Below are 110,861 nucleotides of genomic sequence, written 5' to 3' on the forward strand. Positions count from 1 at the left end.
CGACGTGACCGATGGTGCCCACGTTCACGTGGGGCTTCGTGCGCTCGAACGTTCCTTTAGCCATGTTCTTACTCCCTCCAAGAGGTGGATCTGCACGCAAAAGCGGCCCTTTGATCGGGGCTCCCCCGCGCATGTCGCAGGGTTCTGATGGTGCTGAACCACATTGGGTTGATTCTCGCCAGGGTAGTGTCCCACCGTGCTGGCCACGCTACGCCGCCTCTGTGTTCCGCTCCGGCGGCAGGTGAAGCCGCGGGGCAGAGCCGTGAGTCCACGGCGTACCGAAGAAGTATGTTACAGGATCACCTATCAAAGGGCAAGTGGGAAGAACGAGCCTGGCCGGAGCGGGAACTGCCCGCCCAGCGGCAGAACGTGCAAAAAGCGGCGCGGTCTGTCACATGCTGCGTGACAGACCGCGCGCCCTGAGGCGACTCAGCGGCGCGTGTACGCCACCACCTGTTTGTCGAAGGCACCGATCAGCATGATCACGCCCAACACCGTGAACAGCGGCGGGATCAGCAGACTGAACACCCCGAGAACCATGCTCGATACGCGTCCCCAGTTGCGCCCTTCCAGCACCGCGCGCCGGGTGTAATACACCCACAGGATCTGGAACATGGTCAGCACGAACGAGATCCACAGCGCCGCCTGGATCTGCGCGGGGGTCACGGTCAGTTCGGGAATACCCATCTGCCGGACCATCTCGGTGGTCGTCTCGGTCAGGGTCGGTCCGGCGAACGGCAGGAACAGCAGGGTGATCGCCGAATAGACCAAGTTGATCATGAGCGGCACGGTCAGGAAACCGATCCGGGGTGGCAGCGGCCCGCTCGGGGCGGCGGGGTTGGGGGTGGGCACCGTCATGCACGCAGCTTAGCGCGGCCCTCCCCGATCCTGCCTGAAGCGAAAAAAGAGGAAGCCCCACTGCGGGGGCTCCCTCCGGCGTCACCCCGGAGCGGGGCGAGGCGGGTTTACTTCTTCATCAGCTGCTGGGCGATGTTGTTGGGCAGCTGGGTGTAGTGGTCGAAGAACATGGAGTAGCTGGCGCGGCCCTGCGTCTTGGAACGCATGTCGGTCGCGTAGCCGAACATCTCGCTCAGGGGCACGAAGGCCTTCACGATCTGCGCGTTGCCGCGGGCTTCCATGCCCTGGATCTGGCCACGGCGGCTGTTCAGGTCGCCGATGATGTCACCCATGTAGTCCTCGGGGGTGGTGACCTCGACGCGCATGACGGGTTCCAGGATGGCGGGGCTGCCCTTCTGGACGGCTTCCTTCAGACCCATCGAACCGGCGATCTTGAACGCCATTTCGCTGGAGTCGACTTCGTGGTAGCTGCCGTCGTAGATGGTGACTTTCAGGTCGACCACGGGGAAGCCCAGCATGGGGCCGCTCTGCATGGCTTCCTCGATGCCCTTCTGGGCCGGCCCGATGTACTCCTTGGGCACGGTGCCGCCGACGACGGCGTTCTCGAAGACGAAGCCCGCGCCGGGTTCCAGGGGCTCGACGCGCAGTTTGACGTGACCGTACTGACCGCGACCACCGGACTGGCGGGCGAACTTGCTGTCCACCTCAACCTGCTTGGTGATGGTTTCACGGTAGGCCACCTGGGGCGCGCCGACGTTCGCGTCGACCTTGTACTCGCGCTTCAGGCGGTCCACCAGGATCTCCAAGTGAAGTTCGCCCATCCCGGCGATGGTGGTCTGGCCGCTTTCCTGGTCGGTTTCGACCTTGAAGGTGGGATCCTCTTCGGCGAGCTTCTGCAGGCCGATGCCCATCTTCTCCTGGTCAGCCTTGGTCTTGGGCTCGATGGCGAGCTTGATGACGGGCTCGGGCACGTCGATGCTTTCCAGCAGGACCTTGTCGTCGCCGTCGCCGATCAGGGTGTTGCCGGTGCCGGCGTCCTTCAGGCCGATCACGGCGCCGAGTTCCCCGGCCTTCAGTTCGGTGACTTCCTCGCGGCTGTTGGCGTGCATCTTCAGCAGACGGCCGACGCGCTCGCGCTTCTCCTTGCTGGCGTTGTACACGTAGCTGCCGGACTGCAGGGTGCCCGAGTAGATGCGCACGAAGGTCAGGCGGCCCACATAGGGGTCAGCCATGATCTTGAACGCCAGCGCGGCCAGCTTGCCTTCGGGATCGGCGGGGAACTCGGTGGTGTCCTCGCTGTCCTCGATCTTGCCTTTGATGGCGGGCACTTCGAGGGGGCTGGGCAGGTAGTCGATGACGGCGTCGAGGAGCAGCTGCACGCCCTTGTTCTTCAGGGCGCTGCCGCAGAGAACGGGGAAGATGCGCTTCTCGATGGTGCCCTTGCGCAGGGCGGCCACGAGCTGCTCGACGCTGGGTTCCTCGCCTTCGAGGTACATCATCATCAGGTCTTCGTCGACTTCAGCGGCCGCTTCGATCAGCTGGGCGCGCATCTCGGCGACCTTGTCGAGGTACTCGGCCGGGATGTCGGTCTCCTCGATGTCGGTGCCCAGGTCGTTGGTGTAGAAGTGGGCGCGCTGACGCACGATGTCGATGATGCCCTTGAACTCGTTCTCGGCACCCATGGGGTACTGGACGGGCGCGGCGACGGCACCGAGGCGCTCCTTGATGTCGCTCAGCACGAGCTCGAAGCTGGCGCCGGTCTTGTCCATCTTGTTGCTGAACGCGATGCGGGGCACGCCGTAGCGGTCGGCCTGACGCCACACGGTCTCACTCTGGGGCTCCACGCCCTGGCTGCTGTCGAACACGGCGACGGCGCCGTCGAGCACGCGCATGGAACGCTCCACTTCGATCGTGAAGTCCACGTGACCGGGGGTGTCGATGATGTTCACGACGTATTCCTGGTCGGTGCCGCTGCGCTTCCACTTGGCGGTCGTGGCGGCCGCCGTGATGGTGATGCCGCGCTCGCGCTCCTGCTCCATCCAGTCCATGGTCGCGGCGCCATCGTGCACTTCACCGATGTTGTGCGTACGGCCGGTGTAGTACAGGATGCGCTCGGTGGTGGTGGTCTTACCGGCGTCGATGTGCGCGGCAATCCCGATGTTACGGAAGTGGGTGAGGTACTGCTGGGCTTTGGTGGTCATAAGACTCCCTATTGTGGTGGGTGACGTGTCTCGTCACCGTCAGATGCGCTGGATTTCGCTTCACGCGACATGGACGGCAGGGCGAACCTACCGTCCGGTGATCGCGGCTTGCCGGGTGTATCCGGGCCGCACCGTTCATTCCATTCCGCCGCCAGTCGGACAATGCACCGACTGGCGGCTTCACTTCACGAACGGTGCGGTCGTCCCTGCTCGCTCCGCTCGGGTTGGGTGGCCCCTGGGGGGCCACCCACCGGGGATTACCAGCGGTAGTGCGCGTAGGCGCGGTTGGCTTCCGCCATGCGCTCCACGTCGTCTTTCTTCTTGATGGCGCCGCCACGGCCCTGGGCGGCGTCCATGATCTCGCCGGCGAGACGCTCGACGGCGGTGCGCTCGGGACGGCTGTCCACGGCGCTGATCAGCCAGCGCAGGGTCAGGCTCTGCTTGCGGCGCTCGCTGGGCTCGACGGGCACCTGGTAGGTGCTGCCACCGACGCGGCGGCTGCGGACTTCCACGCGGGGTTTGACGTTGTCGTACGCCTGGCGGAAGATCTTCAGGGACTCCTGGCCGGTGCGTTCCTGCACGAGCTTCATGGCTCCGTAGAAGATGCGGCTGGCGAGGTTCTTCTTACCATCACGCATGATGCGGTTGATCAAAGCGCTCACCAGAACGTCCTGGTAGACCAGGTCGGGCTGGATGACGCGCACTTCAGCTTGGCGGCGACGTGCCATGGTTGACTCCCTTGAGGCTCGGTCCCCACGCGTGGTGGGGTGAGCGCGCGCACTTCAGGCGCGAATATGCTGCTTCATTGGCATCACCCCTGTGGGGGATGGGTTCGGGCGTGCACCGGGGTCCGGCGCGGCGGCCTTACTTCTTCTTCGCGCCCGCGGCAGCGCCGGCCTTGGGCTTCTTGGTGCCGTACTTGGAACGGCTCTTGTTGCGGTCCTTGACGCCCTGGGTGTCGAGGCTGCCGCGCACGATGTGGTAACGCACACCGGGAAGGTCCTTCACACGGCCGCCGCGGATCAGCACGACGCTGTGCTCCTGCAGGTTGTGGCCTTCACCGGGGATGTACGCGGTGACTTCGAAGGCGCTGGACAGACGCACGCGGGCGATCTTACGAAGCGCGGAGTTCGGCTTCTTGGGGGTGGTGGTCTTGACGACCGTGCACACGCCGCGGCGGAAGGGGCTGCCCTTCAGGGCAGGGACCTTGCTCTTCTTCTGGATCGTCTTACGACCCTTACGGAGCAGTTGCTGGGTAGTAGGCAGGGGAAATCACTCCTCATCTGGTTCGGCCGCAGCGCACCTGTCTGGTGGCGCGGGCCGGGGGGCGGGTGGCCACCCACGCGTACGGGGCGGCACTGGGTTGACTCGTGCGGGCTTGGAGGTGATCACGCACCACACTAGGCTGCGTGCGCCGGTGGTGGCATGCCGAAAAACCCCCCTGGTGCAACCCGGTACCGGGGCAGTTTTCAACCTTGAAAGCATACGCCTTCCCGACAGGCTAGTGCAAGCGGGGCGTGAAGCGCCGGGAGTAGCGCGCCGCGTGAGGGGCGTGCTATGCTCCCCGTCGCCCGTTCAGGCGATCATCAGGTGCGGAGAGGTGCCAGAGTGGTTGAATGGGTCGGTCTCGAAAACCGAAGTAGTCGCAAGGCTACCGTGGGTTCGAATCCCACCCTCTTCGCCAAACGGAATGCCCCCAGGTCAAGTGCCTGGGGGTTCTTCATTGCCTCCGTTCATTGCGGTCGCAGGCCACGCCAGTGTTGCAGGAGCGCCGCCTCCCGCGCGGCGTGCAGGACCGCCCCGTGGGCCTCGCGCTGCGCGGCGGGCGTGAGGGGCAGGTACAGCGCGTCATACAGCGCCTGCCCGGCGCGGGCGAGGTTCACGAGTTCATCCCGCCACGCCTGCGCGCCCGGCGGCTGCCAACCCTGCGGGTCGGTCGGGTCGCTGAGGAGCGCGTGCGGGTCGGCGAGGCGCAGCGCGGTGAGTTCCAGCGCGTGCCGCAGCGCCATAACCCGCCCGGCCAGGCCAGGGGCGGCGCGCAGGTCGTCCAGGGTCAGGGCGTGCGCGGCGCGCAGCAGGCCGTCGCCGGGCGCACTGAACAGGCCCGACAGGCCGTCCGGGCCGTACAGCACCTCACGCAGGGTTTCACGCAGCAGATCCGACATCGCCGCCCAGTACGCGCCCTGGCCGATGCACGTTCCCGGCCAGCGCGCGTACGCTTCGGACATGCAGCGGGGAACAGCATGAGTGAGGCCGAGATCATCGCCCGGACGGACACGCCGCGCACCCGCGCGACCCTGGCGGGCGACCTGCGCCGCCTGGGCGTGCAGCCGGGCGACACGCTGATCGTGCACGCCAGCCTCAGCAGCCTGGGCTGGGTGGCGGGCGGCGCGGCAGCTATCGTGCAGGCGCTTCAGGACGTGGTCGGGCCGCAGGGCACGCTGGTCGTGCCGACGTTCACGCTGAACCTGACCGACCCGGCCGGGTGGGGCCGGACGAGGGTGCCCGAGGCGTGGTGGCCGGTCATCCGGGCCGAGTTGCCCGCCTTCGATCCGGCGGTGACGCCCAGCCGGGGCATGGGCCGCGTCGTGGAGACGCTGCGGACCTGGCCGGGCGCGCGGCGCAGCGACCACCCGCACAGCTCGTTCGCCGCGTGGGGCCGCCACGCCGAGGACGTCACGGCGGATCACCCGCTAACGTTCTCGCTGGGCGAGGGCTCACCCCTGGCGCGCGTGTACGACCTGAACGGCCGGGTGCTGCTGCTGGGCACCGAGGTGAACACCAGCCTTCACCTCGCTGAGGTGCGGGCCGGGCAGCGGCCCACCGTGCCCTTCAGCGGGCCGGTCACGGTCGGGGGCGAGCGGCGCTGGCTGACCTTCGACGAGGCGGACTACCACGAGCAGGCCTTTCCGCCCGTCAAGGCGGCGTTCGAGGCGACCGGCGCGGTCACCGTGGGTGTGGTGGGTTCCGCGACCGCGAAGCTGATGTCGCAGCGCGCCTTGGTGGACTTCGCCACGGGGTACTGGCGCGAGGGGGGCAGTGGGAGGTAGGCCGTGGGGTCGTTTCCATCCCCTATCAACCATCAACCATCTCCCCCTACGTCAGGTGGCCGATGCGCCCCCTATCGCCTGCCGGGTACCCTGGGGGCACGATGATCAAGATCTTCAAGTGAACCCACACGTTTGCCCGTGACCTGCGGCGGTAACATGACGTCAATGCAGGCATGGCCGCGCCCCCAGTTCCAGCGTGAAAGCTGGGCGGGGCTGCTGACGGCCCGGCAGTGTGCCCTTCATCCCCTCTCCCCTGTCCGGCCGCCTGCGCGGCGGGTGGGGCTCGTATTCAAGGAAGTGACCAGCTATCGATAAAGTGCATGGCAACACGTCGGGCCTCCGTCCGGCGCAGATGAAAGCCCTCGGGAACCTGTACCGCCGCCGGATCGAACCGGGCCGGGTGGGCTCGCCGGAACTCGCGCGGAACCTCGCGGAACTGTCGAACGACGTGCGGCGCGAGGTAGGCGTCCTGATCGACCGGCGCGGCCGTGTGATCTCCGTCAGCGTGGCCGACGCCAAGGGGACCGAGTTCCCGGACCTGCGCATGGGCGAGAACCGCCTGAGCGGCTTCCACCTGCTGCACACCCACCCGCGCGGCGGGGCACTCAGTAAGGGCGACCTCTCCACGCTGTTCCTGAAGCGCCTGGACGCCGTGTCGGCCATCGAGGTCCGGAACGAGGGTCAGCCAGGGCTGGTGCACACGGCGCACCTGACGCCGCCCGGCACGGTCGGGGAGGAGGAGGACTGGCGCATCCTGCCGCCCGTGCCCGCCTTCCAGATCGACGAGTTCGACCTGGGCGCGCAGGTGCAGGCGCTGGAGGAGGAGATTGCCCGCGCGGCCCGCACGCGCGTGGCGAAGAAGGACCACGAACGCGCCATTCTGGTGCAGATCGACCAGGGTGAATTCGACGCCGAGGACCGCCTGGACGAACTGGCCGAACTGGCCCGCACCGCCGGGGCGGAGGTCGTGCACCGCGAACTGGTGTTCCGCCGGAACCTGAAGCCCGGCACGCTGGTCGGCGCGGGGAAACTGGAAGAGTTGACGAGTCGCGCGTACCACCTGGACGCGGACCTGCTGATCTTCGGGCAGGAACTCGGCCCGGCCCAGGCGCGCGAGATCGAGGCCGCGACCGGCCTGAAGATCATCGACCGGACGCAGCTGATCCTGGACATCTTCGCGCTGCACGCGCAGGGTGTGGAGTCGCGCCTGCAGGTGGAACTGGCGCAGCTGCGCTACATGAAACCGCGCCTGCTGGGGGCGGGCGCGGCCCTGTCTCGCATCGGCGGGGGCGGGGGCAGCGCGGGCGGCGGCGCCATCGGTACGCGCGGGCCCGGCGAGACGAAGCTGGAGCTGGACCGCCGCCGCATCAACGACCGCCTGAGCTTCCTGGAGAAGCAGCTGGAGGGTGTCGCGCAGCGCCGCGAGGAACGCCGTAAGGGCCGCGAACGCAACGCCGTGCCCGTGATCAGCATCGTGGGGTACACGAACGCCGGGAAGAGCACCCTGCTGAACGCGTTCACGCACGCCGCCGAGGAACCCCGCCGGGTGCTGGCGGAGAACAAGCTGTTCGCCACGCTGCGCCCCACCAGCCGCCAGGGGTACCTGGAGGGCATCGGGCCGGTCGTGCTGACCGACACCGTGGGCTTCATCCGTGACCTGCCGAAGGACCTGACCCGCGCCTTCCGCAGCACGCTGGAGGAAATCGGGGACGCGGACGTGCTGCTGCACGTCGTGGACGCCGCCAGCCCCGGCGCGGACACCCGCCTGGACGCCGTGAACCGCATCCTGGAGGACCTGGGCTTCCGCGACATGCCGACCGTCGTCGCGCTGAACAAGGCCGACGCGGCCGACCCGGAGGCGCTGGACCGTGAACTGGACCGCACGGGCGGCATTGCCGTCAGCGCCCTGAAGAACCGTGGGCTGGCCGAACTGAAGGAGGCGCTGGCAGACGCCGTGTCGGGCGTACAGCGCGCCGAACTGGCCCGGCAGGAGGAAGCCCGCGCGCTGGCCGCGCAGTACCGGTAACGCACCGGTTCAGCAGAGGGGGTGGGCGTCGTGGGGCGTCCACCCTCTCCCCTTTTGTGTGGACGCGCGGCGCAGCTATGAGCGGCACACTGCGCCGTGTGCGTGCCCACCTGCCTGCCCTGCCGACCCTGACGCTGACCCTCGTGGCGCTCGGCTGGGCGCTGGGCGAGCTGATCGGCGAGCGGACGCTGCCCACGCTGCTGCTCGCGTACGCGCCGCCGCTGGTGTGGGTCCTGCTGTGCCTGCCCGCGCTGGCCTGGGCAGCGTGGCGTCGCCGGGGCCGGGGCATGGCGCTCGCGGCACTGCTGCTGGCTGCCTGGGGCGCAGGTCTCCTGCACTGGCGGCCCCAGCAGTCGAGCACGCTGCGGATCGTGACCTTCAACGTGCTGGGCGGCGCACGCACCACCCCAACTGAACTGGGTTCAGCCCTGCACACCCTGAACGCCGACGTGATCCTCCTGCAGGAAGCCCGCTTCCACGACCCCACCTTTGAGGCCCGGCTGCGCGCGACCCTTCCCGCCTACCGCGCCGTGCGGGCGCAGGAGGTCATGACCCTGACCCGACTGCCGCTGCTGGAGAGCCGCTCGGAACCGCTGCCCGGCAACCGCCGTGAACTGCTGATCACGCGCCTGGACTGGCAGGGGCAGGCGCTGACGGTCGTGAACGCGCACCTGGGCACCGTGCAGGTCAGTTCCGTCCTGAACGGCGATCTGGCGCGGGTGCGGCGCACGCGGGACGCCCGCAGCGCCCAGGTCCAGCTCCTGCGGGGCGTCGCGGCGCGCACGCCGGGGCGACTGCTGCTGGGCGGCGACCTGAACACCCCGCCGCGCGGACCGGCGTACAGCGACCTGCGGGCCGCGTTCGGCCCGGACGCCCACGACCTCGCCGGGCGCGGACCGGGCTGGACCTTCCCCTCACTGCACCTGCGCATCGACCACCTGCTGGGCCGGGAACTCACGCCCACGCGGACGCAGGTCCTGCCGTGGACGCTCAGCGACCACCGCCCGCTGCTGGTCGAGTACCGACCCTGAAGTCCGCTTCATGCACCTCGGGGGTTGATGGCATCCACGCGCGGCAGACTGACAGTCATTCCCACTCAGGAGGTGCCCCGATGACTGGACCGTACGACCGTCCGCCCGCCCCCGCATCCGAACCCACCGACGTGCCCACCCCGATGCCCGAGCAGATGCCCGGCGCGGGCGACAGCGGCCCCGTGATGGACCCACCGGTGAACCCCGACACGCCCGGCCTGCCCGAGCCGCACCCCACGCCGAACCCGGACACGCCCGGCATGCCCGAACCGATGCCCGCGATGTAGAGGGGGCCTGAGAGTCCGGGGGTCGAAGAGTCTAGGGAGATGAATCCCTTGGACACTTCGACCCTCGACCTTTTGACCCGTCAGAGGGTGTGACCGTCCTCCCTGAGCCACGCGCGTTTCGTCTGCCAGTCGGGCATGAGGCGGGTGACGTGCGCCCAGTAGCGCGGAGAGTGGTTGAGTTCGAGGAGGTGCGCGGCCTCGTGCAGCGCGACGTAGTGCAGGATCTCGCTGGGGGCGCGGCTGAGTTTCCAGTGGAGGCGGATAACGCCGTCGGCGGAGCAGCTGCCCCAGCGGGTGCGGGTGTCGCTGACGTGCACGGCACTCAGGCGGTCAGCGGCGCCGAGTCGCGCGGCGTACTCCTGCACCAGTTCGCGGTAAGGGGCGGCGCAGGCGCGGCGGGTCCAGGCGGTCAGGTGCGCCTCGGCGTTCTGCACGGGCAGGTGCAGGGTGTCCCCGCTGCGGTCCGGGCGGGTGCGGGTCGCGTCCAGGTGCAGGGTCAGGTCCTGCCCCAGGAACGGGACGCGCTGTCCGGTCTGCGCGTCGGGGCGCTGCGGTGGGCGCGCGGCGTACCCGGCGAGGTGCCCGGCGACCCAGTCGCGGCGGGCGTCGAGAATGTCGCGCAGTTGCGCCAGCGGAACGCGGGTCGGGGCGTACAGGGTCACGGCGCCCGGCGTGACCTGCACGGCGACCGTGCGCCGCCGCGCGCTGCGTCTGATCTGCACGGGTACGCCCGCGACCTCCCATCCCGTCATGTCCCCAGGAAAGCGCATGGGGCGTCAGCGTGTGGTGAGCGCCGTCACGCAGCAACGTGATCACACAGTAGCGGGATCACACAGCAGCGGGAGCGGGGCGCGGCCGGGTCTCCCCCACCGCGCCCCGCTCCCCTGTCTGCGTTACAGCTGGTTGTAGTTCACGTTGAAGGTGTCGCAGCTGTTGGGGTTGCCGCTCTTGAAGCCGGTCATGAACCACTTGACGCGCTGCGCGGCGCTGCCGTGCGTGAAGGAGTCCGGGGCGACGTACCCCTGCCCCTGCCGCTGGAGGTTGTCGTCGCCGATGGCCTCGGCGGTCGCGACGGCTTCCTGCACGTCCGCCTGGGTGATGTTGGCGTCCTGCTGCGTCTTGTTGCCCCACACCCCGGCGAAGCAGTCGGCCTGGAGTTCCAGTCGGACGCTGTAGCTGTTCGCCTCGGCCTCGGTGCGGGCGCTGCGCTGCTTGCGGTCCACCTGATCGCTGATGCCCAGTTCGTCCTGGACGTGGTGGCCGACCTCGTGGGCGATCACGTAGGCGTAGGCGAAGTCGCCGCCGCCGCCCAGCTGGCGGTCCATCTGCGTGAAGAAACTGGTGTCCAGATAGATTTTCTGGTCGGCGGGGCAGTAGAACGGGCCGACGGCACTATTGGCCTGACCGCAGCCGGACTGGGTGCCCCGCGTGTACAGCACGAGGCGCGGTTCGGTGTACGTCCGACCGGCCTGCTTGAAGATGCTGCCCCAGACCTGATCGGTGCTGCCCAGGACCCTGTCGACGAACTGATAGGCCTCGTCGTTCTGGGTGGTCTGTGTGGACTGGCTCTGCTGGGTGGGCTGGCTACTGCCCCCACCGAGGATCGCTCCAGGGTCTATGCCGAAGAACATGGCGATCAGCGCGATGATCAGGCCGCCCACGCCCCCCACTGCGATGCCCCCGCCGGGCAGTCCACCGGCTCCACGACGATCCTCGACGTTCCCACTGCCGGGAAGATTCTTCCAGTCCATATCCTGCCCCTTTGACGCTCCTTGAATTCAGTGGAGGTGGCGGGGCGTGCGCCCACGGTCGTCCGCTGTTGGTGTCGTCATTGTAGGAAGGGGCGCGTGCTGGACGCCTGACCTGACCTTTAGGCTTTGTAGTGGAGTTGCTTCAGGTCAGGCGTCGCAGGTACGTCTCGCCGCGCGGGGTCAGGCGCAGGAGGTGCAGGGCAGGTTCGGCGCTGTCGGCGTTACGGCACATGCTTTTCAGGGCGCAGGGGCCGCAGGCGCAGCCGTCCTGCTGCGGCGTGGCGTCCTGCACGTACCCGCCGCTCTGGAGGGTGCGCAGCATACCGCTCAGGGCGCCGGGGGTACTGCCGAGCGCGCGGGCGAGTTCGTCCGGAGTGCGCGGCTGGATGCCGATGGCGTGCAGCAGCGCGCCCAGGGGGCTGGCAGGCGGGCTGGATGGTGGCCGGGCGGTCACAGGACGGCCCGCGCGATCAGGTACACGAGGAACGCGGCGATCCACGCGGTGGCGAGCTGGTACGCGACGGTCGTCCACGCGAATCGGCGTCCGTGTTCCTGCGCCAGTGCACCGACGGTGGCGATGCAGGGCGTGTACAGCAGCACGAACACGAGGTAACTCAGGCCGCTGGCGGGCGTGAACGCGCGGGCCAGCGCGGCGGCCAGCGGGGTGTTCAGATCCTGGGTGGTGTCGGCGTTCAGGCTGGGCAGTGCGAGGACGGTGGGGATGGCGCTGACGCTGGCGACCACGGCGTCCCAGGTGGCCTGTCCGGCCTTCACGATGCCGTCCACGAGGCCCAGCGCGGTGGGGCGGGCGGCTTCCTCGCCCAGGTAGATCTGCCCGAGCGTTCCGACGACGACCTCCTTGGCGATGAAACCGGGGACGAGTGCGCCGGTGGCCTGCCACGTCCCGAAGCCCAGCGGCGCGAAGATCGGGGAGACGGCCTGACTGACCCGCCCGAACAGGCTGTCCTGAGGGGCGACCGTGGCGAAGCTGGCGCCGCTGACGGCGGGAATGGCGAGCAGCAGCCACACGCCCGCGACCGTGGCCAGGACGGTGGTGCGGGCGCGCCGGGCGAAGCTGGCGGTGCGGCGCCACGCGTGCTTCCACAGGACCTGCGCGGTGGGGAAGCGGTACGGGGGGAGTTCCAGCAGGACGCCGCTGCCCTCGGCGGGGTAGCTGGTGCGGCGCAGCACGAACGCGAACGCTAGGGCGACCAGCATGCCCAGGGTGTACATGGCCCACACGAGCAGGCTGGCCTGGCGGGGGAACAGCGCGGCGGCGAACACCACGTACACCGGCAGGCGCGCCGAGCAGCTCATGAACGGCAGGATCATGCTGACCAGCAGGCGGTCGCTGCGCCGTTCCAAGGTGCGGGTGGCGTACACGGCGGGCACGTTGCACCCGAAGCCGAGGATCAGGGGGATGAACGCGCGGCCGTCCAGGCCGACGCTGCGCATGGCGCGGTCCATCAGGAACGCCGCGCGGGCCATGTAGCCGCTGTCTTCCAGGAAGCTCATGGCGAGGTACAGGACGAGCAGGGTGGGCAGGAAGCTCAGGACGGTTCCCACACCGGGAATGATCGCGCCGGTCACGAGGTCGCGCGCCAGCGGGAACCAGCTCAGGGCGGCGCTGGCCCAGCCGGTCAGGGTGTCCTGCAGCGGCCCGCCGATCAGGTCCACGAACGGCGCGGCGACCGTGAAGGTCAGGCGGAACACCAGCAGCACCAGCGCCAGGAACAGCGGGATGCCCAGCCAGGGGTGCAGGGCCAGCGCGTCCAGGCGTTCGGTGACGGTGCGGCGGGCCTGGGCCTGCGGGGCGGCGGCGCGGGCGAGGTCCCCGGCCAGCGCGTAGCGGGCCTCGGCGATCTCGATGAGCGGGTCGAGGCCCTGGGCGTCCAGGTCGCGCAGTTGCGCGTCGGCGGCCTGCACGAGGGCCGCGTGGCCGGTAGCGTTCAGGCGGCCGCGCACGCTGGGGTCGCCCTCCAGCAGCGTCAGGGCTAGGTACCGGTGCGCGTGGGGCGGCAGGGTGTCCACGCCAGTCATGCGGGTGCTCAGGGCCTCCACGGCCCGTTCGATGGCCTCGGGGTAGCGCACGCCGATGCCCAGCGTGGCGTGCCCCAGGGCGCTGTCGAGCAGCCCGGCGGTGCCCTGGGCGCGGCTGGCGACGGTCTCCACGACCGGCACGCCCAGCAGGCGCGACAGCGCGCCAGAGTCCACCTGCACGCCCTTCTCGCGCGCCTCGTCGACGAGGTTCAGGGCGACAGCGACCGGCAGGCGGTAGTCCATCAGCTGCAGCGTCAGGTAGAGGTTGCGTTCCAGGTTCCCAGCGTCCAGGACGTTCAGGACTACGTCCGGAGCCTCGTCGAGCAGCGCGGTGCGCGTGACGAGTTCCTCCGGGGTGTGCGGGCTCAGGCTGTACGCGCCGGGCAGGTCGAGGAGGTACACGCGCCGTCCGCCGTGCGTCAGGTGCGCCTCGCGCTTCTCGACGGTCACGCCGCTCCAGTTGCCGACCTTCAGGTTGGTGCCCGCCAGGGCGTTGATCAGGGTGGTCTTACCGACGTTGGGGTTCCCGACGACCACCACGCGCGGTTCACGCGCGGCCTTCAGGCGGGCCAGGGTGTCGGCGCAGGCCAGCGCGTCGGGGATCAGCGTGGCGGGCCGGGTGGCAGCGGTCACGCGCGCACCCGGATCAGGCGCAGGTCGTCGGCGCGCAGGGCCAACAGGGTCGCGCCGATGCGCAGTTCCACCGGGTCGCCCATGGGCGCGCGGCGGATCACGGTGACGGGCGCGCCGCGCACGAAGCCCAGTTCCATCAGGCGGCGGCGCAGCGGGTGGGCGGGGTCGAGGGGCACGACGTGCGCGGTCTGCCCGGGGGTCAGGGAGTCGAGGGGCACATCCGGCATATACCCGAGTATACAGATGGGGATTAATGGGAAGTAAACGCAGAGAAGCCGGTCCCACAGCAACGGGGGACCGGCCGGACTCACAGCGGCTTGCAGGGCCACCCCAGGGCCGACCGCATACCCCAGGGGTACCTTCCACCGCTGCCGTTCTCAGATGCTCGCGCTGCGGCGCAGCTCTTCGAGTTCGCTCGATTCAGAGGATCTGAGGGACACCTTCACCCCCCTCTGAATGCGGTGGTCAGTGCAGACCGCTCAGCGTTCTTCCAGCGCCAGTTCCACCAGTCGGGTGACCAGGGCGCTGTAACTGAGGCCCGCCGCCTCGAACAGCTTGGGGTACATGCTGGTCGTCGTGAAGCCCGGCATGGTGTTCACCTCGTTCAGCAGCAGTTCGCCGGTCTCCTCGACGTAGAAGAAGTCCACGCGGGCCAGGCCGGCGCAGTCCAGCGCGCGGAAGGCCCGCAGCGCCAGGGCGCGGACCTGCTCGGCGACCTCGGCACTCAGCGGGGCGGGGATGTGCATGGTCGCGCGGCCCTCGGTGTACTTCGTCTCGTAGTCGTAGAAGTCCGCGTCGAAGCGCAGTTCCCCGACCGGACTGGCGATGGGCGCGTCGTTGCCCAGGATGCCGACCTCGACCTCGCGGGGTTTGTGGGCGGTCATGGCCTCCAGGATCACGCGGCGGTCCAGGCTGAACGCCAGGTTCAGCGCGCCGTCCAGGTCCTCGGGGCGGGCGACCTTGCTGATGCCCACGCTGGAGCCCAGGTTCGCGGGTTTCACGAACAGCGGGTAGCCCAGCGTGGCGGCGCGTTCACGCACGCTGTCGGGCTGCGCCTGCCACTCGCGGCGCGCGGCCAGTGCCCACGCGACCTGGGGGATACCGGCCGAGGCGAGCACCTGCTTGGTCATGACCTTGTCCATACTGACCGCCGAGCCCAGCACGCCGCTGCCCACGAAGGGAATTCCGGCCAGGGTCAGGAGGCCCTGCACGGTGCCGTCCTCGCCCATCGGGCCGTGCAGCAGGGGGAACACGGCGTCGTAACCCTCGGCACTGGCGGCGCGGTGCAGTACGAGGTCCCCGCCGGTCGCGGCCTCGCCGGATTCCAGGGCGCGCTGCGTTTCGGTGGGGGGCAGCCAGCGGCCCTGCTTGCTGATCACGACGGGCGTCACGTCGAACTGATCGCGGGGCAGGGCGCTGAGGACACTGCGGGCACTCATGAGGCTGACCTCGTGTTCACCGGACTGGCCGCCGGCCAGCAGGAGGATGCGCTTCTTCACGCGGCGCAGTATGCCACGCGCGGCACCCTACACACGATGCTCACGACCCTGTCCATGACACGCTTACTGCTGTTGCACCACGTCCCGGCAGACCGAACGTGCATAAATATAGACAGAAGGCACTTCTCAGCACAGCCACGCGATATTCCATATGCCCGGCCCTGGCAACCGGATGAACGTCACATCTCGGCCGACAAACCTGCGCTATGATGCCGCCGATCAACCCCTAGACAGCCCCTGCGAGCCGCCCAGACGGGTGCCCTCGCACAGACTGTCAAAGTACCAACCTGGAGGATCAATGAAAAAAGTTGCTGCTCTCGCCACCCTGCTGACCCTGACCAGCGCCCTCGCGGCCGCTCCCAAGGACACCCTGGTCTACCAGATGTCCTCCGACATCCCCACCATGGACCCCGGCGTCACGTACGACACCGCCTCCGGCGCCGTCGTTGAAAACATCTACGAAACTCTCCTGACCTACAGCGGCGCCAGCCTCACCAAGCTCGAGCCCCTGCTGGCCACCAAGTGGACCATCAGCAACGGCGGCAAGACCTACACCTTCGACCTGCGCAAAGGCGTGAAGTTCCACAGCGGCAACGCCATGACCTGCGCCGACGCCGAGTACACCTTCGAGCGCAACCTGGTCACCAACAGCGCCGAGTCCGGCAACTGGTTCCTGGCCGAAAGCCTCCTGGGCACCGGCGCCAACGCCGCCGACGACAAGACCATCACCTGGGCCCGCATCGACAAGGCCGTCGAGTGCAACAACGCCGGCCAGCTGGTCTTCACGCTGCCCAGCGTGGACCCCGCCTTCCTGGCCAAACTGGCCTTCCCCGGCCAGAGCGTCGTGGACCAGAAGCACGCCGCCGGTCTGGGCGAGTGGAACGGCAAGGAAGCCACCTGGAAGGACTGGGTCGGCAAGGACCTGACCAACAGCAAGCTGTCCCAGAACCCCAGCGGCACCGGCGCCTACAAGCTGGTCCGTAAGGACGCCAACACCGTCCTGGCCACCGCCTTCGACAGCTACTGGGGTAAGAAGCCCGCGCTGAAGAACGTGATCTTCCAGAAGGTCAGCGAAATCGCCGCCCGTCAGCAGGCCTTCCTGCGTGGCGACGCCGACATCATCGACGGCGGCGGCCGCGCCGTGGACACCGAGCAGGTCAAGGGCAAGCCCGGCGTGCTGTGGGTCGACAACCTCCCCAACACCAGCGCCACGGCGTTCTTCATGAACGAGAACATCAAGAACGCCGGCCTGCTGGGCAGCGGCAAGCTGGACGGCCGGGGCATCCCCGCGACCTTCTTCAAGGACGCCAACGTGCGCCGCGCCTTCAGCTATTCCTTCAACTACGACCAGTACATTCGGGACGTGCAGAAGGGCGCCGGTAAGCAGCGCACCATGCTGCTCCCCGAAAGCTTCCCCGGCTACGACGCCAAGGTCAGCACCTACACCTACGACAAGGCCAAGGCCGAGGCCTTCTTCAAGCGCGCCTACGGCGGCCAGCTGTGGAAGAACGGCTTTACCCTGACCACCAACTACCGCGCGGGCAGCGAGCCCTCGCAGAAGGCCATGGAAATCCTGAAGGCCAACGTCGAAGCGCTGAACCCCAAGTTCCGTGTCAACATCCAGGCCAAGCAGTGGAGCGAAATGCTGAAGGACTCCAAGGACGGCAAGGAAGCCATGACCATCATGGGCTGGGCTCCTGACTACGCCGACCCGGACAACTTCATGTACACCTTCTACAGCAGCAACGGGTACTACAATCCCCGCCTGAACTGGAAAGACAGCCAGATCGACAAGTGGCTCGACCAGGCCCGCGCCACGGTGAACACCGCCGAGCGCAACCGCCTGTACAGCCTCGTCGGCAAGAAGGCCTACGAGCAGGCCCCCTACATCCTGGTTCCCGCCGGCGTGGGCTACACCTTCGTCAGCGCCAACCTGGTGGGCGTCAGCGCCAGCAACTACAACCCCATGATCTCCTTCGCCAACACCGGCACGTTCTGGAAGGAACTCAGCAAGAAGTAACCCCATCTGCGCCACCGCGCGCCTGACAGGAGCAGCCCTAACGTGGGCTGCTCCTTGCTGCTATCCCCATCATCACAAGTCCACGCCAGCGCATAGACAGGTTCGCGCAGCCGGGACACGCGCCCACCGTCCTTTGCGTTACTCATACGTTTTGGACTAGTCTAGCGAGCGGACTACAGCTCAGGCGTCACCCAAAACCCAAGGTTCGTTCTCTCCCTTCCCTTCGTTCCTCCCGACCACCCACAGCGGTACCGGGAGCTTTCCCACCCCGAGGCTTTCATGCTCAACTTCATCGTGAAGCGACTCATCCAGATCCCTGTGGTGATGCTCGTTCTCTCCCTGATGATCGTCGGCCTGACTCAGCTGCTCACCCCGGAGCAGCGCGCCGCGCCGTACATCCGCAGCGAACAGCAGGCCGCCCGTCTGGAACAGATCATCGAACAGCGCGGCCTGCGCGACCCCTTCCCGGTCCAGTACAGCCGCTGGCTGGGCAGCACCGTCAAGGGCGACCTGGGCTACTCCAAGGCCAGCAATCAGGATGTCGTGACCACCATCAAGGAGCGCCTGCCGCGCACCATTGAACTGACGATCGTCACGGCCATCCCGATCCTGCTGCTGAGCATCTGGCTGGGCACGCTGAGCGCTCTGCACAAAGACAAATTCATTGACCAGCTGCTCCGCGTGCTCGTCGTCCTCGGCTACTCGCTGCCGAGTTTCGTGGTCGGCATCCTGCTGCTGGCGGTGTTCTACGCCTACCTGGGCTGGCTGCCCGGCTCGGGCCAGCTGAACGTCATCAACACCTTCGCGCTGGGCGACATCAAGACCTACACCGGCCTGCTGACTGTGGACGCCGCGCTGAACGGCCGCTGGGACATCGCCTGGGACGCCCTGCAGCACATGATCCTCCCTGCCCTGACGCTGGTGATCGTCCTGAGCGCCAACATCATCAAGGTCATGCGCAACAACATGCTCGAAGCCCTGACCAGCGACTACGTGCGCACCGCCCGCGCCAAGGGCCTGTCCCCGAACGTGGTCAACCGCAAGCACGCCCGCCGCAACGCCCTGCTGAGCATCGTCACGCTGGGCGGCTTCCTGATCATCGGCCTGCTGGGCGGCTCGCTGATCACCGAGACCATCTTCGCGTTCCCCGGCGTGGGGCAGTGGGTCGTGCAGGCCGCCATCGGCGTGGACCTGGCCGCCGTGCTGGGCTTCGCCATGCTGACCGCCGTGATCGTGGTGCTCGTCAGCACCGTCGTGGACATCCTGTACGGCGTGATCGACCCGCGCGTGAGGTTCGACTGATGCCCCGCCCCACCACGCTCCGGAGGACCGCATGACCGTTGCCGCCAGCCCCAAACCCCAGGGACGCACCCGCTTCCAGGAGTTCTGGACCAGCCCCGCCACCCGCAAACTGCGCCGCAACCCGCTGGCGATCACGGGCCTGATCATCACCATTCTGTTCGGTTTGGTCGCCCTGTTCGCGCCGCTGCTCGCCAAGCCCAGCGGCAACTGCCTGCGTGACCTGAACATCGCTACCCCCAACGAGATCTACAATCCGGCGGGCGGCGCCTTCTGGCGCGCCGTGTTCACGCCGCCCGACAGCTGCTACCGCACGGAACGCCTGAGCTTCCAGCAGCAGCCCACCAGACCTGACGCGCAGGCGCCCTTCGGCACCGTCAACGGCTACAACATCTACTACGGTCTGATCTGGGGCACGCGCACCGCGCTGAAAATGGCCTTCATCATCGTGGCGATCACCCTGGCGCTCGGCGTGGTCATCGGCGCGATCAGCGGCTACTACGGCGGCTGGATCGACAACCTCATCCAGCGGTTCATCGATGTGCTGTTCTCGCTGCCGCCCCTGATCCTGACGGTCGTGATCCTGACCATCCTCCGCGCTCGCTTCCAAAGCGGAGGCGGGGACTATGACCCGACGCTGCCCATCATCGTGGCCTCCTGCGTCACCGGCTGGGCCGGGTACGCCCGCCTCATCCGCGGCGAGGTGCTGCGCACCCGTCAGCTGGAATACGTTGATGCCGCCCGCGGCCTGGGTGCCCGCGACGGCCGCCTGATCCTGAAACACGTGGTACCCAACAGCATCGCCGCCGTGTTCACGATCGCCGTGCTGGACCTCGCGACCGTGCCGCTCAGCATCGCAGGTCTGTCCTTCCTGGGTCTGGGCTTCGAACCCGGCTTCGCCGAATGGGGCCAGCTGGTGGACGCCGCGCGCGCCTGGCTGAAACCCGAGTACTGGTACGTGCTGGTGTACCCCGCCGTGTTCATCGTGCTGTTCAGCCTCGCGTTCAACCTGTTCGGCGACGGCCTGCGCGACGCGCTGGACCCCAAGTCCCGCTGAACCAGCCTTCACCCGAAGAACCCCCCGCAGACCAGAGCGGGGGGTTCTTCGTGATGGACCGCCAGGTCAGCGGGGACGGGTCAGGACGAACAGGGCCAGCGCCAGCGTCCACAGCAGCGCCGCGAACAGGGGCGTGGACAGGAACGCGCACCCGACCAGGAAGGCCACCGCCGGTGCCGTGGCGGCCTGCATGGCGCCCGCAAGGGCGCGCTGCGGGGCGGGCAGCGTCTCGTCGCGGGCGGTGCGGCGCGACAGGTGCCACGCGACGCCCGCCAGCAGGAGGACCAGCAGCAGCACGCCCACCTGCGCGGCCAGACCCTCGACCCGCAGGGGCTTCAGCAGGGCCAGCAGCGCGCCCAGCGGCACGCCGGGGGCCGCCAGGGTCAGGAACGCCAGGCGGTGGGCACGCCGCGCGGCGCGGAGGTGCCCCGCGGCGTCCCCGACGCGCAGGTCGCGGGTCAGGGCCTCAAGCATGCGCGTGGATCAGCGTGACGGTCGCGGGCTGCCCGGCCACCTGCACCCCGGCGCCCTCCGGGAGTTCCTTGCGCAGGCGCGCCACGCTGCCGCTCCCCGCGTGCAGTCCCGCCTGCCCGACGACCTTCCCGTCCGCCGTGATCTCCGCCCCGGCCTCCCAGGGTCCGGCGCCGTCCAGTCGCACGAGGTGGTAGCGGGCGTTTCCGCGCGCCTCCAGGCGGGCCATGATCTCCTGCCCCACGTAGCAGCCCTTGCGGTAACTGATGGACGGCAGGGGTCCCGTGAGGTCCAGGCCGACCTCCTGCGGGAGGGTGCCGGTCAGGGCGTCGCGCGTGATGTCCGGAATGCCCGCCTGCACGCGCGCGGCGTCCAGTTCGCTCAGCGGCACCTCGGTCCCCGACAGGGCGGCCAGGACGGCCTCCTCGTGCCGGGCGAGGTAGTGCAGGTCCACGCCCGCCACGCCCGCGCGGTTCACGCGACCCGCCAGCACCGTACTCCCGGCCAGGTCGAAGGTCTGCGCGTCCCCCCCGTCCGCCTGCCAGCCGCTCAGGTCAGTGCCGGGCCAGACGTGCACGGTCCGCAGTTCACCCGTGACGTCCTGCACCTCCACCTGATCGAAGATGATGTACCGCCGCAGCCGCGCCGCCAGCGCCCCGGCCTGATCGGCGTCCAGGTGCAGGTACACGTCCTGCTCGCGGCGGTACGCGCGGGCGAACTGCTCGATCTGCCCACGCACGTTCAGGAACGCGCAGGGGACGAGCCCCGGCGTGGGCGCCGCGCGGAGGTTGTTCGTCATCTGACCGTGCACGAAATCCACGCGGTCCGCGCCGGTCACGCGCAGGCTGCTGGAGGGAATCCGGGTCCACATGTCGCCCAGGGTACGGGATGCGGCGCGCCGCATGTGGAACGCGGATGACACGCGGGAAGGGACGGTGGGCTCAGGGCCCAGAGCTTCAGTCGCTGGCGAGGGCCAGTTCGCGCTGCCGGGCCTGCCGGGTCAGGTGCCAGCGGCTCAGGTCGGCGGCGGCGTCCCGGACGATGGCGTTCGCGTGCGGGAGGGCGGCGCGGCGGCTCTGCATGTTGCGGGCGACGATGCCGGTCAGGTCGTCGAGGTTGTGCAGGTGCGCGCCGGGCACCCCGGCGATGTCGGGGTTCAGGATGCGCGGCACGCTGATGTCGATCAGGAACATCGGGCGGCCCGGCCGCTGACGCAGCGCGGCGTTGACCCCGTCGGCGCCCAGGACGTAGTGGGGCGCGCCGCTGGAGGCGATCAGGACGTCGGCCTCGGGCAGGACCTCTTCGAGGTAGTCGGCGGCGCAGGGGCGGCCCCCGAGTTTCTCGGCGAGCTGCCGGGCGCGTTCCACGGTGCGGTTCACGACGATGACGTCCTCGACCCCGGCGGCGCGCAGGTGCGTGAGGGTCAGTTCGGCGGTCTCGCCCGCGCCGATGATCAGCGCGGTGCGGCCCGCGAGGCTGCCCAGGGCCGCCTGAGCGAGTTCCACGGCGGCGCTGGACACGCTGACGATCTTGTCGCTCATGCCGGTCTCGAAACGGACGCGTTTCCCGGCGGCCAGGGCGCCCTGCGCGACCTTGTTCAGGGTGGTGCCGGTCAGGCCGCGTTCGCGGGCGTCCATCCAGGCGCGTTTGACCTGCCCCTGGATCTGCGTCTCGCCGATGACGAGGCTGTCGAGGCCCGCGGCGACGCGGTACAGGTGCGTGACGGCGGCCTCGCCGGTGTGGACGTACAGGTGCTCGCCGAGGTCCTGCGCCCAGGCGCCCTCGAAGGCGGCGCGCGGGTCGCCGCTGACGCCCGCCATGTACACCTCGGTGCGGTTGCAGGTGGCGAGCAGCATGACCTCCTGCGCGTAGCCGCACAGGTGCGAGAGCAGGGTGCCCTCGTGCCCGGCGCGGACGGCAGCCAGTTCGCGGACCTCGACGGGGGCGGTCTGGTGGTTCAGTCCGACGACCACGAAGTCCAGCGCCTGCGGGGCGTGCGTGCCCGTGCGGGTCAGCAGGGCGTGCGCGGTGGGGCAGGAGAGCGTCACGCGAGCCCCACGGACTGGCGGATGTCGGCGCGCAGGGCGTCCAGGCTGGCGGCACGCTGTGTGTCGGGCTGGGTCAGGGCGGCCTCGCGGCGGGCGGTCCAGCTGTCCAGGGTGGCCTCGTCGGGCAGCAGGGCTGCGGTGCGTTCAGCGAGGGCCTGGGCCAGCAGCGGCAGTTCCCGCCCGCTGGTCACGGCGACCTGCACGCCCGCGCGCTGCGCCTGCGCGGGGAAGCGCCAGTTGCCGCGCGTGGCGTCCCCGGCGTCATTCACCAGGGCACCCTGCGCGCGGGCGTCGCGCACGACGGCGTCGTTCACGTCGGCAGAGCCGGTGGCGGCGACGACCATCACCGCGCCGCTCAGGTCGCCGCGCCGGTAGTGGCGGGCCTCGATCTGCACGGGCAGCGCCGCGAGGTCCGGGTGCTGCCCGGGCGCGATGACCTGCACCTGCGCCCCGGCGTCCAGCAGCGTGCGGATGCGGCGCAGCGCGACCTCTCCCCCGCCGACCACGACGACGCGCACGCCGCGAAGATCAAGGAAGGCTGGGAGGAAACTCATCTGCGGCAGCATAGCGTGCCGGGCACGGGGCAGCCGTCCCCGACCGATCGGTCAGAAAGACGACTGGGACGCGATTGCACCCCAGAACCGTCACTGCGCGCGGAACGCGGGGGGCGGGGCTGGCCCCATCAGTCAGCACCTATTGCCCATCCCCCACCCGCAGGGCGGCCTCGGCCGCGTCGGCCAGGGCGTCCAGCGTCGGCACGGCCGCCACCGTCACGCGCGTGAAGCCCGCCTCGCGCGCCGCGTCGGCCGTCTGCTCACCCATCGCCGCCACGCGGAAGTCCGTCCCGGCCAGGGCCGCCAGGTGCCGCGCCGCGCTGCCGGACGCCAGCGTCACCACAGCCGCGCCGCGCAGGCGGTCCATGCTCAGGTCGTCGGGCCGGGCGGGTTCGGTGCGGTACAGTTCCGCCCGCCCGTACGGCAGGCCCCGCGCGGCCAGGGCGCGTTCCAAGTGATCCTCGGCCAGCTGCGAGGTGAGGTGCAGCAGCGTCCCGCCGTCCGGCGTGGCGGGAATCTGCGCGCCCAGGTGCCGCGCGCCCGCCACGGTCGGCACGAAGTCCGCACGCAGACCCCGTTCGGCCAGCGAGCGGGCCGTGCTGGGGCCGACCGCCGCCAGCCGCGTGCCCGCGAGGTGCCGGGCGTCCAGACCCAGCGCGTCCAGATGCTCGAACAGCGCCGCGACCGCCTGATTGCTGGTCAGCAGCAGCCACGCCACGCCGCTCAGATCCCCCAGGCGGGCGTGCAGCGCCTCCGGCTGCGAGGTGGGCGCGAAGCGGATCAGCGGGACCTCCAGCACGCTCGCGCCCCGCGCCCGCAGCCGCTCGGACAGGTCGCTGGCGCCCACGCGGGTGCGGGTCACGGCGACCGTCTGCCCCGCCAGCGGCCCGCGCGCCCCGTGCGCCGCCTGGAACCACTGCAGCGGATCGTGCAGGCGCACCACCTCCCCCACCACCGTGACCGCCGGGGCTTCCAGGCCCGCCTCGCGCACCCGCGCGGCGATGGTCGCCAGGGTGCCGGTCACGCTGCGCTGCTGCGGGGTGGTGCCCCACTGGATGGTCGCGGCGGGCGTCCCGGGCGCGCGTCCCGCCTCGATCAGATCGGCCGCGATCTGGTCGAGGTTTCGCACGCCCATCAGCAGCACCAGCGTGTCCACGCCCGACAGCCGCCCGTAGTGCGCGCCGCCGCCCCGGGTGTTCCCGGTCAGGACCGCGAACGACTGCGCCAGATCGCGGTGCGTGACGGGAATCCCGGCGTAAGCGGGCACGGCCAGGGCGCTGCTCACGCCGGGCACCACCTCGAAGGGAATTCCGGCCTGCACGCACGCCTCGGCCTCCTCGCCGCCCCGGCCGAACACGAACACGTCCCCGCCCTTCAGGCGCACCACGCGCCGCCCACCGTCCCCCAGCGCCCTGCGCACCAGCAGGTCGTTGATCTGCTCCTGCCGGATGTACGCCGAGAAGCCCTTCTTCCCCACGTAGATCGTCTCGGCCTGCGGGGCGAATCTCAGCAGGTCCGGGTTGGCGAGGTAGTCGAACAGCACGACCTCGGCCTGTTCCAGCGCCTCGCGGCCACGCAGGGTCAGCAGTCCGGCGTCGCCGGGACCCGCCCCGACCAGGGACACGAACGCACGGGAGGAGGCAGGCGCAGTCATGCGCCCCAGGGTAACGGCCCCCGAGGCGCCCGATAGCCGACCCGTTTAATCCACTTCTATGCAGCGCCTCCCATGCAGCGCCCCCGGTCCGTCGGCGGCGGTCAGTCGGCGGCGGTCGCGTGCACGTCCGGCAGGTTGAGGTGATGCGCGGTCGTGTCGTGCAGGCCCGCGAAGCGCAGGTGCCGCTGGCAGATGAACCACAGCTCGTCCCGGTCGTTCGGGAGGATGAAGTACGCGTCCGACGTCTCGGACGGGTTGTACACGCCCACCACGCGGTATGCGCGGCCCTCGTTGAAGCCGCTCGACAGGGGCAGGGGCGTCGGCGCGCGCGGCCCGCCGAGTTCCACGATCCGGACAAACAGGTGGGGGTGGAAGGCGATCATGCCTCATCCTTGTCCCGCATCCGCCCGGCAACGGGGCGATGTCACACAAGGTCAAGGGCGGCCTAACGTTGCCCCAGCGCCGCACTGTCAGGCGCTAGGCTGGCCCTCATGAGCGACCCCGCCACCCGACTGGCCCACGCCGAGGCCGCCGCCCACGGCCGGGGCGGCACCCGCGAACGATTCGGCCCGCTGGTCGCTGCGTACCACGGCCCGGACCTGCCGTTGAACAGCGCGTGGCACGACGGCAGCGCGCCTCTCACGGAAGCGGACCTGCTGGCCTTCGAGGCGTTCAGTACCGCGCACGGCGCGCCCGCCACGCTGCACCTCCTCGCCCCCAGCGTGAACGAGGCCCTGCCGCTGCTGACCGCGCGCGGGTACGCCCTGACGTACGTGCTGCACGCCTACACGCACGACCTGCGCGACCTCCCCCCGGCCCCCACCCTGGACGTGCGCCGCAGCGACGATCCGGACGGCTGGGCGGCACACTCCGCGCTTGGTTTCGGTCCCGGCAGCGAGCCCATCATGCGGGTCGTGGCGCACCTGCCCGGCACGCAGCTGTATCAGGCGCACGTGGACGGGCAGGTTGCCGGAACCGCCGCGCTGGGCCTGACAGAAGGCGTCGCGGCGCTGTTCGGCACCTCCACCCTGCCCGGCCGCCGGGGTCTGGGCGCGCAGACCGCGCTGCTCGCCGCGCGCCTGCACGCAGCCCACGCTCAGGGCGCAGAGCTGGCCAGCGTGTTCGCCACGCCCGGCAGCGCCAGCGAACGCAACATCCGGCGCGCCGGATTCCGGCTGACCACCCTGCGCCTGACCTTCACGCGGAACAGTTAGCGCACGCCCACGCAGGTCCGCAGCTGCGCCAGCGCGGCGCGGTCCACTGGACCCAGACCATCCGGCAGGGCGTCCAGCGACCAGAAGCGCAATTCGAGGCCCTTCAGCCCGTCCGCGCGGGGCACGCCCTCCCAGCGGCGCACCACGTACGCGGCGGACACCTGATAGAACTCGTCCCCGTTCGGCAGGCGCACGAAGGTGTCCGGCCCGCTGACCACCGTGAACAGGAGGGGGTCTAGCACGGTCAGGCCAGTCTCCTCTTGGACCTCACGGCGCAGGGTGTCCTCCAGGGACTCGCCGGGTTCGCTCAGGCCGCCGGGCGTGCCCCACCCGCCGGTGTCACCGCGCCGTTGCAGCAGGACCTCCTCGCCATGCAGGAGCAGCGCGCACACACCGGAAAGGATCAGCGGCATCGGGCCGGTGCGTGCGCGCAGGTCGCGGATGTACGTCACGCGGTCCACGCGAGTGCGGCGTGGCCCAGGCCGGTCAGCGGCAGGTGAGGGAGGTCGGCGCGGGGGAAGAAACGCAGGTCGGCGAGTTCGTGCCCGTCGGGCTGCGGGGTGCCGTGCCAGCCGGTCACGCGGTACGCGGCGGTGTACGCGTAGAACTGGTCGCCGTTCGGGGCCTCGCTGAGCTGCGCGGGGCCGAGCAGGTCGATCAGCCGGGCGTCGGTGACGGTCAGGCGGCTCTCCTCGTGGACCTCGCGGCGCAGGGTGGCGTCCGGTGATTCGCCCAGTTCACTGAGGCCCGCGATGAGGCCCCAGCGGTCGGCGTTCACGCGCCGCGCGAGCAGCAGGTGCCCGTGCGGATCGGTGATCAGCGCGGCGACGCCGATCAGGTTGCTGGGGCGCGGACCGATCAGCGCGTGCAGGTCGCAAATGCAGCCATCTCTGCTCATGTGAGCGTGTTACACACCATGCTGTTCAGGCGAGGCTGGATTCGAGCAGCGCACCGCGTCCCGCACCGCCGCGCACACCGCCTCCTGCACCAGGGCGCCCAGCAGCATGGGGTCGGCCGCCGGAAGCGCCCCCGTGCTGACCATGAACGCGCTGTCCCCGTCCCAGAAGGTGTGACTGGGGTGAATGACGCGCGCCAGGGCCGCCTGCGCCGCGTCCGCCAGCCGACGGCACTCGGCCTTGCTCAGGGCGTGCTCGGTGACGACCGCGACGAGCGTGGTGTTCTCCGCGTCGCCCGGCGTGAACGCCGCCGCGCCCGGCCCGACACCCGGCCCGGCCAGCACGCCGCCCCGCTCGTCCAGCACGTCCCCGATGGGGTTCACAACGGCCAGCGCCCCCACCCGCACCCCGTGGCGTTCCAGCAGGACGCTGCCCAACCCGCCCGGCACGGCACCCCGGCCCAGGTACTTCCCGGCGGTCGCCCCGGTGCCCGCCCCGACCAGCCCGCGCGGCACCGGGTCACTGCTGGCCGCGCGGGCCGCCTGTTCTCCCTCGGCGTCGCCGGGGCGGATGTCCGCGCGGCCCACGCCCAGGTCGTAGATCACGGCGGCGGGCACGATCGGCACGCGCGCCCAGGGCGTCTCGTGCCCCACGCCTCGTTCCTCCAGCACCCGCACCACGCCCGACGCCGCCGCGAGCCCGAAGGCACTCCCGCCCGTCAGGAGCAGCGCGTGAATGCGTTCGACCTTCTTCTCCGGGGCGAGCAGCACGCCCTCGCGCGTGCCGGGGCTGGGGCCCAGGAACGACGCGGACGCCACCGCGCCCGCCGGGGGCAGCAGGATCGCGGTGCAGCCCGTGCGGGCCTCCTCGTGCGTCCAGTGGCCCACGCGCACGCCAGGGATACCGGTCAGGGTGAGGTTCGGGGTCATGCGGGCATTCCAGCACCTCCGCCCGCCACCGCGCCACCCACGGCCGGGACACTCACGGCCGGACTCCTCACCACAGCACGCGGCGCAGACGGCATCATCCGGGGCACACATGAAACGCGGCTCCCTCCTGCCGGCCCTCGTTCTTTCAGCGTCCCTGCTCGCGCCGGGCGCGGAGGCCCTGACGATGACGTACCCGAACTCCACCACCACCATCCACGAGCAGCCCGGCGACTGGGCTGGCGGCGAGGGACGCGGCGCGCTCGCCGGGGCGGCGGGCCTGAGCCTCGCGCCGGGCGCGACGAGCGGCACCTGGACGTCCGCACCGATCCGCGTGCCCGCCTTCGACGAACTGATTCCCTCGTGGAACGCCGTGACGCCCGCTCGCGGCAGCGTCAGCGTGGAGGTCCGCGCGCAGAACGCGGGGGGCTGGACCCGCTGGTTCAGTTTCGGCACCTGGAGCGACGCCGGGGACCGCGCCAGCCTGGACGGGCAGAAGGACCGCGCCGGGCAGGTCCTGACCGACACGCTGCGCCTGACCGCCAAGGCCAGCGCCGTGCAATACCGCGTGACTCTGCGCGGCGCCGGGACCGGCGTGCAGCTCGTGGCGCTGAACACCAGTGACCGCGCCCGCCGCAGCGAGGCGCTGGGCGCACCCGGCAACCGCGCCGCGTGGGGCAAGGAGGTCCGGGTGCCGCAGCGGTCCCAGATGCTGTACCCGGACGGCGGGGAGGTCTGGTGCAGTCCCACCAGCGTCTCGATGATCCTGGCGAAGCACGGCGTGAACGTCACGGTGCCCGACGCGGCGCGCGGCACCTTCGACCGCGCGTACGACGGGACCGGCAACTGGGCGTTCAACGCCGCGTACGCCGGGGCGCGCGGCATGCGGTCAGTGGTGCTGCGCCTGCCCAGCCTCGCCGCCGCCGAGACCTTCACCGCGCAGGGCACCCCGCTGGCCGTCAGCCTCGGCTGGAAGGCCGGGGAACTGCCGGGCGCACCGCTGCCCACGTCGGGCGGGCACCTGATGGTCCTGACCGGCTTCGACCCGCAGGGCAACCCGGTCCTGAACGACCCCGCCGCGCCCAGCGACGCCCTCGTCCGCCGCACGTACCCGCGCGCCGCGTTCGAGCGCCTGTGGCTGGGCCACTCCGGCGGCGTCGCGTACCTGATCACGCCCCGCTGAGCCCACCTCCTCCTGACCGGGCGCACACCTGAACGGGGGAACGGTGCCCAATGTGTGGTGTTTTCTTCACGGCGCCCGACTTACCGTGTGGTATGAACCCTGCGCGCGGAAGACGACTCGACGGGCACGACCGTGGCGTGGCGCTGGTCGTGACCCTCCTGTTCACGGGCATCGTGCTGCTGATCATCGTCAGCACCACCGCCACGCTGGTAACTGGCTCCCGCAGCGGCGGCGCGGAGGAGCGGCGCGCCTACCAGGCCCTGCTGTCCGCAGAGAGCGGACTGAACACCGTGATGGTCCGCGTCAATCGCCGCCTGACCACCACGCCCTACACCGGCACCACCAAGGCGCAGCTGCAGACCTGGCTGGACGGCCTGGCCAGCCAGCCGGAGGCCAGTCTCTTCCCCACCATGACCTTCACGGCACTCGACGCCGGCCGCTTCACGGCCGAGGCGCGCGGAGCCACCGGCAACGCCGTCAAGGTGGCCCTGCAGGACTACCGGCTGACCTCCGTGTCCCTGCCGGCCGGCCTGCGCGTCCGGGCAGCCCTGACGTCCCTGCCGCAGATCAACGCCAACGGCAGCGCCCTGATCAGCGGTCAGGCCAACCGCGGCACCGTCACCACACTGGCCGGGAGCGGCCTGAACGCTTCGGTCGGCGCCAGTCAGGTGACCGTCACCGTCTCCGACTCCAGCGGCCTGATCGCGGGCGACTACGTGCAGATTCCCCCCGGCGCTGCCGGGCGAACGTTCCGCGTCGACAGCGTCGCCGGCAGTCAGGTCACGCTGACCAGCGTGCCCGCCAGCCTGAGCAGCGCGGCGGCCTACGCCGCAGGAACGGAGGTGGACCTGATGCTCAATGCCGCCGCGAAGACCACCACCAGCGTCACCGATCCGCTGACGCAGCAGGTTTCGAACGCCTCGGACTTCACGGTCGGGGAGACGGTCACGGTCGGGACCTACACCGCGAAGGTCACGCAGATCAGCGGCAGCGGCAGCACGCCCGATCAGCTGACCCTCGACTGGATTTCCGGGCAGCCCGCCGCCATCCCGGAAGGCACCCCCATTCTCCGGGACGTGGCCGCCATGCGCAGCGCACAGGGCATCAGCGTGAAAACCAACGACAATTCACTGGACAACTTCACAATGGACGGCGGGAAGGACTGCACCGAGACCGCGAAGAAAGCCGTGAGCTGCGAGGGCGCCGATGATCCCCTGCTGAACAGCAGCAGCGCTGAGGCGTTCTTCACCCAGCAGATCATGGGCCTGACCGACGCGCAGCTCGATGACCGCGTGCCCCTCACCCTGCCCGATGCGTCCGGGTCGTTCCCTCCCATGACGAACGCCGTGCGCCGCATCCGCGCGCAGGATTTCGACGCCGCCCTGAAGAACACCACCTCCAGCGGCGTGCTGATCGTGGACGGCGACATCAGCTCCAATGTCAACGGCCACACCACCTTCAACGGCTTCATCTACTTCCGGGGCAACCAGGGCGGCAAGTTCAACGGTTCCCTGACCGTCAACGGCGCGATCGCCGTGCGCGGCGGCCCCATCGAGGGCCTCACGTCGGAGGACGCCACCACCGACATCACCGGCAACCTGACCGTGAAGTTCGATGCCGTGAAGTTACGCCAGTGGCTGCTGACGTCGCAGGGCGGCTGGAACACCTCGGAAACGCAGGGCACCTGGAGGCAGCGGTGAGGGGGAGCCCGGCCGCCGGTTTCACGCTGCTGGAACTGCTGATCGTGATCGCCATCGTGGGCATCCTGGCCGCCGTGGGTTTCGGCGGATTCCAGCGCTGGCGGGCCAGCAGCGCTGTCCTGGAGGGCACGCAGGTGTTCACGCAGGCCGTGGGCGCCGCCCGCACCGGCGCCAAACGACTGAACGCCTGCCAGGACGTCAGTCTGACCGTGGGCACGGCCAGTCCCTCACTGACCCTCAAGACCTACGCCACCAGCGCGTGCAGTGGCACGCCCACCACGCGCGTGCTGCCGCTGCCAGCCGGCGTGCAGGCCAGCCTGAGCAGCGGCGTGAACAGTCTGCAGTTCCGGGCGCCCTACGGTTCGACCGACGCGGCGGCAGCGGAATTCACCGTGTTCTGGGCCGCGACGCCCGGCGTGCAGCGGACGGTCCGCGTGACCGGCATCTTCGGGAAGGTGATCGTGCAATGAAACGGAATTCTGCGGCGGCGGGTCTGACCCTGATCGAGGTGCTGGTGGCCCTGGCGATCTTCACGGTGCTGTCGGTCGCGGTGCTGGGCTCGCTGCCCACACTGTTCAAGGTCAACCGCAGCAATCAGAACGATCAGGCGGTGACGGTGGCCGCCAAGGCGTTCATGGAGTCGGTGCGGACCAATCTCAGCACGCGCGCGGCGTTCGATGCCGGCGTGCTGCCGGCCGCCCCGGACACCAGTCTGATGGGCGGCCTGACTTGCACGCCCACGCAGTCGAACCCCGTGCCGACCTGGGTGACCCTGACCGGTTCGCCTCAGGTGCGGCGCGTCACGCTGACCTGCGAGGGGAGTGGGCAGCCCACGTACACGTTCACGCTGGATGTCGGGCGGCCCGCGTCATGAGGGGAACTGCGGGGCGTGAGGGCCTGACCCTGATCGAGATCCTGATTGCCCTGGCGATCATGGGAGTGGTGCTGGTGCTCATCACGAACTGGCAGACCAGCACCCTGAACATCACCACTCGGACCAACGCCACCGGGCGCGGTCTGAGTGAACTGAACGACCTGACCGGCTACGTGGGCGACCGGGTGCGCGCCGCGCTGCGCGTGCGCGTGGCGACCTCTGGCCTGACCGTGAATTCCGGCGGTGGGAACGCCTGCTCGGCCACGCAGCCGTGCCTGGCCGTGGTACTGCCCGACGCCAGCCCGACGACGGGAGTCGTCACGAAGTACGTCCTGTACGTGTACCGCATGCAGCCCCGGTCGGAGGTCACACTGGACAAGGTGCCGGACGCCTGGGCGGAGAGCAACGTGCAGGTGCTGCGCGAGTATCGCAGCGGGGACTCCGCCACCACACCCGTGAACTGCGTACCTGCCGCTGGGGAGACGTTCGAGACGGCCAGCGGGCCGGGTTGCGCGGCCATGCGCGACCTCGCCGGGCTGACCTCATTGGGCGGGTTCAATCCGTACCTCGTGTCGGACTACCTGACGCCAGCCGACCAACTGCCGGGCGGCGGAGCGCCGTTCAGCTGGGACAGCACCACGAGATCCGTCACGCTGCGGGTGCAGTTCCGTCAACAGGCCGGTGGGCGCGTGACGACCCTGCCGCCCACGCAGGCCTACGCGCTGAACGTCCGTGCGCGGAACGTTCCCTGACAGCCGCGGGCGGGGCTGTGACAGCAGAATTCAGGAGTATTGAAGGGCGTAGTGTTGGCCCTTCAATGGAACTGGAAACCGCTGTGAGGACAGGCGGCGGTATTCAGATTCGTTGAGGAGTCAACGCCACGCCCCAGGACTCCACTCTCAAGCGCTGTCTGTCTCACGGACTCGCTCCGCCCGCTTCAGGGGTGAGCCGGGACGTCAGGCTGAGGGCCGCCTCACGCCGCTTCCTTCGTCTGGACCTGCTGCTGGTCCTGTCGGGGTTCATCCTGAGCCTGTGGGTGGATCTGCTGGACGTGCTTCTTGATCTGGCGGGCGTGGCGTTGGCTCGTGCGGGTGTCGGGTTGTTCACCCCGGAGTGGTTCTGGTCGTGGGCGGTGACCGCTCTGGTCTTCGTGAAGCTGCTGTGATTGTCTCGCGGTGGGGCTCTATGCTCGGGGTATGGATTTCCCGACGACGTGCCCGCAGTGCGCGCATGTGAACCGCGCGGAGTTCGCGGACAGCAGCGTACATGACCTGCGCTGCGCGCGGTGCGGCGCGCGGTACTGCGTGCTGGTGCGCAAGCAGAAGTTCGAGGTGCTGTTCGATCTGGGCACGCGGGCGCTGATGGACGGGTACGCGCGTGAGGCGGTGGCGAGTTTCGCGGCGGCGCTGGAGCGGTTCTTCGAGTTCTACGTGCGGGCGTTCGCGCTGGAGCAGGCCGCCGGGCGAGATGGGTCTTTCGAGGAGGCGCTGGCGGCGCTGGAGGGCACGTGGCGGCACGTGTCGAGTCAGTCCGAGCGGCAGCTGGGTATGTTCGCGCTGGCGTACCTGCTGCGCGAGGGTCGCGAGCCGGACTTCCTGACGCCGAAGGGGCTGGGGACGGATTTCCGCAACCGCGTGATTCACCGCGGCGCGCTGCCGACGCGGGCGGAGGTGGACGCGTATGCGGCGGGCGTGTTCACGCTGATCGACCGGCTGCTGACGGACCTGGGGGGCAGCACGGCGCACGCGGAGCTGGTGCAGGAGCAGGCGTTCGCGGCGCATGTGCGGGGCCTGCCGGACGGGGTGACGGTGGTGTTCGAGGAGCATCCGGGGATGTTCCGCGCGCGGCGGTTCGGGACGCTGTCGCCCATTCCGAAGCCGGATAAGGCGCGGGTGCAGGCGGCGTCCGTGCAGGCCACTGGGGTGAACGACGCGCGGGCGTTTCAGCAGGCGCTGTTCGCGCGGGCGCTGGAGGAACGCGGGTCGCTGCTGCACGGCTTCAAGGGCCCGCCGGAGCGGCCGGGCTAGGCGGACCCGCGCGGCTTCTCTACACTGCGTCATGGTTGGAACCGGTGAAGGGCTGGATCGGCGTCGTCTGGTGCGCGTGGCGCGCGGCGAGGAGCGGGGGGACCTGCTGGTGCGCGGCGCGCGGGTGGTGCAGCCTGCCACGCGCGAGGTGTTCGAAGCGGACGTGCTGGTCGCGGATGGGCGCGTGGCGGCGCTGGGCGGCGGGTTCCAGGCGGAGAGGGTGGTGGAGGCGCGCGGGGCGTTTCTGGCGCCGGGGTTCATCGACGGGCACGTGCACATCGAGTCGAGTCTGCTGACTCCGGCGGGCTTCGCGGGGGCGGTGCTGACGCGCGGCACGACCGGGGTGGTGGCCGAACCGCACGAGCTGGTGAACGTCCTGGGCGCGGGGGGCCTGGAGTGGATGCTCGCGGCGGGCCGGTCGTCGGGGCTGCGGGTGTGGGCGTCGGCGCCGTCGTGCGTGCCCGCCAGTGCGTTCGAGCGGGGGGGCGCGGTGATCGGCGCCGAGGAGACGGCGCGGATGCTGCGCGTGCCGGGCGTGCTGGGCCTCGCGGAGATGATGAACTACCCGGGCGTGCTGGGCGGCGATCAGGGCGTGTGGGACGTGCTGGAGGCCGGTCGGGCGTCGGGCCTGCGGCTGGACGGGCACGCGTCGGGCGTGCGGGGCCGCGACCTGATGGGCTACGCGGCGGCCGGGCTGCACTCGGATCACGAGGCGACGACGCCCGAGGAGGCCCGCGAGCGCCTGCGCGCCGGGCTGTGGCTGATGGTCCGTGAGGGCTCGGCGGCGCGGAACCTCGCCGCGCTGCTGCCGGTGCTGCGCGACCGCCCGCGCCGCGCGATGCTGGTCAGTGACGACGTCAGCGTGGACGAACTCCTGGAACTGGGGCACCTGGACCGCCTGCTGCGCCTGTGCGTCGCGGGCAGGCTGCACCCGGCGGACGCGCTTGCGCTGGTCACCTGCAACCCGGCCGAGTACTGGGGCCTGCACGACGTGGGTCTGGTCGCGCCGGGGTACCACGCGGACTTCGTGCTGCTGCGCGACCTGCAGGACTTCGAGGTGCTGGAGACCTTCGTGGGCGGTCAGGAGGCCCGCGCGGGTTCCGTCACCCCTCCCCTGCCGGGCGGCGGCGTGAACCTGGGGGCCGGGTGGGCGGCGGCGACCTTCGAGGTCCCCGCCCACTGGCCGGTCATGCAGGTCAGCGCGGATCAGATCACGACCGGGGTGGGCGCGCCGGGCAGCGGGGACGCGCGGCTGGTCGTCGCGGACCGCTACGGGCGCGGCGAGTGGTCGGCCTGCTGGACGTCCGGCACCGGGCTGCGCGGCGCGACGCTGGGCATCAGCGTGCTGCACGACGCGCACCACGCGGCGTTCCTGGGCGGCACGGACGACGACGTGCGCGCGGCGGGCCGGGCCCTGGAGGCGCTGGGCGGCGGGATCGTGCTCGTGTCGGGCGGCGAGGTCCGCGCGCAGCTGCCCCTGCCGTTCGCGGGCCTGATGACGGACCTGCCCCCCGCGCAGGCAGCGGAGGCGCTGGGACGCGTGACGGCCGCGTGCCGCGCGCACGGCTGCGTGCTGCCGTACCCGGTCACCACCCTGGCGTTCCTGGGCCTGACGGTCATCCCCGCACTGAAGCTCACGCCGCGCGGCCTGCTGGACGTTGCGGCGTGGCGGCTGCTGGCGCGCTGACCTGCGCCCCGGCACCCGGCGTGGCATGCTGGTGCGCATGACTCAAGGGAACGTGACGGTGCAGGTGCAGGGCTTCGGGGAGATCCAGGCGCACGAGGGCGAACGGCTGGTGCTGGCGCTGGAGCGCGGCGGGGTGGATGTCCTGCACCGCTGCGGGGGCGTGGCGCGCTGCACGACGTGCCGCGTGAGCTTCCAGGAGGGCGAGCCGGACGCCATGACCGCCGCCGAGTTCGACAAGCTGACCGAGAAGGGCCTGCTGGGCGAGGCGAGGTTGTCCTGCCAGATCGAGTGCACGGCGGGCATGAGCGTCACGCCGCTGCAGACCGCCAGCAGCAGCGGCCTGGAGCCCGGCAAGGCCCCCGCGGAGCAGATCGAGCCCGAGCCGATCTGGACCACCCGCCCCGGCGCGTCCACCGAGGGCTGATCCAGGGGCCGGGCACCGTTCCATCGGCGTCCGTCCGACTGGTCCGCGAGATTGCTCTCCGACCGGAGCAGGCGGCCGGTGGGTCAGCGGCGTCCGGCCAGGGCGCCCCGCCCTCCGCCGTCGCGGGCGGCGGCACCGTCGCCACTTCCGGCCAGCGGGTCGGTGGTGGCCCGCGTGAAGCGTTCACTGCCGCACGCGCAGCGGTCCAGCGCGCCGGCGTCCTGCTGTTCCGGGTTGTCGCGGGTGGCGCCGCAGCCCAGGCAGGCCAGCGGTCCCGTGACCATCTCTCCGGGAGCCACGGGCGACGGGGGTTCCAGGTCCCAGGGGGGCACGACCGGCAGGCCGGGGGGCGCGTCGTGGTCGTGGGTGAACACGGTGAGGTTGCCGTCCTGCTCGAAGTAGGCGCGCTGCACCTCGCCCAGTTGCCGCACGCCCTGGGCGCGCAGGCGTTCGAACAGATCCTCGCGGCTGAGGTTCGCGCGGTGCAGGGCGTCGCCGCTCAGGACGCCGTCCCGGACGAGTTCTACCGGTACGCCCTCCATGAAGGTCTCCACGCGCTCGCTGCGGATCACCAGTCGGGCCATCAGGGACTGCATCCCCACCACCAGCGCCAGCACCAGCATGGCGTGCAGCAGCGGCACCTCGGGGTAGAACATGGGGTCCCCGGCGGCGGAACCCAGCCCGATCACGATGGCCAGTTCCAGCGGGCTGAGCTGCGCGAGGCCGCGTTTGCCTGTGAAGCGCAGCAGCAGCAGCAGCCACCCGAAGATGACGGTGGTGCGGAAGACGATCTCCAGCAGGAACAGCGGCGGCACGTCGCCCAGCAGCATCCGCCCCCAGTCGAAGGGGATGATCTCAGCGCTCACCGTGGTCCTCCTGGAGGCCCAGACCGGCCAGGATGCGGCGCCGCTCCCACCCGGTCAGGGTGCCGAGTTCCGTCAGGGTCCGCTCGAAGGTGACCGAGCCGGGTTCGGTGGTCCGGAGCTGCTGCCACAGGTCGTTGCGGCGCCGCAACCGCTCGGTCTGTGCGGGGGCGTTCATTCCAGCCGTCATACCGGCAGTGTAGGGCGCCCGTCGCGGCTGTGGCCCGGTGGGTTCCTTCATGCGGCGCGGGCTCCCTGGTGACTTGGGGAGCCCGCGCCGCACGGGTATTCATCGGGATGTGGTCTGCTCAACGCGTTCGATTCCGGGGCACGGTGCAGACCGGCATCCGGGTCAGTTCAGCTGGGACGCCTGCCAGCCCTGCACGCCGGACGCGGCGTCGCCGCTGCGCAGCAGCGTGACCAGCTGGCCGTCGCGGTGGGGGCTCAGGAGCAGGGTCTGCCCGGCGTAGCTGAGGACAATGCCGCTCAGGTCGCCGCGGTTCAGGTGGTGGCTGGCGGTGGCGGCCGCGGTGACCATGAAGCGGGCGTACATGGCGAAGCTCTCGGGCAGTTCCGGCCCGAACTGGGCGAGACGCTCGCCGTCGGCGTTGTACAGCACGGCCCCATCGACGCCCGCCACGGTGCTCAGGCCCGCCAGCGGTCCGGTCTGCGCGGACGCCGGGGCCGCAGCAGCGGCGGGCGCCGGGGAGACGGGTGCCTGGGAAACCGTGGCCGGAGAGAAGGTCGGGGCGCTGGCGGGAGCGGACGCACCCGCGAACGCCGGGGCGGGGGCCGGCGCGGCGGCGACGGGCACGCCGTCACGCTGCGCGCGGGCAGCCAGGGCAGCCTGCACCTGCGGCTCGATGGCGGGCAGCAGTTCGGCGGGGGTGAAGGGTTTGCGCAGCACGCCGCGCGCCCCGGCGGCCTGCGCGTCGCGCTGGGTGACCTCGTCCACGATGCCGCTCATGAGCATCACGGGAACGTTCATGCCGCGGTCGTTCATGATGCGGGTCAGTTCCAGTCCGCTCATGCCGGGCATCAGGATGTCCGCCAGCACGAGGTCCGGGAGGGGGTCGAGGGTGTCGAGGGCGCTCTCGGCGCTGTCGGCCATGCGGATCTGGTAGCCCTGCGGGGCGAGGATGCGTTCCAGCGCCTTGCGGACACTGACGGAATCGTCCACGACCAGGACGGTAATGGGGGGGGTGATATCGGCTGGGTTCATGAGGCCTCCAGGGCGGATGATTGCGGAGCGGCGTGGGCGTGATCCTCGTGCACGGCCGCTTCCATCAGCAGGCGCGAGGTGGGCGTGGTCACGCCGCGCGGGTAGGCGCTGAGGGGATCGGGCGGCATGAGGTGAAAGCGGAAGTCGCCCGGAGCGCGGCTGCTCAGCAGGTGCGTGATCGCCTGGGGGGCGGTGCGTTCCCCGCATTCCGCGTCAATGATCTCACCTTTGCGCAGCACGAGGTGAGCGGGCTGCGGGCCATGGTAGATCAGCAGCAGCCCGGACAGTTGCAGTTCCTGCGCGCACAGCAGGATGTCGGTCAGGGGCAGGGTGCCCAGTTCCCCGCTCAGCGCGGCGCTCTCGGGGTCGTGCCAGGTGGGCGCGGTGGCGCCCCCCAGGGCCTGCAGGGCCAGCGCCAGGGCGTCCGGGGCGGTCAGGCCGGCAGGAACGCTCACGTCGAAGGGGCCGCCGTACCGGGCGGGCCGCTGCGCGCCAGGGATCAGGACGATGGTGTCTGCGGTGGCGGGGTCGTCGCGCAGGATCTCGTGCAGGTCGGCGGGACTCAGGTCTTCCAGCAGCGGGTCGATGGTCACCAGGACCGGTTTCTCGCGTTCGATCTGCGTGAGGGCGTGCAGGCCGCCGGCGGCGGTCGTGGCGGTCCAGCCGGCCGCTTCGATCAGGGCGGCGTGCGACAGGGCGCGTGACAGGTGGGGGGACACCACCAGGCAGGCGGCCCCGTCGCCCGCGGTCATGCCTGGACTCCGGCGGCGGCGAGCAGCGCGTCGAGTCGGCGGTGCAGCAGGCGTTCCTCGGCGGGTTTGGCGAGGTAGTCGTTCGCGCCGAGTTCCATGGCGAGCTGCTGGTGTTTCTCCCCAGCGCGGGTGGTCATGATGACCACGGGCAGTCCGGCGTGCGCGGCGCTGGAGCGCACGGCGCGCAGCAGCTCGAAGCCGTTCATGCGCGGCATTTCCAGGTCGCTCAGCAGCAGGTCGGCTGGTTCGCCTGCCAGCAGGCGTTCCAGGGCTTCCTGGCCGTCGCTGGCGGTGGTGACCTGATACCCGAAGCGTTCCAGGCTGCGACCCACGTGGCGGCGCACGCTGAGGCTGTCGTCGACGAGCAGGATCCGTCCGGCGCTCTGGAGGGCGGCGGCGACGCCGGTGCGCTGGGCGCGGCGGGCGCGGCGCAGACCGGCGGGGTTCAGGACGGCGACCGGGAACGCCTGTCCGTGCTCGTCGTTCAGGGTGGTCATGCCGCTGAGGTACTCCAGCGGGCTCAGGAGGTTCCCGGCGGGGCGCAGCACGATTTCCTCGATGCTGTGGAATTCGTCCACGATGAGGTGCAGCGTGCCGCCGTCTTCGGCCGGGACGGACAGGCGGGCCACGTAGCGGGTCTGGGCGGGCGTCTCGCCCCACAGGTCGCTGAGGTCCACGCTGCCGTCGGGGGCGTCACCGTCGAGGACGGTCATGCCCTGCACCTGACTGGCGAGCACCGCGACGCGCTGGGTGCCAGCGCGCAGGACGAGCACGTCGGTGATCTGCTGCGCGATGGGGACGTGCAGGGTGGTGGCGGTACCCTGGCCGGGCACGCTGCTGATGCTGACGCGGCCGCCCAAGCGGGTGATGGTGTCGCGCACGGCGTCCATGCCGACGCCGCGTCCGGCTTCCTGCGTGACCTGCGCGGCGGTGCTCAGGCCCGGCAGGAACACCAGCTGCGCGGTCTGCGCGTCGGTCATGCTGCCCAGCTCGCCGGCGCTGACGTGCCCGGACTGCAGGGCGCGCTGGCGCAGCGCGTCGTAGTTCAGGCCGCGCCCGTCGTCGCGCACGGTGACGTGCAGGTGACCGTCGGCGACGTGGGCGTCCACGCTGACCTGCAGCAGCGGCTTCTTGCCCTGCTCGGCGCGGTCCTCGGAGCTCTGCGCGCCGTGCACGGCGGCGTTCGTCAGGAGGTGCAGCAGCGCCTGCCCGAGCGGCCCGGCGTACTGCGCGTCGATCAGGCTGTCCTCGCCGTGCACGGTGAGTTTCAGGTCCTCGCGGCGCCCGGCCCAGCGGTGCAGGGGCGCGGTGACGCGCTCGAGCGGCACGAGGCGGGCGCGGCTGAGTTCCACGCGCAGCTGACGGGTGAGTTTTTCCAGGCCGGTCAGTTCGTCGCCCAGTGTGCTGATGGCCTGCGCGGTCTGCGCGCGGACCTCCACGAGGTCGGCGCTCAGCTCGGTCACGGCGCGCGCGAGGATGTTCAGGTCGTCGTAACTGTCGAGTTCCAGCGCCCCGAAGTCCGCGAGGCGGTCCTGCAGGCCCAGGTCCACGCTGACCGGCGCCTGGCCGGGCGTGCGGTCCAGCGGCACGCCCGCGCTGGCCCCGCCGGGGGTCAGGTTGGGGTTCAGGTAGCGTTCCTCGAAGTCGCGCACGGTACGCTGCACGCGTTCGTGCGCGGCGTCGAGGCTGCGGGCGATCTGCTGCTGGCGCAGCAGCAGGCCGTTCAGGCGCGCGCGCGCGGCGACCAGTCCGGCCACGTCGTCCAGCATGCCGTCCAGGCGGCCGCTGTCCACGCGGACGCTCAGGCGCGCTTCCTGCACCGGGGCGGCCTGCGCCTGCCCTTCGGGGGTGGGGATCAGGGTGGTGGGGTCCTGCCCGCTGAGCAGCGCAGCCACGGCGGCGCGGTAGCCCTGGATGCGGTGCTGCGGGGATTCCCGGACCTGCCCCTCGGCGTGCGCGAGCACGAGATCCACGACGTTCAGGCCGTCGTCGATCAGCGGCAGCGCGCGGTCCAGGGTGACGGCGTCCTCACGGGCGGCGCCCAGCAGGTCCTCCATGGCGTGCCCGACCTCGGCCATCTCGGCCAGGCCCACCATGGCGCTGCTGCCCTTCAGGGTGTGCGCGGCGCGGAACAACGCGGTCAGGTCGGGCGTGTCGGCGTGCAGGCCGGCGCGCAGCGTGGCGGTCAGTTCAGCCGCTTCCGGGCCGAAGTCCTCCCAGATGGCGGCGTTCACGACCGCGAAGGGCAGTTCTTCCTGGTCGTCGCGATTGGCCTGCCGCGCCTGCAACTGGAAGGGCTGGGTGCGCAGCAGTTCGGTCACCTGGGCGGGGCCGCCCAGGTCGGCGAACTGCAGTCCCACGTCGCCCTCGCTCTGGCCCTGCTCGATCTGGTTGAAGGCGTCACCGAAGCAGGTGTTGGCGCGTTCCAGGATCTCGGTGAGGATCGGAATGGCGTCGTCGGTGTTCAGCCACGCGCGGCCTTCCATCAGGCGTTCGAGCAGCGCGGCGAGCGCGGCGGTCTGCGGGTGGCCGTACAGGCCGGCGGTGCCGTGCAGGCGGTGGCTGAGCACCCACAGGGTGTCCAGGGCGCGGGGGCGGTCGTCGGGAACCCACAGGTCGACGGTGGCGTCCTCCAGCCCGGCAGCGACGCTGCGGGCGTCCTGCAGGTAGGTGGCTGTGAGTTCCGGGTCCAGGGTGACCGGGGGGGTGAGGGACGTCACATCGGCTCCTTTGGGCTCAGTTGGTGGGGAGCTTGAAACGCGAGAGGCTCTGCAGCAGGTTCTGCGCGAGGTGCTGCAGGCGGCGGGCGGCGGCGCGGCCCTGCTCGACGCTCTCGTTGGATTCCTCGGCGACCTGACCGATCTGCTGCACGGCCTCGCTCACCTGCTCGACGCTGCGCACCTGCTCGGTGGTGGCCGTGTTGATGCGCTCGGCGAACTGCGCGGATTCGGCGGCCAGTTTGCCCAGCTGCTCGATGCGCTCCCCGGCGACGGCGGCGACGCGGTAGCCCTGTTCCACCTCGCGGGTGTTGTCTTCCACGCTGGTGACCACTTCCGTGATTTCCAGCTGCACCGTGCGGATCAGGCTGGCGATGCGGGCGGTGGCCTGTGCGGAGGAGTCCGCGAGTTTACGCACTTCGTCTGCGACGATCGCGAAGCGGCTGCCGGCGGCCCCTGCACCGGCGGCCTCGATGGAGGCGTTCAGTGCGAGCAGGTTGGTCTGGCTGGACAGGCGGGAGATGGTGTCGACGATCTCCTGAATTTCCAGCGAGCGTTCCCCGAGGGTCTTGATGCGCCGGGCGACGCCCTGCACCTCGCGGCGGATGTTCTGCATGCCGTCCAGCGTTCCGAGCACGGCCTCGCGACCCTGCTGGGACGCTTCCAGTGCCTGGCGGGCGGATTCGGCGCTCTGCTGGGCGGCCTCGGCCATCTCGCGGAAGCCGTCGGTCACGGCGCGCACCTGGTCGGCCACGCGGCGGGTTTCCTGGGTGGTGGTGTCGGCGCCCTTCACGATCTGGTCGGTGGTGGAGAGCATGTCGCGGCTGGCGTCCGTCACGGACACGGAGGCCTTCTGCACTTCCCCGAGCACCTCGCCCAGCTCGTCGACCATCAGGTTGATGGAGTCGACGACGTTCCCCAGCACGTCCTCACTGACGACGCCGCGGCGGGTCAGGTCGCCGCCCGCGATGTCCATGGTGACGTCCAGGAACGAGCCGATGTTGTTCTGCAGCTTGGCGGCTTCCTCGCGTTCGGCGACGTTCTTCTCTTCGTTGACGCGCAGCTGCGTGGTGGCGTTGTTGAAGGTGTAGGCCATGTAGCCCAGCTCGTCGCGGGTCTGCACGGGCACCTGCACGTTCAGGTCACCGCTGGACACGGCGCGGCTGGCGCGGGTCAGTTCGGTCAGCGGTTTGACGATGGCGCGCGACAGGCGGATCAGCAGGGTGAACGCCAGCACCAGCGCGGCGATGATGGCCAGCAGCGACAGCAGACGCTGCCGTTCGGTGGTGTCCACGCGGTCGGTCAGGTCACGCTGCAGGGCGGTCAAGCCGGAGTTGTACGCGGCGCCCACCTGAAGCAGCGCGTTGTTCTGGATGCCCTGGACGTCCACGCCGTTCAGGTTGCCGGCTTCCACCGCGGCGCCCAGGTCGGCCAGGGCGGGGGTCACGGCGTCGTTCAGTTTCAGCGCGGCCTCGTTCAGGGCCTTGCCCGCTTCGGGGTCGGCGCGGACCACGCGGTCGACGCTGGCGTTGTAGGCGGTCAGGGCTTCCTGCAGCGTGACGTTCAGGTCGCGCAGCACGCTCAGGTACGCGGTGTCCTCGCCCGCCTCGCGGCGGCCGGCTTCCGTGGTCAGGCCGGCGAGGTTCAGACCCGTGGACAGGCGCGGCAGGATGCGCAGCGTGGATTCCATGGTGTGGAAGGTCTGGGGGACCGGGTCAAGCATCAGGCCCGACTGGGTCAGGAGATCTTCGCTCAGGTCGCGCTGGTAGGTGCTGAGCAGCTGGGCGTAGGTCTGCAGGATCGCCAGGTCGGGCTGCGTGCCGACCGAGTCGGGCAGGGTCTTCCAGTCGCGGCGCAGGTTCTGCACGCGCTCGCGGTACTCGGGCGACACCTGTCCTTCCAGGCGGTCGATGGCGCTGTCCATGGCGGCCGTGGCCTTCTCGGCGCCGGCCGTGTCGCCGCGCAGGGCGGTGGCGACGAAGCTGGCGAGGTTGGTGTTGATGTCGCGCAGCGGGCCGAACTGCTCGATCCCGTTCAGCTCGCGTTTGGTTTTGGTGATGGCGGTCTGCTGCTCGACGAGCAGGGTGCTGACCAGCACGGTCAGGGGGATGGCGAACGCGAACGCGGCGAGCGAGAGCTTCTGGCCCACGCGCAGCTGTCCCAGCCAGCCGACACGCTGGGCGTTGGTTTTGCGGTTGGCGCGGTTCAGGCGGGCGGTCTGGAACTGGAGTTGCATGGGTGGGCCTCCGGGCGGGGAGCGGGAAACGGGGCGGGTGGATGGGCGCGCGGCGCGCCGGGTCAGCTGAGGTGGTCGCGCAGGTCGCGCAGCAGGGCGGACGGGTTGAGCAGCGGGCCGCCGGGCACGTCGAGCAGCAGGGCCGTGCCGGGGGGCGGGGTGGGGACGCTGCTGACGCCGTAGACCTCGTCGACGATCAGGGCGACGCGTTCCCCTTCGAGGCTGGTCAGCACCATCAGGCGGGTGTCCGGCGTGGCCGGGTGGCCGAGCAGCGGGGCAAGGTCGAGCAGGGGTACGGCGCGGCCCTGGAGGGTGGTCAGGCCGCGCAGCAGCGGCTCGCCGTGTGGGAGGGGCGCGACGGTGCCGATCTCCGCGATGGTCTGCTCGCCCGAGAGGGGCAGCGCCAGGCGGGTGTCCTGCACGCGGACGAGCAGCGCGTCGGGCATCAGCCGATCAGCCGGTTCACGACGCCGAGCACCTGCTCGGGGGTGTAGGGTTTGACGATGTAGTCGTCGGCGCCCTGGCGCAGGCCCCACTTCACGTCGGTTTCGGTGCCCTTGCTGGACACGAACACGACCTTCAGGGATTCCATGCCGGGCTGGCGGCGCAGGCCGCGCACGACCTCGTAGCCGTTGCGGCCGGGCATGACGACGTCCACGAGCAGCAGGTCCGGGCGCAGCTGGTCGGCGACCGCTTCCACCTGGGCGGGGTCGTTCAGCGCGGTGACGCTGTGCGGGGTGGCTTTCAGGGCGGCTTCCATGAACTTCAGGTCGGCGGGGGAGTCATCAACAATCAGGATTCGGGCCATGGTGTTCTTTTCCTTTCCGGGCGCGTCGGTTCATGCTGGACGCGCCGCAGGGTGCAGAGGATACGTGAAGGTCGCGGGTCAGTCGGCGGCGCTGCCGAAGTCCAGTTCGTCCAGGTCGCCGCCGCGGCCGGCGTCCATGAGCACGCTGGTCAGGGTCAGGCCCATCAGCAGGAAGGACACGGTGCCGATCACCAGGGCCAGCAGGGTGGTGTCGATGCCGTTGGCGGCGATCCCGACCTTCATTTCGTCCACGATCTTGTACTGCAGGGCGGCCATGCCGGTGTAGTGCATGCCGGTGATGGCGACGCCCATCACGGCGGCCGCTCCGGCCTTCACGCCGACCAGCTGGGCGCGGGTCTTCTGGCGGGCCCAGTCGCTGGTGAGCAGGTGGAACAGGAACAGCGCGGCCATGCTGGCGCCCACGGCGATCACGATGGAGCCGATCAGCGCGAGGACGTTGATCTGGATCTCGGTGCCGGGCATGCGGTAGGCGACCATGCCGGTGTAGTGCATGACGACGATGCCGGTCCCGGCGATCGCGCCGGCGATGGCCAGCCGGGGCAGTTTCAGGGGGCCGCTGTGCAGGACGCGCAGGGCGGGGTACACGAAGGCCACGGCGATCAGGCCCGAGAGGATCGTGATCGGGTAGTTCAGGCTGGTGGCGGCGTTCACCTGGAAGGCCAGCATGCCGATGAAGTGCATGGCCCAGATGCCGTACCCGAGAACCAGAGCCTGAGCGATCAGCCAGAAGCGGCTGGCGGCGGTGTTGAACTGGCGTCCGGCGCGGCCAGCGAGTTCCAGGGACATGTACGACGCCACCGTGGCGATCGCGTAGGACAGGATGATGTAGGAACCCATCCAGGTGTGGTGCAGCATTCCAGAGTCTTCCATCTAACTTCCTCCTGTGAAACGCGGGCAGCGTCTGCGTGCGTAGCTTCGATATCCGAAAATAGGAAATCTGTACTCACATAAAACTTACTGATGACGCCCGTGTCCGGCGTGCCGGTCAGGGGGCCCGCCGCGCGGTGTGGTGGGCAGCCGACTGCACCGCTGCTGGACGTCATGGGGCCCTGCCCGCAGCCCGGCAGGCCCCCACTCTAGTCAATGAGGTTCGTGTGAGTTGCCCCAAGTGCTGTGAGCTGACCCCACGCCGAGCGGACTGCCGACCGCCCACCCGCCCGCTGTGGAGGCCTGTGCAGGGTCTTCACGGCGCGTCATGACCGCACCCGCCCCCGCCCGGGATCCTGGGTCAGGACCGGGCGGGAACGGATGGGTGCCGGAATGGGCCGTGGGCGGGACAGGGCCCTGGGGAGCCGATTCTGACCGGCTTCGGGAGAGTCGCGGTCAGTGGCCCGCGAGGGCGGCACTCACGACGTCGCGGGCCTCGGTCATGACCTGCCTCAGGTGCCCTTCGCCGCGGAAGCTCTCGGCGTAGATCTTGTATACGTCCTCGGTGCCGCTGGGGCGCGCGGCGAACCACGCCTGATCGGTGGTGACCTTCAGCCCGCCGATGCCTGCGCCGTTCCCGGGCGCGCGGGTGAGTTTCGCGGTGATGGGGTCGCCGCCCAGCGTGGTCGCGGTGACCTGCTCGGGGCTGAGGCTGGAGAGGATCTTCTTCTGCGCGGCGTCGGCGGGGGCGTCCTGGCGGTCGTAGGCGGTCTCGCCGTAGCGAGCGGTGAGGTCCGCGAAACGTTCGCTGGGCGTCTTGCCGGTCACGGCGGTCATCTCGGCGGCGAGCAGCCCGGGGATCAGGCCGTCCTTGTCGGTGCTCCAGGGAGAGCCGTCGAGGCGCAGGAAGCTCGCCCCGGCGCTCTCCTCTCCCCCGAAGCCGAAGGAGCCGTCCAGCAGGCCCTCGACGAAGTACTTGAAGCCGACCGGGACCTCCACGACACGCCGCCCGATCCCGGCGCCCACCCGGTCGATCAGGGCGCTGCTGACCAGCGTCTTGCCGATCGCGGCGTCCGCGCGCCAGCCGGGGCGGTGGCTGAACAGGTACTCGATCATCACGGCCAGGTAGTGGTTGGGGTTCATCAGGCCCGCGCGGGTCACGATGCCGTGCCGGTCGGCGTCCGGGTCGTTGCCGATCGCCACGTCGAAGTCGTCCTTCAGGGCCAGCAGGCCCGCCATGGCGTACGGGCTGGAGCAGTCCATGCGGATCTTCCCGTCGCGGTCGACGCTCATGAACGCGAAGCGCGGGTCGATGTCCTCGTTCACGATGGTCAGGTTCAGGCCGTGCTGCGCCTGGATGGCCTGCCACACCGGGAGACTGCTGCCGCCCAGCGGGTCCACACCGATCCGCACGCCGCTCTGGCGGATGGCATCCAGGTTCACGACCGTCCCAAGTTGCGAGACGTAGGGCGTGATGAAGTCGAAGTCCGTCAGGCCCGCCAGGGCGTCCTCGAGCGAGACGCGCTGCACGTCGCGCAGTTCGTTCTCCAGGATGGCGTTCGCGCGGGCCTGCACGGCGCCGGTCACGTCGGTGTCGGCCGGACCGCCGGAGGGGGGGTTATACTTGAACCCGCCGTCCTGCGGGGGGTTGTGGCTGGGCGTGATGACGATTCCGTCGGCCCAGTCGTGGTCGGGTCTGCCCTCGCGCCCGGGGCGGTTGTGTTCGAGGATCGCGTGGCTGATCAGCGGGGTGGGTGTGAACGCGCCTGCCTGCGCGCGCACCTGCACGCCGTTGGCGACGAGGACCTGCAGCGCGGTCATCCAGGCGGGTTCGGACAGCGCGTGGGTGTCCAGGCCCATGAACAGAGGCCCCCGGATCCCGGCGGCGGCGCGGTGCTCGGCGACGGCCTGCGTGACCGCCAGGATGTGCGACTCGTTGAAACTGCCGTTGATGCTGGTGCCGCGGTGCCCGCTGGTGCCGAAGGCGACGCGCTGGAGGGGATCGTGCACGTCGGGGCGGGTCTCGTAGTAGTGGGCGACCAGTCGGGGGATGTTCGTCAGCAGGCTCTGCGGCGCGCGTTTACCGGCCAGGGGGCTGAGGGTCATACCCGCCAGTGTACGGACTGCGCCCCGGCGCGGCGGCCCAGGGGCAAGACAGCGTGAAGGCGCACCCGGTCGCGCGCGCGGGCGGCTGCTACCCTGGGGGCGTGAAGGAGTTCCTGAACGACTGGTGGCGCCTGCTGAAGCTGATCGTGGGTTCGCTGGCCATTCCGGTGGTGCTGTGGTTGCTGCTGGTGTGGGCGGGCGTGCTGCGCTGACCTGATTCCCCGCCGGAGTGACACACCAATCACGCGCTGGAACCGCTCCCGGAAGCGGTTTTTTTACGCTGCGTGTTACGTTAACGGCATGACGGTCAAGCGGAAACAAGGCGCGGAAAACCGCGTGGACACCAACCACTTCGAGCACGCCCTGGTCCTGGAAACGGCGCGGGTGACCGAGGGCGCCGCCCTGGCCGCCAGCCGCTGGATGGGCATGGGCGACAAGAACGCTGTGGACGGCGCGGGCACCGAGGCCATGCGCGAACTGCTGAACAGCCTGGATATCCGCGGGACGGTCGTGATCGGCGAGGGCGAGATGGACGAGGCCCCCATGCTGTACATCGGCGAGAAGGTCGGGCAGGGTCAGTACGAGGTGGACATCGCCGTGGACCCGGTCGAGGGCACCAGCGTGACCGCCAAGGGCCTCCCGAACGGACTGGCCGTGATCGCCCTGTCCGAGCGGGGCGGCCTGATGCACGCGCCGGACTGCTACATGGACAAGCTGGTCGTGCCGCCCCCCGCCGCCGGGAAGGTGAACCTGGACTGGCCGGTCGAGGCGAACCTGAACGTCCTGGCGCAGAGCCTGGAACGCGACGTGGACGACCTGATGATCACCATCCTGGACCGTGAGCGGCACGCGGACCTGATCCGCCGCGTGCGGGCCGCCGGGGCGCGCGTGAAACTGATCGGGGACGGCGACGTGGTCGCCAGCCTGCAGGTCGGCGTGCGCGGAACGGGCGTGCACGCGCTGATGGGCTCGGGTGGCGCGCCCGAGGGGGTGCTGTCGGCGGCGGCCATGAAGTGCCTGGGCGCGGAGATCCAGGGCCGCTTCATCGCGGAGGACGACGCCATGCGCGAGCGGTTCAAGGCGATGGGCGTGGACGAGAACAGGGTGTACAAGACCAACGATCTGGCCCCTGGGAAGCAGATGGTGTTCAGCGCGACCGGCATCACGTACGGCGAACTGCTCAGCGGCGTGCGTCGCTTCGGCGGCGGGGCACGCACCCACACGCTGGTGATGGGCTACGCGACGCGCGTGGTGCGCTTCATCGACACGGTGCACCTGGAGGACGACGGGGCGCGCGTGACCATCCGCGTCTGACCCAGCCGGTCGATTCCCGGGAGGCGGCCCATGTTCGGGTGCGCCTCCTGTGCTGGTCGGAAAGGCCCACTGATCCGGGATACAAGTGATTCCACGTCATTTGGAGCCGCCCTGTGGCCCCCTCACCCTTCCGTCGCTTCGCTCCTCCCTCCTTCTCCCACACGGGGAAAGGGGATAACGGAGCGCGATCACGTGGCAGGCAAGTCATTTCAATCCCGTATGACAGCCGGTTCGCCTCAGTCTGCGCCTGACTGGAATGAGATTCTGATTTGAAGAGACACAATTTATCCTAAATCATTCAACATTGAATGAATGGGCGGTCAGCGCTAAGCTCACGGCATGACCACGCCCTCCCCGATCAAACTGGCCATCGTCTACTACTCCACCTACGGCACCAACCACGCCATGGCCGAAGCCGCCGCCGAGGCCGCCCGCGCCACCGGCGCCGAGGTCCGCGTCCTGAAAGTCCCCGAGACCGCCCCCCAGGCCGTCATCGACACCCAGGACGCCTGGAAGGCCCAGCAGGAACGCAGCGCCGACGTCCCCACCGCCACCCCCGCCGACCTCGAATGGGCCGACGCCTACCTGTTCAGCAGCCCCACCCGCTTCGGCGGCGCCGCCAGCCAGGTCCGCGCGTTCATCGACACCCTGGGCGGCCTGTGGGGCACCGGGAAACTCGCCAACAAGACCTTCAGCGCCATGACCAGCGCCCAGAACCCCAACGGCGGCCAGGAAACCACCCTGCAGACCCTGTACATCACCGCCATGCACTGGGGCTCGATCATCGTCGCGCCCGGCTACACCGACCCGGCCATCTTCGCGTCCGGCGGCAACCCCTACGGCGCCAGCGTCACCGCGAACGGCCAGCCCCTGAGCGACGAGGACCGCACCACCATCGCCCACCAGACCCGCCGCCTGATCGAAGTCACCACGAAACTCAAGAACTGACAGCGGCGTTCAGGGAGACTGAGGGGTTTTCTCAGTCTCTCTGAAACGAGGAGCTCGAAGATCCGCCGCCATCAGCGGGTGGAGGTGAAATTGAAGGGCGTGCCTTTGGCCCTTCAATGGAACTGGACACCGCTGCGAACCCAGCACCGCAAGAGGCCCGCACGACATGCACGTGCGGGCCCCCGTCATGCCACCAGACCAGCCGCTCAGCGCCAGCCGGCCGTATTCAGCACCCAGTACGGCCCGGCAGCGCCGTCCACCCGCGCCACCGACGCATCCGACACCGCCCCGAACAGCGCCGCGCAGTGACTGCTGCTGCCTTTCCACGCCGCGATCACCTCCGCCGGCGCCGTCAGACCCGCCCCGCCCGCGAGACTCTCCCCGAACACCCACTGTCCGCCCCGCGGCGGCACCGGCCGGTACCCGGCGTCCACCATCCGCTGGGACGGCACCCGACCATCCACCGCACTCCGGTGCGGCAGCGTCAGTCCGCCCGATGCGGCCAGTTCCCGCCCATACAGCGTCGCCGCGCGGTGCAGGTGCCCCTCGAACTGCAGCGCCCCCACCGGCGCGAACGACCCGCCCGGGCAGACCCCACCCCGCGCCCGCTCGGCATTGACGGCCGCCAGCATGTCCCGCTCCGCCACCGACTGCGGGAAATCCGCCAGCGGCACCCGCAGCGGCGCGAACGCCGGCGACGCCTGATAGTCGAACGTCACGCCGTACTGCGCGTCCGTCACCGTCACCTTCACCAGATCCGGCCCGGACGGCACCTCAGACGGCGAGCAGCCCACCAGCACCGACATCCACACCATCGCCGCACCCACAGCGGCACCCACCGTCACACGCGTCATACCTCAAGCCTAGGACGCCTCGCCCCCACCGGCTGCCCAATCTGACCACCCCCCCCAGCGCCGAGCCATCCCACCTCGCCGGACACGCCGACGCGCTCCCACCACCCCAGCCGCTACCCTGCCCGCATGACCACAGCCCAGCTCACCGCGCCCGGCGCGTACCCCGGCCTGAACCTCCAGCTGCACGACGGCGGCATCCTGGAAGTCGTCATCCGCAGCGACAAGACCCTGAACAGCGTGAACGCCGACGCACACCGCGCCCTGACCCGCGTGTGGCGCGACATCGACGACACCCCCGGCATCCGCTGCGTCCTCGTGCGCGGCGAGGGACGCGGGTTCAGCAGCGGCGGGGACTTCACCCTGATCGAGGAGATGAGCAGCGACTTCACCGCCCTCACCCGCGTCTGGAAAGAAGCCCGCGACCTCGTGTACAACGTCATCAACTGCTCCAAACCCATCGTCAGCGCCATCCACGGCCCCTGCGTCGGCGCCGGACTTGCCGTCGCCCTCCTGGCCGACGTCAGCATCACCGCGCACACTGCCCGCCTCCTCGACGGCCACGTCCGCCTGGGCGTCGCCGCCGGAGACCACGCCGCGATCATCTGGCCCCTCCTGTGCGGCCTGAACAAAGCCAAATACCACCTCATGACCGGCGAACCCGTCAGCGGCATCGAAGCCGAACGCATCGGCCTCGTCAGCCTCACCGTCCCCGACGACGAACTCATGGACCGCGCCTGGACGGTCGCCCAGCAACTCGCGGGCGGCAGCCCCACCGCCACCCGCTGGACCAAATACGCCCTGAACAACTGGCTCAGACAGGCCGGGCCCACCTTCGACGCGTCCCTCGCGCTGGAATTCCTCGGCTTCACCGGCCCCGACGTCCGCGAAGGCCTCAGCAGCCTCCGCGAAAAACGCGCACCCAACTTCGCGGACGACGCGCCGCTGTAAAAGGGCAGTGGGGAGTGGGAAGTGGGAAGGGAGGCTGCTGCGCAGCGGAACCCCTCAGTCAGCTGCGCTGACAGCTCCCCTCAAAGGGGAGCCTTGGACACATGCTTCTGCCGAAGCGAGGAAAGTCGATCAGCCGACCACAGCGTCCCCCACCACAGCTGACCGCTGACTGCCCCCGGCCGTCGTGCGCGCAGCGCGCGGGCCTGCGACGGGGGCGAAGGATGGCGTCAAGGCCAGACACCCCACTGCCCAACACAAACACGCCGCAGGAGTAGAAACTCCTGCCGAGCGCAGCGACCGCTTCCCCTGCCCCCCTGGGGTACTCGTATGAGCCGCTTGCGGAGGGGGCTGGGGGGTGGGGCCACCCGCCGGGAAGCACAGCCCCCTGTCCCCGCCCGGGGAACTTTCCCCTCAATCAGCCCGCCGCGCGTTATCGTGAGCCGTAAAACCATCCTCAGGAGGGATACCCATGACGACCAAACAACCCGTCCGCGTTGCCGTTACCGGCGCCGCTGGCCAGATCGGCTACAGCCTTCTTTTCCGCATCGCGTCGGGCGACATGCTCGGCAAGGACCAGCCGGTCATTCTGCAGCTGCTGGAGATCACGCCTGCGCTGAAGGCGCTGAACGGCGTCGTGATGGAGTTGCGTGACTGCGCGTTCCCGCTGCTGGCGGACATCGTGACGAGCGATGACCCGATGGTGGCGTTCAAGGACGCGGATTACGCGCTGCTGGTGGGCGCCATGCCGCGGAAGGCCGGGATGGAGCGCGGGGATCTGCTGGGCGCGAACGGTGGGATCTTCAAGCCGCAGGGTGAGGCACTGAATGCCGTGGCGAGCCGTGACGTGAAGGTGCTCGTGGTGGGGAACCCCGCGAACACGAACGCACTGATCGCTCAGCAGAACGCGCCGGACTTGGACGCGGGGCAGTTCACGGCGATGGTGCGTCTGGATCACAACCGTGCGATCAGCCAGCTGGCTGAGAAGACCGGGAAGCCCGTGAGCAGCATCAAGAACCTGACGATCTGGGGCAACCACTCCTCGACCCAGTACCCCGACCTGAGCCAGGCGACGGTGGACGGTCAGCCTGCGCTGGATCAGGTGGACCGTGACTGGTACGAGAACAGCTACATCTCCACGGTCGCCAAGCGTGGCGCGGCGATCATCGAGGCGCGCGGCCTGAGCAGCGCCGCGTCCGCCGCGAGCGCCGCGATCGACCACATGCGCGACTGGGCGCTCGGCACGCCCGAGGGCGAGTGGGTCAGCATGGGCATCCCCAGCGACGGCAGCTACGGCATTCCCGAGGGCCTGATCTACGGTTTCCCCGTGACCTGCAAGAACGGCAAGTACGAGATCGTGCAGGGCCTCCCCGTCAGTGACTTCAGCCGCGGCAAGATGGACGCCACGGCGCAGGAACTGACCGAGGAACGCGACGAAGTGCGCAAACTGGGTCTGGTCAAGTAAACCCAGGCTGAGTGGGGGGAGCGGGTGGCCTGCGGGTCGCCCGCTTCTTCGTATGTGTGGCGGCGTGCGTGGCGGGCGTGTGCTCTGCTGCGGGGCGTGATACGGATTCCGTCTGTTTCGTTAACAACCCGGAACCACACCGGGTTGCCAACTCCACGCCCGGAACCCGCTTTGCTCCTTCTCGCATCCGCTCGGGTTGAACGGTTGAGGCAAACCGTTCAACCGGAGTCCGTATGAGTGACGCGGCGTGGCGGGCGGGACTGGAGGAGCGTTTTGTGCGGTGGCTGGAGCAGGACGTGACGCACCTGCTGCCGGGCGGACCGCACGCGGACGCGCAGGCGCGCGTGGCGGGGCGGTTGCGGGCGGCGTGGGTGCCGGACTGGTCGGGCGTGACGGAGAACTACGGGGGACGGCGGGGCATCACGCGTCGTTCCTGCGGTCGAAGCTGGCGTTCGCGCAGGCCGTTCACGCGAGGGCAGACGGTGCAGGGGTGGACGCGGCAGAGGCGGCGCGGCTGGAGCGGGCGTGCCTGGACGCGGCGGGGGCGTTCTGGCGGGAGTGGGCGGGCTACCACCTGACGGTGCGGGCGGGCGCTTGACGTGCAGTCGACTGCACGTTCGACACTGGTTTTCACAGCGGTGTCCAGATGCACCCTGGAGCGGGCAGCACGCCCCAGGGCTCCGCTTCCCACCACTGTCATTTCAGGCACTCGCTTCGCTCGATTCAGAGGTATCGAGGGAGACCCTCGCCACCTCTGAACTCTGCTCAGGAGGCACCACCCCATGTTCAATGCGCTGCACACCGACGCCCTGACCGCCCATTCCGACGTTGCTCCCTTCTCCGATCGGCTGAACGAGTGCCGTGAGGCGGCCCGCGCGGCCCGGCTGAGCCGTCTGAACTACCTGCTGGGCAGGCGCTGGACGCTGCCGCGCTGGCACGTGACGGTGACCGTGCGGAGGGTGGCGTGAAGTCTGTGAGCGCGGTGGAGTTCCGGCAGGGGGTCCGGCAATTCCGGGACGTGATCAGCACACTGTCGGACGAACAGCGGGCGGACGTGGCGACCATGTGCGGCGGGCCGGAGGTGCTGGACGCCCTGTTCGAGGAGCGGGGCGTGGGGATCGGGCGGTTCGCGGCGCTGATGGGGCTGCCCGCGACGACGGTGCGGCACCTGCTGCGCGAGGATCTGCTGCATCCCATGCGGGTGAACGGCAAGTTCCGGTTCCTGCTGCACAACGTGATCGAGTTGCGGGGCGTGCAGCAGTGGCAGGCGGTGGGGCTGACGCTGGAGGACGCGCGGGCGTTCCTGGACGCGCAGGGTCTGCTGGGGTTGGTGGCGCAGGGCGGCACGATGTTCTCGGTGCAGCGTGAGGCGCCGGCCCCGGAGGCGCTCCCGGCCCTGAAGGCGGACGTGCTGGCGCGGCTGGGGGGCGCGATCCGGTCCCTGGAGGACCGGCACGTGGCGCTGGGGCAGCAGCTGGAGCGGGCCCGGGCGCTGGAACGGATGGTGCAGGAGAACGCGTTCGGGCAGTCCGGATCGGGCGCGCCGCCCGCCTGACGTTCATGTGATCTTCACGGTTGTGTGCCGTGGTGATCCACTTGCGCGCGGGGAGCATAGGGCTGTTCAGAGCGACACGGTCAACGCACCGGGCAGGAATCCGCCTGCGCCAGTCTGGGTGTCCTCGCGTCCGACCGCCCACTTTCACCTGCTGGAGGAATCACCATGTCCAACGCCATGAATCGCCGTAAGTTCCTGGGGGCCGCTGGGGCCGTCACCGCCACGGGTCTGCTCGCCGGGTGCACGCCCGCCATGAGCGCCACCCCCAGACCCGATCTGGACGCCACGATCTTCAACTTCGCCCTGAACCTCGAGTACCTGGAAGCGGCGTTCTACCTCGCGGCCGTGGGTCGCCTGCAGGAACTGGACGCCGCGGGCGGCAACAGCTCCAAGGTCATCCTGCCTGCCGGCTTCACCGGGAAGAACGGCGACGGCGTGAAGTTCGCCTCGGCGGACGTGGCCGCGTACGCCAACGAAGTCGCCACCGACGAACTGAACCACGTGAAGATCATCCGTAAGGTGCTGGGCTCGGGTGCCGTCGCGCAGCCCACCCTGGACCTGGGTCCGGCATTCGTCGCGGCGGGCAAGGCCGCGTCGGGCGGGGCCATCGCGAACTTCAACCCCTTCGCGAACGACCTGTTCTTCCTGCACGGCGCGTTCATCTTCGAGGACGTGGGCGTCAGCGCCTACAAGGGCGCGGCGCGCCTGCTGGTCGACACCAGCGCGGGCGGCAACCTGGAGAACGCGGCGGGCATCCTGGCCGTCGAGGCGTACCACTCGGGCATGATCCGCACCCTGCTGTACCAACAGCGCAACACGGACGTGACCCCCACCCTGAAGGTCAGTGACGTCGTGCAGGCGATCAGCAACCTGCGGGACAGCGTGGACGGGGCCAGCGACATGGACCAGGGCATCGTGATGAACGGCATGGCGAACATCGTGCTGGCCGACGCGAACGGCATCGCGTACAGCCGTACGCCCCGTCAGGTCGGGAACATCGTGTTCCTGTCTGAAGGCGCCACGAAGGGCGGGTTCTACCCTGAGGGCCTGAACGGCAACTTCGCCGCGATCCTCGCGCTGTAAACCGAATCAGCAGGGGGAGGGTGGCCGCGACCGGCTCCCCTCCCCCTTTTCTTCTGCTCTTTACAGCCCCTCGATGACCCACTCGCCCGCGCGCATGAGCGGCTCGCGGGTGCCGTTCTGCGTGATGCCGTCCACGTCGGTGGCGGGCGTGCCGATCATCCAGTCCACGTGGATCAGGCTGTCGTCGTTGCCCCCGGCAGCCTTCAGCGTGGCGGGGTCGGTGCCGCCCTGCACGTTCGTGGGGTAGCAGCGCCCCAGCGCGATGTGGGACGCGGCGTTCTCGTCGAACAGGGTGTTCAGGAACAGCGTGCCGGTCTGCGCGACGGGCGCGCTGGCGGGCACCAGGGCCACCTCGCCCAGGCGGGCGGCGCCGTCGTCGGTGGCGATCAGGGCTTTCAGGGTGTCCTCGCCGCGCGTGGCGCTGACCTCGACGGCGCGGCCCCCCTCGAAGCGCATGCGGATACCTTCGATCAGCTGCCCGCGTGCGCTGAGGGGTTTGCTGGCGACCGCCACGCCGTCCACGCGGTCGCGGTCCGGGGCGGTGAAGACCTCGTCGGTGGGGAGGTTCGGCACGCCGCGCACGCCGTTCTGCGCGGTTTCCGCGCCGCCCTGCCACACGTGGTTCCGGGCGAGGCCGACGGTCAGGTCGGTGCCCAGGTCGCTGCGCAGGTGCACGGCGGCGTACTGTTTGCCGTTCAGGTGGGTGGTCAGGCGCTGAAGGCGGGTCAGGTGCGCGTCCCACGCGGCGACCGGGTCGGGCTGGTCGGCGCGGGTGACGGTGAAGATGTCGTTCCACAGCCGGGCCACGGCCTCGTCCTGCGGCAGGTCGGGGTACACGCGGGCGGCCCAGGCGGGGGTGGCCATCGCGCCGACCGTCCAGTTCACCTGGAAGCTGCCGCTCGCCTCGCTGACCCGGCGCATGGCCTGCGCGGTGGCCTTGCTGCGCCCCGCGATCCGGGCGGGGTCCACGCCCGCCAAGAGGGACGGGTCCTCACCGATGATCCCGATGGCCGCGTACCCGTCTTCCACCATCGCCTCGGCCTCCTGCGCGAACCACGCGGGCAGGTACTGCACGGCGTCGTCGGTCCCGTCCTCGAACAGCGCGAGGTTCAGGTGCGGGTCCAGATACGTGACGCGCACGTCCTGCGCCCCGGCGCGGTACGCGGCGCGTGCCACCAGCCGCACCAGTTCGGTCGCCTCGACGGGCGCGCTGATCCGGACCCGGCCACCCTGCGGGAGGTTCACGCCGGTGCGCACGAGCAGTTCGGCGTAGCGCGCCAGGCGCGTCTGAAAATCAGTTGAGGTCATGACCGTCACTCTACCCGGCGTCCCCATGAGGCAGAACGGTGCCCCTGATGCGCCGTCTGGCGGATGCGACCGGCCCCTCACGCCTGCTACGGTCGGGTCACCTGTCACCTGCTGCTGAGACGGGACCCTCCTCTTCCCCGCCCCGCGCTCCGATACCGGAGCGCGACCGGGCCGATGATTCCCTCCCGGCGCGCCCTGGCGCGGGCCGGTGTTCCTCAGCAGAGGTCACATGACTGATCATTTCTCCGCGCAGGGCGAGGCCCTGTCGCCCGCTCCCCTGTCCTCTACCCCCCTGGCGCATGCCAGCGGGGTGCCCGCCCACCTGTTCGCCAGTCCGGAGGTGCCCATCGAGCGGGCCGCCGTCCGGGACGCGCTGCGCCTGCTGGACCTGCACGCAGCGGCCCGGACCCTCGACCCGGCGCTGGGGGTAGAGGCGCTGGCCCTGACGCCGGACCTGCACCGCGCGTCGCCCGCCCCGGTGGGGACCGCGCTGCTCACGCGCGGGTTTCTCGCGCCGCACCTGATCGGGAACGACCTGGGCTGCGGAATGCGCCTGCACCTGACCGGGCTGCGCGCCGACGACCTGCGGCCGCACCTGGACGCGCTGGAGCGTGAACTGCGCGCCGTGTTCTTCCAGGGGCGGCGGGCGCTGAGCCTCTCGGGCCGTCAGCGGGAGGCGCTGCTGCGCGGCGGCGTCCCCGAACTGCTCGCGGCGCCGCGCCCGGCGGGCCAGCGGGGCCTGTGGGACCTGCTCGGCGCGCAGGAGCCCGGGCCTGCCCCTCAGGCGCCGTTCGTGCACGGGCCGCTGGACGGCGTGCGGGACTGGCTGGGGGAACGCGAGCGGGCGTTGTTCGACACGCAGCTGGGGTCGGTGGGCGGCGGGAATCATTTCGTGGAGGTGCAGGAGGTCGCGGCCGCGCTGGACCGGCATGCGGCGTACGCGTGGGGCGTGCGGCCCGGCGAGGTGGTGGTGATGGTGCACAGCGGCTCGCTGGGCTTCGGTCACCTGTTCGGCGCCCAGCTGCGCGCCTGGGCGCAGGGGGTGCCGGGGGCGCCGATGCCGCTGCTGCCCGACGGTCATCCGGGCGTGCCGGGGGTGCTGGACGCGCTGCACGCGGCGGCGCATCTGGCGAGCGGGAACCGGCTGGTCCTGGCCTGCATGGTGCGCTCGGCGCTGGGCCGGGCGCTGCCGCCGGGCGTGCTGGCCGACGATCAGCCGTTCCCGGCGCTGTCGGACGCGCCGCACAATTTCGTCTGGTCCGCCGGGGACGGGCGGTGGCTGCACCGCAAGGGCGCCACGCCCGCCGCCGCGCCCGGTCCGCAGACCCCGTACGGCGAGCCGGTCCTGATTCCGGGCAGCATGGGGGACTTCAGTTACCTGATGGCCGGGCAGGGGCACCCGCTGGCGCTGGGGAGCGCCAGTCACGGCGCGGGCCGCCGTCAGCCGCGCGGGGCGGCCATGCGCCTGAGCGACGCGGACCTGCGCCGGGCGCTGGAGGCGCTGCGGGTGGTGACGCCCATCGACCTGCGCGTGGCGCGGGCGGACATCCGCGCGCGGGCCCTGTCGGCGTTGAAGCAGGAGGCGCCCGGCGCGTACAAGGCGGTGACGCCCATCATCGACACGCACGCCCGGGCGGGACTGGCGCGGCCCGTGGCGGCGCTGCGGCCCCTGCTGACCGTCAAGAGTCTGTAGTGTCCGCTGCGGGCCGCCAGTACACGCCGCGTTCGCGCTTCAGGACACCCAGGCCGATCATCTCGCGGCGCAGGGTGGACACGTCGGCGTACACCTCGCCCAGGATGGCGTTCACCTCGGCTTCCGGGTAGTGGCGGCCATGTTCGAACAGGGTGACGAGTTCGTGCAGGATGACGTCCTTCTTCTTGCGCTGGGCGGGCAGGGTGGTCAGGCGGCCGCCTTTCAGGAAGGCGCGCAGCACGCGGTCGCGGTAGGGGTCGTCGGGCGTGGGGGCAGGGGCAGCGCCGCGTACGACGTCCGCGAGGTTCAGGTCCAGCGCCGCCGCGTGCGCGCGGTGCAGGCGATGGTGGCCGTCCTGCCGGGTGAGGATCAGTCCGGCCTCGGTCAGCTGCGCGAGGTGGTGGCTGACGGTGGCGGGCGCGAGGTTCATCAGGCGGGCGAGTTCGTCGCCGCTCGCCTCGCGCGTCCAGACGAGGCGCAGCAGGCTGAGGCGCGCGGGGTGGGACAGCGCGCGGAACAGGCCGGCGCGGGCGGTGAGGTCGGCGCTCACGGGCGGGGTTCGCGCGGCCAGGGGGGCGTGCCGTGCGCGGCGCGGTGGGCGCCCTCGTAGATGCCGAGTGCGGCGTCCAGGGTGTCCAGGCGGGCCTGCGCGCGCGCCTGATCGGCGGCGTTCCCGGCGGCGCGGGCGAGGCGCAGGTCGCGTTCGGCGTTCGTGCGGATGCCCGTCACGAGGCGGTGATACAGGGCGTTCATGCGGCCCTGTGGGGTGGGGTCGGCAGCGTCGGTCATTTCGATCCTCCTCGAATCATCATGACCGATTCGATGTCCGTCGAAATGAGCCGAATGATCTACCCGCCAGATGAACCCACGCGCGCGCTCACCCCGCCGGTCACCCCCCGGCCCTCTCCCTGCCAGCGGTCCCCACCCGCCTGCTTGGCCTCGTACATCCGCCCGTCCGCCAGGTTCACCAGGGCCTCCACACCGGGCCGCTCGGTCGAGAAGGCCAGCCCGGCACTGATCGACCCCGACGGTCCCCCACCGGACACCCGCACCCCCCGCACGGCGTGCACCACCCGGTCCGCCACCGCCCGCGCCTCGGCGGGCCGCGCGGTCGGCCACATCAGCAGGAACTCCTCGCCCCCCCAGCGGGCCGCCGTCACGTCCGCACCCGCCGCCGCCTGCACGGCGCGCGCCACGTCCAGCAGCACCTCATCGCCCGCCGCGTGCCCGAAGCGGTCATTGATGCTCTTGAACCGGTCGATGTCCAGCAGCAGCACCGCCACGCTGCCCAGCCGCGCATCCTCCAGCAGGCGCGCCAGCGCCACCATCCCCCCCCGGCGGTTCAGCAGGCCCGTCAGGGGATCCGTGACCGCCAGCGCCCGCAGCGCGTCACTCTGCTGCCGCTCGGCGTGCACCTGCACGCCATGCTCGGAAAGAAACGCGATCAACCCCGACAGGAACGCCGCGTACACCAGCAGCGGCGTCTGCGCCGGAGCCCAGCCCAGCACCAGCGCCGCCGTCGCCAGCACCACCCCGGCACTCACGCGGGCCGCCAGCCGCCCCGGGAGGGTCGCGTGCAGGACCGCCGTCACGAGTGCCAGCGCCAGAAAGTACGCGGGCGGCACGCTCCCCGTCCGCACCGCCGACCCCGCCACCACCCCCACCAGCCACACCGGCAGCACCCAGGCCAGCCCGCCCGTCAGCCAGTGCAGCGGCACGCGACCACCCGCGATCAGCGCGGCCGTCACCACGCTGACCAGCAGCGCGCTGCCCAGCAACCACACGTTCTGCGCGCCGTGCCACAGGTCGAACAGCAGGAGCGCCGCGTGCGTCACGCAGGCCATCAGGGCGATGCGCAGGTACGCGTGGGCAAGCCGCGCAGCCGGCGCGAGCGAAACGGGCGGGCGGGACATCACCTGTCAGTGTAGAGAGCGGCCCTGACGGGCACGTCACAGCAGGCGAGACGTCACCGGGCCCGGCGACACTCCCTGCACGGTTCCACTTCCGGGCGCTACCAGCCTTCGATCTGCCGACCCGCCTCGAACGCCGCGACGCCCGCCGCGACACTCAGGTTCAGGCTGCGGCCCCCGCCCGGCTGCGGCAGCTTCAGCTTCGGCAGGGCGTCGCGCAGCCACGCGGGCAGCCCGCGCGATTCCGGACCGAACAGCAGGTAATCGCCCCGCCGGAACCCCGCGCGGGTGTGCAGGTCGGTCGCGTGCGTACTGAACGCCCACACCCGCGCGCCCGCACCCAGCGTGCCCTGAAAGGCCGTCCAGCTGGCGTGCTCGTGCAGCGTCACGCCCTCCAGGTAATCCATCACGGCGCGGCGGAACTCCCGGTCGTGCAGGTGGAACCCGAACGGGCGGATCAGGTGCAGGTCCGCGCCCAGCACCGCGCAGGTCCGCGCGACGTTCCCGACGTTCCCGGCCTTCTCCGGCTCGAACAGCACCACCCGCAGCAGCGGCCCGTCCCCGCCCGGCGCCGCGTCACTCACCGCTGACCTCCGGGGCGGGCGCCACGCGGGCCAGCAGCACCGTCGCGCGCGTCTGCACGTGCAGCGGCGCCAGACCCTCCGACGTCTTGAAACTCACGCCCACGTCCCCTTCCGGTAGCGAGAGCAGCGCCGCGACCGACCGGGCGATCTCCGCGCGCAGCAGCCCCAGCTTCGGGCGGTCCAGCGTCACCACGACCGCCACGTTCACCGGCACCCAGCCCCGCTCCTGCACCAGCGCCAGCGCCCGCTCCACGATCACGCGCGAATCCATCCCACGCCACTGCTCGGCGGTATCCGGGAAGTACTGCCCGATATCCCCCAGCGCCAGCCCCGACAGCAGCGCGTCGGCGACCACGTGCAGCACCGCGTCCCCATCACTGTGCGCCACCGCACCCAGCTCCGCGTGCGGGACGTCCACGCCGCCCAGCACCAACCGCCGCCCCGCCTCCAGACGGTGCGCGTCCTCCCCGAACCCAACCCTGAACGGCCACGAACTCATGCCCGGAGTGTACCGGCCCCGCCCCCACCCCACCACGCGACCGTCCCTGACGCGCCCACCCGCCACGCTGAACACCACGCCCCGCACCTAACGCCCCCTTAACGGTCCCTCCAGCATGCTGCACTCCACCCGGCCCCCCCACCCACCCCCCAGGGAGACGCCCGACCATGACGCACCTGCACCTCGAAGACGACCTGTTCCACCTGCTGCCCCTCCCCGCCCTCCGCTGGCCCGCCCACGCCCCCACCCACGCCCAACCCAACCACGCCTACCAGCGCACCTACCACCCCACCGCGCTCCCCCGCCCCGCCACCACCTGGCCCGACGGCACCCACCAGACCCGCCTGCTGACCCGCAGCGGCGACCGCCGCGTGTGCCGCCTGAACCTCAGCAGCCTCCCCAACGGCGACCGCATCCTGCTGATTGAAGACGTGCACACGTACCACCTGCACCCCATCACCCGCCTGCCCGACCGGGACGCCCTGCTGCACGACACCGCCCAGACGCACGACGTGCACACCCTGATCACCCTGCGCGTCCCCCCCCTGCACGACCAGCGCCGCCAGATCGGCGACCCACCCGTCGACCAGGCGCTGCGCCACATGGCCCGCGACCTGACCGACACCGCCCGCACCTGGGCCGGCAGCGCCTTTCACATCGGCACGCACGACTTCGCGCTGCTCAGCCCCCACCCCACCACCCCCGACCAGCTGGCCCCCCTGCTGCGCCGCCTGGACAGCCACCTGAGCGCCCTGGGCCGCCACCCCGACGTCCGCACCGGACTGGCCGACGCCCCCCACGACGGCACCACCCTCGCCGCCCTGCTGGGCACCGCGCAGGAACGCGCCGGCAGCCACCACCGCCCCACCCGCCGCCCCCTGGACAGCCTGCGTCACCTCCTGCACCCCAGCGACACCCCCCACACGCTGTTCGCCCTGTAACGAGGCCGACCGCATGACCCAGCACCGCCACCCCACCCCCCACACCCGCCGCCTGGGGCAACCCCTGCCGCCCGCCGACCTGCTGCACCTGAGCACCAGCGACCCCCACCTGACCGTCCACACGGCCCGCGGCCCCCTGCCCGTGTACCGCTTCACGCCCCTGCAGATGGCGCTCCTGACCGGCGAGCGCGTCCCCAGCGCCAGCCACTGGCCCGAGCACCTCAAGGCGTTCCTGTACCAGTACGTGCCGCTGCCCACCCTGCCCCCCGGCCCCCACCCGCCGACCGGCACGGTCCACGCGCAGGGCCGCGACCCGCACGGCCTGCGCACCTGGGACCACACCACCTACCAGGGCTGGCCCCTGTACCTGTACGCCCACGACCAGCCCGGCCAGCCCCCCAGCGGCGACGTCCCCCACCTGTTCACACCCGTCCGCCTGGACCAGGCCCCCCTGCCCGGCACCCACCACCGCCCCCACGGCCCCTAGAATGAAACACGCACCACACTTCAACGGAGGATTCATGACGCAGAACAACAACTTTACCGGCATCAGTCTCAGAAATGGACAGCTGTACGCCACTCGGCAGGGACGGGATTACGCCCTGTTCATCTACACCCCGCTTAGAGAGGCCTATACCGGACAGTACGAGGTACCATTTGGAGTCAACTGGCAGCAATACAACAAGCCATTCGTGAAACAGTATGTGCCCATGCCCGTGGTGTCTTCACTCCCAAGCGGTTTTACCTTCACTTCTCAGGATCGTCCAGGGGATACTTGGTATGGCTATCAGCAGCAGATTTGCAACGGCTGGCCTCTGTACTATGTTGAGAATGTTCATCAGGGTGGACAAACCATGCAGCCAGCTATGTTTGAACCTGCCATGCAGCCGCTCACGCCGCCCAATCAGAATAATTCAGCGATGGAAATTAACCAGTCGACGGCTGAGGGTGAGGAAGTTGGGTTTCCTGGCCCTTACCTTGGGCCGTAATGTTCTTTGAATAATTCGCGCAACCAGCGTAAGATTGCCCCGTGATCCAATCTGCGGATTGGGTCACGTTCCTCCCCGGATATCTCACTTATTCCGAGTATACGCCCTATTTTTAATTTCTGATTGAAATGAATCGTCTGATTATAATATGCAATATTTAACCATGTCATGACCTTTTCCCGATTAAATTCATCAATATCCATAACGATTGTAATGAGTAGTTCAATAACTTCCCATGGGTTAATTTTACTGTCCATGGCTTCAATGGCTCGCGGAATTAATTTTCGCGCCCTCGGTGATTTTCCACAGGAGTAGTAATACTTTATTGCATTAATATAATATTCGACGTCATTAAATAGTTCTTCGCTAGAGGATTTATTTCTATAGGTCTCAATTGCCCTAAGGCAAGATTTAAAATCACCAAAATACAGATAAATTTGAGCCTTTCTCAAAAGGATTCTCTTCTCGAGTGAATGATTATTAGATCTTATAGCATATTCTAATATTCTATCCGCTTCTGCGTTTACCTCTATAATATCGTAATAGTCAGCAGAAATAAGTGCGTGCAATATCTTTTCGTTAACTTCGAATGTCATGGCCTCATTCAGATCCGATGATATGGTTTTTAGATCATAGATCATCGATTCCATTCGGGCTCTTTCACCAATGAAACTTTGATTGACAAATATATTCAGCTTATACAGGACAATTCTCACAGAGTCTTCTGACTCTATGGCAAGCTTCAGTGCTTCTTCGAGCAACTCTGTCGCCTGATTAAGCTGTCCCTGGCTTCCCCGAACAGCTGCCAGGGTGTTCAGCACCTTCATGCGGCTGGTGGGGTCGGTGGCCAGTGGTCCGGCCAGGAAGTGCCCGGCGAGCGTCTGGGCGTCCAGCAGGCGTCCGGCGCGGTACGCGAGCCACATGCTGGCGATCTGCGCGGCGGCCTGTACGCTTTCGGGGGCGCTGGCGTCCTCGGCGGCGTCGGCCAGGGTGGCGAAGGTGTCGGTGCCGCTGGCGTGCAGGCCGCGCCGGTCGTGGTGCGCCAGGAAGTGGTCCATCTGGGCGGCGGTGGCGTCCCCGCGTTCCAGTGCGGTGTGCAGGGCGGCCAGGATGTTGTCGCGTTCGGCGTCCACCGGGGGCGCTTCGGGGGGCTGGGCGGTGAACCACGTCAGGTAGTGGTGGGCGTGGTCGGCGCGGGCCTGCGTGATCAGGTCCGGGTGCGCGGCGGCCTGTTCGTTCAGCAGGCCGCGCAGCGCGGGGTACAGGCGCAGGCGTTCGGTGCCGGGCTGGTGCGTTTCGAGGAAGTTGTGCGTGAGTAGCTCGTCGATGAGGGGGGCGGGGACGCCCAGGTGGGGCGCGTCGGCGGGGTCGAGGTCGCTGGTGACGCTCAGGCGTAGCGCCGCCTGCTGCTGTTCGTGGGTCAGGAGGTCCCAGGAGCGGCGGGCGACGGCGGTCAGGCCGCGCCGTCCGTCGCTGTCGCCGCCTTCGGGGGTCAGCTGGGCCGCTTCGGTCAGGACGCGGGCGTACACGGCGTCCAGGTGCTCGACGCGCAGCCAGGACGCCGCGAGGGCCAGCGCGAGGGGGTGGCCCTGGAGGCGGCGGGTGATGCCGGCGATCAGGGCGGCGTTCCCGGCGTTCAGGGTCAGGTCGCGGCGGGTGCGGGCCGCTTCGCGCAGGAAGAGTTGCGTGGCGCTGCTCGCGGCGATCTGCGCGAGGTCCGCTTCCGGCGGGGCCTGCGCGAGGCCCGCGAGGGGCAGCAGCAGGTCGCTGGGGCGCAGGATGCCGGGGGGGCTGCGGCGGCTGCTGACCACCCAGTGCAGGGCGGGCAGGTCGCGGCGCAGGGTGCCCAGCAGGTCCGGCAGGTCGGGCAGGGCGTCGGCACCGTCGATCAGCACGGCGGCGTTCGGGGGGATCAGGTCGGCCAGGGCGGTCAGGGTGGGCGGGGCCGCCTGGCCGGGCGTCAGGGCGGCGGCGAGGCGGGCGCTCAGTTCGGCGGCGCTGCTGGCGCCTTCGGCGTCCACGAGGGTCACGGGGCGGTCCAGGCGGGTCAGTTCCCGCAGGAGTTCGCGGGTCAGGGTGCTCTTGCCGATGCCGCCCGGGCCGGTGATCAGGGCCACGCTGCCGTTCGCGTCCGGGCCGGGCGTGAGGGTCCAGGCGAGTAGCGCGTCGAGTTCCGCTTCGCGGCCCAGCAGGCGGGCCGTCACGCGGGGCGCGCGGGTGGGGGCGGGCTGGTCGGCGTCCAATTCGCCCAGTTCGGCGCGCACTTCCGCTTCCAGCGGCGAGGTGGGCAGCGTGTGGGGCAGCAGGCGGCGCAGGAAGTCCGCCTCGGGGGGTGGGGCGGCGGGGGTGCGGTAGGCGCGTTCGGCCCAGGTGGCGGCGCGGGCGGGTTCGGCAGCTTCGGCGGCGCGCAGCGCCTCGACCTGCACGTGCCGGGCCAGCCGCTCGCGCTGCGTTTCGACCCAGTCCTCGAATTCGGTCGAGACGCCCTGCAGCGGGACGCCGTGCAGGAACGGGCCGGGGTAGGCGTCCCAGGCGGCCTCGCCGCGCAGGGTCAGCAGGTGGGTGGCGTCGGTGGTCAGGGAGGTGGTCAGGCGCTCCTCGCCGCCCAGCGCGTCGGGGTGGGTTTCGCGCAGGGTGTGCAGGGCGACGCGCAGGCTGCCTTCCGGGCGGGCCGCGCCGGGCCACAGCAGGGTCGCCAGTTGGCGGCGGGGCGTGGGTCCTTCCAGGGCCACGTACACCAGCAGCAGCAGGGACTTGACCTTACGGAAGCCGTTCAGGTCCAGGCCGCCCAGCGTGGTCACGGTGGGGGCGGACGGCGGCGTCAGGGTGAGGGTGGGGGCGGTGTCAGTCAAGGTCGGTCACCGCCGCGCCGCGCGTCGCGTCCCGCAGGGCCGCCGCGAAGGCCCCGGCGTCCTCGGGGTAGAGGTGCACGTCGAGTTCCACCCCGCCCGCCGTGTACGTCTCCTCGCCGCGCGTGACGTCCCAGGTGCCCAACAGGTGGTACAGACCGCTGACCGCGTCGAACGGCACCGCGACCCGCACGGTGCGGCGCGGGCGGACCTCCAGCCGCTCGGCGGTCCGCAGGCACTCGGCCGCGCCGCCCCCGTACGCGCGAGCAAGCCCGCCGGTGCCGAGTTTCACGCCGCCGTAGAAGCGCACCACGACGACCAACACGCGGTCCACGCCCTGCCCCTCGATGGCCCGCAGGATCGGCGCGCCCGCCGTGCCGCCCGGCTCGCCGTCGTCGTTGAAGCGGTACGCACCCCCGATGCGGTACGCCCAGCAGTGGTGCGTGGCGTCCGGGTAGCGCGCCCGCAACACCGCGAGCTGCGCCAGCGCGTCCCCTGGCGTGTCGGCGCGGTCCGCGAAGGTCAGGAACTCGCTGTTCTCGATCACCGCATCGAAGCGGTGCGGTCCGGCCAGGGTCGTGAACGGCGCCGGCAGTTCGGTGTCCGCCACGGTCAGAGCAGGCCCCGCCCGGCCAGCACGGCCCGCGCGTGCCACATCGCCAGACTGCTAGACCCGTCCAGGAGCTCCCCGGCGTCCAGGCGGCGGTACGCCTCGGCCAGCGGCACGACCACGCGCTCGATGGTCTCGGTGTCCTCGTGGTGCATGTCGCCCAGCGTGACGCCCAGCGCCAGGAACGGGTAGAAGATCACGCCGCTGATGCTCGGCTGCGGGTAGAAGCCGGGCAGCGCCACCCACTCGGCCGCCACGCCCCCCACCTCCTCCAGCAGTTCCCGCTGCGCCGCCGCGAGGAGGTCCTCGCCGCGTTCCACGCCGCCCGCGACGACCTCGGTGACGGTCGCGCGCAGCGGGTAGCGGTACTGGCGGATCAGGACCGCCTCGCCCGCTGCCGTGACGGGCAGCACGAACACCGCGCGCGGCCCGCGCGGCCGGTACTGGTAGGTGGTCTCCACGCCGCTGGGGAGGCGCACGCGGTCCTCGAACACCGTGCGGAACCCCGACACGATCTGCCGGGACTCCAGCGTCTCCCACGGCTGCGTGTCGTCCTCGACGAGCGCCGCCCAGTTCGGATGAATCATGCCCGCAGGCTACCAGACCACCCGTTCACCGCAGGGAACGCCGCGAGAGCCGCCAGCCCACCGACCGCGACGCGCGGATCAGCGTGGGCACCGGCAGGACCACGCGCGGCGTCCACCACGTCTGCGCCGCCTTGTGCAGCGCCCAGCCGCCCCCTAGCGTCACGGCGGCATGCTGCGCCAGTCCGTCCCGGGACCGCCACAGCAGCACCGTGCCCGGCTGACCGTCCCGCCCGCCGGGCCGGGTGCGCTCCTGCAGGAACGCCTCGAACGGCTCGCGCTGCATCCACTCGGCCGCCGCACCGGGAACGCCAGCCGCGCCCATCACGGTCCCGAAACAGTTCCCCGCGCTGCCCTGCGGGAACGTGCCCGCCAGCGCCCGCACGCCCGGCAGGACCTCCTGCGCCGCGCGCCACACGTCCGGCGGGACCTCCGCCCGCTGGCAGGGCACGCCAGACGCCGCGACGACCCGCGCCAGGACCCCAGCGGTCAGCTGCTCCGGGCGCCACAGGAACCGGCCCGGCGGCAGGCCCAGCCCCGGGAAGGCGCGGCCCAGCGGGACGTTTCCGCGCCCGTGCCGCACCTGCGCGCGCAGCAGCGCCCGGCGCGCCACGGGCGGCAGGGCGTCCACGTCCGACAGGGTCAGCCACGCCACCCGGTCCGCCAGAGCGGAGATGTTCCATTCGGTGACGGTGTCGCGTGCCTCGGGGGTCAGGGTCAGCCCTTCGCGCGGCACCGTGTCCAGACCCAGCGCGTCCAGGCTCAGCGCGGCCGCCTCGCCCCCGGTCAGGTAGAACGGCTGCCGCACCGGGGCCAGCCAGCCGCGCCAAGCCGCCAGCAGCGCGTCGTCCACCGGGATGTTCAGGACGTTCAAGAACTCAGCAGCTCCGCTTCCTCCGGCAGGCCCAGGTCCGTGTCCGGCCCCGCCGGGTATGGGAAGCCCAGCACGCGGCCCATCGTCAGGAGTTGCCCCTTGTGGTGGAACTCGTGCGTCAGGGGGTGCAGGAACAGCCAGCGGCCCGTGACCTCCAGCTCTCGGTCCCGGAAGGGCACGCGGCGCGGCTCGTCCGGGCTGACGAAGGCATCCAGCGCCCGGTCCACCAGGGCGTCCACGTCCGCGTAGACGGCGCGCAGGGCCGCCACGTCCGGCAGCGCGCCCGGGTCGAGCCGCACGACGGTCTCGCCCAGGCCCCGCTCCGCGATCCACACGCGGTAGCAGTCCGCGACATGCACCTGCACGTTCCGCAGACTGCCGAACGCGAACTCAGGGCGTTCCAGGGTGTACACGTCCCCGGGCACAGTCTCCAGCCACGCCAGCAGGCGCTCGCGGCCCACGCGGGCCCAGGCGTACGCAGCGCGCAGATCGGCATTCGGTGCGGTCATGCGGGCAGTCTCCCCCACCCCGGCGGGCGGGCACATCTGCCAGATGGACACCCGCCCCAGGACCGGGGTGGGTCAGCGGTGGCCGCGCCGGGGGGCGTCCGGGCTGGGGGCGCCGTGCAGGACCTCGCATTCCACCTTCTTCCAGAAGCCGAAGAAGCGCCGCACCGGCCCGTCGTACGACGTCAGGCGTTCGGGCTCGTGCACGACCACCCGCAGGTCCGGGTGCGCGGCGCGCACACCCGCGAGGATGCGCGTGAATTCCGGCGTGAAGTTCCGCGTGACGTGCAGTTCCCCCGCCCCGTACGCGCGGGCGAACGCCGCGAGTTCCCCGGCGACCGCGCCCACCCGCACGTGCGTGGGCGCCCGGCGCGCGGCGGCGATGTCCCGCACGCCCTGATACATGAACGCCAGCCGGGGAAACGCGATGGGCACCCCCGACAGGAAGGGCCGGTCGAACACGAACAGCGCCGGGGCGTCCGGGCAGGCGCTCAGGGCCGGGTCCGTCACGGACAGGCCGTCCCCGTGCACCCACACCACGCGCGGGGAGGTCGGCCCGGTCGGCTGGATCGGCGCGGACTCCACCTCTTCTGCTGGCTCGGCTGCTGGCGTGACGCGGCGCGGGGCTCCGGCCTCACCGGGCGTCGGGGCCTCCTCGGGGCGGTGGCCGCTGAACAGTCGCGCTTCCAGCTCCTCGTAACTGCCCCGGAACGGGCAATTCGCGGTGCAGGTGCGGCACCAGCGGCCCCCGCTGAAGCGCTCGACGTTCTCCTGATTCATGAAGTACGGCTTGTTGCTGAAGGTACTCGCCACCCACTGCCACGACAGGGCGTTGCTGGCGATGTCCCCGTCCAGCAGGTGCTCGCGGAAGAACGCGTACCCGGCCCGCCAGTGCACCCCGCGCCAGTGGATCAGGTACGCCGCGAACCACAATCTCTCGTGGTTGTGCAGCCAGCCGTCACGGATCAGGTGCGTCACCCAGGCGTCCACGCAGGGCAGTCCCGTGCGCGCCGCGCGGACATCGTCCGGCAGCGCGTCCGTCCAGCGCGCGGGGTACTTGGGCTCTTCCAGGTTGTCCAGCACGCGCGCGCCCTCCTGCCGCAGCACCAGCCGGAAGAACTCCCCCCAGGTCAGCTGCCGCAGGAACTCGTCCCGCTCACGGCCCCGCAGGACGTGGCGGGCGTGCGCGCCGACCTCGCGGATGCCGATCATGCCGTGCCGCAGGTACATGTTCAGGCGCGACACGTTCCCCGACAGGTGGTTGCGTTCCCGGTACCCCGCGCCGGTCCAGGCGTGCAGCGCCGCCAGTCCCGCCGCTCGCCCACCGGGCCGGGCGGGCAGGCGCGGCTCGCCGGTGTACAGGCCGGTCAGGGCGGCGCCGAGCACGCCGGGCAGCTGCGCGTCCGGGAGGTCCAGGGGCAGGTCGGCGGTCGGGGCGGTCATGCGGTCAGGATGGCAGGGGGCCGCCCGGTCAGACCGTACGGTCGCGTGCAGAGGTGAGTAGGAGGCGACTCACCGTCATCACATGCTGATATCGGAATCTGATAGCCGTGGATCCGAACCTCTTCAAGGGCAACCTCGACCTGATCCTCCTGAGCGTCCTCGAACGCGAGGGCGGCTACGGGCAGGACATCGCCGCGCGCGTGCACAGCGGCACCGACGGGCACATCCGACTGAACGCGGGAAGTCTGTACCCCGCGCTGCACCGCCTGGAACGCGCCGGGTTCCTGCGCGCCCAGGAGACCAGCCCCGCGCGCGGCGGCCCCCCGGTGCGGACGTACACCCTGACGGACGCGGGCCGCGAGGAGCTCGCCCGGCGCCGCGAGCGCTACCACGCGTTCGACCGGGCGCTGCGGGGCCTGTGGTGAGCGGCACCCCCCCGCGCGAGGTGCGCGCCTACCTGCGCCGCGTGACCTGCCTGATCCCACCGCGCGCCGCGCGGGTCGTGCAGGCCGAACTGCTGGGGCACCTGCACCTGGACATGCTGAACGCCCGCGTGCGCGGCCTGGACGAGCCGCAGGCCTGGGCGCAGGCGCTGCGGGACGCGGGCTCCGCCCCGCTGACCGCGCTGCGCTTCGCGCGGACGTACACGCTGGGGCTGGCGCTGCGCTGGCTGCTCGCGGCGGGCCTGCTGGGCGGCGCGGCGTACGCGCTGGGCACGCACACCCCGCCTGCCCCCGCACCCGCCGCGCAGGTGGGCCGGTGACCCCGCAGGCGCAGGCCAGACCGAGCCGCTGGCGCACCCTCTGGCAGGAGTGGGGATCGCCCGCCCTGGTCGCGCTGCTGCTCACGCAGTTCGGTGCGACCGCCGTGCGCGTGGACGGCGCGAGCATGCTCCCCGGCCTGAGGCACGGCGAACAGCTGGTCGTCCCGAAGGTCGAGGGCTGGGCGCACCGCGCCGGGCTGGGCACGTACGCGCGCGGCGACGTGGTCGTGTTCAAACCGCCCCGCAGCGCCGCCGCCGAGTGGACGCGCGAGTACCGGGGCGTGACCCTCCCCTGGGCGTACCGCCCGTACCTCGTCAAGCGCGTCGTGGGCCTGCCCGGCGACCGGGTTCAGGTGCGCGGCGGGACCGTCCTCGTGAACGGCCAGCCTCTCTCCGAGGCGCGCACGCAGGCGTACTGGGACGCCAGCTGCCACGACACCGCCAGTCCGCTGGCGAACACGCCCGCCGTCACCGTGCCCGCCGGGGCGTACTTCGTGATGGGCGACAACCGCAGCGAGGGGGGCAGCCTCGACAGCCGCGTGTTCGGCCCGGTGGACACCGCCGACATCGCCGGACGGGCCGTCGCCAGCGTGTGGCCCCTGACCGTTCCCGAGCACGCGCAGGCCCCCTGCGACGGGCAGGCGCACCCCGAGCGGCGCGTGCAGCTCAGCGGCCCGGCCCACTGGAATCCGCGGCTCCTGCCGGGCGACTGAACCACCCCTGCACCTGCGCGTAGCTGGGGCCGGGCGTGGCGGGCGGCGTGCCGCTGCCGAGCAGGTCGCGGGTGAGGGTCAGGGTGTGCCCCAGCGCGGCGAGCATCAGCGCTGGGCCGGTGCTGACGCGGCTGGCCCCGGCACGCAGCAGGGTGTGGGCGTCGGGGCCGCCGGGCAGGAGCATCACGCTGACCGGGCCGCCCAGCGCGCCGCGCAGTTCGCGCAGGGTGGTGGGGTCGGTCAGGCCGGGCACGAACACGCTGTCCGCCCCGGCGTGCAGGTACGCCCGGCCGCGCCGGACGGTCTCCGCGAGGCGTTCGCCGGGAGTGGCGCCGAACCCGGTGAGGTACGTGTCGGTGCGGGCGTTCAGGTACGCGGGGACGCCCAGGGTGTCGGCGGCGTGCCGGGCGGCGCGCAGTCTCAGGACCTGGTCCTCGACGGGCCGCAGCGTGCCCCTGTCTGTGGCGTCCTCCAGGTTCAGGCCCGCCACGCCCAGCCCCAGCGCGCGGGTGACGATCAGCGCGACGCCGTCGGGGTCAGGGGCGTACCCGCCTTCCAGGTCGGCGGTGACCGGCCGGGAGGTGGCCCGTACGATGCGGGCCAGGGCGTCCAGCAGGTCGTCCACGGGCGCAGCCTGCCCGTCGGGGTACCCGAGTGCGAAGGCGATCCCGGCGCTGGTCGTGCCGATGGCGGGTGCGCCCGCGTGCTCCAGGGTGCGGGCGCTGGCGGCGTCCCAGGCGTTCGGGAGGATCAGACCATCTTTGTGGGCGAGGTGGAGGGTGCGGGCGTGGTCGGGTCGGATCATGGGTGGGCTCCTGAAGGCATGGGGGAAGGTCGTCCGGTGCCACGACGGGCCGGACAGCGGAAGCAAGATGGATTACGTGGGGTTCAGACCTGCGTGCCAGGCGCGCAGCACGGCCTGACTGCGGCGCGGCGCGTGCGTCTGCAGCAGCGTCTGCACCTGCGCGGGCGTGGGCCGCGCGGGCAGGGCGTGGGTGCGGCGCAGGCTGGCGGCCAGCGCGGCGTCACCCTCGGGGACGACGTCGGGGAAGCCCAGGACGCGCAGCAGCACGTAGTCCGCGGTCCAGGGGCCGATGCCGGGCACGGCCAGCAGCGTGCGGCGGGCCGCGCCGACCGTGCCGCGCGCCAGGGCGTCCAGGTTCAGTTCATGCCGCGCGACCCGCCCGGCGAGGCGGCGCAGCAGGGCGGCGCGGGCGTCGGTCAGGCCGCAGGCGCGCAGGGCGGCGTCGTCCAGCGCGGCCAGCTGCGCGGCGGTGGGGGGCGCGGTCAGGCCCCCCGTGACGGGCATGCCGTACTTCAGCGTCAGCGTGCGGCGCACCCGGCAGGCCTGCGCGAACGTGACCTGCTGGCCCGCCACCGCCCAGATCAGCCCGTCGAAGGGTTGCGGGACCAGCGGAACCGGCCAGTCGCCACTGGCCAGGGGCGCGTGCAGGCCCAGTGCACGGACGGTCAGGGTGTGCAGCGCCTCCCAGTCGGCGGGCGTCAGGGCCTCGGGGACGTCCGGGTGCACCTCGACCTGCCCGGCGGTGACCTGCAGCGTGACCCGTTGCGGCCCGCCAGGGAGGGTCCACGCGAAGGTCACGCGGCCCGCCTGCGCCTCCACCCGCTGCGTGACGCTGTCCGGGTCGCGGCTCAGGTCACGCCACACGACCTCCAGCGGAAACCCCGGCGGGAGGGTCAGCGTGAGCCTGCCGCCCGTCCCGGCGTGCCGCCACGCCTGCGGGGTCAGGTGCATCACCCGGCGGAACTGCGCGCCGAACGCGGACAGGCTCCCGAAGCCCACTGCGAACGCCACCTCCGCCACGCTGCCTCCACTGCCCCGCAGGGTCCGCGCGGCCAGCCGCACCCGCTCGCGGGCCAGCCACTCGCCGGGCGTCACCTGAAACAGGTCACGCCACTGGGCGTGCAGGGCGCTCTCGCCCAGGTTCAGCGCGTCGGCCAGCGCCCCCACGCCCCGCACGTCGGGCACGCTCACGCCGCCCAGCGCGGCCAGCAGCGCCGCCTCGGGCAGCGGCACGCCCCGGTACGCGTCCGGGTGGCAGCGGCGGCAGGCACGCAGACCCGCCGCGCGCGCCTCACCGGGCGACGCATGGAACTCCACGTGCTCCGCGCGGGGCTTCCGGGCGCGGCAGGACGGCAGGCAGTAGATGCCGGTGCTCGTCACGCCGGTGTAGAACAGCCCGTCGAACGCCGCGTCCGCCGCGAACATGCGGCCCAGCATGAAGTCACGCGCGTACGGCAGGGTCACGCGGCTTCCGGTTGAGGGGCGGCACACCGTTCGACCCGGACGGACGTGAGAGAGAACCGGACGGAGTCCGGTCGTGGAGTGGGCGGACGGGTGCCCTGCCCCTGCGTCAGTGGAACAAACGGGCGCCGGCTCATGCCCGCATTGTGCGGCGCGCGCCGCTCACGGCTCTACCGGAAACCTCCGGGGGAATCCCGGGCGCTCCTCCTGCGGGCCGGGCTCTGCGCAGTTCCGCCCTTGCCGCTGCGGCGTGCGGCGCTCAGGCTTTGGGGGGCGTGTTCGGTGGGCTCTCGTCCATGTTCCAGAAGTCCAGGTCGTCCAGGGCGCTGCCCAGTCCCTGAAGTTCCTGCCGCTGCTCGTCGGTGACGGGCGCGTGGCTGGTCAGCTCCTCCTGCCCGATGGCGCGCGCCATGACCTCCTGCGGCACGGCAGCCATCAACCGCTGGAGTTCCTCGGGGTCCACGTCCGTGAGCATCTCACTCTGCGCCTCGTGCAGCAGTTCGGTGCTCTCGGTGGGCATGACCAGGGTGGGCGCGGTGGGCCGCACGTCCTGCGCGGGCAGCGGCGCGACCGGTTCGGCCGTCTTCGGTGCCTGGGGGGGCGTGGGGCGGCGCGTGGCCCGCCACGCGAACGCGGCGGCGGCCAGCAGCACAAGGACGATCAGGAAGACCAGCATCGGATTCAGGGTAACGCGCCCGGGGCGAGGGTGAATATCCCCCGCTCTGGGCGCGCTGCTGTGCAGTTCTTCACGCGGCGGCGCGCCGCCCCCTGCCCCGGGGTCAGTCGGGCCAGCGTCCGCCCCGCCGCGCGGTCAGGTCCAGCTCCCAGACCAGCGCGTCGTACAGCGGGCCGGGCACGGCGGGCCACGCGGCGGCCGTGGTCAGCGCGTCTTCCAGGGTGAGTGCGTCGTGCATGAGTCCGTTCAGGTCCAGGCGGACGGCGCCGCTGCGCAGCAGGTGCACGCGCAGGTGCTGTCCGTCGGCCTGGACGTGATAAAGGGTGCGGCGGATGTCGGTCATGTCAGCGGGGGCGGAGGTGGTACAGCTCCAGGCCCAGCATGGTGCGGGGCGCGAAGCCCTTCCAGGCATTCTGCCCGGTGGCGTTCGCGGCGATGGGCGTCGGCACGTTCAGGTACGCGGCGGCGCCCGCGTCGCCCTTCAGGGTCAGGTTCAGGAACGCCGTCACGAAGTGCTGGTTGATGTTGTTCAGGCGAGCGCTGTCCCACACGGGGTCGGCGTAGTGTTCATGGTCCGCGAAGCTCAGGCCCGGCAGTGCGGGGGCGGGGTTGGGGGCGATGTTGTGCCGGGCGTTCTGGTACACCAGCAGGTACCGGTCGGCGTTCACGGCGTGCTCGAACAGCGGCTTGACTCCTTCCTCGAAGCCGGACACGTCGTCATGGTCGCCCACGACGAACAGGGTGGGGACCTTCAGGCCCTCCAGTCCCTTGGCGTCCCAGAAGCCGTACTCGCCGGTGGGGACGCCCAGGCCGCGCGCGGCGCTGAGGCCGCCCCACGGGGCGAAGGCGACGGCGGCGCGGATGCGCGGGTCCGGCGTGAACGCGCCGGTCTGGCGGGGGGTCAGGGTCCCGCCGGGCAGCAGCGCGGCGACCTTGGGGGCGTACCCGGCTCCGGCGGCGTTCAGCGCGCCGTACCCGCCCATGGAGTACCCGATCACGGCGGTGCGGCTGGCGTTCACGACGCCGCTCAGGGGGGAGCCGCTGCCGGGCGCGCCGAGTTTCGCGAGCTGGTCGAGGGTGAAGTTGATGTCCGGCGCGCGGTTGACCAGGGTGCTGTTGAACGGTCCGCGGTTGTCGTGGGTGCTGTCGGTGTGGTCGATGGCTGCCACGACGTACCCGCGGCTGGCGAGGTGCTCGGTCAGGTACGTCATGAGGACGCGGCTGCCGGTGTACCCGTGCGACACGATCACCAGCGGGAACGCCTGCCCACTCAGGGGTTTGGCGTCGCGGGCGGCGCGGCCCTCGAAGGTGAACGCCGGGCCGCTCGTCAGGGCGTCGCGGTACGTGACGGTTTCCTTCGCGCCGCTGGCGGTCGGGTACCAGACCTCCACGGTCAGGCGGCGGTCGGCGCGCGGCACCGGGCCACTCTGCGGCGCGCGGGCCAGGTCCGGCTGGCCCGGGTTCACCAGCGTCACCGTGCGCACGCCCACGGCGAAGCTGCCGCGCCGGGCCAGTTCGGGCGCGTCGGGGCGGGCGTCGCCGAACAGGAACGGCGTGGCGGTCTGCGGCGTGGCGGTTGGCGCGGTCGGTGCAGTCTGGGCGGCGGCGTCAGGGGCAGTGGCGGCGGTCATCAGAGTCAAGCTAAGGCACAGGGCAAGGTGACGCATCGGGTGTTCCTCCGGGGGTGGCGGTCTGCACGACTCCGCTCGGGCGGGGCGTGCAGACGGGTCGGTTGCTGTGAAACCTGAATCAGTTGGTCAAACGAAGCGCAGCATACCCCCGTCCGGGGGGAGCAGGGCGTCACTCTGGGACGGCGTCCAGGGCGGCCACGGCGAACAGCCGCTCCATTCCGGTGTGACACTCCGTTCCATCGGAGTGCGTTTGAGACGGCACGGCAACACCCCCGGCCTGTGGTGGCCGGGGGCGCGGGATGGTGCGGGAGTTCAGGCTTCGCTGTAGCTCTTCTCGATGGGCAGGCCCACGGCGTTGCCCCATTCGGTCCAGCTGCCGTCATAGTTGCGGACCTTGGGGTAGCCGAGCAGTTCGCGCAGCACGAACCAGCTGTGGCTGCTGCGCTCGGCGATGCGGCAGTACGCGATGACGTCCTTGTCAGCGGTGACGCCCTCACCCTCGTACAGGGCCTTGAGCTCGTCGGCGGACTTGAAGGTGCCGTCCTCGTTGGTGGCCTTCGCCCAGGGGATGCTGCGCGCGCCGGGGATGTGGCCGCCGCGCAGCACGCCTTCCTGCGGGTAGTTGGGCATGTGGGTGACCTTGCCGCTGAACTCGTCGGGGCTGCGGACGTCGACCAGGGCGCCGGTGCCGCCCTTGACGCTCTCCAGGTGGGCCTTGACCTCGTCGCGGTAGGCGCGCAGGCTGTCGTCGCGGGTCAGGGCGGGGTAGGTGGTGGCCTCGACGCTGGGGGCGTCGGTGGTGGTGGGGCGGCCCTCCGCGACCCACTTCTGGCGGCCGCCGTTCATGAGTTTCAGGGTGTTCTTGACGCCGCTGTAGGACAGGAACCAGTAGGCGTACGCGGCCCACCAGTTGCTCTTGTCGCCGTACAGGACGATGGTGTCGCCTTCCCCCACGCCCAGGCGGCCCAGCAGTTCGCTGACCTTGTCGGGGGTGATGAAGTCGCGTTCGACGGGGTGCCACAGGTCGACCTGCCAGTCGAGTTTCACGGCGCCGGGGGCGTGCCCGGTGTCGTAGAGGAGGATGTCCTCGTCGACCTCGATGAGGCGGATGCCGTCTTGATTCAGGTTCTGTTCGACCCAGTCGGTGCTGACGAGTACGTCTTTCGCGTAGTCCATGGTGTGGTGCCTCCTGTGAGTGGTGGGGAAACTGCCGATTGCCCCAGGATTGTACCCTGACTCCCGACTTATTGACAAAAGAGGTCAACTGGACAGGCCCACCCATTCCCGCCCCTGGGGCAGCGGTACACTCCGCGCATGACCGACGCCGCGCCCGCCCTGCCGGAAAAGCTCCAGAGCATCGTCACCCTGTTCCGCAGCGCCCCCAAACCCCTGCGCCTGCAGGCCCTGCTGGAATACAGCAAGAAACTCCCCGGCCTGCCCGAGAAGTACCTCGAACACCCCGAGTTCCTCAAGCCCGTGCCCGAATGCACCAGCCCCTTCTTCCTCGTCACCGAGCAGGACGAGCAGGGCGGCATGCACCTGTACTTCAAGGTCCCGGAGGAGGCCCCCACCGTGCGCGGCTACGCCGGCATCCTGCACGAGGCCCTGGACGGCGCGCAGCCCGAGGAGATCCTCAGCGTCCCCGACCAGTTCTACATGGACATGGGCCTGACCGAACTGATCACCCCCATGCGCCTGCGCGGCATGGGCGCCATCCTCATGCGCCTGAAGAACGACGTCCGCGAGCACGCCAAGGCGTAAGGACCTTCAGCGAAACGGGCCGCTCTCCCCTGCCCGGGAGGCGGCCCGTTCTCCGTGACCTGCCCCGGTTCATACGGATTCCGTTTGTTTCGTTGACAGATCGGAACACCACCGATCTGTCAACTCCACGTCCGGAACCCGTTTTTCTCCTCCTCGCGTGCGCTCGGGTTGAAAGGTTTGCCAACCTTTCAACCCGAGTCCGTATCAGTCCTCGGGCAGCAGCGCGTCAATGAGCAGCGCAGTCACGCCCAGCGCCAGTCCGTACGTCAGGTGCGCGCCCAGGCGGTTCGCGTGGCCCTTCGCGGGCGTCCCGGCCGGGCCGTCCTGAAGGCCCAGCAGCGGCACGAGGCCCTCGTCCACCAGCGCCCAGAGGCCCACGCCGAACGCCGCGCCCTTGACGGGATTACCCCGCCCGGCCAGCGCGCCGTACAGGGCGCCGCTGCCGATGCCCATGCCCCAGTGCACCGCCTCGCTGAGGGCCGCGCGGGTCTGCTTGCCGGGCGCGTGCCCCTCAGTCTTCTCGTACGCGACGCGGCCGATGGCGGCGGTGCTGCTCTCGCCAGGCTGGTGCTGCTGCCCGATCACCGAGATGGAATGCTCGTCTGTCTTCGGTTCCTTCTTCCCGCCCTCCTCGTCCTTGCCTTCCACGAGTGGCGCCACGCGCGTCCAGTACTGCCCCATGGCCAGTGTTCCCACGGCCCCCCCGATCAATCCTGCCAGCACACTCCGGTAAGCACTCATGCCGCCCACCGTACCTACGCGCCGCCCCGCGCGACTGGAAGGCAGCTCTCAGGGTGAAGGAAGGCTGCACGGCCCGTCAGCGGAACATGAACGTGGGACCACCCCGGTCCAGAGGTGGCCCCGCGTGCTCACGTCCGTTCAGAGGATCGGGGTGATGTCCCGCTCGGGCAGCCCGCTGCGGTGCGCGTCACGCAGGGCCGCCAGCGCCCGGCCGCGGTGGCTGATGGCGCGCTTCTCGGCGACGGTCAGTTCGGCCAGGGTGCGGGTGTCGCCGTCCGGGACGAACAGCGGGTCGTACCCGAAGCCGTTCGCGCCGCGCGGGCCTTCCAGCAGCGTGCCGTGCAGTTCGCCCCGGTACGTTTCCAGGTGCCCGTCCGGGTAGGCGAGGATCACGACGGACACGAACTTCGCGCGGCGGTTCTTCTCCCCGCGCAGTTTCTCCAGCAGGTACACGTTGCGTTCCACGTCGCTGTCGCGGTTTCCGTACCGGGCGGAGTACACGCCGGGTTCGCCCTGCAGGGCCTCGACCTCGATGCCGCTGTCGTCGGCCAGCGCGGGCCGCCCGGTGATCAGCGCGGCGGCGCAGGCTTTCAGCGCGGCGTTCTCCTCGTAGGTCGCGCCGGTCTCCTCGGGCAGCGGCACGTTCCCCAGCGGACCGAGGGCCCAGCCGGTGCCCTGCAGGGCCTCCTCGATCTCCCGGATCTTGCCGGTGTTGCTGGTCGCCACCACTACGTTCATGCCCGCTTCAGTCGTCACGCCCCGCAGTTTATTGGATCGGGTTCAGCAACCGGATGAAATCCCGGTCAGCTGACCACCCCCACCGACGGGTGGGTTCACCGTCAGGCCCCCGGCCCGACATTCAGTGCGCCGCCGCGACCGCCCGCACCACGTCGTCCTGCACGGCCCGCAGGGTCAGGATCGGGGCTGAGTCGGGACCGTTCATGATCACCGCGAACGCCAGCACGTGCCCGCTGCGACCCGTGACGTACCCGGCCAGGGCACTCACGCCGGGCAGCGTGCCGGTCTTGACCCGCACGTCCAGGCCCGCGCCGCGCAGCCGCAGCGCCATCGTCCCGCCGCGCCCATCGTGCTCGGGGACGTCCTCGCCCGTCCCGGCCTGCGGGAGGGCCTCCGCGAAGGCGTTCCCGCGCGCGCGGTACAGCGCCTCCGGCAGTCCCGCCTTCCCGGGCAGCGGCGCGGGCAGGTCGAACTGGGCGCGCAGCACGTCCACCAGCACGCGCGGGCTCAGGCGGTTCTCGCGGCTCAGGCCGCTGCCGTCACGCAGTTCCACGCCACTGAGGTCGGTGCCGATGCGCCGCAGATACGCCCGTTCGCGCGCCAGCGCCCCGCGCAGCGTGCCGCCCGCACCGTGCGCCAGCGTGCCCAGCAGTTCCTCGGCGCGCAGGTTGTCACTGGGCCGCAGCGTGGCCGCCAGCACCCGGAACGGCGACGTGCTCCGCACGCTGGCGATCCCCTGCTCCGGGCGGGCAGAGGCGGGCGTGACCGGGTCCGGCGGCAGCGCGCGGCCCTGTTCGTCCGTCCGGGCGGGCGGCACCCATGCCTGCCACGGGGCCGCGCGGCCCACGCCCTCCCGCGTGACGCGCACACCCGCCGCGCGCAGCTGCACGATCAGCGCCGCGCCCAGCCGCTCCCGCGCCGCCTGCGCCGATGTCGGCGGGTCGTCCCGCCACTCCGCGAGCCGCAGCGCCGTCATGGGCGACCCCAGCGGCAGCGTCCAGGCGGCCGAGTCGAAGCCCAGGTCGTCCACGCGCACCTCGCCCACCTCACGCAGCCCCCGCGCGTACGCCTGCCGCGCCAGCGCCCGCAGGCTGTACCCCCCCGACACCACACTCAGGGTCGGGTCGCCACTGCCGCGCAACGTCACCGCCTTCACCGACGCCCGGCCCACCTGCACCGCCGGAACCGTCAACTCGGCACTCCACCAGCCCCCGGCCCCACCACGCTCGTCCAGCACGCTGGCAGCCGTCACGACCTTCGTGGTGCTCGCCGGGATCAGCGCCCGGTCCGGCGACTGCGCCTCCAGCACCTCGCGCGTGCGCAGGTCCTGCACCAGCAGCGCCACCTCCACACCCTCCGGCACGCCCCGCAACGCCGCCGCCACCCCCTCACCCAGACCCGGCTCGCGCGACAAGTGCAGCGTCACCGACTCGCCCGCAGTGGGCGCGGCCACCTGCGCCGCCCCGGTCAGACCCAGCAGGACGGCAATCAGGAAGGCGCGGCGCATGCGGCCCAGGATAAGGGCAGAACGTGAGGGCGCCCAGCGGCGGCTACTCGCCGGTGCGGGCGCGGCGTTTCTGGTACGCGCCGGTCAGGAGTTCCGCGACGTACTCGCGGGTGAACGGCATGCCGCTGGCCTCGGCGGCGCTGATCTCCTCGTCGCGGTCGTACGTCAGGCGGACGTACGTGGCGCTGTGGGACGGGCCGTGCGGGTCGAATTCCAGCACCAGGTAGCACGGCAGGGTGGAGTCCAGCGGGTTGCCGACGCTGCCGCAGTTGATCAGGGGGCGGCCCTCGACGTCCAGCATCAGCGCCTCGTGCATGTCGGCGTACACGAGGGCGTCCGCGTGGGCGGTCAGGCCGAACTGCGGGTTCGGCGCGAACGCTTCGAGTTGATCGTGCAGGCTGCTGTGCGGGTAGAGGCGGTGGAAGAGGCCGCGGCTGCTGGCGTGCACGAAACGCCACCAGGCGCCGCTGAACTGTTCCTCGATGCCGTACGGGAGGGCGCCGAGGTACGCGAGCCCTTCGGGGCTGAGTTTGCTGCGCGGCCAGAGGTCCTGTGGGCGGTGCGTGGCTCCGGCGACGCGGGCGTCCCAGTTGCCCTGGATGACGCGCGTGGCGTGCGCCTGCGTCCAGTCCAGCACTTCGCGCGGGCGTGGTCCCTTGCCGACCAGGTCGCCCAGCACCCAGATGTCCGTCAGGCCGCGCCGCTGAATGTCTGCGTGGACCGCGAGGGTGGCCGCCAGGTTGGCGTGCAGGTCCGCGAGAATGGCGAGGCGAATCATGCCCCGGAGTCTAGCCCACCCCCGGGGAACGCCCCGCGCAAACCCGTCAGGCCGTGTCCGCCGTGGTCCTCGCAGGGCGGGCGCTGAACGCCGGGGCGGCGCGTGCCCTTACCCCAGTTCGTGGTACTGGCCGCGGAAGTACACCAGGGGGTCGTCGTCGGTGTAGCGGCTGTACTCGACGAAGCCCATGAACAGGGTGTGGTCGCCGGCTTCGATGACGCGGTCCTTGCGGCACACGAGTTGCGCGACGCTGCCGCCGATGAGGGGCAGGCCCTCGTGTTCGAACCAGGGGACCTGATCTTCGGGGCCGGGGCGTCCGGCGAAGTGGTCGCTGAGGTGGCGTTGCGTGGCGGACAGGACGTTCACGCCGAAGTGCGTCACGTCGTCCTGGAGCAGCAGGGCGTGCATGTGGGCGCGCTGGTCGACGCTGACGAGGATCAGGGGGGGCTGGAGGCTGACGGACACGAAGGCGCTGGCGGTCATGCCGCGCCGCTCGTCCCCCTTGGCGGTGATGATGGTCACGCCGCTCGCGAAGCGGCCCAGCGTCTGACGGAATTCCTGCGGGGAGAGGCCAGAGTCGGTCATGCCGGGAGTGTACCCGGCGGGCTGCCCGGACGGTCCGTCTGCGCGGGACGTCCTTGTGCGGTCAGGGTCTGGTGGGCGGCAGGCTGGGGATGAGCTGCACGGCCCGCACGAGCAGGTCCGGCAGGCGCACCACGCCCCGTTCGGGCACGCGGTCGAGCCAGCGCTGTCCGCTGACGCGAATCTCGACCGGGCCGGGGGTCAGGGTGGCGAAGCCGTAGTAGCCCAGCGCGTCGGTCTGCGTCTGCGCGATGGGCTGGCCGCCCCGAAGGACCTGCACGGTCTGCCCGCCGGGCGTGCCCGCGCCGGTGATGCGGCCCAGCAGGCCGCGCGTGGTGGGGGGCGTCTCGGTCCAGGGGCGGGGGGCGTGCAGGGCGGCGCCGGGGGCGGTCAGGGCGGCCTGCACGGCGCCCAGTCCGGCGGGGGTGGTCTGCCGCTGGCCGTACACGTCGGCGGTGGGCGTGCGGTACGAGTACCCGACCCAGCCGAGGCCCGCCTTGACGCTGCGGGCGGCCTGCGCGGCGGTGACCTGCGGGGCGTTGAGGTACATGGCGGTGCCCGACGCGAGGGCCACGCGCTGCCCGTCGGGGCGGGTCTGCACCTGCTGCGCGAACGCGTTCCAGCGGTCGAACCACGCGCCCTGGGGTGGGGCGGCGTCGCGCTTGTAATTCATGAGGACGTTCAGGTCGATCAGGCCGGTCTGCATCCAGGTGGGCCAGTCCTGCATCACGTCGGTGTACGTGCGGGTCTGGCGGAACGCGGCGGGGTCGGCGGGCGCGTCGCTGTACGTGATGGTGGCGGCGCTGACCCAGGCGTCGGGGCGCACGGCCTTGACCTCCAGCGTGATGCGCCGCACGAGGTTGGTGATCTGCTCGCGTTTCCACGCCTGCCACGCGGCGTCGGTGGGGGCGGGGGTGTCTCTTTTCCCGGTCTCGGCGCGGTAGCGGGCGAGCGTCTTGGGGTCGTAGCCCCACGCGCCGCCGTCCGGGTAGCGGATGCGGTCGAGCTGAATGCCGTCCACGGGGTAGTTCCGCACGAGGCTCACGGCGGCCTGGGTGACGTACTCGGCGGCGTCGGGAATGGCGGCGTCCAGCCACGCGTCCTTGCCTTCCAGCCAGCTGCCGTCGGGGCGGCGGGCCAGCCAGGAGTTGCGGCCCGCGTCGGGGCCGTGGGCGCGCATCAGGTGGTCGGGGCTGGTGTTGGGAACGGTGGTGTTGGCGATGCCGGTCACGCTGATCCACGCGATGACCCGCATGCCGCGCGCGTGCGCCTGCGCGGTGATGGCGTCCAGCGGGTCGAAGCCGGGGGTCAGGTCGGCGTCGCTGATGGCGGGCACGCTGGCCTTGCGGCACAGGCAGTCGGCGCGGCGGATGGCCTGCACGAACAGGGTGTTCACGCCCAGCCGCGCGGCGTCCTGCACGGTCTGCTTCACCTGCGCGGGGGTCTTCAGGCCGGGGCCGAACGCGTCGATCCACAGGCCGCGCAGGGCCGAGCCGGGCTGGCCCGCTGCGGCCTGAGTTGCTGCGGGCTGAGTTGTTACCGACTGAGCTGCTGCGGGTTGCGCCGTTCCGGGCGGAGTCACCGCGCTGCCCGTGGGCGTGGCGGGGGCCGGGGTCGCCGTCTGGGCGGCAGCGGAAGCGGAAACGCCCAGCAGGAGGGGCAGGAGCAGGGCGCGCAGCGGGGGGCGGGGCATGGGTGCCGGGAGGCTAGCGCACCCCACTCCCGGAAGGGTGAGGGGCGGACAGATTCGGACGCGGTGCGTTGTGCCCGGCAGGCCCGCGCTGTGCGGACATGCGTTCACGCCTCCCTTTTGTGTGCCCCGTACACTTGCGGCATGACTTCTGACGTGCAGGGAACGGCGGACATCGGCGTGATCGGACTGGCCGTGATGGGCGAGAACCTCATCCTGAACATGGAAAGCCGGGGCTTCACGGTCGCGGCGTTCAACCGCACGGTCAGCAAGGTGACGGCCTTCACGCAGGGCCGCGCGCAGGGGAAACGCATCCTGGGCGCCGACAGCCTGGAGAGCTTCGTGGCGCTCCTGAAACCGCCGCGCCGCGTGATGCTGATGGTCAAGGCGGGCGCCGCCGTGGACGAGTTCATCGGGCACCTGACGCCGCTGCTGTCCGAGGGGGACATCATCATCGACGGCGGGAACAGCCACCCGGCGGACTCCACGCGCCGCACCCGCGAACTGGCCGAGAAAGGCCTGCTGTTCATCGGGACCGGCGTCTCCGGCGGGGAGGAGGGCGCCCTGACCGGCCCGAGCATCATGCCCGGCGGGAACGAGCAGGCGTGGGAGGCCGTGAAACCCATCTTCCAGGGCATCGCGGCGCGCGTGGCGGACGGCACGCCCTGCTGCGACTGGGTCGGCCCGGACGGCGCGGGGCACTTCGTGAAGATGGTGCACAACGGCATCGAGTACGCCGACATGCAGATGATCGCCGAGAGCTACCAGCTGCTGCGCGCCGCGGGCCTGACCGCCCCCGAGGCCGGGGAGGTCTTCGCCCGCTGGAACGAGGGCGAACTGGACAGTTACCTGATCGAGATCACGGCCGACATCCTGCGCAAGACCGACGACGAGACCGGGCAGCCGCTGGTGGACGTGATCCTGGACGCCGCCGGGCAGAAGGGCACCGGGAAGTGGACGTCGGTCGCGGCGCTGGACGCCGGGAGTCCCGCCGCGACGATCACCGAGGCGGTGTACGCCCGGGCCATGAGTGCCCTGAAGGCCGAGCGCGTGGCGGCCAGCGCGGTCCTGAGCGGCCCGACCTTCGCCGCCCCCGCCGACCGGGACGCGTTCGTGGAGGGTGTCCGCCGGGCGCTGTACGCCAGCAAGATCGCCGCGTACGCGCAGGGCTTCCAGCTGCTGCACCTGAGCGCGCAGGACGCCGGGTGGACGCTGGACTACGGACGGATCGCGCAGATGTGGCGCGGCGGGTGCATCATCCGCGCGGCGTTCCTGGACCGCATCAAGGACGCGTACGACGCGCAACCCGAGCTGCCGAACCTGCTGGTCGCGCCGTACTTCCGGGACGCGGTCCAGGGCGCGCAGGGCGCGTGGCGTGACACCCTGGCGGCCGCCGTGCGCGGGGGCGTGCCCGTCCCGGCGTTCAGCAGCGCCCTGGCGTACTTCGACGGGTACCGCTCGGCGGTGCTGCCCGCGAACCTCATCCAGGCGCAGCGGGATTACTTCGGGGCGCACACCTACGAACGTACGGACCGGGCGCGCGGGGAGTTCTTCCACACGAACTGGACCGGGCGCGGCGGCGAGACGGCCAGCACGACGTACAACGCCTGACCTGCTGCCTGGAGGCGCACGACTGTGCTGTCGGGGGTTGGCCGGGGGGCGGCGCGTGGGCTAGAGTGGGGGGCTGATACCGGTGCAGGGTCCGGTGGCTTCCAGGGAGGTTGTGCATCATGGCAGAACGAGATATTGACAAGCTGCTGTCAATGACCGACAGCAAGTACCGACTGAGCGTCGTGACCGCCAAGCGTGCGCTGCAGCTGCGCAGCGGCGCGCCGAGCGTGCTGCCGGTCGAGCAGCGCGTCCGCACGCGGAATCTGGTCACGCAGGCGATGCGGGAACTGGCGACCGGGAAACTCACGGTCGGCACGAACATGATCGACGAGCAGCGCTTCCATCAGGATTACGTGCGTCAGCGTCAGGCGCAGCTGCAGGCGCAGCTGAACGCCGAACGCGAACGCGAACGGGATTGATTTCCGTTTGACCCGGAAAGCGCCCCCCTGTGGGGCGTTTTTTCGTGCCGTGCGGCGGGCGGTATGGTGTGGGGGATGCTGAGTGCTTTTGCTGTGCTGCTGTGCGTGACCGCGCTGCTGGCGTACCTGAACGACCGGTTCCTGCATTTTCCGACGACGGTGGGGGTGACGCTGGCGGGGGCGCTGGCGAGCATCCTGCTGATCGCGCTGGACGCGCTGGGCCTGCCGGGCCTGCGGGGGTGGGCGGCGGGGGTGCTGCAGACGCTGGACTTCACGAATTTCGTGTTGAACGGGATTCTCAGTGTGCTGCTGTTCGCGGGGGCGCTGAGTCTGGACGCGCGGCAGATGCTGCGGCAACGGCGGAGCATCCTGCTGCTGGCGTTCCTGAGCACGCTGATCAGCACGGCGCTGATCGGGTTCGCGGCGTACGGGGTGTTCGCGCTGGTGGGGCTGGACGTGCCGCTGATGTGGGCGCTGCTGTTCGGCGCGCTGATCAGCCCGACGGACCCGGTGGCGGTGCTGGACCTGCTGAAGCGGGCGCGGGTGCCGGTGAAGATCGAGACGTTGATCGCCGGGGAGAGCCTGTTCAACGACGGGGTGGGCGTGGTGATCTTCCTGGCGCTGGCGGGCGCGGCGGGCCTGGGTGGGCACGGCGCGGAGGTCAGCGCGGCGGGCGTGGCGGGTCTGTTTGCGCAGGAGGCGCTGGGCGGGCTGGCGTTCGGGGCGCTGCTGGGCGGCCTGGGCTTCGTGCTGCTGCGCGGCGTGAAGGAGCACGCCGTGGAGATCCTGCTGACGCTGGCGCTGGTCGTGGGTGGGTACGTGGCGGCCGCCGCGCTGGGCATCAGCGGCCCGCTGGCGATGGTCGTGGCTGGCCTGGTGATCTCGGCGTACAAGCACACGCTGTTCACGCCGAGCACGCAGGAACTCGTGGAAGGCTTCTGGGAGACCATCGATCAGGTGCTGAACATCCTGCTGTTCGCGTTCATCGGTCTGGACGTGCTCCTGACCGAGACGACCGGCGCGCAGATCCTCGCGAGCGTCATCCTGATCGGCGTGGCCCTCGCCGCCCGCTGGATCAGCGTGGCGCTGCCGTTCGCGCTGGTGCGCGCCCGCGAGGGGTACGGGGCGTACACGGTGCGCCTCCTGACCTGGGGCGGGCTGCGCGGCGGGATCGCCATCAGCCTCGCGCTGGGCCTGCCCGACAGCCCGTACCGCACACACGTCGTGACCGTCACGTACGCCATCGTGCTGTTCACCATCGCCGTGCAGGGCCTCACGATCATGCCCATCGTGCGCCGCGCCGTGGAGGCCAAACCCGACGAGGGTTGATAGTCGAAAGTTGATGGTTGATGGATCGGGGCCATCCCCAGTCCATCAACCATCAACCTTCAACCCTCGACTTATTTCTCGACGAGGTAGGCGGTTTCGATCACGTCGGCGGTGCCCATGCGGCCCGGCTCGATGCGGGTGAGGCGGTCGAGCACGTCCAGACCCTCGACGACCTTGCCGAAGACGGTGTGGCGGCCGTCGAGGTGGGGGGTGTCCACGAAGGTGATGAAGAACTGGCTGCCGTTGGTGTTCGGGCCGCGGTTCGCCATGCTCAGGATGCCCTTGCCGCGGTGGCGGTGGTCGTTGGGTTCGTCCTCGAAGTCGTAGCCGGGACCGCCGGCGCCGGTGCCGGTGGGGTCACCGGCCTGCGCCATGAAGCCGTCGATGACGCGGTGGAACTTGATGCCGTCGTAGTAGTGGTGGCGCAGCAGGTACGCGAAGCTGTTCACGGTGACGGGCGCGTCGTCCGCGAACAGTTCGACGACGATGCGGCCCTTGCTGGTTTCCAGCACGGCGCGGTAGCTCTTGCCGGGCTCAATGCCGTCCCCGAGTTCGGGGGCCGCGCCAAAGCGGGTCTGGCGCTCGGCGCTCAGTTCGGGGGTGACGGTGAAGCCATCCTGCTGGTAGTGGTCACTCATGGGGGGCATTGTACCCCCACCCCCGGATCAGCGTCCGGCCTCGACCAGGATCCCCTCGGCCTCGCTCATGCGGACGATGTTCGCCAGCGTGTGGATGGGGACGTTCAGGTCGGCGAGCTTCTCGCGGCCCGACTCGAACTGCTTTTCCACCACGCAGCCGATCCCGAGCAGCTGCGCGCCGCTGGCGTCGATCATGCTCGCCAGGGCGCGCAGCGTGCCGCCCGACGCGAGGAAGTCGTCGATCACGACCACGCGGTCCCCTGCCCCCAGGAACTCGCTGCTGACGAACAGGTCCACCACGCCGCCCTTGGTGCGGCTGACGGACTGCGCGGTGAAGATGGGTTCTTTCATGGTGACGGGTTTCTTCTTGCGGGCGTACACCATCGGCACGCCCAGCACCATGGCGGTGGCGATGGCGGGCGCGATGCCGCTGACCTCGATGGTTACGATCTTGCTGGGGTTCAGGGGCGCGAAGTGCCGCGCAAAGGTCTCCCCCATCTCGCGCGTCAGGTGCGGGAGGAGCTGGTGGTTGACCAGTCCGTCCACCTTGAGAATGCCGCCGGGGAGAATCTCACCCTGCTGCCGAATGGCGTCCACGAGTGCCTGCATGCCCCGGAGTGTACCCGCCGTCTGGCGGATGCCCGGCGGGTCGCCTACGCGGCATGCTGGGGCGCGTGCCTGCCCTGCCTGACCTGACCCCTGCCGAGCTGTCGGCCTTCGCGCAGCAGTTCAGCCTGGAGGGACCCCTGACGCGCCTGCCCAGTGTGGGCATCGTGAACCGCGTGTACCGCGCCCGCCGCGCCGGGCAGGACGTGGTGCTGCGCGTCCCGATGCCCGGCGACGCGGAGGATGCCCTGACCGAGAGTGTCGCCGTGCCCGCAGCGGTCCGGGCCGGGATTCCGACGCCGGAGCTGCTGGTGTTCGACGATTCCCGCGCGGTGCTGGACGCGCCGGTCAGCGTGTACGCCTTCGCGCCGGGCCGCAGCCTGGACGGCCTGGGCTGGGCGCACGGCGACCCGCGCCTGTCCCGCGCGTGGCGGGAGGCGGGCCGCGCCCTGGCCGCCCTGCACGCGGGGGTGACCGATGCGCCCGACCCGCACGGATATCTGGAATCCATCACGCCGCCCGACCCGGCCCGCACCCGCACGCGCGTCCTGACCGCCGAGCGGCTGAGCACCGCCGAGGCCGACTGGGCCACCGGCCTCACCGCGCGCCTCCTGAGCGAGAATCCGCCGCCCGCGCACCCCGCCTTCCTGCACGACGACCTGCACGCCGGGAACCTGATGGTCACCGGGGACGGCGCGGTCACCGCCCTGATCGACTGGGGGGACGCCGGGTGGGGCGACCCGGCCCTGGACCTCAGTTACTCCGGGCCGCTCGCGGTCCCCGACCTGCTCGCCGGATACCACGAAGCCAGCGGGCACGCCGACGACCCGCTGACCCTGCGGGTGCTGGCCTACACGCTGGATAACGCCACCCGGTACCTCACCCGGCAGCCGGAGGCGCACGAGAACGGCGACCTGTGGTACACCCGCCCCGCCACCGCCCTGATGGGGCTCCTGCGCGTCAGCCCGCGCGTCCCGCAGTGGCAGGAGGCGCTGGGGCGGTGAATCCTGCGTCCCTTACAGCTCGTTGACCTCGGGTCTGAAGCCCACCTGCCGGATGAACTCCAGGTACTCGGGGCCGGTCAGAGCCTCGCGTTTGCCGCTCAGGGCGACGAACATCGCTTCCAGGACGTTCGTGGCAAAGTTGCGGCTGCCCATGCGGGGCGTGGTGGTGATCAGGCGTTTCACGCCGCGCGCCTTCATCCACTCGCGGTCGGCTTCGGTGATGGTCTGCGTGAGGATCGTCTTTCCGCTGAGGTCCTGCGGGGCGTAGCGTTTGGCGTAGTGGGTGTCCCCGGCGATCACGTCCGCCCAGGCGTAGTACTTCGTGCCGCTGCCCTGCACGCTGCTCTCCTGCTTGGCGCCCGTGGGGTAGAACCAGTCCTGCGGCAGCTGCGTGATGACGGGCAGCACGAGCTTGGCGACGCGGCGCAGGGCCGTGATGCTGCGCAAGGGCCGGTCGAGATTCAGGCCGAACACGATGTCCCCGAACACGATGTCCGCGTGATGCTCGGCGAGGGCCTCGGCCATGCCGAAGCGGTCCACGGCGGACACCATCAGGACCTTCTGCGTGCGCCAGTTCAGGACCGGGTCGAGTTGCGCGATGGCGTCGCGTTCCAGGGTGTTCTTCAGGCCCGAGCCGTCCAGGACGGGGGTCTGCACGGCGTTCTTCACGAGGGCGCGGACGTTGCGGAAGGTGTAACGCTTTTCGTCCGCGATGACGTACAGGTCCGCGCCGCCCAGCCCGAACGCGTCGACCTTGCCGTCGAGCGCCTGGAACAGCGCCGCCATCTTCTTCGGGTCGCCGTCGGTCCCGAGGCGTTCGATGATGAACGGCTGGCCCAGCACGGTCACCTCTTCGCGGGCGTTGCGGGCGCTGCTGCCCAGGCTGACGCTCACGACGTGCTTGTGCCCGGCAGGGGCGGGCTGCCAGCCCTGGAGGATGTCGGTCATGAGCGGCATTCTACGGGGCCGGACGTGATGCTCAGTTCAGGGGGACGCGCTGCCCGGTACGCGCGGCGTGCAGCAGCGCGTCCAGAACGCGGGCCTGCGCGACGGCGTCGTCCGGCGTGAAGCGCAGGGGCTCCTGGCCGCGCGCGGCGCGCTGGAGGTGCGCGACCATGCGGGCGTAGCCGTTGCCGGGGCCGAGCTGTTCAGTGCGGGTCTGCCCGCCCACCTCCACGCGCAGGGTGGTGGGGTCGTGCGTGTGGCTGTGGAACACGCCGTCCACGTCCAGCGTGCCGCGCGTGCCGATCACGGTCAGGCGCTGGGTGCTGCCGCCCTCGTCCCAGTCGAACCCGCAGTCAAGGCTCGCCAGGGCGTGCGGGTACTCCAGCGTGCCGCTCAGGCCCAGGTCCACCCCGCCGGGCGTCCAGCGGGCAGCCGCGGTCACGGCGGCGGGTTCGCCCAGCAGCAGCCGGATGAGGTTCACGGGGTACGTGCCGACGTCCAGCAACGCCCCGCCGCCCTGGTCGGCGTTCCAGCGGAAGTCGTCCGGGTTGGTCATGTGGAACCCGAACAGGCCCCGCACGGCGCGGATCTCCCCGAGGTCCTGCGTGGCGATCTCGCGCACGCGGTCCACGTGCGGCTGGAAGCGGTACGCGAACGCTTCGAGGTGCAGCCGCCCCGTGTCGCGCGCGGCGTCCGCGAGGGCCTGTGCCTGCGCGGCGTTCAGCGCGACGGGTTTCTCGGTGAGGGCGTGCTTCCCGGCGCGCAGCGCGGCCTCGCTCCAGGGCAGGTGCGCGTCGTTCGGGAGGGGGTTGTACACGGCGTCCACGTCCGCCGCGATCACGTCCTCGTAGGTGCCCAGCACCGGCACCCCCCACTCCTCGGCGAAAGCCTGCGCCCGCGCGGAGTGCGGGTCACGCGCGCCGAAGCCCACGACCTCACCGCCCGCCTCGCGAATCGCGGGAATCAGGGCGCGGGCAATGCGGGCGGCGCCCAGCAGCCCCCAGCGGAACGGTCGGTCGGTCATGCCAGCAGCGTAACAGGCGGAGGGTTGATGGTTGATGGTCAACAGCGGGTGCGCGACGAACCCGCCCACCTCAATGCCCCCCCACAACCCACTGCCCACTCCCTACTGCTCAGTCACCTCTTGCTGAGCAGGTACGCCTTGGGGTGGTGGCCGCCGCTGGCGACCTGGAAGAGTTCGTGCGCGTGCCATTTCTGCTGGTTCTGCAGCACCCGTTCGAACAGGCGGATTTCGTGGGTGATGACGCACAGGCGGCCGCGCTGGCTGGTGAGGCGGTGCATCTCGGTCAGGAAGGCGGGGTAGAGGGTCTCGTTCGCGCCGTGGCTGCTGATCGCGTCGCCCCAGGGGAGGTCGGCCATGATCAGGTCGAAGGACCGGGCGGGGAGGTCGGTGTGCAGGGCGTCGCGGTGGGCGACCTCGATCTGCCGCTTGGCGGCGCGGATGTTCTCCTGCGCGCACCGCACGGCTTCGGGGTTCACGTCCACGCCGACGAGGGCGGCGCTGGGTCCCATCAGGTCGCGTTCGATCAGGAGGGTGCCGCTGCCGCTCATGGGGTTGAAGATGCGGTCGGCGTCGCGCTGCCCGGCGAGTTTGTGCGCGGCGTACGCGATGGTGGCGTTCAGGCCGCCCGCCATGTTGCACACGCGCCACGGGCGGGCGCTGAGGGGCCTGGGGGTGATGCGGGCCAGGACGTCCCAGCCCTGAGCGTCGTCGCTGGGGCGCAGGCGGATCAGGAGTTCGCCCGCCTCGGGGTCGTGCGGAAGGCCCAGGCTCTGCTGGAGTTCCTCCGCGAGGCGCTGCATGACCGGGCTGTCCTTCCCGGCGGCGCCGAAGCGGAAGGACTGGTGCCCGCCGACCTCGATGACCTCGCGCAGGTACTCGGTGAGTTCGGAAAGCTGCTGGTTGCCCAGCAGGCCGCGCGGGCGGGGCACGTCCCACGAGCGGATGCGGTACACGGCAACGACGCTGCGCAGGCGCGTCAGGCGTTCGGGGCTGCCGGGGAACCAGAAGCGCAGGCCGCGCACGTCGCGGGCCAGCGGCACGCCGTCCAGTTCGGTCGCGGCGACGTCTTCCAGTCCGGCCAGCACGTCCAGTTCGTACTCGCGGGCGGGCTGGCGGGTGCGGTGGTCCACTTTGGGGCGGGGGCGGCCCTTGGGCGCGTTTCGGTCGGGGCGGGCAGGGCGCGGCATAGCAGATCAGTATACGGGCTGCGCGGCGGGGCGTAGAATCCGGGCCGCATCTATGACCAGCGCCTCTCCCCCACCGCGCGCGCCGGAACCGGGCCGCTCCAGTCGCCGCAAACCTCTGCTGGCCCGCCTGAGTCCGCCGCAGCTGATCGCGCTGTCGTTCGCGGTGGCGATCCTGGTGGGTGGGCTGCTGCTGACCCTGCCGGGCCTGCACGGCGTGAACGAGGACGGCACGCGCCGCAGCGTCAGCTTCCTGCAGGCGCTGTTCACGTCCACGAGCGCGCTGTGCGTGACGGGCCTGAACGTCATCGACCCCAGCCGGGACTTCAACCGGGCGGGGCAGCTGGTGATCATGCTGCTCATCCAGCTGGGCGGCCTGGGGATCATCACGTTCGGGACGTCGTTCGCGCTGCTGTCGCGCCGCCGCGTGAACTTCACCGAGCGCCTGCGCGTGGCGCAGCAGGTGGGCGCGCTGAACGCGGGGGGCGTGCTGGGATTGATCCGCAGCATCTTCCTGTACACGTTCCTGATCGAACTGGCCGGCGCGGCGCTGCTGGCATTCCGGTTCGTGCCGCAGGAGGGCTGGGGGCCGGGGCTGTTCTACGCGCTGTTCCACTCGGTCAGTGCGTTCAACAACGCGGGCTTCGCGCTGTACAGCGACAACCTGATGGGCTTCGTGGGCGACCCGCTGGTCAGCGGGGTGATCGCTCTGCTGATCATCCTGGGCGGCACGGGCTTCCTGGTGCAGTTGAACGTGGTCGCGCACCTGATGAACCCGCGCCGCAACCGCCTGATGGGGCACAGTAAACTGGTGCTGACCATGATGGCCGCGCTGCTGGTGGTGGGCACGCTGGGGTACCTGGTGTTTGAGTGGAGCAACCCGAAGACGCTGGCGCCGCTGGGCTTCGGGGACAAGCTGCTGGCGAGTTTCTTCCAGAGCGTCACGACGCGCACGGCGGGCTTCAACACGCTGGATTACGGCGCGATGCAGTTGTCCACGCTGTTCATGACGATCATCCTGATGTTCATCGGCGCGAACCCCGGCGGGACGGGCGGCGGCATCAAGACCAGCACCTTCTACGTGATGATGGCCTCCGCGTGGAGCATGGTGCGCGGGCGGCGCGACACGACGCTGTTCCGGCGGCGCATCGACACGGACACGATCCTGCGGGCCATGACGGTCGGCCTGCTGAGCATCGGGCTGGTGAACGTGATGTTCCTGCTGCTGCTGGTGTTCAACTCCCGCGCGGACGTGCTGTTCGTGAACCTGTTCTTCGAGGCGGTCAGCGCGTTCGGCACGGTGGGCCTGAGCATGAACACCACGCCCCTGCTGAACGCGAACCAGCAGGTGGTCCTGATTCTCCTGATGTTCCTGGGCCGCATCGGGCCGCTGACGTTCGCGGTGGCGTTCAACCGCCCCGACAGCCGCGCGCTGATCCGCTACCCGGCGGACAAGGATATCCTGATCGGATGATCCTCTCCTGGCCCGGCCGGTGCCGCGCGGCGTGACGCGTGGCCGGCGCCGGGCGCGCAGGCTCCGGCCGCCGCAGCTGATCGCGCTGGTGTACCTGCTGGGGATCGCGCTGGGCGCGGGCGCGCTGCACCTGCCCGGCATGACGCGGCCCGGCGTGGACCTGAGCGTGGTGGACCTGATCTTCACGGCGACCAGCGCGATCTGCATCACGGGACTGGTCGTGGCGGACACCGGCGAGGCGTTCACGCGGCTGGGGCAGGTGACGATCCTGCTGCTGGCGCAGGTGGGCGGGCTGGGCATCCTGACGTTCGGGACGCTGCTGGCGCTGCTGACCGGGCGGCGCGTGAATTTCAGTGAGCGGCAGCATCTGGCGCAGCAGGTGAACGCCCTGGACGTGGGCGGCGTGCTGGGGCTGGTGCGGATCATCTTCCTGTACACGTTCGTGGCGCAGGCGGCGGGAGCACTGCTGCTGTCGCTGCGGTTCGTGCCGCAGTTCGGGCTGGGCGAGGGAATGTACCAGTCGGTGTTCCACGCGATCAGCGCGTACAACAACGCGGGGTTCGTGGTCCTGCCGGGCGGCATGCTCCCGTACGCGCAGGACCCGCTGGTGAGTGGCGTGATCGCGCTGCTGATTGTGCTGGGCGGCCTGGGGTTCCTGGTGCAGCTGAACCTCCTGACGCACCTGGCGAACCCGCGCCGCACGCGCCTGATGGTGTACAGCCGCCTGACGCTGGTGACGACCGGGGCGCTGCTGGCGCTGGGCGCGGCGCTGCTGCTGGCCCTGGAGTGGAGCGGGGCGCTCGCGGGCCTGGGCACCGGCGGGAAACTGCTGGCCGCAGCGTTCCAGAGCGTCACGCCCCGCTCCGGGGGCTTCGCGACGGTGGACCTGCTGGCGCTGGCGCCGGGTAGCGTGTTCCTGCTGATCGCGCTGATGTTCATCGGGGCGAACAGCGGCTCGACCGGTGGGGGTATCAAGACGAGTACCTTCGCGATCCTGCTGGGCAGCGCGTGGAACCTGATCCGGGGCCGCACGGAACTCATCGCGTTCGGGAGGCGCGTGATGCCGGAGAACGTCGTGCGGGCCGGGACGATCACGACCATCTACACGCTGCTGGTATTCACGGGGTTCTTCCTGATGCTGGTCACGAATCCGGCGCTGGGCTTCACGCCGCTGCTGTTCGAGACGGTCAGCGCGGCGGCGACGGTGGGCCTGAGCCTTGACGTGACGCACCGCCTGAACGACGCGGGATTGACCGTGCTGTGCGCGCTGATGTACCTGGGCCGCATCGGGCCGGTGACGTTCGCGCTGGCGCTGAGTCTGCGGGAGACGCCGGGCAGCGTGATCAAATACCCGCCGGAACGCGACATCCTGGTCGGCTGAGGTCCAGCTGCTCTCCCCTCTGCGGACGGGTGATGCGGGTTCCGTTTGTTCCGTTAACAGATCGGAACACCACCAATCTGTCAACTCCACGCCCGGAACCCGCTTTGCTCCTTCTCGCATCCGCTCGGGGTGAAAGTTTTTGCAAACCTTTCACCCGGAGTCCGTCTCAGTCCTGGGTAACCTTCACGCCCTTCCAGAAGGCGACGCGGCCCGCGATCTGCCGGGCGGCGTCCTTGGGTGCGGGGTAGTACCAGGCGGCGTCGGGGTTCTCCTGTCCGTTCACGTGGAGGGTGTGGTAGCTGGCCTCACCCTTCCAGGGGCAGGTGGTGTGGGTGGTGCTGGGGCGCAGGTACTCGGGGTTGACGCTGCCCGCGGGGAAGTAGTGGTTGCCCTCGACGACGACGGTGTCGTCGGACTGGGCGATGGTCGCGCCGTTCCAGGTGGCTTTCATGGGTTCACGCTACGGGCGGCGGGCGGGCGTGACTGTTGCCGGGCTTGCCGCGTGAGCATTCGGTGAAGGTTGACTTTCGGAAGCGCTTCCGTTTTGAATGAAAGCCTACATGAAACGCTTCCATATGGTCGGGCGCGCGGGCGCCCTGGCGGCCCTCACGCTGTCCCTGTCGGCCTGTAGCCTGTTCAAAGCCCCCTCACAGCCCACGCCGCGCGCCTGGCAGGACGAGGTCATCTACTTCGCGATGACCGACCGGTTCGCCAACGGCAACGCGGCCAACGACAACGGCCCGAACCGCGACGCCGGGGACCGCGCCGACCGCACCAACCCCCTGGCGTGGCACGGCGGGGACTTCGCGGGCCTGAAAGCCAAGATCGACGACGGGTACTTCAAGCGGATGGGCTTCACCGCCATCTGGGTCAGCCCGGTCGTGCTGCAGGTGCCCGCCATCAACACCGGCAGCGGCCCCAGCCAGGGCAAACCGTTCGCCGGGTACCACGGCTACTGGGCCGAGGACTTCAAGAAGGTCGACCCGCACTTCGGCACCCTGGACGAGTACAAGGCGCTGATCGACACGGCGCACAAGAACGGCATCAAGGTCATCCAGGACATCGTGGTGAACCACGCCGGGTACGGCGCGACCCTCACCAAGACGAACCCCGACTGGTTCCACACGAAGGCGGACTGCGACGCGTCGAGCAACAAGACCACCGACTGCGACCTGGCGGGTTTGCCGGACTTCAGGCAGGACCTCCCGGCGGTCACCGCGTACCTGAACGACTTCGTGACGTACTGGCGCGGCGCGACCGGCATCGACGGGCTGCGCATCGACACCATGAAGCACGTGCCCGACGCGTACTGGACGCAGTTCTTCAAGGCGGGCGGCGTGGGCGACCCGGCGAAGATCTGGTCGGTCGGTGAGGTGTTCGACGGGAACCCCGCCTACCTCGCGCGCTTCATGAACGACCTCGGTTCGCCCAGCGTGTTCGACTTCGCGCTGTACTTCTCGTTCAAGGATCAGATGAGCAGCGCGGGTGGGAACCTGGACCGCATGGCGGACGTGTTCGCGCAGGACGGCGTGTACCGCGACCCGACCCGCCTGACGACCTTCGTGGACAACCATGACGTGCGTCGCTTCGTCACCGAGGTGACCGAGCGGGGCGGCAGCGCCGCGCAGGCCGCCGAGCGGCTGGACATGGCGCTGTCCACCATGTACTTCTCACGCGGGACGCCCAGCGTCTGGCAGGGCACCGAGTACGCCCAGCCCGGCAAGGGTGATCCCTACGACTACCCGCTGGGGCAGGGCAACCGCGAGGACATGGACTTCACCCGCCTGGTCGGCAGCACGCTCGACGAGCGCCTGGGTGCTCTGGCCTCCGCGCGCGGCAAATACCGCGCCCTGACGCGCGGCGCGCAGCAGGAACTCTGGCGCCCGAACGGCGGCGCGCCCGTCCTCGCCTACCGCCGCGTGATCAGCGGCGTGCAGGGCGTGGCCGGGCAGCCCGTGGTGTTCGTCGTGAACAACGGCGACACGGAACTCGATCTGGGCAGCCTAAGTGGCGGCGGGATTCCGCTGCTGGGCACCTTCTCCGGCAGCGCCCTGACCGAGGTGACGGGCCGCGCCATGACCCTCAGCGTCAGCGGCGGCAAACTGGTGGGCCGCGTGCCCGCCCGCAGCGTCCTGGCCGTCACCGCGCCCGGCGGGTCCGGCGCGGCAGGCACCGTGAACGCGGCCCTGCCGGAGGTCGCGGGCCTGACCGTGCAGGCCGGAGACAGCGCCGCGCAGCTGACCTGGACGCCGAGCACCGACGCGAAGGTCGCCGGGTACCGCGTGTACGTGAAGGCGGCGGGCGGCACCGAGCGCCTCGTGAACTTCGCGCCCATCCCGGCCGCGCAGGGCAGCTTCCTGGTGCGCGGCCTGACGAACGACGTGACCACCACCTTCCGCGTGGTGACGGTGGACAGCGCCGGAGCCGAGAGCAAGGGCGTGAGCGCCACCGGCACGCCGAGCAGCAAGAACACCGCGAAGGTGACGTTCACCGTGGACGCCCGCACGCAGGGCAACGGCCCCATCGAGTTGCGCCGCTTCGACACCGGCAGCCAGGTCGAGTACCCCATGACGCAGGACACGCCGGGCGTGTGGAAGACCAGCATCGACCTGCCGCTGTTCCGCGAGGTGAAGTTCAAGTTCGGGAACGACAGTGCGGGCGCGAAGAACGGCGGGTACGAGGCGCCGGGCCAGGGTGACCGCGCGTACGTGGTCGGCACGAACGGGAACGCCTACAGCGGCACGTACGACTTCACCGAGCAGCCCGTCCCGGCCGCCACGGTGACCGGGCGTGTCACGGGCGGCGGGCAGAACCTGGGCGGCGCCCTGGTGGAGGCGACCAGCGCCGACCCGGCCCTGAACTACGCGATCACCTTCCCGGACGGCACGTACACCCTGCGCGTCCCCGCCGGGGCGCAGACCCTCAAGGCCAGCGCCGGCGGGTACCTGGACGGCACGCTGAACGTCACGGCACCCGCGCAGAACGCGAACATCGACCTGGCACGCGATATCCGCACGAAGTACACCATCGACGGGAACCTGAGCGACTGGACCGCGCCCACCGTCAGCGTGCAGAGCCCCGCCGAGGGGACCTTCGGCCCGAACAACAACTGGCTGACCCTGCGGGCCGACAGTGACGCGGACTTCCTGTACCTCGCGTACACGTACCGCGTGGACGGCAACAGCGCGATCCTGTACCTGGACACCGCGCCCGGCGGTGCGAAACAGGCCGATCAGTTCGACGCCTGGAAGCGCGCCGCGACCTTCGGCGGGCAGGTGGACGGCGTGAACGCCTTCATCGCCCGCTACGGCACCAAGAAAGCGCAGCTGCGCCTCGTGCAGAGCGACACGGCCACGCCCGAGGTGAACGCCGCCGACTACCTGCAGGCCAGCAGCGGGACGGCCCCCGACCAGACGGTGGAACTCGCCATTCCCTGGACGGCGCTGGGCCTGAGCGGGAAACCCACCGCCGGGATCGGCCTGATGGGCGGCATCTTCGGCGGGGACGGCTACGGCGCGGGCGACATCATCCCCGACGCGAAGAGCACCCCGGCGGGTGCGAACAGCACCGACTGCACGCAGCAGTGCCGCGCGACGTTCACGGGACCCCTCAAACTGCCCTGAACCTCACCAGCAGAGAGGGCGTGCCGGTCGAACCTGGCACGCCCTCCTCCTCATTTGCTCACGCGACTGGCGTCGCCCGCAGGTAATCCAGAATCCCTTCCACATCCGACGGCGCCAGATTCTCCAGCAGCCACCCCGCATCCACCCGCTCCGCCTGCGCCCGCGCGTTCAACACCTGCGCCAGCACCTCCAGCACCGCGTCCATCAACTCCACCTCACTGCCCCCCTCACCCGCACCCGCCAACAGACGCTCCTCCGAGAGCGACAACGGCAACCCGGAAAACACCAGATCATTCACCTCGAACGGAGCCCGCTCATTCAACTGCCGACCAAACTTCACCTGAGTCATACAAATCCCCTCCCAGTCATGCGCGGGGCAACGGCTGCCCACGCACGAACGCTTCCCTGGCCGCCCGCAACCACGCATTCTCCGGCGCGTCCTGAACCGTCGTCAGGTAATCCAGCAGCGCGTCATGAATCGCCTGCAACTGCGCCGTGAACAGATTCAACGCGTCCGTCTCCGGCGACACGTAGAACTTATTGCAGATCAGCAGCCGCTCCCGGTCAATCAGGAAACAGATCTCCCGGTGCCGCAACGCCACCCCGTTGATCAACTCCAGAATCTGCTCCCGGTACTCGTCGTACAGCCCCTCGTAATCCCGCAGATCATAGGAAATGATGACTGTTTCTGGATCGGCCGTTTTCTGGATTCCGAGGGGAATACCGCCAGTATCAAAGGAAACATAGTGGTCATCCTGACTGGTGACGCGATCGCCCTTGATATTTTTCATGAAATGCTCGAAGGCTTCCCACGACTTGATATACCTTTTTCCATTTAGATAGGATTTGAAATTGCCTCGTCTCATCGCGCTCCCACCCTCACCAAAACTTTGTCCAATGTGGAATAGAGCACTATCAATGATTTCAGAAGGAATGCCACTCCCATGGAGAATAATGGCGCGTTGATTCATAATCCGTCCGGATTTTTGTATTGGTGATACAAAAACATCCCAATCGTTTAAATTTTGGATTGATATATCTGGACAGCTAGACGGAAATTCAATCGCTAGGCAATTGGATTCGTAATTCGATATTGATATATCAATTCCTGAATATGAAAATATAAAACTATCGCCGCCATCAATCATGTCAAACCCCCTAGACTTGAGATGACTGACAGCATTATCCAGACAATTGCCAAAAAATTGATCAGGCAGATCTTTAGGCTGCCGAAACATACCTCTAAGCAGTTGATTGAGCACTCTTTCTACCCCTTATGACTTAACAAGCTCAATGCACGCAACTTTCGACGAGAAATTCAATCTCCTGAGGTACCACAAAACTTACATTGCTATTTCTCTTCCGAGGATGTATTTGCGACCTCGTGAATATCCCCGCCCAGAGTGTTGCCCAAGATGGCGCCCGCCTGTTTGAAAATCAGGTCGTACCCTGCCGCACCGGGTAGCATGCCTTCTTTGCCAAGAAGTTCCGGGGACACTCCGACGATTCCCTGTAGTGCGGCGTCCCTGTAGGTAGAGGCTTTCCCAAGTTCTTCAAGTGTAGATTTCGCCGCGCCAGAAATACTGGATTCTGGATTTTTCTGTGTGTTTGTCTTGACATTCTGTGAGAATTTGAGGCCAGCAAACTTCACCAGCTCCTCGCTTGCACTTCCGGCCAGGGCTCCCGCACCTCCAGCGAAACCACCGGTTGCAAAGGCACTGCGATGGTGCCCCAGCTTCTGTCCGATGGTTCCAGCGACCAGCCTTGGGCCCATGGTGGCCAGATTGAGCACCTTGCCCGGCAGGGTGCTGGCGTTGCCGAAGGCCACCTGCTTCACTTGCCGCCCGATACCCCGGAAAGTCTCGCCGTAGGCCGCGCGCCGCAGCTGGGCGTTGGCCTTCCAGGCCGCGGCGATCAGGTCATCGGGCGAATTGGCCTTCAGTTCGTTGAACAGCGCCGTCTGAAGCTTGCGGGTGCTGGCGCCGGGCATGTTCAGGCGCTGCCGGGCCAGAATCTTGCCCATCGGACCGCTCAGTTGTGCCTTCACGCGCGCGCGGGCCACCTGATTGACGGCTTTCTTCAACACGTCCGTTCCGGCCAGCAGGGTCGCGGCGTCCCGCTGTGCCATGCCACGCCAGCCCGCGTTGCCGAGCATGTCCCCCCGGATACCGGCACGGACTTGCGCCGAGATGGCGCGGTTGTAGGTCTGTACGCCCTGCCGGGTGGCCTGCCAGATGCGAGCAGCATCATGTCTGATCATTGCGCCGGTCTGCACACCTCGCAAGGTACGAATACCAGCCAATTCGGCTGCATTCCCGATACCCGCGCCGACGTATTTACCGGCTACTTTCAGGCCGCCACCGGCGTATTTGGCGGCGCTGCCGACGAGGCGACTGGCGGCGCCGCCGACGATACGGGCGGCGGGGCCGAGGGCGACGCCCAGCGCGCCGTCGATGAGCATGGTGGTGGGGGTGATGCCGTGGGTGAGTTTGCGTCCGGCGTACTTGTCATCGCCGGACTCGCGCAGCACGTAGTTCTCGGCCACGCTTCCGGCGACGCCGCTGGCGACTCCGGCGGCGGCCAGCACGAGGGGCAGAGCGGCGCCGCCGGTGCCGACCACGGCGACGACCGCGACGCCTGTGGCGATGGCCGCGCCGAATTTGGCCAGGGTGGCTTTCCCCTCGGTGCTGTTCATCCACGCCCAGCTTTTCTGAAGGCCCTGGCCGACCTTGCTGTTTTTGGCCTGCTCGAATTTCCTGGTGGCCCAGGCCATGGCTTCCTTGCTTTTCTGGACGACACTGACCATGGCGTCCCTGCCGAGGCTACTGATGTCGCGGGCCAGTTGCGTGACGGGCAGGGTGATGCGCTGTCCGGCCTGCGCGAGTCGGTGGAGTTGCTGGGCGCGGTAGGCGCGATCGGTGGTGAAGCGCTGCAGGTTCCCGCCGACCTTCACGAGCCCGCTGACCATGGGGGTCTGCGTGAGGCGGGTCAGGGTGGTCTTGCGGTAGGCGGGGTCGGTGGTGAAACTGCGGACGCTGACGCCCAGTTGCCTGAGGTTGTGGGTGGCGGCGGTGGCGGTGCGTCCGATCCTGCCCAGGGTGGCCTGCGCGCGGGGAGGAAGGCGGCGGGCGGCAGCCTGGAGGGTCTGCTGGGCGACCGCGCGGGCGCGCTGCGCGAGGCGGGCGCGGCCCTGGGCGGTGCCGAGGGTCTGCGCGGCCTGCCGGGTGCGGGTGGCGGCGGCGGTGATGGCCGTCCGGGCGCGAGCCGGGAGACTGTTGGCGACCTTGAGGAGCTTCTGCACCTGCGGGGCGCGGCGGACGGCCTGGGTGACCCGGCTGACGGCGGCCTTGACGCGCGTCTTGCCGTTCTGGATGGCGGTCTGGACACTGCGGCGAATCTGCGTGGGCACGGCGCGTTTGATGGCGTTCAGGGCGGCCTTGCGGGCGGCAGGCTCGCGGACGGTGCGGATGACCTGCTTAACGGCAGTTTTCGCTTTCTCCTTGAGTTTCCGCAGGTGCTCCAGGGGATTGGCCCAGCGCTGCACGGTGGGCGTGGCGGGTGCGGTGGGGACTAGGAGGGCCGCGCGGGGCCTGGGCGTGTGTTTCGTGCCGAACTGCGGCCCGCTCTGCGCGAGTCTGGCTCCCATGGTGCGCGCCTCGGTTTCCAGTCCGGCGTCCGGATCGATGCCCCGCCCGACGCGCCCCTGGCTCTGCTGCACCGTGTGCGTCACCTCGTGCGCCAGCAACTCCAGTCCGCCCCGCGTGTTCGGATCGAACCGCCCCGACTGGAAGAAGATGTCCGTTCCCGTCGTGAACGCCAGCGCATTCACGCCCTTCGCCAGCTTGTCCGCTTCCGCGTCGTCGTGAATCCGTACGCGACTCAGGTCATGGTTCAATCCCTGTTCCAGGTGCCGCTGGATCGCCTCCGGGAGCGGGGAACCCGCTCCCCTCCGCGCCTGGATGCGCCGCAGCACGGGCTGGGTTGCCTCCGCGTCCAGTTCCGCCAGCTGGCGTTGCAGAGAGGACAGGGTGTCGAAGTTCAGGGCCGCCTGCTCCTGCGCCATCTGCCGTTGCAGGGCCTCATCCGTTGCCCGTTGGAGGGGCAGCCTCTCGGCGGCAGGCACCATGTTCAGCACCACGCGGGACACCGGGGCGCTCAGCGCGTGGCGTTGCAGCGTGGCGAGGTGCTCGCCGTACGTGGCGTACCGGGCGGCGGGTTCACCCCGGTCCATGCGGAAGCCCTGACCCAGGGACTGGGCGACCTGTCGCTGGAGGGTCTGGAAGTCGCCGAAGGTGCGGGGGTCCAAGCGATGTCCCTCGACGCTCTCGGCGCGGTGGCGCATCACGGTCACCCAGTCGGACGGCGTGATGGGCCGCGCGGGGACCGGCGTCTGGGCGTGCCGCTGGACGGGCTGGACTTCACCCAGGGCGGCGACCTGTCGCTGCACCACGTCGCGGGCACTGGAGAGGCGGGTTTCCTCCTGGCGCTGCAACGTGGCGGCGCGCAGGACGGGCCGGGCGGCCTGACCCTGCGCCCGGACGGACGTACTCAGGAAGCGTTGCAGCGGCGCGGCCGCACGCTGCGCAGCAGTCTCGGCTGGCTCCGGGCTGGGGCCGAGTCTGGTCCGGTGCGCGGCCCGGCGGTCCGGGGTCCGTGAGCGGTGCTGGAATTCAGCCATGAGCGCCATGATACGTGGGACTGCCGCGTTGCTGTGCCGCAGGTCAGCAGCACGGGATTGGTGTTTGGGGAACGTGAAGTGTACTGTCTGTACAGTGCGGGAGGTGACCACGGTGGCCCTCCCGCTTGTTCTTGACCGCCCGGGCTGACACTCCCATGACATTCGGGTGGAGAATCGGGAGGATTGTCATGGTTCTGTCTAAATTCATGCCCAGCAACCCCAAGTTCAGTGAGAAGTTCACGGCCGCCGCGCGCAACGCGCACGCGACCGCGCAGGCCCTGGTGGACCTGCTGGAGAACTACACCGACGTCGACGCGAAAGTCCAGCGTGTGCGTGACCTGGAGCACGAGGGTGACCGCCTGAGCGCCGAGGTGACCAGCCTGCTGGCCGAGTCGTTCATCGTGCCCTTCGACCGCGAGGACATCATCGCCCTGAACGACGAACTGGACGACCTGGTGGACGACATGGAGGACGCCGCGCGCAAGCTCAGCCTGTACGGCGTGGAGGCCCCGCTGCCCGCCATGGCGAAACTGGCGCGCGTGGTCGAGCAGCAGTGCGCGCTGCTGGCGCAGGGCATGCCCATGATCGAACAGGGCGGCAAGGTGCAGGAACTGACCCGCATCGCCCGCGAGATCCGCGCGCTGGAGGACCAGGGCGACACGATCAGCGACGAGGTGCAGCGCACCCTGTACCACGGCGTGAACGACGTACAGGGCATGATCCGCGCCATGCGAGGCGGCGAGATCGTGAACCTGATCGAGGACGCCAGTGATCAGGCGCAGCGCGTCGCGAAGACCGTCGAAAGCATCCTGCTGAAGAACGCCTGAGGACTGGTGTGGACACTGCACTTCTCAGCCTGATCGTCATCGTGACGCTGGCGTTGATCTTCGACTTCATCAACGGCTTCCACGACACCGCCAACGCGATCGCCACGTCGGTCGCCACCAAGGTCCTGACGCCCGCGCAGGCGATCGCCATGGCGGCCGTGCTGAACGTGGTGGGCGCGCTGGCGGGCACGGCGGTCGCCAAGACGATCAGCAAGGACATCATCCCGCAGGACTTCGCGACGCTGCACCTCGTGGGCGCCACGCTGGTCAGCGCCATCGCGTGGAACCTCTTCACGTGGTGGAAGGGCCTGCCCAGCAGCAGCAGTCACGCGCTGGTGTTCAGCATGGTCGGCGCGGGCGTCGCGGCCGGCGGCTGGGGCATCATCATCCCCAAAGGCGTCAAGAAGACCCTGATGGGTCTGGTGTACTCCCCGGCGCTGGGCTTCATCGTGCCGATCCTGCTGTTCCTGCTGATCTCGTGGCTGGTGCTGCGCTGGATGAAACCCCGGGTCGTGACCCGAACGTTCCGCACGCTGCAGATCTTCAGCGCCGCGTTCATGGCCTTTTCTCACGGTGGGAACGACGCGCAGAAGACCATGGGGATCATCACCTTCGCGCTGGCCGCGTACACCGGCACGCAGATCGAGACGGTGCCGCTGTGGGTGATCCTGTCCGCCGCGGGCGCCATGGGCGCGGGAACCGCCGTGGGCGGCTGGCGCATCATCAAGACCATGGGCTTCAAGGTCGTGGACCTCAAACCCGTGGACGGCTTCATCGCCGAGACGAGCGCCGCGCTGATCATCGACGGCGCCAGCCGACTGGGCATCCCGGTCAGCACCACGCACACGATCAGCACCGCGATCATGGGCGTCGGCACCACCAAGGGCTTCCGGAAGGTCAAGTGGCAGGTCGCCGGGCGCATCGTGCAGGCGTGGATCTTCACGATCCCCGTGTGCATCGCGCTGGGCTGGCTGGTCCACAAGCTGATCCTCGCCGTGCTGTAAGCGGGAGAGGCGATGGAGGGAGAGGCCAGTGGCGCCTCTCCCTCTTTGCTGTAGTGCCGGTTCTGCGCGGCCGGGCGCGGATCGTCAGGGGCGCCGTGGGGGGTTCCCGGCCCGGCGGACCGAATCGAGGAGTTTCGCGACGCTGCGGGCGACCTCGGCGGCGTCGCGGCGCACGTCGGGGTCGCGGCTGAGGTGCGACAGGCGCTCGGCGGCGCTGCGGGCGGCGCGCAGCAGGGTCTCGGTGGGAATCAGGGTGCGGCGGGGCATCTCCCCTCCTCGGGTCAGAATCCGGAGAGTTCCTCCAGGCTGGGCAGCTTGACCAGGCCGCGCCAGTACGCCTGGATGGTGGACAGCACCTGCGTGTACTCCTGGTACGTGCCGGGTTTCAGGACGTACCCGCTGGCCTGCCCGTCGTACGCGCGGTGGATGTCCTCCGGGTGGTCGGAGGTCGAGAGGACCAGCACCGGAATGGAGCGCAGCGCGGCGACGCCCTTGGCCTGCGCGAGGAAGTCGTGGCCGTTCATGACGGGCATGTTCAGGTCCAGCACGATCAGGTCCGGTCGGGGCTGGGGCGGGCCGGTCAGGTGGTCCAGCGCGGCCTGGCCGTGCTCGACGTGGGTGACGTGAATGTCGGGGGCCACCTCGGCGAGCATGTCCTGGAACAGCTCGGCGTCAGCCAGTTCATCCTCGACGAGCAGCAGCGTGAAGGGTCGCGACATCGCTTCACCTTAACGCTTCCGGCGGGGGCGCGGGTGGGGTGTTTCCCCCGGTCGGGGGCGCGGACGGCCTGCTAGGCTGGAAGCATGACGCGCCGCGTGCCCGATGCGACCACTCCCGGAGTGAGCCGGCGGCCGCGTCCGTGGACGCCGTGAGCACCACCGCGCCCGTGAGGTTCGTCGCGGCGGCGTTCGATGCGCTGGCGGCGAACGTGGCCATCCTGGACGATCAGGGCACGATCCTGGCGGTGAACGAGGCGTGGCGGCGGTTCGCGCAGGCCAACAGCGGCGAGTCCGGGAAGGGCAGCAATTACCTGAAGGTGTGCGACGCCACCCAGGGCGAGGACCGCGCGGACGCCCAGCGGATCGCCGCGGGAATCCGCGCGGTGCTGGAGGGCCGGGAGACGCTGTTCGAGCTGGAGTACCCGTGCCACTCACCGCACGAGGACCGGTACTTCATGGCGCGCGTGACGCCCTTCACGCAGGATGACCGGCGGTACGCGGTGGTGGCGCACGAGAACATCACGCGCCGCAAGTCGGCGGAACTGGAGGTGCTGCGCCTGGCCCGCGAACTGGAGGCGCGCGTTGAGGCGCGCACGCGCGAGCTGGAGGACAGCCGCGCGGTCCTCGCGCAGCGCAACGCGCAGCTGGAGGACCGCAACCAGGCGCTGGCACAGTTCGCGTACGTCGCGAGCCACGACCTGCAGGAGCCGCTGCGGACGCTGGGGGCGTACGCGGACATCCTGCGGCACCGCTACGCCGGGAAGGTGCTGGACGAGCGGGCCGACACGTACCTGCTGCGCATCACGGAGCAGGTCTCGCGGGCGCGGCAGCTGGTGCGGGACATCCTGACGCTGTCGAACGTGGCCGTGCAGCCTCCCATGCAGCCCCTGAATCTCGGGGACCTGTGGGACGAGGCGGTCCGGGGTCTGCCCTGGCCGCCGCAGGCGCAGGTCACGCGGGCCGAACTGCCGCGCGTGCACGTGAACCCGGCGCAGGCGCGTCAGCTGCTGCAGAACCTGCTGGGGAACGCCCTGAAGTTCCGCGCGGCGCGGCCCCTGCGGGTGCACCTGAGCGGCGAACTGACCGCGGACGGCACGCAGGTGCAGTTCACGCTGCGCGACAACGGGATCGGGATCGCGCCGCAGCACACCGAGAAGGTGTTCGTGATGTTCCAGCGGCTGCACACCCGCGCGGTCACCGGCGGGAACGGGATCGGGCTGGCGGTGTGCCGCAAGGTCGTCGAGCGGCACGGGGGGCGCATCTGGCTGGACCCTCAGGAGGAGGGCCTGCAGGTGCATTTCACGCTGCCCGCCGAGGGCCACGCGCCGCACCCCGAGGTGCCCGTCACGCCCGAGTGAGCCACAGCGCCCGGTAGGGGTCCAGCACGACCGGCTGCCCGCCGAAGGTGAAGGCACTCCCGGCGACGTGATCCACGGCGTGGTCGCCCAGCACGTCCCGCAGGGCCTGCGCGGGGAACTGGATGGTGTGCTCGCTGAAGTTGTACACGCCCAGGAACGTGCCGTGCGGGTGGTCGCGGCGCAGCAGCAGCACGCACGGGTCGGGGCTGGGCAGGGCGCGGCTCTCGACGCTGGCGTGCAGGTGCGGCAGCGCCCGCCGCGCGTGGATCAGGTGGCGCAGTCCGGCGTTCACGCACCCGTGCGGGGTCGTGGCGTCGCGGGCGGCGTCCTGCGCGCGGGTCCAGTCCATGCGGGGGCGGTGCACCCATCGGTTGTCGGCGGCGTGCTCGGGTGTGTCGCCGAAGGCGTGGTCGTTCAGCAGGGCCAGTTCGTCGCCCATGTACAGCAGCGGCACGCCCCCGAATGCCAGGATCACGGCGTGCAGCAGCAGGACGCGCCGCACCGCGTGGTCCACAGCCTCCGGGTTGCCACTGTCCAGCGCGGCCTCCAGCCCGGCGAGGCTGGCGAGCGTCCCGCTGATGCGGCGGTCCCCGGTCTGCGGGTTGAACTGGAACACCAGCCCCCGCGCGAACGTGCCCGGGTGCTCGCCGCTGTAGAAGTCCGACAGGAAGTGCCGGTGGCCGGGTCCGCTGAGGCCCACGGCGTTCGTGTCCGCGTCGCTGATCGCCCAGCCGATGTCGTCGTGGCAGCGGACGTACACGCCCCAGGTGGTGTTCGTGGGCTTGGGCGGGAAGGCGGACAGCGCCTGCGTGAACAGGCGCGTGTCGCGGCTGGCGAGGCTGCTCCACAGCTGCACCATCAGCGAGTTGTGGTACGCCATGTCACTGACCTTCCCGTGGTGATCCCCGGTCCCCAGGTAGTGGATCAGGTCGTCGGGCGCGACGATCGCCTCAGCCTTGAAGGCCACGGCGGGCGCGACGATGCGAGCGCAGGCGCGCAGCGCGCGGGTCAGATGGTGCACCTCGGGCTGGTTCTGGCAGTCGGTGCCCAGGCGTTTCCACAGGAACGCGATGGCGTCCAGCCGGAAGACCTCCACGCCCCGGTTGGCGAGGTGCAGGATGATGTCCACGAACTCGCGCAGCACATCCGGATTGCCCCAGTTCAGGTCCCACTGGTACGTGTTGAAGGTCGTCCACACCCAGCCCTGCGCCGCGTCGTCCCAGGTGAAGTTGCCGGGCGCGAAGTCCGGGAAGACCTCCGGCAGCGTGCGCTCGAAGGCGTCCGGTTCGGTCCGGTCGGGGTAGATGTGGAAGTACGCGCGGTAGGTAGGATCGCCCGCGCGGGCCTTCGCGGCCCATTCGTGTTCCTGCGCGACGTGGTTCAGCACCAGATCAAGCACGAGGCTCATGCCGCGCCCCCGCAGATCGGCGGCCAGCGTGGACAGGTCGTCCATGCTGCCCAGGTCGTCCCGCACGGCGCGGTAGTCCTGGACGGCGTACCCGCCGTCGTTCTCGCCGGGCCGGGGTTTCAGCAGCGGCATCAGGTGCAGATACGTGACGCCCAGGTCCTCCAGGTACGGCAGGTGGCCCTGCACGCCCTTCAGGGTGCCCGCGAAGCGATCGGTGTACGCCACGTACCCCACCGTTTCCGGCCGCTGAAGCCAGTCGGGGGTCAGGAGCCGCGCCTCGTCCAGCCGTTTCAGGTCGGCGGGGCGGGTGTGGTAGGCGTGCAGCATGACCTCCAGCAGCTGCGCCAGCAGGGGCTCGGCCTGCTCGCCGTACGCGGCCGTCAGGCTGGCGAGCAGTTCCGGGCCGTAGCGGTCCAGGCGCAGCGCGAAGGTGTCGGCGTCGCGGTCGTCGTCGAAGGCGGCGCGCAGCGCCCCGGTCATCAGTGTCCGGGAAAGGGCAGGTTGAGGCATGGCCCCACCAGCATACCCAGATTTTGGAACTGTTTCCAAGATGGGGGGTGACGCCTCCCCCACCAGCAACAGAGGCGGCCCGGCACCCGGCCAGACCGCCCCCACTCCGTCGTCGATCAGCGGGCCACGAAGTCCAGCAGCAGGGCATTGAACTCGTCGTTATGAGTGGCGTTCAGGCCGTGCGGCGCGCCCTTCATCACGTGCAGTTCCGCGTTCGGCTGGTACTGCGGCACGCGCTGCCCACTCGCCTCCAGCGGCACGATCTGGTCCTTGTCACCGTGAACGACCAGCGTCGGCACCGTCAGCTTCGCCAGATCCGCGCGGAAGTCCGTCTCGCTGAAGGCCCGCACGCATTCCTGCGTCGCCACCGGGGACGCCTGCATGTACATCGACGCCGCGAAGTCCAGGAACTCGTCACCCAGTTTCGCGCCGTTCTCGTCCCAGTTCAGGAACTTCTTCGTGAACCCCGCCAGGAACTGCGGGCGGTTCTGCGCCACCTGCTTCACCATGCCCTCCACGTCCTCGTGGGTCATGCCGCCACCCGGGTTGTCCGCCGTCTTGAGCAGGTAGGGCGCGACGGACGCGACCAGCATCGCGCTGCGCACGCGGTCCGTGCCGTACAGCCCCGCGTAGCGGCTGACCTCGCCCCCGCCCATGCTGAAGCCCACCAGCGTCACGTCGGTCAGGTTCAGTTCCTCCAGCAGGTCCTTCAGGTCACTGGCGAACACGTCGTAGGTGTAGCCGGTGGCGGTCTTGCCGCTCTGGCCGAAGTCGCGGCGGTCGTACGACACGACCTGATACCCGGCGTGGCGCAGCGCGTCGATCTGCCCTTCCCACATGCGGCCCGACAGCGGCCACCCGTGAATGAGCACGACCGGGCGGCCCTGGCCGTAGGTCTCGTAGTAGAGCTCGGTCTGCGGGGCGTGGGCGTGCTTCGTCTGAATCGTGGGCATGGGGACCTCCAGGGGTCGCGTGAATGAGGTCGTGTGACGTCGAACCGTTCCGCCCACCACCCTAGGCCCGCCCCGCTCGCCTCCCCTGAGCGGCACCTTCAGGTCCCCTCAGCAACACTTCAGCGCACCTGAACCTTCCAGGCACGAAAAAAGCGGCGTGACCTGCTCGTCACGCCGCCGGGGGTTCAACCGTGGGGTTACGCGATGACGCTGCGCTCCACGTTCAGGTACACCGCCACGTCATCCACGCTCTCCACCTGATCCAGGCTCAGGTAGTGGTGCTGCCCGTCCGCGCTGTCCGACTTCGTGAGCTTCACGCGGTCACCGTCCAGGTGATCCACGGTCCCGACGTGCTCACCATTGA

At 70.2% G+C, this 110,861-nt stretch carries 112 protein-coding genes and 1 tRNA gene (1 of these 113 running past the window's edge); 44 read left to right on the top strand and 69 right to left on the bottom strand.

What is annotated here, in order from left to right; translation table 11 throughout:
* Positions 1–429: 429 nt before the first annotated feature.
* The 4 genes from IEY69_RS12920 to rpsL all read right to left on the bottom strand — a co-directional run bounded on the left by IEY69_RS12920 (position 430) and on the right by rpsL (position 4,325).
* Positions 430–858 (bottom strand): hypothetical protein, encoded by a 429-nt coding sequence (locus IEY69_RS12920; protein ID WP_189073576.1) that lies wholly within the window; start codon positions 856–858, stop codon positions 430–432.
* Between the two features lie 107 nt (positions 859–965).
* Entirely contained in the window at positions 966–3,059 is a 2,094-nt protein-coding gene (gene fusA / locus IEY69_RS12925) for an elongation factor G (protein WP_189073577.1), read from the bottom strand.
* A gap of 257 nt (positions 3,060–3,316) precedes the next feature.
* Positions 3,317–3,787 (bottom strand): 30S ribosomal protein S7, encoded by a 471-nt coding sequence (rpsG, locus tag IEY69_RS12930; RefSeq protein ID WP_046843218.1) that lies wholly within the window; start codon positions 3,785–3,787, stop codon positions 3,317–3,319.
* A 136-nt stretch (positions 3,788–3,923) separates the two neighbouring features.
* The gene (rpsL, locus tag IEY69_RS12935; RefSeq protein WP_046843219.1) at positions 3,924–4,325 is read right to left on the bottom strand and encodes a 30S ribosomal protein S12; all 402 of its coding nucleotides are present in this window, start codon (positions 4,323–4,325) and stop codon (positions 3,924–3,926) included.
* A 328-nt stretch (positions 4,326–4,653) separates the two neighbouring features.
* On the opposite strand from rpsL, the gene IEY69_RS12940 reads away from it, so the two are divergent.
* Positions 4,654–4,743, top strand: a tRNA-Ser gene (locus IEY69_RS12940).
* 49 nt (positions 4,744–4,792) lie between these two features.
* On the opposite strand, the gene IEY69_RS12945 is transcribed toward IEY69_RS12940, so the two are convergent.
* Complete coding sequence (locus tag IEY69_RS12945) at positions 4,793–5,287, bottom strand: hypothetical protein (RefSeq protein WP_189073578.1); 495 nt, start codon at positions 5,285–5,287, stop codon at positions 4,793–4,795.
* Positions 5,288–5,302: 15 nt separating this feature from the next.
* Between IEY69_RS12945 and IEY69_RS12950 the strand changes: the two genes are divergently transcribed.
* The 4 genes from IEY69_RS12950 (at position 5,303) to IEY69_RS12965 (ending at position 9,453) form a co-directional block, all read left to right on the top strand.
* Positions 5,303–6,109, top strand: a complete 807-nt coding sequence (locus tag IEY69_RS12950) for an AAC(3) family N-acetyltransferase (RefSeq protein ID WP_189073579.1) — start codon at positions 5,303–5,305, stop codon at positions 6,107–6,109.
* A gap of 316 nt (positions 6,110–6,425) precedes the next feature.
* The gene (gene hflX, locus IEY69_RS12955) at positions 6,426–8,135 is read left to right on the top strand and encodes a GTPase HflX (protein WP_189073580.1); all 1,710 of its coding nucleotides are present in this window, start codon (positions 6,426–6,428) and stop codon (positions 8,133–8,135) included.
* Positions 8,136–8,233: 98 nt separating this feature from the next.
* The gene (locus IEY69_RS12960; protein WP_229783941.1) at positions 8,234–9,166 is read left to right on the top strand and encodes an endonuclease/exonuclease/phosphatase family protein; all 933 of its coding nucleotides are present in this window, start codon (positions 8,234–8,236) and stop codon (positions 9,164–9,166) included.
* An 80-nt stretch (positions 9,167–9,246) separates the two neighbouring features.
* Complete coding sequence (locus IEY69_RS12965) at positions 9,247–9,453, top strand: hypothetical protein (RefSeq protein ID WP_189073582.1); 207 nt, start codon at positions 9,247–9,249, stop codon at positions 9,451–9,453.
* A gap of 80 nt (positions 9,454–9,533) precedes the next feature.
* On the opposite strand, the gene IEY69_RS12970 is transcribed toward IEY69_RS12965, so the two are convergent.
* From IEY69_RS12970 to IEY69_RS12995, 6 genes are all read right to left on the bottom strand, one after another.
* On the bottom strand, positions 9,534–10,205 hold the full coding sequence (locus IEY69_RS12970; protein ID WP_189073583.1) for a M48 family metallopeptidase: 672 nt from the start codon (positions 10,203–10,205) through the stop codon (positions 9,534–9,536).
* 141 nt (positions 10,206–10,346) lie between these two features.
* Positions 10,347–11,204, bottom strand: coding sequence for a KPN_02809 family neutral zinc metallopeptidase (ypfJ, locus tag IEY69_RS12975; protein WP_189073584.1), 858 nt, complete (start codon positions 11,202–11,204; stop codon positions 10,347–10,349).
* A 142-nt stretch (positions 11,205–11,346) separates the two neighbouring features.
* The gene (locus tag IEY69_RS12980) at positions 11,347–11,658 is read right to left on the bottom strand and encodes a DprA-like winged helix domain-containing protein (RefSeq protein WP_189073585.1); all 312 of its coding nucleotides are present in this window, start codon (positions 11,656–11,658) and stop codon (positions 11,347–11,349) included.
* The gene (feoB, locus tag IEY69_RS12985; RefSeq protein ID WP_189073586.1) at positions 11,655–13,877 is read right to left on the bottom strand and encodes a ferrous iron transport protein B; all 2,223 of its coding nucleotides are present in this window, start codon (positions 13,875–13,877) and stop codon (positions 11,655–11,657) included. The genes IEY69_RS12980 and feoB overlap by 4 nt, the downstream gene beginning before the upstream one ends.
* Positions 13,874–14,104: a FeoA family protein gene (locus tag IEY69_RS12990; protein ID WP_189073587.1), complete on the bottom strand. Its 231-nt coding sequence runs from the start codon at positions 14,102–14,104 to the stop codon at positions 13,874–13,876. The genes feoB and IEY69_RS12990 overlap by 4 nt, the downstream gene beginning before the upstream one ends.
* Positions 14,105–14,356: 252 nt before the next feature.
* Positions 14,357–15,376 carry a D-alanine--D-alanine ligase family protein gene (locus IEY69_RS12995; RefSeq protein WP_189073588.1) on the bottom strand — a complete coding sequence of 340 codons (1,020 nt, stop codon included), beginning with the start codon at positions 15,374–15,376 and terminating at the stop codon, positions 14,357–14,359.
* 298 nt (positions 15,377–15,674) lie between these two features.
* On the opposite strand from IEY69_RS12995, the gene IEY69_RS13000 reads away from it, so the two are divergent.
* From IEY69_RS13000 to IEY69_RS13010, 3 genes are all read left to right on the top strand, one after another.
* Positions 15,675–17,396 (top strand): ABC transporter substrate-binding protein, encoded by a 1,722-nt coding sequence (locus IEY69_RS13000; protein ID WP_189073589.1) that lies wholly within the window; start codon positions 15,675–15,677, stop codon positions 17,394–17,396.
* A 279-nt stretch (positions 17,397–17,675) separates the two neighbouring features.
* The gene (locus IEY69_RS13005; RefSeq protein ID WP_189073590.1) at positions 17,676–18,698 is read left to right on the top strand and encodes an ABC transporter permease; all 1,023 of its coding nucleotides are present in this window, start codon (positions 17,676–17,678) and stop codon (positions 18,696–18,698) included.
* 31 nt (positions 18,699–18,729) lie between these two features.
* A complete protein-coding gene (locus IEY69_RS13010) occupies positions 18,730–19,752 on the top strand; it encodes an ABC transporter permease (protein ID WP_189073591.1) in 1,023 nt (340 codons plus the stop codon).
* 66 nt (positions 19,753–19,818) lie between these two features.
* Here the strand turns inward: IEY69_RS13010 and IEY69_RS13015 are convergent, their stop codons facing one another.
* The 6 genes from IEY69_RS13015 to IEY69_RS13040 all read right to left on the bottom strand — a co-directional run bounded on the left by IEY69_RS13015 (position 19,819) and on the right by IEY69_RS13040 (position 24,862).
* Complete coding sequence (locus IEY69_RS13015; RefSeq protein ID WP_189073592.1) at positions 19,819–20,226, bottom strand: hypothetical protein; 408 nt, start codon at positions 20,224–20,226, stop codon at positions 19,819–19,821.
* Positions 20,219–21,094, bottom strand: coding sequence for a CAF17-like 4Fe-4S cluster assembly/insertion protein YgfZ (gene ygfZ / locus IEY69_RS13020; protein ID WP_189073593.1), 876 nt, complete (start codon positions 21,092–21,094; stop codon positions 20,219–20,221). Before ygfZ ends, IEY69_RS13015 begins: the two co-directional genes overlap by 8 nt.
* An 85-nt stretch (positions 21,095–21,179) precedes the next feature.
* Positions 21,180–22,271 (bottom strand): glutamyl-tRNA reductase, encoded by a 1,092-nt coding sequence (gene hemA, locus IEY69_RS13025; RefSeq protein WP_189073594.1) that lies wholly within the window; start codon positions 22,269–22,271, stop codon positions 21,180–21,182.
* On the bottom strand, positions 22,268–22,825 hold the full coding sequence (locus tag IEY69_RS13030) for a precorrin-2 dehydrogenase/sirohydrochlorin ferrochelatase family protein (RefSeq protein WP_229783942.1): 558 nt from the start codon (positions 22,823–22,825) through the stop codon (positions 22,268–22,270). The genes hemA and IEY69_RS13030 overlap by 4 nt, the downstream gene beginning before the upstream one ends.
* Positions 22,826–22,964: 139 nt before the next feature.
* Positions 22,965–24,479, bottom strand: a complete 1,515-nt coding sequence (cobA, locus tag IEY69_RS13035) for a uroporphyrinogen-III C-methyltransferase (RefSeq protein ID WP_189073596.1) — start codon at positions 24,477–24,479, stop codon at positions 22,965–22,967.
* A gap of 101 nt (positions 24,480–24,580) precedes the next feature.
* Positions 24,581–24,862 (bottom strand): hypothetical protein, encoded by a 282-nt coding sequence (locus IEY69_RS13040; RefSeq protein WP_189073597.1) that lies wholly within the window; start codon positions 24,860–24,862, stop codon positions 24,581–24,583.
* 108 nt (positions 24,863–24,970) lie between these two features.
* On the opposite strand from IEY69_RS13040, the gene IEY69_RS13045 reads away from it, so the two are divergent.
* On the top strand, positions 24,971–25,693 hold the full coding sequence (locus tag IEY69_RS13045; RefSeq protein ID WP_189073598.1) for a GNAT family N-acetyltransferase: 723 nt from the start codon (positions 24,971–24,973) through the stop codon (positions 25,691–25,693).
* Here the strand turns inward: IEY69_RS13045 and IEY69_RS13050 are convergent.
* Genes IEY69_RS13050 through IEY69_RS13060 form a run of 3 tightly spaced genes read right to left on the bottom strand, consistent with a single transcriptional unit; the run spans position 25,690 to position 27,518 of the window.
* Positions 25,690–26,145 (bottom strand): NUDIX hydrolase, encoded by a 456-nt coding sequence (locus IEY69_RS13050; RefSeq protein WP_229783943.1) that lies wholly within the window; start codon positions 26,143–26,145, stop codon positions 25,690–25,692. The genes IEY69_RS13045 and IEY69_RS13050 overlap by 4 nt on opposite strands.
* Positions 26,142–26,591, bottom strand: a complete 450-nt coding sequence (locus IEY69_RS13055) for an NUDIX domain-containing protein (RefSeq protein WP_189073599.1) — start codon at positions 26,589–26,591, stop codon at positions 26,142–26,144. Before IEY69_RS13055 ends, IEY69_RS13050 begins: the two co-directional genes overlap by 4 nt.
* 9 nt (positions 26,592–26,600) lie before the next feature.
* Positions 26,601–27,518, bottom strand: coding sequence for a P1 family peptidase (locus IEY69_RS13060; protein ID WP_189073600.1), 918 nt, complete (start codon positions 27,516–27,518; stop codon positions 26,601–26,603).
* A 109-nt stretch (positions 27,519–27,627) separates the two neighbouring features.
* On the opposite strand from IEY69_RS13060, the gene IEY69_RS13065 reads away from it, so the two are divergent.
* From IEY69_RS13065 to IEY69_RS13105, 9 genes are all read left to right on the top strand, one after another.
* Positions 27,628–28,698 (top strand): C39 family peptidase, encoded by a 1,071-nt coding sequence (locus tag IEY69_RS13065; protein ID WP_229783944.1) that lies wholly within the window; start codon positions 27,628–27,630, stop codon positions 28,696–28,698.
* A 92-nt stretch (positions 28,699–28,790) separates the two neighbouring features.
* On the top strand, positions 28,791–30,398 hold the full coding sequence (locus tag IEY69_RS13070; protein WP_189073601.1) for a pilus assembly PilX N-terminal domain-containing protein: 1,608 nt from the start codon (positions 28,791–28,793) through the stop codon (positions 30,396–30,398).
* On the top strand, positions 30,395–30,868 hold the full coding sequence (locus IEY69_RS13075) for a pilus assembly FimT family protein (RefSeq protein ID WP_189073602.1): 474 nt from the start codon (positions 30,395–30,397) through the stop codon (positions 30,866–30,868). The genes IEY69_RS13070 and IEY69_RS13075 overlap by 4 nt, the downstream gene beginning before the upstream one ends.
* Positions 30,865–31,272: a PulJ/GspJ family protein gene (locus IEY69_RS13080; protein WP_189073603.1), complete on the top strand. Its 408-nt coding sequence runs from the start codon at positions 30,865–30,867 to the stop codon at positions 31,270–31,272. The genes IEY69_RS13075 and IEY69_RS13080 overlap by 4 nt, the downstream gene beginning before the upstream one ends.
* Positions 31,269–32,024, top strand: coding sequence for a PulJ/GspJ family protein (locus tag IEY69_RS13085; RefSeq protein WP_189073604.1), 756 nt, complete (start codon positions 31,269–31,271; stop codon positions 32,022–32,024). Before IEY69_RS13080 ends, IEY69_RS13085 begins: the two co-directional genes overlap by 4 nt.
* A gap of 191 nt (positions 32,025–32,215) precedes the next feature.
* A complete protein-coding gene (locus tag IEY69_RS13090; protein ID WP_189073605.1) occupies positions 32,216–32,437 on the top strand; it encodes a hypothetical protein in 222 nt (73 codons plus the stop codon).
* 31 nt (positions 32,438–32,468) lie between these two features.
* A complete protein-coding gene (locus tag IEY69_RS13095) occupies positions 32,469–33,299 on the top strand; it encodes a hypothetical protein (protein ID WP_189073606.1) in 831 nt (276 codons plus the stop codon).
* A 31-nt stretch (positions 33,300–33,330) separates the two neighbouring features.
* On the top strand, positions 33,331–34,986 hold the full coding sequence (locus IEY69_RS13100; RefSeq protein ID WP_189073607.1) for an adenine deaminase: 1,656 nt from the start codon (positions 33,331–33,333) through the stop codon (positions 34,984–34,986).
* Positions 34,987–35,023: 37 nt separating this feature from the next.
* On the top strand, positions 35,024–35,410 hold the full coding sequence (locus IEY69_RS13105; protein WP_189073608.1) for a 2Fe-2S iron-sulfur cluster-binding protein: 387 nt from the start codon (positions 35,024–35,026) through the stop codon (positions 35,408–35,410).
* A gap of 83 nt (positions 35,411–35,493) precedes the next feature.
* Here IEY69_RS13105 and IEY69_RS13110 read toward each other — a convergent pair whose 3' ends face one another.
* The 10 genes from IEY69_RS13110 to pgm all read right to left on the bottom strand — a co-directional run bounded on the left by IEY69_RS13110 (position 35,494) and on the right by pgm (position 47,002).
* Positions 35,494–36,276 (bottom strand): DUF421 domain-containing protein, encoded by a 783-nt coding sequence (locus IEY69_RS13110; RefSeq protein ID WP_229783945.1) that lies wholly within the window; start codon positions 36,274–36,276, stop codon positions 35,494–35,496.
* On the bottom strand, positions 36,266–36,463 hold the full coding sequence (locus IEY69_RS13115; RefSeq protein ID WP_229783946.1) for a hypothetical protein: 198 nt from the start codon (positions 36,461–36,463) through the stop codon (positions 36,266–36,268). Before IEY69_RS13115 ends, IEY69_RS13110 begins: the two co-directional genes overlap by 11 nt.
* Before the next feature lie 162 nt (positions 36,464–36,625).
* On the bottom strand, positions 36,626–37,495 hold the full coding sequence (locus IEY69_RS13120) for a response regulator (protein ID WP_189073609.1): 870 nt from the start codon (positions 37,493–37,495) through the stop codon (positions 36,626–36,628).
* Positions 37,492–38,247, bottom strand: a complete 756-nt coding sequence (locus IEY69_RS13125; RefSeq protein WP_189073610.1) for a DUF4388 domain-containing protein — start codon at positions 38,245–38,247, stop codon at positions 37,492–37,494. The genes IEY69_RS13120 and IEY69_RS13125 overlap by 4 nt, the downstream gene beginning before the upstream one ends.
* On the bottom strand, positions 38,244–40,967 hold the full coding sequence (locus tag IEY69_RS13130) for a hybrid sensor histidine kinase/response regulator (protein WP_189073611.1): 2,724 nt from the start codon (positions 40,965–40,967) through the stop codon (positions 38,244–38,246). Before IEY69_RS13130 ends, IEY69_RS13125 begins: the two co-directional genes overlap by 4 nt.
* A gap of 16 nt (positions 40,968–40,983) precedes the next feature.
* A complete protein-coding gene (locus IEY69_RS13135) occupies positions 40,984–43,200 on the bottom strand; it encodes a methyl-accepting chemotaxis protein (protein ID WP_229783947.1) in 2,217 nt (738 codons plus the stop codon).
* A gap of 62 nt (positions 43,201–43,262) precedes the next feature.
* Positions 43,263–43,646 carry a chemotaxis protein CheW gene (locus IEY69_RS13140; RefSeq protein ID WP_189073612.1) on the bottom strand — a complete coding sequence of 128 codons (384 nt, stop codon included), beginning with the start codon at positions 43,644–43,646 and terminating at the stop codon, positions 43,263–43,265.
* Positions 43,646–44,008, bottom strand: a complete 363-nt coding sequence (locus IEY69_RS13145; RefSeq protein WP_189073613.1) for a response regulator transcription factor — start codon at positions 44,006–44,008, stop codon at positions 43,646–43,648. Before IEY69_RS13145 ends, IEY69_RS13140 begins: the two co-directional genes overlap by 1 nt.
* A 78-nt stretch (positions 44,009–44,086) precedes the next feature.
* Positions 44,087–44,899: an MHYT domain-containing protein gene (locus IEY69_RS13150; RefSeq protein WP_189073614.1), complete on the bottom strand. Its 813-nt coding sequence runs from the start codon at positions 44,897–44,899 to the stop codon at positions 44,087–44,089.
* 453 nt (positions 44,900–45,352) lie between these two features.
* The gene (gene pgm, locus IEY69_RS13155; protein WP_189073615.1) at positions 45,353–47,002 is read right to left on the bottom strand and encodes a phosphoglucomutase (alpha-D-glucose-1,6-bisphosphate-dependent); all 1,650 of its coding nucleotides are present in this window, start codon (positions 47,000–47,002) and stop codon (positions 45,353–45,355) included.
* Positions 47,003–47,302: 300 nt separating this feature from the next.
* On the opposite strand from pgm, the gene glpX reads away from it, so the two are divergent.
* Both glpX and wrbA read left to right on the top strand, forming a co-directional pair.
* Positions 47,303–48,316 (top strand): class II fructose-bisphosphatase, encoded by a 1,014-nt coding sequence (glpX, locus tag IEY69_RS13160; RefSeq protein ID WP_189073616.1) that lies wholly within the window; start codon positions 47,303–47,305, stop codon positions 48,314–48,316.
* Between the two features lie 339 nt (positions 48,317–48,655).
* Positions 48,656–49,264 carry an NAD(P)H:quinone oxidoreductase gene (gene wrbA / locus IEY69_RS13165; RefSeq protein WP_189073617.1) on the top strand — a complete coding sequence of 203 codons (609 nt, stop codon included), beginning with the start codon at positions 48,656–48,658 and terminating at the stop codon, positions 49,262–49,264.
* A 206-nt stretch (positions 49,265–49,470) separates the two neighbouring features.
* On the opposite strand, the gene IEY69_RS13170 is transcribed toward wrbA, so the two are convergent.
* Positions 49,471–50,118 (bottom strand): CAP domain-containing protein, encoded by a 648-nt coding sequence (locus IEY69_RS13170; protein ID WP_189073618.1) that lies wholly within the window; start codon positions 50,116–50,118, stop codon positions 49,471–49,473.
* A gap of 126 nt (positions 50,119–50,244) precedes the next feature.
* Here IEY69_RS13170 and IEY69_RS13175 point away from each other — a divergent pair, with 126 nt between their 5' ends.
* The 6 genes from IEY69_RS13175 (at position 50,245) to IEY69_RS13200 (ending at position 55,166) form a co-directional block, all read left to right on the top strand.
* A complete protein-coding gene (locus IEY69_RS13175) occupies positions 50,245–51,066 on the top strand; it encodes an enoyl-CoA hydratase/isomerase family protein (protein WP_189073619.1) in 822 nt (273 codons plus the stop codon).
* 469 nt (positions 51,067–51,535) lie between these two features.
* A complete protein-coding gene (locus IEY69_RS13180) occupies positions 51,536–52,528 on the top strand; it encodes a malate dehydrogenase (RefSeq protein WP_058977918.1) in 993 nt (330 codons plus the stop codon).
* Between the two features lie 367 nt (positions 52,529–52,895).
* Positions 52,896–53,126: a hypothetical protein gene (locus tag IEY69_RS21970; RefSeq protein WP_189073620.1), complete on the top strand. Its 231-nt coding sequence runs from the start codon at positions 52,896–52,898 to the stop codon at positions 53,124–53,126.
* 184 nt (positions 53,127–53,310) lie between these two features.
* Positions 53,311–53,496, top strand: coding sequence for a hypothetical protein (locus IEY69_RS13190; RefSeq protein ID WP_189073621.1), 186 nt, complete (start codon positions 53,311–53,313; stop codon positions 53,494–53,496).
* Complete coding sequence (locus IEY69_RS13195; protein WP_189073622.1) at positions 53,493–54,083, top strand: MerR family transcriptional regulator; 591 nt, start codon at positions 53,493–53,495, stop codon at positions 54,081–54,083. The genes IEY69_RS13190 and IEY69_RS13195 overlap by 4 nt, the downstream gene beginning before the upstream one ends.
* 165 nt (positions 54,084–54,248) lie before the next feature.
* Positions 54,249–55,166 carry a ferritin-like domain-containing protein gene (locus IEY69_RS13200; protein WP_189073623.1) on the top strand — a complete coding sequence of 306 codons (918 nt, stop codon included), beginning with the start codon at positions 54,249–54,251 and terminating at the stop codon, positions 55,164–55,166.
* Positions 55,167–55,226: 60 nt separating this feature from the next.
* Here IEY69_RS13200 and IEY69_RS13205 read toward each other — a convergent pair whose 3' ends face one another.
* Positions 55,227–56,474, bottom strand: coding sequence for an aminopeptidase (locus IEY69_RS13205; RefSeq protein ID WP_189073624.1), 1,248 nt, complete (start codon positions 56,472–56,474; stop codon positions 55,227–55,229).
* Between the two features lie 229 nt (positions 56,475–56,703).
* Between IEY69_RS13205 and IEY69_RS13210 the strand changes: the two genes are divergently transcribed.
* Positions 56,704–58,167, top strand: coding sequence for an RtcB family protein (locus IEY69_RS13210; protein WP_189073625.1), 1,464 nt, complete (start codon positions 56,704–56,706; stop codon positions 58,165–58,167).
* Here IEY69_RS13210 and IEY69_RS13215 read toward each other — a convergent pair.
* From IEY69_RS13215 to ispF, 5 genes are all read right to left on the bottom strand, one after another.
* Entirely contained in the window at positions 58,154–58,717 is a 564-nt protein-coding gene (locus tag IEY69_RS13215; protein ID WP_189073626.1) for a DUF2087 domain-containing protein, read from the bottom strand. The two genes, IEY69_RS13210 and IEY69_RS13215, sit on opposite strands and share 14 nt — an antisense overlap.
* Positions 58,714–58,956 carry a hypothetical protein gene (locus tag IEY69_RS13220; protein ID WP_229783949.1) on the bottom strand — a complete coding sequence of 81 codons (243 nt, stop codon included), beginning with the start codon at positions 58,954–58,956 and terminating at the stop codon, positions 58,714–58,716. Before IEY69_RS13220 ends, IEY69_RS13215 begins: the two co-directional genes overlap by 4 nt.
* Positions 58,957–59,015: 59 nt before the next feature.
* Positions 59,016–60,080, bottom strand: a complete 1,065-nt coding sequence (locus IEY69_RS13225) for a GGDEF domain-containing protein (protein ID WP_189073627.1) — start codon at positions 60,078–60,080, stop codon at positions 59,016–59,018.
* Between the two features lie 98 nt (positions 60,081–60,178).
* Positions 60,179–60,661 (bottom strand): tRNA (cytidine(34)-2'-O)-methyltransferase, encoded by a 483-nt coding sequence (locus IEY69_RS13230; protein ID WP_229783950.1) that lies wholly within the window; start codon positions 60,659–60,661, stop codon positions 60,179–60,181.
* Positions 60,654–61,160, bottom strand: coding sequence for a 2-C-methyl-D-erythritol 2,4-cyclodiphosphate synthase (gene ispF / locus IEY69_RS13235; RefSeq protein WP_189073628.1), 507 nt, complete (start codon positions 61,158–61,160; stop codon positions 60,654–60,656). The genes IEY69_RS13230 and ispF overlap by 8 nt, the downstream gene beginning before the upstream one ends.
* Before the next feature lie 167 nt (positions 61,161–61,327).
* Here ispF and IEY69_RS13240 point away from each other — a divergent pair, with 167 nt between their 5' ends.
* From IEY69_RS13240 to IEY69_RS13250, 3 genes are read left to right on the top strand one after another with little or no spacing between them, the layout of a single operon-like run.
* On the top strand, positions 61,328–62,101 hold the full coding sequence (locus IEY69_RS13240; protein WP_189073629.1) for a hypothetical protein: 774 nt from the start codon (positions 61,328–61,330) through the stop codon (positions 62,099–62,101).
* A 13-nt stretch (positions 62,102–62,114) separates the two neighbouring features.
* The gene (locus tag IEY69_RS13245; RefSeq protein ID WP_189073630.1) at positions 62,115–62,588 is read left to right on the top strand and encodes a hypothetical protein; all 474 of its coding nucleotides are present in this window, start codon (positions 62,115–62,117) and stop codon (positions 62,586–62,588) included.
* A gap of 34 nt (positions 62,589–62,622) precedes the next feature.
* Positions 62,623–63,090, top strand: a complete 468-nt coding sequence (locus IEY69_RS13250; protein ID WP_189073631.1) for a hypothetical protein — start codon at positions 62,623–62,625, stop codon at positions 63,088–63,090.
* Here IEY69_RS13250 and IEY69_RS13255 read toward each other — a convergent pair.
* The 6 genes from IEY69_RS13255 to IEY69_RS13280 all read right to left on the bottom strand — a co-directional run bounded on the left by IEY69_RS13255 (position 63,075) and on the right by IEY69_RS13280 (position 69,956).
* The gene (locus IEY69_RS13255) at positions 63,075–65,942 is read right to left on the bottom strand and encodes an AAA family ATPase (RefSeq protein ID WP_189073632.1); all 2,868 of its coding nucleotides are present in this window, start codon (positions 65,940–65,942) and stop codon (positions 63,075–63,077) included. The genes IEY69_RS13250 and IEY69_RS13255 overlap by 16 nt on opposite strands.
* Entirely contained in the window at positions 65,935–66,549 is a 615-nt protein-coding gene (locus IEY69_RS13260) for an IMPACT family protein (protein WP_189073633.1), read from the bottom strand. Before IEY69_RS13260 ends, IEY69_RS13255 begins: the two co-directional genes overlap by 8 nt.
* A gap of 2 nt (positions 66,550–66,551) precedes the next feature.
* The gene (locus tag IEY69_RS13265) at positions 66,552–67,136 is read right to left on the bottom strand and encodes an NUDIX domain-containing protein (protein WP_189073634.1); all 585 of its coding nucleotides are present in this window, start codon (positions 67,134–67,136) and stop codon (positions 66,552–66,554) included.
* 25 nt (positions 67,137–67,161) lie between these two features.
* Positions 67,162–68,007 carry a hypothetical protein gene (locus IEY69_RS13270; RefSeq protein ID WP_189073635.1) on the bottom strand — a complete coding sequence of 282 codons (846 nt, stop codon included), beginning with the start codon at positions 68,005–68,007 and terminating at the stop codon, positions 67,162–67,164.
* Entirely contained in the window at positions 68,004–68,516 is a 513-nt protein-coding gene (locus IEY69_RS13275) for a DinB family protein (RefSeq protein WP_189073636.1), read from the bottom strand. The genes IEY69_RS13270 and IEY69_RS13275 overlap by 4 nt, the downstream gene beginning before the upstream one ends.
* A gap of 72 nt (positions 68,517–68,588) precedes the next feature.
* Entirely contained in the window at positions 68,589–69,956 is a 1,368-nt protein-coding gene (locus IEY69_RS13280) for an FAD-binding domain-containing protein (RefSeq protein ID WP_189073637.1), read from the bottom strand.
* A 107-nt stretch (positions 69,957–70,063) separates the two neighbouring features.
* Between IEY69_RS13280 and IEY69_RS13285 the strand changes: the two genes are divergently transcribed.
* From IEY69_RS13285 to lepB, 3 genes are read left to right on the top strand one after another with little or no spacing between them, the layout of a single operon-like run.
* Positions 70,064–70,381, top strand: coding sequence for a PadR family transcriptional regulator (locus IEY69_RS13285; RefSeq protein WP_189073638.1), 318 nt, complete (start codon positions 70,064–70,066; stop codon positions 70,379–70,381).
* A complete protein-coding gene (locus IEY69_RS13290; RefSeq protein ID WP_189073639.1) occupies positions 70,378–70,719 on the top strand; it encodes a hypothetical protein in 342 nt (113 codons plus the stop codon). Before IEY69_RS13285 ends, IEY69_RS13290 begins: the two co-directional genes overlap by 4 nt.
* The gene (gene lepB / locus IEY69_RS13295; protein ID WP_189073640.1) at positions 70,716–71,432 is read left to right on the top strand and encodes a signal peptidase I; all 717 of its coding nucleotides are present in this window, start codon (positions 70,716–70,718) and stop codon (positions 71,430–71,432) included. The genes IEY69_RS13290 and lepB overlap by 4 nt, the downstream gene beginning before the upstream one ends.
* Here the strand turns inward: lepB and IEY69_RS13300 are convergent.
* The 6 genes from IEY69_RS13300 to IEY69_RS13325 form a co-directional block, all read right to left on the bottom strand.
* Positions 71,386–72,237, bottom strand: coding sequence for an isocitrate lyase/PEP mutase family protein (locus IEY69_RS13300; protein WP_189073641.1), 852 nt, complete (start codon positions 72,235–72,237; stop codon positions 71,386–71,388). The two genes, lepB and IEY69_RS13300, sit on opposite strands and share 47 nt — an antisense overlap.
* 72 nt (positions 72,238–72,309) lie before the next feature.
* On the bottom strand, positions 72,310–73,701 hold the full coding sequence (locus IEY69_RS13305; protein WP_189073642.1) for a DNA-3-methyladenine glycosylase 2: 1,392 nt from the start codon (positions 73,699–73,701) through the stop codon (positions 72,310–72,312).
* A 256-nt stretch (positions 73,702–73,957) separates the two neighbouring features.
* The gene (locus IEY69_RS13310; protein WP_189073643.1) at positions 73,958–74,374 is read right to left on the bottom strand and encodes an HIT family protein; all 417 of its coding nucleotides are present in this window, start codon (positions 74,372–74,374) and stop codon (positions 73,958–73,960) included.
* Positions 74,375–74,477: 103 nt separating this feature from the next.
* Positions 74,478–74,717, bottom strand: coding sequence for a hypothetical protein (locus IEY69_RS13315; protein WP_189073644.1), 240 nt, complete (start codon positions 74,715–74,717; stop codon positions 74,478–74,480).
* Position 74,718: 1 nt separating this feature from the next.
* Positions 74,719–76,005: an alpha/beta hydrolase family protein gene (locus IEY69_RS13320; protein WP_229783951.1), complete on the bottom strand. Its 1,287-nt coding sequence runs from the start codon at positions 76,003–76,005 to the stop codon at positions 74,719–74,721.
* A gap of 312 nt (positions 76,006–76,317) precedes the next feature.
* Complete coding sequence (locus tag IEY69_RS13325; RefSeq protein ID WP_189073646.1) at positions 76,318–77,181, bottom strand: sulfurtransferase; 864 nt, start codon at positions 77,179–77,181, stop codon at positions 76,318–76,320.
* Between the two features lie 138 nt (positions 77,182–77,319).
* Between IEY69_RS13325 and IEY69_RS13330 the strand changes: the two genes are divergently transcribed.
* The gene (locus IEY69_RS13330; protein WP_189073647.1) at positions 77,320–77,766 is read left to right on the top strand and encodes a SufE family protein; all 447 of its coding nucleotides are present in this window, start codon (positions 77,320–77,322) and stop codon (positions 77,764–77,766) included.
* Positions 77,767–77,970: 204 nt separating this feature from the next.
* Here IEY69_RS13330 and IEY69_RS13335 read toward each other — a convergent pair whose 3' ends face one another.
* The 6 genes from IEY69_RS13335 to IEY69_RS13360 form a co-directional block, all read right to left on the bottom strand.
* Complete coding sequence (locus IEY69_RS13335) at positions 77,971–78,507, bottom strand: hypothetical protein (protein ID WP_189073648.1); 537 nt, start codon at positions 78,505–78,507, stop codon at positions 77,971–77,973.
* Between the two features lie 138 nt (positions 78,508–78,645).
* Positions 78,646–79,245: an RdgB/HAM1 family non-canonical purine NTP pyrophosphatase gene (gene rdgB, locus IEY69_RS13340; protein WP_189073703.1), complete on the bottom strand. Its 600-nt coding sequence runs from the start codon at positions 79,243–79,245 to the stop codon at positions 78,646–78,648.
* A 121-nt stretch (positions 79,246–79,366) separates the two neighbouring features.
* Positions 79,367–80,752: a D-alanyl-D-alanine carboxypeptidase/D-alanyl-D-alanine-endopeptidase gene (locus IEY69_RS13345; RefSeq protein WP_189073649.1), complete on the bottom strand. Its 1,386-nt coding sequence runs from the start codon at positions 80,750–80,752 to the stop codon at positions 79,367–79,369.
* Between the two features lie 43 nt (positions 80,753–80,795).
* On the bottom strand, positions 80,796–81,530 hold the full coding sequence (locus tag IEY69_RS13350; RefSeq protein WP_174367913.1) for a metallophosphoesterase family protein: 735 nt from the start codon (positions 81,528–81,530) through the stop codon (positions 80,796–80,798).
* Positions 81,531–81,638: 108 nt separating this feature from the next.
* Positions 81,639–82,115, bottom strand: coding sequence for a flavin reductase family protein (locus tag IEY69_RS13355; protein WP_189073650.1), 477 nt, complete (start codon positions 82,113–82,115; stop codon positions 81,639–81,641).
* Between the two features lie 61 nt (positions 82,116–82,176).
* Positions 82,177–83,805, bottom strand: a complete 1,629-nt coding sequence (locus IEY69_RS13360; protein ID WP_189073651.1) for a glycoside hydrolase family 10-like protein — start codon at positions 83,803–83,805, stop codon at positions 82,177–82,179.
* A gap of 141 nt (positions 83,806–83,946) precedes the next feature.
* Between IEY69_RS13360 and gnd the strand changes: the two genes are divergently transcribed.
* From gnd to IEY69_RS13375, 3 genes are all read left to right on the top strand, one after another.
* Positions 83,947–85,413 carry a decarboxylating NADP(+)-dependent phosphogluconate dehydrogenase gene (gene gnd / locus IEY69_RS13365; protein WP_189073652.1) on the top strand — a complete coding sequence of 489 codons (1,467 nt, stop codon included), beginning with the start codon at positions 83,947–83,949 and terminating at the stop codon, positions 85,411–85,413.
* Between the two features lie 119 nt (positions 85,414–85,532).
* Positions 85,533–85,832, top strand: coding sequence for a DNA-directed RNA polymerase subunit omega (rpoZ, locus tag IEY69_RS13370; RefSeq protein ID WP_174367908.1), 300 nt, complete (start codon positions 85,533–85,535; stop codon positions 85,830–85,832).
* A gap of 75 nt (positions 85,833–85,907) precedes the next feature.
* Positions 85,908–87,161, top strand: coding sequence for a cation:proton antiporter (locus IEY69_RS13375; RefSeq protein WP_189073653.1), 1,254 nt, complete (start codon positions 85,908–85,910; stop codon positions 87,159–87,161).
* 71 nt (positions 87,162–87,232) lie between these two features.
* Here the strand turns inward: IEY69_RS13375 and IEY69_RS13380 are convergent, their stop codons facing one another.
* Positions 87,233–87,799, bottom strand: coding sequence for a peptidylprolyl isomerase (locus IEY69_RS13380; protein ID WP_373291048.1), 567 nt, complete (start codon positions 87,797–87,799; stop codon positions 87,233–87,235).
* Between the two features lie 27 nt (positions 87,800–87,826).
* Positions 87,827–88,408 (bottom strand): xanthine phosphoribosyltransferase, encoded by a 582-nt coding sequence (gene xpt / locus IEY69_RS13385; RefSeq protein WP_189073655.1) that lies wholly within the window; start codon positions 88,406–88,408, stop codon positions 87,827–87,829.
* A gap of 65 nt (positions 88,409–88,473) precedes the next feature.
* On the opposite strand from xpt, the gene IEY69_RS13390 reads away from it, so the two are divergent.
* Complete coding sequence (locus IEY69_RS13390) at positions 88,474–89,409, top strand: phosphotransferase family protein (protein ID WP_189073656.1); 936 nt, start codon at positions 88,474–88,476, stop codon at positions 89,407–89,409.
* A gap of 12 nt (positions 89,410–89,421) precedes the next feature.
* On the opposite strand, the gene IEY69_RS13395 is transcribed toward IEY69_RS13390, so the two are convergent.
* The 3 genes from IEY69_RS13395 to IEY69_RS13405 form a co-directional block, all read right to left on the bottom strand.
* Positions 89,422–90,357, bottom strand: a complete 936-nt coding sequence (locus IEY69_RS13395) for a DUF8754 domain-containing protein (protein ID WP_189073657.1) — start codon at positions 90,355–90,357, stop codon at positions 89,422–89,424.
* Between the two features lie 31 nt (positions 90,358–90,388).
* On the bottom strand, positions 90,389–91,378 hold the full coding sequence (locus IEY69_RS13400) for a Gfo/Idh/MocA family protein (protein ID WP_189073658.1): 990 nt from the start codon (positions 91,376–91,378) through the stop codon (positions 90,389–90,391).
* A gap of 113 nt (positions 91,379–91,491) precedes the next feature.
* A complete protein-coding gene (locus tag IEY69_RS13405; RefSeq protein ID WP_189073659.1) occupies positions 91,492–92,565 on the bottom strand; it encodes a methyltransferase domain-containing protein in 1,074 nt (357 codons plus the stop codon).
* Between the two features lie 52 nt (positions 92,566–92,617).
* On the opposite strand from IEY69_RS13405, the gene IEY69_RS13410 reads away from it, so the two are divergent.
* Together IEY69_RS13410 and IEY69_RS13415 are read left to right on the top strand one after the other, a co-directional pair.
* Complete coding sequence (locus tag IEY69_RS13410) at positions 92,618–94,036, top strand: TrkH family potassium uptake protein (RefSeq protein WP_189073660.1); 1,419 nt, start codon at positions 92,618–92,620, stop codon at positions 94,034–94,036.
* A 31-nt stretch (positions 94,037–94,067) separates the two neighbouring features.
* On the top strand, positions 94,068–95,417 hold the full coding sequence (locus IEY69_RS13415; RefSeq protein ID WP_229783952.1) for a TrkH family potassium uptake protein: 1,350 nt from the start codon (positions 94,068–94,070) through the stop codon (positions 95,415–95,417).
* 166 nt (positions 95,418–95,583) lie between these two features.
* Here IEY69_RS13415 and IEY69_RS13420 read toward each other — a convergent pair whose 3' ends face one another.
* Positions 95,584–95,868 carry a DUF427 domain-containing protein gene (locus IEY69_RS13420; RefSeq protein ID WP_189073661.1) on the bottom strand — a complete coding sequence of 95 codons (285 nt, stop codon included), beginning with the start codon at positions 95,866–95,868 and terminating at the stop codon, positions 95,584–95,586.
* A 109-nt stretch (positions 95,869–95,977) separates the two neighbouring features.
* Here IEY69_RS13420 and IEY69_RS13425 point away from each other — a divergent pair, with 109 nt between their 5' ends.
* On the top strand, positions 95,978–99,040 hold the full coding sequence (locus tag IEY69_RS13425; protein WP_189073662.1) for an alpha-amylase family glycosyl hydrolase: 3,063 nt from the start codon (positions 95,978–95,980) through the stop codon (positions 99,038–99,040).
* A 58-nt stretch (positions 99,041–99,098) separates the two neighbouring features.
* On the opposite strand, the gene IEY69_RS13430 is transcribed toward IEY69_RS13425, so the two are convergent.
* The 3 genes from IEY69_RS13430 to IEY69_RS21775 all read right to left on the bottom strand — a co-directional run bounded on the left by IEY69_RS13430 (position 99,099) and on the right by IEY69_RS21775 (position 103,718).
* Entirely contained in the window at positions 99,099–99,389 is a 291-nt protein-coding gene (locus IEY69_RS13430; protein ID WP_189073663.1) for a hypothetical protein, read from the bottom strand.
* Positions 99,390–99,405: 16 nt separating this feature from the next.
* On the bottom strand, positions 99,406–100,188 hold the full coding sequence (locus tag IEY69_RS13435; protein ID WP_189073664.1) for a hypothetical protein: 783 nt from the start codon (positions 100,186–100,188) through the stop codon (positions 99,406–99,408).
* A 203-nt stretch (positions 100,189–100,391) separates the two neighbouring features.
* Positions 100,392–103,718 carry an eCIS core domain-containing protein gene (locus IEY69_RS21775; RefSeq protein ID WP_229783953.1) on the bottom strand — a complete coding sequence of 1,109 codons (3,327 nt, stop codon included), beginning with the start codon at positions 103,716–103,718 and terminating at the stop codon, positions 100,392–100,394.
* A gap of 188 nt (positions 103,719–103,906) precedes the next feature.
* Here IEY69_RS21775 and IEY69_RS13445 point away from each other — a divergent pair, with 188 nt between their 5' ends.
* Positions 103,907–104,545, top strand: a complete 639-nt coding sequence (locus IEY69_RS13445; RefSeq protein WP_189073665.1) for a DUF47 domain-containing protein — start codon at positions 103,907–103,909, stop codon at positions 104,543–104,545.
* 8 nt (positions 104,546–104,553) lie between these two features.
* On the top strand, positions 104,554–105,549 hold the full coding sequence (locus tag IEY69_RS13450) for an inorganic phosphate transporter (RefSeq protein ID WP_189073666.1): 996 nt from the start codon (positions 104,554–104,556) through the stop codon (positions 105,547–105,549).
* 84 nt (positions 105,550–105,633) lie between these two features.
* Here IEY69_RS13450 and IEY69_RS13455 read toward each other — a convergent pair whose 3' ends face one another.
* Both IEY69_RS13455 and IEY69_RS13460 read right to left on the bottom strand, forming a co-directional pair.
* Positions 105,634–105,816 carry a hypothetical protein gene (locus IEY69_RS13455; protein ID WP_189073667.1) on the bottom strand — a complete coding sequence of 61 codons (183 nt, stop codon included), beginning with the start codon at positions 105,814–105,816 and terminating at the stop codon, positions 105,634–105,636.
* Between the two features lie 14 nt (positions 105,817–105,830).
* On the bottom strand, positions 105,831–106,268 hold the full coding sequence (locus IEY69_RS13460; RefSeq protein WP_189073668.1) for a response regulator: 438 nt from the start codon (positions 106,266–106,268) through the stop codon (positions 105,831–105,833).
* Between the two features lie 140 nt (positions 106,269–106,408).
* Here IEY69_RS13460 and IEY69_RS13465 point away from each other — a divergent pair, with 140 nt between their 5' ends.
* Complete coding sequence (locus IEY69_RS13465) at positions 106,409–107,626, top strand: sensor histidine kinase (RefSeq protein WP_229783954.1); 1,218 nt, start codon at positions 106,409–106,411, stop codon at positions 107,624–107,626.
* Here IEY69_RS13465 and IEY69_RS13470 read toward each other — a convergent pair.
* The 3 genes from IEY69_RS13470 to IEY69_RS13480 form a co-directional block, all read right to left on the bottom strand.
* A complete protein-coding gene (locus tag IEY69_RS13470; RefSeq protein ID WP_229783956.1) occupies positions 107,613–109,544 on the bottom strand; it encodes an alpha-amylase family protein in 1,932 nt (643 codons plus the stop codon). The genes IEY69_RS13465 and IEY69_RS13470 overlap by 14 nt on opposite strands.
* A gap of 116 nt (positions 109,545–109,660) precedes the next feature.
* Complete coding sequence (locus IEY69_RS13475) at positions 109,661–110,497, bottom strand: alpha/beta fold hydrolase (RefSeq protein ID WP_189073669.1); 837 nt, start codon at positions 110,495–110,497, stop codon at positions 109,661–109,663.
* Between the two features lie 197 nt (positions 110,498–110,694).
* On the bottom strand, positions 110,695–110,861 hold the 3' portion of the coding sequence (locus tag IEY69_RS13480; RefSeq protein ID WP_189073670.1) for a DUF2171 domain-containing protein. Its footprint extends 97 nt past the window's final position; the window shows 167 of its 264 coding nt (coding positions 98–264); the start codon falls outside the window, past its right edge — the gene reads right to left on this strand; its stop codon occupies positions 110,695–110,697.

This window comes from Deinococcus sedimenti, assembly GCF_014648135.1.
Classification (GTDB): Bacteria; Deinococcota; Deinococci; order Deinococcales; family Deinococcaceae; genus Deinococcus; species Deinococcus sedimenti.

What these genes read in the sequence shown, in the direction of transcription:
- IEY69_RS12920 (WP_189073576.1), bottom strand. Translation starts at nt 858, where the DNA reads ATGACGGTGCCCACCCCCAACCCCGCCGCCCCGAGCGGGCCGCTGCCA.
- fusA (WP_189073577.1), bottom strand. Translation starts at nt 3,059, where the DNA reads ATGACCACCAAAGCCCAGCAGTACCTCACCCACTTCCGTAACATCGGG.
- rpsG (WP_046843218.1), bottom strand. Translation starts at nt 3,787, where the DNA reads ATGGCACGTCGCCGCCAAGCTGAAGTGCGCGTCATCCAGCCCGACCTG.
- IEY69_RS12945 (WP_189073578.1), bottom strand. Translation starts at nt 5,287, where the DNA reads ATGTCCGAAGCGTACGCGCGCTGGCCGGGAACGTGCATCGGCCAGGGC.
- IEY69_RS12950 (WP_189073579.1), top strand. Translation starts at nt 5,303, where the DNA reads ATGAGTGAGGCCGAGATCATCGCCCGGACGGACACGCCGCGCACCCGC.
- IEY69_RS12965 (WP_189073582.1), top strand. Translation starts at nt 9,247, where the DNA reads ATGACTGGACCGTACGACCGTCCGCCCGCCCCCGCATCCGAACCCACC.
- IEY69_RS12970 (WP_189073583.1), bottom strand. Translation starts at nt 10,205, where the DNA reads ATGACGGGATGGGAGGTCGCGGGCGTACCCGTGCAGATCAGACGCAGC.
- ypfJ (WP_189073584.1), bottom strand. Translation starts at nt 11,204, where the DNA reads ATGGACTGGAAGAATCTTCCCGGCAGTGGGAACGTCGAGGATCGTCGT.
- IEY69_RS12990 (WP_189073587.1), bottom strand. Translation starts at nt 14,104, where the DNA reads ATGCCGGATGTGCCCCTCGACTCCCTGACCCCCGGGCAGACCGCGCAC.
- IEY69_RS13000 (WP_189073589.1), top strand. Translation starts at nt 15,675, where the DNA reads ATGAAAAAAGTTGCTGCTCTCGCCACCCTGCTGACCCTGACCAGCGCC.
- IEY69_RS13005 (WP_189073590.1), top strand. Translation starts at nt 17,676, where the DNA reads ATGCTCAACTTCATCGTGAAGCGACTCATCCAGATCCCTGTGGTGATG.
- IEY69_RS13010 (WP_189073591.1), top strand. Translation starts at nt 18,730, where the DNA reads ATGACCGTTGCCGCCAGCCCCAAACCCCAGGGACGCACCCGCTTCCAG.
- IEY69_RS13015 (WP_189073592.1), bottom strand. Translation starts at nt 20,226, where the DNA reads ATGCTTGAGGCCCTGACCCGCGACCTGCGCGTCGGGGACGCCGCGGGG.
- ygfZ (WP_189073593.1), bottom strand. Translation starts at nt 21,094, where the DNA reads ATGTGGACCCGGATTCCCTCCAGCAGCCTGCGCGTGACCGGCGCGGAC.
- IEY69_RS13030 (WP_229783942.1), bottom strand. Translation starts at nt 22,825, where the DNA reads ATGAGTTTCCTCCCAGCCTTCCTTGATCTTCGCGGCGTGCGCGTCGTC.
- cobA (WP_189073596.1), bottom strand. Translation starts at nt 24,479, where the DNA reads ATGACTGCGCCTGCCTCCTCCCGTGCGTTCGTGTCCCTGGTCGGGGCG.
- IEY69_RS13040 (WP_189073597.1), bottom strand. Translation starts at nt 24,862, where the DNA reads ATGATCGCCTTCCACCCCCACCTGTTTGTCCGGATCGTGGAACTCGGC.
- IEY69_RS13045 (WP_189073598.1), top strand. Translation starts at nt 24,971, where the DNA reads ATGAGCGACCCCGCCACCCGACTGGCCCACGCCGAGGCCGCCGCCCAC.
- IEY69_RS13055 (WP_189073599.1), bottom strand. Translation starts at nt 26,591, where the DNA reads ATGAGCAGAGATGGCTGCATTTGCGACCTGCACGCGCTGATCGGTCCG.
- IEY69_RS13060 (WP_189073600.1), bottom strand. Translation starts at nt 27,518, where the DNA reads ATGACCCCGAACCTCACCCTGACCGGTATCCCTGGCGTGCGCGTGGGC.
- IEY69_RS13065 (WP_229783944.1), top strand. Translation starts at nt 27,628, where the DNA reads ATGAAACGCGGCTCCCTCCTGCCGGCCCTCGTTCTTTCAGCGTCCCTG.
- IEY69_RS13070 (WP_189073601.1), top strand. Translation starts at nt 28,791, where the DNA reads ATGAACCCTGCGCGCGGAAGACGACTCGACGGGCACGACCGTGGCGTG.
- IEY69_RS13080 (WP_189073603.1), top strand. Translation starts at nt 30,865, where the DNA reads ATGAAACGGAATTCTGCGGCGGCGGGTCTGACCCTGATCGAGGTGCTG.
- IEY69_RS13085 (WP_189073604.1), top strand. Translation starts at nt 31,269, where the DNA reads ATGAGGGGAACTGCGGGGCGTGAGGGCCTGACCCTGATCGAGATCCTG.
- IEY69_RS13095 (WP_189073606.1), top strand. Translation starts at nt 32,469, where the DNA reads ATGGATTTCCCGACGACGTGCCCGCAGTGCGCGCATGTGAACCGCGCG.
- IEY69_RS13100 (WP_189073607.1), top strand. Translation starts at nt 33,331, where the DNA reads ATGGTTGGAACCGGTGAAGGGCTGGATCGGCGTCGTCTGGTGCGCGTG.
- IEY69_RS13105 (WP_189073608.1), top strand. Translation starts at nt 35,024, where the DNA reads ATGACTCAAGGGAACGTGACGGTGCAGGTGCAGGGCTTCGGGGAGATC.
- IEY69_RS13115 (WP_229783946.1), bottom strand. Translation starts at nt 36,463, where the DNA reads ATGACGGCTGGAATGAACGCCCCCGCACAGACCGAGCGGTTGCGGCGC.
- IEY69_RS13120 (WP_189073609.1), bottom strand. Translation starts at nt 37,495, where the DNA reads ATGAACCCAGCCGATATCACCCCCCCCATTACCGTCCTGGTCGTGGAC.
- IEY69_RS13125 (WP_189073610.1), bottom strand. Translation starts at nt 38,247, where the DNA reads ATGACCGCGGGCGACGGGGCCGCCTGCCTGGTGGTGTCCCCCCACCTG.
- IEY69_RS13135 (WP_229783947.1), bottom strand. Translation starts at nt 43,200, where the DNA reads ATGCAACTCCAGTTCCAGACCGCCCGCCTGAACCGCGCCAACCGCAAA.
- IEY69_RS13140 (WP_189073612.1), bottom strand. Translation starts at nt 43,646, where the DNA reads ATGCCCGACGCGCTGCTCGTCCGCGTGCAGGACACCCGCCTGGCGCTG.
- IEY69_RS13145 (WP_189073613.1), bottom strand. Translation starts at nt 44,008, where the DNA reads ATGGCCCGAATCCTGATTGTTGATGACTCCCCCGCCGACCTGAAGTTC.
- IEY69_RS13150 (WP_189073614.1), bottom strand. Translation starts at nt 44,899, where the DNA reads ATGGAAGACTCTGGAATGCTGCACCACACCTGGATGGGTTCCTACATC.
- pgm (WP_189073615.1), bottom strand. Translation starts at nt 47,002, where the DNA reads ATGACCCTCAGCCCCCTGGCCGGTAAACGCGCGCCGCAGAGCCTGCTG.
- glpX (WP_189073616.1), top strand. Translation starts at nt 47,303, where the DNA reads ATGACGGTCAAGCGGAAACAAGGCGCGGAAAACCGCGTGGACACCAAC.
- wrbA (WP_189073617.1), top strand. Translation starts at nt 48,656, where the DNA reads ATGACCACGCCCTCCCCGATCAAACTGGCCATCGTCTACTACTCCACC.
- IEY69_RS13170 (WP_189073618.1), bottom strand. Translation starts at nt 50,118, where the DNA reads ATGACGCGTGTGACGGTGGGTGCCGCTGTGGGTGCGGCGATGGTGTGG.
- IEY69_RS13175 (WP_189073619.1), top strand. Translation starts at nt 50,245, where the DNA reads ATGACCACAGCCCAGCTCACCGCGCCCGGCGCGTACCCCGGCCTGAAC.
- IEY69_RS13180 (WP_058977918.1), top strand. Translation starts at nt 51,536, where the DNA reads ATGACGACCAAACAACCCGTCCGCGTTGCCGTTACCGGCGCCGCTGGC.
- IEY69_RS13190 (WP_189073621.1), top strand. Translation starts at nt 53,311, where the DNA reads ATGTTCAATGCGCTGCACACCGACGCCCTGACCGCCCATTCCGACGTT.
- IEY69_RS13200 (WP_189073623.1), top strand. Translation starts at nt 54,249, where the DNA reads ATGTCCAACGCCATGAATCGCCGTAAGTTCCTGGGGGCCGCTGGGGCC.
- IEY69_RS13205 (WP_189073624.1), bottom strand. Translation starts at nt 56,474, where the DNA reads ATGACCTCAACTGATTTTCAGACGCGCCTGGCGCGCTACGCCGAACTG.
- IEY69_RS13210 (WP_189073625.1), top strand. Translation starts at nt 56,704, where the DNA reads ATGACTGATCATTTCTCCGCGCAGGGCGAGGCCCTGTCGCCCGCTCCC.
- IEY69_RS13220 (WP_229783949.1), bottom strand. Translation starts at nt 58,956, where the DNA reads ATGACCGACGCTGCCGACCCCACCCCACAGGGCCGCATGAACGCCCTG.
- IEY69_RS13225 (WP_189073627.1), bottom strand. Translation starts at nt 60,080, where the DNA reads ATGTCCCGCCCGCCCGTTTCGCTCGCGCCGGCTGCGCGGCTTGCCCAC.
- ispF (WP_189073628.1), bottom strand. Translation starts at nt 61,160, where the DNA reads ATGAGTTCGTGGCCGTTCAGGGTTGGGTTCGGGGAGGACGCGCACCGT.
- IEY69_RS13240 (WP_189073629.1), top strand. Translation starts at nt 61,328, where the DNA reads ATGACGCACCTGCACCTCGAAGACGACCTGTTCCACCTGCTGCCCCTC.
- IEY69_RS13245 (WP_189073630.1), top strand. Translation starts at nt 62,115, where the DNA reads ATGACCCAGCACCGCCACCCCACCCCCCACACCCGCCGCCTGGGGCAA.
- IEY69_RS13250 (WP_189073631.1), top strand. Translation starts at nt 62,623, where the DNA reads ATGACGCAGAACAACAACTTTACCGGCATCAGTCTCAGAAATGGACAG.
- IEY69_RS13265 (WP_189073634.1), bottom strand. Translation starts at nt 67,136, where the DNA reads ATGATTCATCCGAACTGGGCGGCGCTCGTCGAGGACGACACGCAGCCG.
- IEY69_RS13275 (WP_189073636.1), bottom strand. Translation starts at nt 68,516, where the DNA reads ATGACCGCACCGAATGCCGATCTGCGCGCTGCGTACGCCTGGGCCCGC.
- IEY69_RS13280 (WP_189073637.1), bottom strand. Translation starts at nt 69,956, where the DNA reads ATGACCGCCCCGACCGCCGACCTGCCCCTGGACCTCCCGGACGCGCAG.
- IEY69_RS13300 (WP_189073641.1), bottom strand. Translation starts at nt 72,237, where the DNA reads ATGATCCGACCCGACCACGCCCGCACCCTCCACCTCGCCCACAAAGAT.
- IEY69_RS13310 (WP_189073643.1), bottom strand. Translation starts at nt 74,374, where the DNA reads ATGCTGGTCTTCCTGATCGTCCTTGTGCTGCTGGCCGCCGCCGCGTTC.
- IEY69_RS13315 (WP_189073644.1), bottom strand. Translation starts at nt 74,717, where the DNA reads ATGACCGACATCCGCCGCACCCTTTATCACGTCCAGGCCGACGGACAG.
- IEY69_RS13320 (WP_229783951.1), bottom strand. Translation starts at nt 76,005, where the DNA reads ATGACCGCCGCCACTGCCCCTGACGCCGCCGCCCAGACTGCACCGACC.
- IEY69_RS13325 (WP_189073646.1), bottom strand. Translation starts at nt 77,181, where the DNA reads ATGGACTACGCGAAAGACGTACTCGTCAGCACCGACTGGGTCGAACAG.
- IEY69_RS13330 (WP_189073647.1), top strand. Translation starts at nt 77,320, where the DNA reads ATGACCGACGCCGCGCCCGCCCTGCCGGAAAAGCTCCAGAGCATCGTC.
- IEY69_RS13335 (WP_189073648.1), bottom strand. Translation starts at nt 78,507, where the DNA reads ATGAGTGCTTACCGGAGTGTGCTGGCAGGATTGATCGGGGGGGCCGTG.
- rdgB (WP_189073703.1), bottom strand. Translation starts at nt 79,245, where the DNA reads ATGAACGTAGTGGTGGCGACCAGCAACACCGGCAAGATCCGGGAGATC.
- IEY69_RS13345 (WP_189073649.1), bottom strand. Translation starts at nt 80,752, where the DNA reads ATGCGCCGCGCCTTCCTGATTGCCGTCCTGCTGGGTCTGACCGGGGCG.
- IEY69_RS13350 (WP_174367913.1), bottom strand. Translation starts at nt 81,530, where the DNA reads ATGATTCGCCTCGCCATTCTCGCGGACCTGCACGCCAACCTGGCGGCC.
- IEY69_RS13355 (WP_189073650.1), bottom strand. Translation starts at nt 82,115, where the DNA reads ATGACCGACTCTGGCCTCTCCCCGCAGGAATTCCGTCAGACGCTGGGC.
- IEY69_RS13360 (WP_189073651.1), bottom strand. Translation starts at nt 83,805, where the DNA reads ATGCCCCGCCCCCCGCTGCGCGCCCTGCTCCTGCCCCTCCTGCTGGGC.
- gnd (WP_189073652.1), top strand. Translation starts at nt 83,947, where the DNA reads ATGACTTCTGACGTGCAGGGAACGGCGGACATCGGCGTGATCGGACTG.
- rpoZ (WP_174367908.1), top strand. Translation starts at nt 85,533, where the DNA reads ATGGCAGAACGAGATATTGACAAGCTGCTGTCAATGACCGACAGCAAG.
- IEY69_RS13375 (WP_189073653.1), top strand. Translation starts at nt 85,908, where the DNA reads ATGCTGAGTGCTTTTGCTGTGCTGCTGTGCGTGACCGCGCTGCTGGCG.
- IEY69_RS13380 (WP_373291048.1), bottom strand. Translation starts at nt 87,799, where the DNA reads ATGAGTGACCACTACCAGCAGGATGGCTTCACCGTCACCCCCGAACTG.
- xpt (WP_189073655.1), bottom strand. Translation starts at nt 88,408, where the DNA reads ATGCAGGCACTCGTGGACGCCATTCGGCAGCAGGGTGAGATTCTCCCC.
- IEY69_RS13395 (WP_189073657.1), bottom strand. Translation starts at nt 90,357, where the DNA reads ATGACCGACATCCTCCAGGGCTGGCAGCCCGCCCCTGCCGGGCACAAG.
- IEY69_RS13400 (WP_189073658.1), bottom strand. Translation starts at nt 91,378, where the DNA reads ATGACCGACCGACCGTTCCGCTGGGGGCTGCTGGGCGCCGCCCGCATT.
- IEY69_RS13405 (WP_189073659.1), bottom strand. Translation starts at nt 92,565, where the DNA reads ATGCCGCGCCCTGCCCGCCCCGACCGAAACGCGCCCAAGGGCCGCCCC.
- IEY69_RS13410 (WP_189073660.1), top strand. Translation starts at nt 92,618, where the DNA reads ATGACCAGCGCCTCTCCCCCACCGCGCGCGCCGGAACCGGGCCGCTCC.
- IEY69_RS13420 (WP_189073661.1), bottom strand. Translation starts at nt 95,868, where the DNA reads ATGAAAGCCACCTGGAACGGCGCGACCATCGCCCAGTCCGACGACACC.
- IEY69_RS13425 (WP_189073662.1), top strand. Translation starts at nt 95,978, where the DNA reads ATGAAACGCTTCCATATGGTCGGGCGCGCGGGCGCCCTGGCGGCCCTC.
- IEY69_RS13430 (WP_189073663.1), bottom strand. Translation starts at nt 99,389, where the DNA reads ATGACTCAGGTGAAGTTTGGTCGGCAGTTGAATGAGCGGGCTCCGTTC.
- IEY69_RS13435 (WP_189073664.1), bottom strand. Translation starts at nt 100,188, where the DNA reads ATGATTGATGGCGGCGATAGTTTTATATTTTCATATTCAGGAATTGAT.
- IEY69_RS21775 (WP_229783953.1), bottom strand. Translation starts at nt 103,718, where the DNA reads ATGGCTGAATTCCAGCACCGCTCACGGACCCCGGACCGCCGGGCCGCG.
- IEY69_RS13445 (WP_189073665.1), top strand. Translation starts at nt 103,907, where the DNA reads ATGGTTCTGTCTAAATTCATGCCCAGCAACCCCAAGTTCAGTGAGAAG.
- IEY69_RS13455 (WP_189073667.1), bottom strand. Translation starts at nt 105,816, where the DNA reads ATGCCCCGCCGCACCCTGATTCCCACCGAGACCCTGCTGCGCGCCGCC.
- IEY69_RS13460 (WP_189073668.1), bottom strand. Translation starts at nt 106,268, where the DNA reads ATGTCGCGACCCTTCACGCTGCTGCTCGTCGAGGATGAACTGGCTGAC.
- IEY69_RS13470 (WP_229783956.1), bottom strand. Translation starts at nt 109,544, where the DNA reads ATGCCTCAACCTGCCCTTTCCCGGACACTGATGACCGGGGCGCTGCGC.
- IEY69_RS13475 (WP_189073669.1), bottom strand. Translation starts at nt 110,497, where the DNA reads ATGCCCACGATTCAGACGAAGCACGCCCACGCCCCGCAGACCGAGCTC.